The 95,822-nt window shown below is 48.5% G+C and carries 75 protein-coding genes, 2 tRNA genes and 1 pseudogene (1 of these 78 only partly in view); 28 read left to right on the top strand and 50 right to left on the bottom strand.

Features of this window, described 5'->3' with window-relative positions; genetic code table 11:
- The 3 genes and pseudogenes from HUK38_RS15490 to glnE all read right to left on the bottom strand — a co-directional run.
- Positions 1 to 239, bottom strand: a pseudogene (locus tag HUK38_RS15490) (radical SAM protein); the annotation flags it as partial.
- A 273-nt stretch (positions 240 to 512) separates the two neighbouring features.
- On the bottom strand, positions 513 to 1,433 hold the full coding sequence (locus HUK38_RS02925; protein ID WP_182582331.1) for a branched-chain amino acid transaminase: 921 nt from the start codon (positions 1,431 to 1,433) through the stop codon (positions 513 to 515).
- A 180-nt stretch (positions 1,434 to 1,613) separates the two neighbouring features.
- The gene (glnE, locus tag HUK38_RS02920; protein WP_182582330.1) at positions 1,614 to 4,469 is read right to left on the bottom strand and encodes a bifunctional [glutamate--ammonia ligase]-adenylyl-L-tyrosine phosphorylase/[glutamate--ammonia-ligase] adenylyltransferase; all 2,856 of its coding nucleotides are present in this window, start codon (positions 4,467 to 4,469) and stop codon (positions 1,614 to 1,616) included.
- 264 nt (positions 4,470 to 4,733) lie between these two features.
- Between glnE and HUK38_RS02915 the strand changes: the two genes are divergently transcribed.
- The 4 genes from HUK38_RS02915 (at position 4,734) to HUK38_RS02900 (ending at position 14,425) form a co-directional block, all read left to right on the top strand.
- Complete coding sequence (locus HUK38_RS02915; RefSeq protein ID WP_238787402.1) at positions 4,734 to 6,689, top strand: PAS domain S-box protein; 1,956 nt, start codon at positions 4,734 to 4,736, stop codon at positions 6,687 to 6,689.
- A 96-nt stretch (positions 6,690 to 6,785) separates the two neighbouring features.
- On the top strand, positions 6,786 to 11,492 hold the full coding sequence (locus HUK38_RS02910) for an ABC transporter substrate-binding protein (protein ID WP_238787400.1): 4,707 nt from the start codon (positions 6,786 to 6,788) through the stop codon (positions 11,490 to 11,492).
- A gap of 212 nt (positions 11,493 to 11,704) precedes the next feature.
- Positions 11,705 to 13,000, top strand: coding sequence for a signal recognition particle-docking protein FtsY (gene ftsY, locus HUK38_RS02905; protein WP_182582326.1), 1,296 nt, complete (start codon positions 11,705 to 11,707; stop codon positions 12,998 to 13,000).
- A 135-nt stretch (positions 13,001 to 13,135) separates the two neighbouring features.
- Positions 13,136 to 14,425: a diguanylate cyclase gene (locus tag HUK38_RS02900; protein WP_182582325.1), complete on the top strand. Its 1,290-nt coding sequence runs from the start codon at positions 13,136 to 13,138 to the stop codon at positions 14,423 to 14,425.
- A gap of 152 nt (positions 14,426 to 14,577) precedes the next feature.
- Here HUK38_RS02900 and HUK38_RS02895 read toward each other — a convergent pair whose 3' ends face one another.
- Positions 14,578 to 17,085 carry a glycogen/starch/alpha-glucan phosphorylase gene (locus tag HUK38_RS02895; RefSeq protein ID WP_182582323.1) on the bottom strand — a complete coding sequence of 836 codons (2,508 nt, stop codon included), beginning with the start codon at positions 17,083 to 17,085 and terminating at the stop codon, positions 14,578 to 14,580.
- 186 nt (positions 17,086 to 17,271) lie between these two features.
- Here HUK38_RS02895 and HUK38_RS02890 point away from each other — a divergent pair, with 186 nt between their 5' ends.
- The gene (locus tag HUK38_RS02890; protein WP_338065346.1) at positions 17,272 to 17,928 is read left to right on the top strand and encodes an HAD-IA family hydrolase; all 657 of its coding nucleotides are present in this window, start codon (positions 17,272 to 17,274) and stop codon (positions 17,926 to 17,928) included.
- Positions 17,929 to 17,977: 49 nt separating this feature from the next.
- Positions 17,978 to 18,457 (top strand): hypothetical protein, encoded by a 480-nt coding sequence (locus HUK38_RS02885; RefSeq protein ID WP_238787398.1) that lies wholly within the window; start codon positions 17,978 to 17,980, stop codon positions 18,455 to 18,457.
- Between the two features lie 163 nt (positions 18,458 to 18,620).
- Here the strand turns inward: HUK38_RS02885 and HUK38_RS02880 are convergent.
- The 13 genes from HUK38_RS02880 to HUK38_RS02820 form a co-directional block, all read right to left on the bottom strand.
- Positions 18,621 to 18,710: transfer RNA gene (locus tag HUK38_RS02880), tRNA-Ser, on the bottom strand.
- 70 nt (positions 18,711 to 18,780) lie between these two features.
- Positions 18,781 to 18,856: transfer RNA gene (locus HUK38_RS02875), tRNA-Val, on the bottom strand.
- Between the two features lie 68 nt (positions 18,857 to 18,924).
- Positions 18,925 to 19,200 (bottom strand): HU family DNA-binding protein, encoded by a 276-nt coding sequence (locus HUK38_RS02870; protein WP_182582318.1) that lies wholly within the window; start codon positions 19,198 to 19,200, stop codon positions 18,925 to 18,927.
- A gap of 111 nt (positions 19,201 to 19,311) precedes the next feature.
- Entirely contained in the window at positions 19,312 to 21,765 is a 2,454-nt protein-coding gene (lon, locus tag HUK38_RS02865) for an endopeptidase La (protein ID WP_182582317.1), read from the bottom strand.
- 312 nt (positions 21,766 to 22,077) lie between these two features.
- Positions 22,078 to 23,358 carry an ATP-dependent Clp protease ATP-binding subunit ClpX gene (gene clpX / locus HUK38_RS02860; RefSeq protein WP_182582315.1) on the bottom strand — a complete coding sequence of 427 codons (1,281 nt, stop codon included), beginning with the start codon at positions 23,356 to 23,358 and terminating at the stop codon, positions 22,078 to 22,080.
- Positions 23,359 to 23,606: 248 nt separating this feature from the next.
- On the bottom strand, positions 23,607 to 24,248 hold the full coding sequence (clpP, locus tag HUK38_RS02855) for an ATP-dependent Clp endopeptidase proteolytic subunit ClpP (protein ID WP_238787397.1): 642 nt from the start codon (positions 24,246 to 24,248) through the stop codon (positions 23,607 to 23,609).
- A gap of 99 nt (positions 24,249 to 24,347) precedes the next feature.
- Positions 24,348 to 25,682 (bottom strand): trigger factor, encoded by a 1,335-nt coding sequence (gene tig, locus HUK38_RS02850; protein ID WP_275284996.1) that lies wholly within the window; start codon positions 25,680 to 25,682, stop codon positions 24,348 to 24,350.
- Positions 25,683 to 25,816: 134 nt separating this feature from the next.
- Positions 25,817 to 27,238, bottom strand: a complete 1,422-nt coding sequence (gene hemN, locus HUK38_RS02845) for an oxygen-independent coproporphyrinogen III oxidase (RefSeq protein WP_182582312.1) — start codon at positions 27,236 to 27,238, stop codon at positions 25,817 to 25,819.
- Positions 27,231 to 27,548 (bottom strand): general secretion pathway protein GspF, encoded by a 318-nt coding sequence (locus HUK38_RS02840; protein WP_182582310.1) that lies wholly within the window; start codon positions 27,546 to 27,548, stop codon positions 27,231 to 27,233. Before HUK38_RS02840 ends, hemN begins: the two co-directional genes overlap by 8 nt.
- Positions 27,549 to 27,569: 21 nt before the next feature.
- On the bottom strand, positions 27,570 to 28,490 hold the full coding sequence (gene prmB, locus HUK38_RS02835; RefSeq protein ID WP_182582352.1) for a 50S ribosomal protein L3 N(5)-glutamine methyltransferase: 921 nt from the start codon (positions 28,488 to 28,490) through the stop codon (positions 27,570 to 27,572).
- A gap of 83 nt (positions 28,491 to 28,573) precedes the next feature.
- Positions 28,574 to 28,897 (bottom strand): (2Fe-2S) ferredoxin domain-containing protein, encoded by a 324-nt coding sequence (locus HUK38_RS02830; RefSeq protein ID WP_182582309.1) that lies wholly within the window; start codon positions 28,895 to 28,897, stop codon positions 28,574 to 28,576.
- A 180-nt stretch (positions 28,898 to 29,077) separates the two neighbouring features.
- On the bottom strand, positions 29,078 to 29,227 hold the full coding sequence (locus tag HUK38_RS02825; RefSeq protein ID WP_182582307.1) for a hypothetical protein: 150 nt from the start codon (positions 29,225 to 29,227) through the stop codon (positions 29,078 to 29,080).
- On the bottom strand, positions 29,220 to 32,276 hold the full coding sequence (locus HUK38_RS02820; RefSeq protein WP_182582305.1) for a BPTD_3080 family restriction endonuclease: 3,057 nt from the start codon (positions 32,274 to 32,276) through the stop codon (positions 29,220 to 29,222). Before HUK38_RS02820 ends, HUK38_RS02825 begins: the two co-directional genes overlap by 8 nt.
- A 220-nt stretch (positions 32,277 to 32,496) precedes the next feature.
- On the opposite strand from HUK38_RS02820, the gene HUK38_RS02815 reads away from it, so the two are divergent.
- The 4 genes from HUK38_RS02815 (at position 32,497) to HUK38_RS02795 (ending at position 38,962) form a co-directional block, all read left to right on the top strand.
- Positions 32,497 to 33,696 carry a protoporphyrinogen/coproporphyrinogen oxidase gene (locus HUK38_RS02815; RefSeq protein WP_182582303.1) on the top strand — a complete coding sequence of 400 codons (1,200 nt, stop codon included), beginning with the start codon at positions 32,497 to 32,499 and terminating at the stop codon, positions 33,694 to 33,696.
- 321 nt (positions 33,697 to 34,017) lie between these two features.
- Positions 34,018 to 35,109 (top strand): iron-sulfur cluster carrier protein ApbC, encoded by a 1,092-nt coding sequence (gene apbC, locus HUK38_RS02805; RefSeq protein WP_182582299.1) that lies wholly within the window; start codon positions 34,018 to 34,020, stop codon positions 35,107 to 35,109.
- A gap of 162 nt (positions 35,110 to 35,271) precedes the next feature.
- Positions 35,272 to 38,055 (top strand): pyruvate, phosphate dikinase, encoded by a 2,784-nt coding sequence (gene ppdK / locus HUK38_RS02800; protein WP_182582297.1) that lies wholly within the window; start codon positions 35,272 to 35,274, stop codon positions 38,053 to 38,055.
- Positions 38,056 to 38,206: 151 nt separating this feature from the next.
- Entirely contained in the window at positions 38,207 to 38,962 is a 756-nt protein-coding gene (locus HUK38_RS02795; protein ID WP_238787395.1) for an ATP synthase subunit B family protein, read from the top strand.
- Between the two features lie 134 nt (positions 38,963 to 39,096).
- Here HUK38_RS02795 and HUK38_RS02790 read toward each other — a convergent pair whose 3' ends face one another.
- The 10 genes from HUK38_RS02790 to HUK38_RS02745 form a co-directional block, all read right to left on the bottom strand.
- On the bottom strand, positions 39,097 to 40,926 hold the full coding sequence (locus HUK38_RS02790; RefSeq protein WP_182582294.1) for an RNB domain-containing ribonuclease: 1,830 nt from the start codon (positions 40,924 to 40,926) through the stop codon (positions 39,097 to 39,099).
- 241 nt (positions 40,927 to 41,167) lie between these two features.
- Positions 41,168 to 42,598, bottom strand: a complete 1,431-nt coding sequence (locus HUK38_RS02785) for a B12-binding domain-containing radical SAM protein (RefSeq protein ID WP_182582292.1) — start codon at positions 42,596 to 42,598, stop codon at positions 41,168 to 41,170.
- Positions 42,579 to 43,592: a chorismate transformation FkbO/Hyg5 family protein gene (locus HUK38_RS02780; protein ID WP_182582290.1), complete on the bottom strand. Its 1,014-nt coding sequence runs from the start codon at positions 43,590 to 43,592 to the stop codon at positions 42,579 to 42,581. The genes HUK38_RS02785 and HUK38_RS02780 overlap by 20 nt, the downstream gene beginning before the upstream one ends.
- Positions 43,593 to 43,624: 32 nt before the next feature.
- Positions 43,625 to 44,470, bottom strand: a complete 846-nt coding sequence (locus HUK38_RS02775) for a MipA/OmpV family protein (protein ID WP_182582288.1) — start codon at positions 44,468 to 44,470, stop codon at positions 43,625 to 43,627.
- A gap of 45 nt (positions 44,471 to 44,515) precedes the next feature.
- Positions 44,516 to 46,072, bottom strand: a complete 1,557-nt coding sequence (gene murJ, locus HUK38_RS02770; protein WP_182582286.1) for a murein biosynthesis integral membrane protein MurJ — start codon at positions 46,070 to 46,072, stop codon at positions 44,516 to 44,518.
- Positions 46,073 to 46,189: 117 nt separating this feature from the next.
- The gene (mobB, locus tag HUK38_RS02765; RefSeq protein WP_338065345.1) at positions 46,190 to 46,801 is read right to left on the bottom strand and encodes a molybdopterin-guanine dinucleotide biosynthesis protein B; all 612 of its coding nucleotides are present in this window, start codon (positions 46,799 to 46,801) and stop codon (positions 46,190 to 46,192) included.
- Positions 46,755 to 47,813 (bottom strand): nicotinate-nucleotide--dimethylbenzimidazole phosphoribosyltransferase, encoded by a 1,059-nt coding sequence (cobT, locus tag HUK38_RS02760; RefSeq protein ID WP_182582282.1) that lies wholly within the window; start codon positions 47,811 to 47,813, stop codon positions 46,755 to 46,757. The genes mobB and cobT overlap by 47 nt, the downstream gene beginning before the upstream one ends.
- Positions 47,813 to 48,343, bottom strand: coding sequence for a bifunctional adenosylcobinamide kinase/adenosylcobinamide-phosphate guanylyltransferase (gene cobU / locus HUK38_RS02755; protein ID WP_182582281.1), 531 nt, complete (start codon positions 48,341 to 48,343; stop codon positions 47,813 to 47,815). Before cobU ends, cobT begins: the two co-directional genes overlap by 1 nt.
- A 13-nt stretch (positions 48,344 to 48,356) precedes the next feature.
- A complete protein-coding gene (gene cobO / locus HUK38_RS02750; RefSeq protein WP_182582280.1) occupies positions 48,357 to 48,998 on the bottom strand; it encodes a cob(I)yrinic acid a,c-diamide adenosyltransferase in 642 nt (213 codons plus the stop codon).
- 4 nt (positions 48,999 to 49,002) lie between these two features.
- Positions 49,003 to 49,605: a D-sedoheptulose-7-phosphate isomerase gene (locus tag HUK38_RS02745; protein WP_182582278.1), complete on the bottom strand. Its 603-nt coding sequence runs from the start codon at positions 49,603 to 49,605 to the stop codon at positions 49,003 to 49,005.
- 240 nt (positions 49,606 to 49,845) lie between these two features.
- On the opposite strand from HUK38_RS02745, the gene HUK38_RS02740 reads away from it, so the two are divergent.
- Complete coding sequence (locus HUK38_RS02740; protein WP_182582276.1) at positions 49,846 to 50,022, top strand: hypothetical protein; 177 nt, start codon at positions 49,846 to 49,848, stop codon at positions 50,020 to 50,022.
- A 193-nt stretch (positions 50,023 to 50,215) separates the two neighbouring features.
- Here the strand turns inward: HUK38_RS02740 and HUK38_RS02735 are convergent, their stop codons facing one another.
- From HUK38_RS02735 to HUK38_RS15325, 3 genes are all read right to left on the bottom strand, one after another.
- Positions 50,216 to 50,467 (bottom strand): hypothetical protein, encoded by a 252-nt coding sequence (locus HUK38_RS02735; RefSeq protein ID WP_182582275.1) that lies wholly within the window; start codon positions 50,465 to 50,467, stop codon positions 50,216 to 50,218.
- A gap of 57 nt (positions 50,468 to 50,524) precedes the next feature.
- Positions 50,525 to 52,270, bottom strand: a complete 1,746-nt coding sequence (locus tag HUK38_RS02730) for a hypothetical protein (RefSeq protein WP_182582273.1) — start codon at positions 52,268 to 52,270, stop codon at positions 50,525 to 50,527.
- A gap of 210 nt (positions 52,271 to 52,480) precedes the next feature.
- Positions 52,481 to 52,606 (bottom strand): hypothetical protein, encoded by a 126-nt coding sequence (locus tag HUK38_RS15325; protein ID WP_275284995.1) that lies wholly within the window; start codon positions 52,604 to 52,606, stop codon positions 52,481 to 52,483.
- Positions 52,607 to 52,621: 15 nt separating this feature from the next.
- Between HUK38_RS15325 and aspS the strand changes: the two genes are divergently transcribed.
- From aspS to HUK38_RS02695, 7 genes are all read left to right on the top strand, one after another.
- Positions 52,622 to 54,400, top strand: coding sequence for an aspartate--tRNA ligase (gene aspS / locus HUK38_RS02725; protein ID WP_182582272.1), 1,779 nt, complete (start codon positions 52,622 to 52,624; stop codon positions 54,398 to 54,400).
- Positions 54,401 to 54,402: 2 nt separating this feature from the next.
- Entirely contained in the window at positions 54,403 to 54,930 is a 528-nt protein-coding gene (gene nudB, locus HUK38_RS02720; protein WP_238787393.1) for a dihydroneopterin triphosphate diphosphatase, read from the top strand.
- Positions 54,931 to 54,991: 61 nt separating this feature from the next.
- The gene (locus HUK38_RS02715) at positions 54,992 to 55,567 is read left to right on the top strand and encodes an SPOR domain-containing protein (protein ID WP_182582270.1); all 576 of its coding nucleotides are present in this window, start codon (positions 54,992 to 54,994) and stop codon (positions 55,565 to 55,567) included.
- Between the two features lie 17 nt (positions 55,568 to 55,584).
- Positions 55,585 to 56,115, top strand: coding sequence for a CvpA family protein (locus HUK38_RS02710; protein ID WP_238787392.1), 531 nt, complete (start codon positions 55,585 to 55,587; stop codon positions 56,113 to 56,115).
- 40 nt (positions 56,116 to 56,155) lie between these two features.
- Positions 56,156 to 57,688 carry an amidophosphoribosyltransferase gene (purF, locus tag HUK38_RS02705; RefSeq protein ID WP_182582269.1) on the top strand — a complete coding sequence of 511 codons (1,533 nt, stop codon included), beginning with the start codon at positions 56,156 to 56,158 and terminating at the stop codon, positions 57,686 to 57,688.
- 207 nt (positions 57,689 to 57,895) lie between these two features.
- The gene (locus HUK38_RS02700) at positions 57,896 to 58,198 is read left to right on the top strand and encodes a HigA family addiction module antitoxin (protein WP_182582267.1); all 303 of its coding nucleotides are present in this window, start codon (positions 57,896 to 57,898) and stop codon (positions 58,196 to 58,198) included.
- Between the two features lie 64 nt (positions 58,199 to 58,262).
- A complete protein-coding gene (locus tag HUK38_RS02695) occupies positions 58,263 to 59,447 on the top strand; it encodes an O-succinylhomoserine sulfhydrylase (protein WP_182582266.1) in 1,185 nt (394 codons plus the stop codon).
- A 7-nt stretch (positions 59,448 to 59,454) separates the two neighbouring features.
- Here HUK38_RS02695 and HUK38_RS02690 read toward each other — a convergent pair whose 3' ends face one another.
- From HUK38_RS02690 to parE, 4 genes are all read right to left on the bottom strand, one after another.
- Positions 59,455 to 63,027 (bottom strand): type I restriction enzyme HsdR N-terminal domain-containing protein, encoded by a 3,573-nt coding sequence (locus tag HUK38_RS02690; RefSeq protein ID WP_182582265.1) that lies wholly within the window; start codon positions 63,025 to 63,027, stop codon positions 59,455 to 59,457.
- 130 nt (positions 63,028 to 63,157) lie between these two features.
- On the bottom strand, positions 63,158 to 64,417 hold the full coding sequence (locus HUK38_RS02685) for an SUMF1/EgtB/PvdO family nonheme iron enzyme (RefSeq protein ID WP_182582264.1): 1,260 nt from the start codon (positions 64,415 to 64,417) through the stop codon (positions 63,158 to 63,160).
- The gene (locus HUK38_RS02680; protein WP_202985505.1) at positions 64,392 to 64,628 is read right to left on the bottom strand and encodes a DUF2442 domain-containing protein; all 237 of its coding nucleotides are present in this window, start codon (positions 64,626 to 64,628) and stop codon (positions 64,392 to 64,394) included. The genes HUK38_RS02685 and HUK38_RS02680 overlap by 26 nt, the downstream gene beginning before the upstream one ends.
- A 1-nt stretch (position 64,629) precedes the next feature.
- Positions 64,630 to 66,534 carry a DNA topoisomerase IV subunit B gene (gene parE, locus HUK38_RS02675; protein WP_182582262.1) on the bottom strand — a complete coding sequence of 635 codons (1,905 nt, stop codon included), beginning with the start codon at positions 66,532 to 66,534 and terminating at the stop codon, positions 64,630 to 64,632.
- Between parE and HUK38_RS02670 the strand changes: the two genes are divergently transcribed.
- Positions 66,533 to 66,724, top strand: a complete 192-nt coding sequence (locus HUK38_RS02670; RefSeq protein ID WP_182582261.1) for a hypothetical protein — start codon at positions 66,533 to 66,535, stop codon at positions 66,722 to 66,724. The two genes, parE and HUK38_RS02670, sit on opposite strands and share 2 nt — an antisense overlap.
- Before the next feature lie 83 nt (positions 66,725 to 66,807).
- Entirely contained in the window at positions 66,808 to 67,587 is a 780-nt protein-coding gene (fnr, locus tag HUK38_RS02665) for a fumarate/nitrate reduction transcriptional regulator Fnr (RefSeq protein WP_338065350.1), read from the top strand.
- A gap of 75 nt (positions 67,588 to 67,662) precedes the next feature.
- On the opposite strand, the gene mepA is transcribed toward fnr, so the two are convergent.
- Positions 67,663 to 68,484, bottom strand: a complete 822-nt coding sequence (gene mepA, locus HUK38_RS02660; protein ID WP_182582260.1) for a penicillin-insensitive murein endopeptidase — start codon at positions 68,482 to 68,484, stop codon at positions 67,663 to 67,665.
- Positions 68,485 to 68,589: 105 nt separating this feature from the next.
- Positions 68,590 to 69,495, bottom strand: a complete 906-nt coding sequence (locus tag HUK38_RS02655) for a sulfite exporter TauE/SafE family protein (RefSeq protein WP_182582259.1) — start codon at positions 69,493 to 69,495, stop codon at positions 68,590 to 68,592.
- Between the two features lie 185 nt (positions 69,496 to 69,680).
- On the opposite strand from HUK38_RS02655, the gene HUK38_RS02650 reads away from it, so the two are divergent.
- Positions 69,681 to 70,004, top strand: coding sequence for a cupin domain-containing protein (locus HUK38_RS02650; RefSeq protein WP_182582258.1), 324 nt, complete (start codon positions 69,681 to 69,683; stop codon positions 70,002 to 70,004).
- Positions 70,005 to 70,091: 87 nt separating this feature from the next.
- Here the strand turns inward: HUK38_RS02650 and HUK38_RS02645 are convergent, their stop codons facing one another.
- From HUK38_RS02645 to hyfB, 10 genes are all read right to left on the bottom strand, one after another.
- Positions 70,092 to 72,029 (bottom strand): methyl-accepting chemotaxis protein, encoded by a 1,938-nt coding sequence (locus tag HUK38_RS02645; protein WP_238787391.1) that lies wholly within the window; start codon positions 72,027 to 72,029, stop codon positions 70,092 to 70,094.
- Positions 72,030 to 72,158: 129 nt separating this feature from the next.
- Positions 72,159 to 73,070, bottom strand: coding sequence for a DNA adenine methylase (locus HUK38_RS02640; protein WP_182582256.1), 912 nt, complete (start codon positions 73,068 to 73,070; stop codon positions 72,159 to 72,161).
- Positions 73,071 to 73,072: 2 nt separating this feature from the next.
- A complete protein-coding gene (locus tag HUK38_RS02635) occupies positions 73,073 to 73,903 on the bottom strand; it encodes a type II restriction endonuclease (protein ID WP_182582253.1) in 831 nt (276 codons plus the stop codon).
- A gap of 175 nt (positions 73,904 to 74,078) precedes the next feature.
- Entirely contained in the window at positions 74,079 to 75,374 is a 1,296-nt protein-coding gene (hemL, locus tag HUK38_RS02630; RefSeq protein ID WP_182582251.1) for a glutamate-1-semialdehyde 2,1-aminomutase, read from the bottom strand.
- A gap of 86 nt (positions 75,375 to 75,460) precedes the next feature.
- Positions 75,461 to 75,940, bottom strand: coding sequence for a low molecular weight protein-tyrosine-phosphatase (locus tag HUK38_RS02625; RefSeq protein WP_182582249.1), 480 nt, complete (start codon positions 75,938 to 75,940; stop codon positions 75,461 to 75,463).
- A 62-nt stretch (positions 75,941 to 76,002) separates the two neighbouring features.
- Positions 76,003 to 77,481 carry a hydrogenase 4 subunit F gene (locus tag HUK38_RS02620; protein WP_182582247.1) on the bottom strand — a complete coding sequence of 493 codons (1,479 nt, stop codon included), beginning with the start codon at positions 77,479 to 77,481 and terminating at the stop codon, positions 76,003 to 76,005.
- Positions 77,478 to 78,185 carry a formate hydrogenlyase gene (locus tag HUK38_RS02615; RefSeq protein ID WP_182582246.1) on the bottom strand — a complete coding sequence of 236 codons (708 nt, stop codon included), beginning with the start codon at positions 78,183 to 78,185 and terminating at the stop codon, positions 77,478 to 77,480. The genes HUK38_RS02620 and HUK38_RS02615 overlap by 4 nt, the downstream gene beginning before the upstream one ends.
- The gene (locus HUK38_RS02610) at positions 78,182 to 79,138 is read right to left on the bottom strand and encodes a respiratory chain complex I subunit 1 family protein (RefSeq protein ID WP_182582244.1); all 957 of its coding nucleotides are present in this window, start codon (positions 79,136 to 79,138) and stop codon (positions 78,182 to 78,184) included. Before HUK38_RS02610 ends, HUK38_RS02615 begins: the two co-directional genes overlap by 4 nt.
- A 39-nt stretch (positions 79,139 to 79,177) precedes the next feature.
- On the bottom strand, positions 79,178 to 79,717 hold the full coding sequence (locus HUK38_RS02605; RefSeq protein WP_182582242.1) for a carbonic anhydrase: 540 nt from the start codon (positions 79,715 to 79,717) through the stop codon (positions 79,178 to 79,180).
- Positions 79,718 to 79,792: 75 nt separating this feature from the next.
- Positions 79,793 to 81,817 (bottom strand): hydrogenase 4 subunit B, encoded by a 2,025-nt coding sequence (gene hyfB / locus HUK38_RS02600; RefSeq protein WP_338065344.1) that lies wholly within the window; start codon positions 81,815 to 81,817, stop codon positions 79,793 to 79,795.
- 249 nt (positions 81,818 to 82,066) lie between these two features.
- On the opposite strand from hyfB, the gene HUK38_RS02595 reads away from it, so the two are divergent.
- From HUK38_RS02595 to HUK38_RS02585, 3 genes are all read left to right on the top strand, one after another.
- Positions 82,067 to 82,981 carry a DUF6279 family lipoprotein gene (locus tag HUK38_RS02595; protein ID WP_182582240.1) on the top strand — a complete coding sequence of 305 codons (915 nt, stop codon included), beginning with the start codon at positions 82,067 to 82,069 and terminating at the stop codon, positions 82,979 to 82,981.
- A 113-nt stretch (positions 82,982 to 83,094) separates the two neighbouring features.
- Positions 83,095 to 84,312 carry a YcjF family protein gene (locus HUK38_RS02590; RefSeq protein WP_182582238.1) on the top strand — a complete coding sequence of 406 codons (1,218 nt, stop codon included), beginning with the start codon at positions 83,095 to 83,097 and terminating at the stop codon, positions 84,310 to 84,312.
- The gene (locus HUK38_RS02585; protein ID WP_182582236.1) at positions 84,309 to 85,847 is read left to right on the top strand and encodes a GTPase family protein; all 1,539 of its coding nucleotides are present in this window, start codon (positions 84,309 to 84,311) and stop codon (positions 85,845 to 85,847) included. The genes HUK38_RS02590 and HUK38_RS02585 overlap by 4 nt, the downstream gene beginning before the upstream one ends.
- A 7-nt stretch (positions 85,848 to 85,854) precedes the next feature.
- Here HUK38_RS02585 and nadA read toward each other — a convergent pair whose 3' ends face one another.
- The gene (nadA, locus tag HUK38_RS02580; protein WP_182582234.1) at positions 85,855 to 86,913 is read right to left on the bottom strand and encodes a quinolinate synthase NadA; all 1,059 of its coding nucleotides are present in this window, start codon (positions 86,911 to 86,913) and stop codon (positions 85,855 to 85,857) included.
- Positions 86,914 to 87,170: 257 nt separating this feature from the next.
- On the opposite strand from nadA, the gene HUK38_RS02575 reads away from it, so the two are divergent.
- Positions 87,171 to 90,077, top strand: a complete 2,907-nt coding sequence (locus tag HUK38_RS02575) for a DNA methyltransferase family protein (RefSeq protein ID WP_182582232.1) — start codon at positions 87,171 to 87,173, stop codon at positions 90,075 to 90,077.
- Positions 90,078 to 90,120: 43 nt separating this feature from the next.
- Here HUK38_RS02575 and HUK38_RS02570 read toward each other — a convergent pair whose 3' ends face one another.
- Positions 90,121 to 90,318 (bottom strand): type II toxin-antitoxin system HicB family antitoxin, encoded by a 198-nt coding sequence (locus HUK38_RS02570; protein WP_182582230.1) that lies wholly within the window; start codon positions 90,316 to 90,318, stop codon positions 90,121 to 90,123.
- A gap of 14 nt (positions 90,319 to 90,332) precedes the next feature.
- Between HUK38_RS02570 and HUK38_RS02565 the strand changes: the two genes are divergently transcribed.
- From HUK38_RS02565 to HUK38_RS02555, 3 genes are all read left to right on the top strand, one after another.
- The gene (locus HUK38_RS02565) at positions 90,333 to 90,491 is read left to right on the top strand and encodes a hypothetical protein (RefSeq protein ID WP_238787390.1); all 159 of its coding nucleotides are present in this window, start codon (positions 90,333 to 90,335) and stop codon (positions 90,489 to 90,491) included.
- Positions 90,492 to 90,631: 140 nt separating this feature from the next.
- Complete coding sequence (locus tag HUK38_RS02560) at positions 90,632 to 92,377, top strand: methyl-accepting chemotaxis protein (RefSeq protein WP_182582227.1); 1,746 nt, start codon at positions 90,632 to 90,634, stop codon at positions 92,375 to 92,377.
- Positions 92,378 to 92,712: 335 nt separating this feature from the next.
- Entirely contained in the window at positions 92,713 to 94,710 is a 1,998-nt protein-coding gene (locus HUK38_RS02555; protein WP_182582225.1) for a DUF262 domain-containing protein, read from the top strand.
- Positions 94,711 to 94,914: 204 nt separating this feature from the next.
- Here HUK38_RS02555 and HUK38_RS02550 read toward each other — a convergent pair whose 3' ends face one another.
- Both HUK38_RS02550 and HUK38_RS02545 read right to left on the bottom strand, forming a co-directional pair.
- Positions 94,915 to 95,274, bottom strand: coding sequence for a barstar family protein (locus HUK38_RS02550; protein ID WP_182582223.1), 360 nt, complete (start codon positions 95,272 to 95,274; stop codon positions 94,915 to 94,917).
- Positions 95,271 to 95,822, bottom strand: the 3' portion of a protein-coding gene (locus tag HUK38_RS02545; RefSeq protein WP_182582221.1) for a guanyl-specific ribonuclease. Its footprint extends 96 nt past the window's final position; only the last 552 of its 648 coding nucleotides appear in the window; its start codon lies beyond the right edge, outside the window — the gene reads right to left on this strand; its stop codon occupies positions 95,271 to 95,273. Before HUK38_RS02545 ends, HUK38_RS02550 begins: the two co-directional genes overlap by 4 nt.

Below are 95,822 nucleotides of genomic sequence, written 5' to 3'. Positions count from 1 at the left end.
ATATCTTGTCTTAATAACGGCTCGCCACCCGTAAAAGTCCAATCACACACGCCCGCCGCTTTTAATTGTACCAATAATTCACGCAATGGTTGCGCCGCCGCTGGCAGCCGCGCTGTCGCCATTGCCAATCCTTCTTCATGGCAAAAAAAGCATTGGTAATTGCATTTCTCCGTGACTGAAAAGCGCACCGCGTGTTGTTTAAATGCCGGCGGACTGTATGATAACTCTGCATCAGACACCAATTTCATCCCCCAGTGTTGATATTTTAATTACCGTGACCTGTTGTATTAAATATGATTCCAGAGAAAATCAATAAGACAGGCTGTCTTTAGCTTGGACGATGCGACTAACTCTAATTAGCTAACTAGACACATCTTCATTAGCTAACATGTCATTTCGACGGCGCGTTGTATTACAAATATCCCTCACCAATTAGGCAAGCAAAATCGCTTCACACCGCTCGAAATGACAATAAGATCATAACCGCCATACGTTTTCTTAACGCAAGCAATTTATACAATCGTCAACCATTCAAAATGATTATTAGAACGACCATGCACCTGATCAAAAAAGTGCTGTTGCAACCGTTCGGTAATCGGGCCGCGACTGCCCATTCCAATTTGCCGTCCATCAATTTCACGAATTGGCGTCACCTCCGCCGCAGTACCAGTAAAAAACGCCTCATCCGCAATGTACACTTCATCGCGTGTAATCCGCTTTTCAATCACCGTTAAATCCAATTCCTGTGCCAATGTCATCACTGTTTTGCGCGTCACACCATCAAGTGCCGACGTTAAATCTGGCGTATACAGCACTCCATCACGAATAATAAAAATGTTTTCACCACTACCCTCCATCACATAGCCCTGTGCATCAAGTAACACCGCTTCGTCATAACCATCACGCAATGCTTCCTGTAATGCCAACATCGAGTTCATATAATTACCATTCGCTTTTGCGCGGCACATAGTGACATTGACATGATGGCGCGTGAATGATGACACCCGCACCCGAATGCCGCGCTTCATATTATCTTCACCTAAATATGATCCCCACTGCCACGCGGCAATAATGCCATGAACTTGCAAATTATCCGCTCGCAAACCCATTCCTTCTGAGCCATAAAAGATCATTGGGCGAATATAGGCCGAAGTCAAATGATTTGCCCGCACGACCTGACAGTGCGCCGCATTTAAAGTGTCCTGATCCCAGGGAATCGGCAACCCTAAAATATGCGCTGAATTAAATAACCGACGTGTATGATCCTGCAAACGAAAAATCGCCGTACCATTAGCCGTTTCATACGCTCGTACCCCTTCAAAAACGCCCAAACCATAATGCAATGTGTGGGTTAAAACATGCGTTTGTGCCTCACGCCAGGGAACTAATTCGCCGTCATACCAAATAAAACCATCTCGATCTGCCATGCTCATTGCTTAAGTGACTCCAGAATTAAAAATTAAGTGTATTGGATTACCAATAACCCCTGTTAGGCAGATAATAGTAACCTAACATCCACCCAAAAATCACGATTAAATCTCGCCGAGTGATTAGATTGAATACCATTTAGACAGCAATTAAACTTTACAATCTGCTGTGCTGTGAATGATGAGTTAGTCCGTCGCATCATCCATTATATGCTGCCACCATGCAATGACGGTGGCCCGTACTGCGGTCAAGCAGTCATTTTTCACTACCCCCGGTGCATCTTGCAACGCTTGACTATGGTACGCCGTGCGCAATGTTTTATACGCTTCAGTTAATTCAGCCGCCGCTAGACTAGGTAATAACGCCAATTGCTCCAAGGTCGCTAACAATCGAATATTATCAGTCCATTCAGTCAATTCTGAATGCGTTGCCGCCCAGCGCAATACCGCGTATTGCACCATAAATTCAATATCAGCAATACCGCCTGCGCCCTGTTTTAAATCGAATTGTTCCGCTGTACTTCGATCTAAAGCCGAACGCATTTTCATTCGCATTGCCGCCACCTCAGTACGCAATTTATTCGCCGTTCTTGACTGTGTTAATACGGTATGACGAACTGCTTGGAAGCGAGTGATTAATTGCGCATCGCCCACCACCGCTCGCGCTCGCACGAGTGCTTGATGTTCCCATGTCCACGCTTCATGCAATTGATAATCAGCGAATGAATCCAGCGTTCGCGCAATTAATCCTTTATTGCCATCTGGACGCAAACGCGTATCCACTTCATATAAATAACCCGAATAGGTTGGCGTCGTCAAAATGTGAATAAAACGTTGACTTAAACGCAAATAAAACGCTGGCGGCGCATTGCAGCATGTTTCATCATACAAAAACACCAAATCAAGATCAGAATGATACCCTAACTCAATGCCACCAAATTTACCATAACCAATTATAATGAAGCCCGGCGTGAATTCACCATGATTTAATATGGGTAATTCATACCGGTCACATAACCCGTTCCACGCCAACCGCAATGCGTGTCTTACTGTCACCTGTGCAATATCGGTTAAATAATCACTCACCACCATTAATGGAATCACGCCAGTTACATCCGCCGCCGCCACGCGCAAGCATTGCCCATGCGCGAATTGACGCAAGCGCTCCATTTGCTGTTCTAAATCATCCACTGCTACGGTAGCAAGTAATGTAGTTAATTCACGTTCTAATTCTGCGCTTCGTAATGGTGCAAATAAGCGGCGCGGATCGAGCAGCTCGTCTAATAATAATGGTTGCCGCGCCGTGCGTTCACTAAACCAGGGACTCATGGCACATAAACGCACCAATTGTTTCAATGCTTCAGGGCGTTCAACTAATAACGCAAGATACGCCGTGCGGCCAGTAATTGCCTCTAATACCCGCAATAACCGTTCTAAAATCAATACTTGAGACACGCTATTTTTATTGTGCTGCATTAAATGATGCAACAGTTTTGGCATCAATCGTTCTAACCGTTCACGTCCCCGTTGACTTAATCCTTTGCGCGCCATCAACTGTTCAAATTGTAATAAACGTGTATGTATCAATAATGCCTCATCACTATTAAACCCCAATTGATGTAACACGACGACGGCGCGTTCTGGTGTGGAATCAATCGGCCATAATTCAGATGAATCAATAACGACACAATCTTGATCTGTCGTCAATTGTTCGGCAATGCTGGCATCAAATTGTGCTTGCACCAATTCACGATGGCATTGTAATTCATTATAACACGCATTCCAATTATCATAACCTAATGAATGTGCTAATCGTAAACGATCATTATCTGCTATTGGTAATGTATGAGTTTGGCGATCTTGCCATGCTTGCAATCGATTTTCTAATCGGCGCAAAAAGGTATATGCAGCAACGAGTCCATTCACCGCTGCCATTGGTAAAATTGCTTTTTCACCTAATAATCGCAGCACTGTTAAAATTGGGCGCACTTGTAACTCTGGTTCACGCCCACCACGAATTAACTGAAAGGCCTGTCCAATAAATTCAATTTCTCGAATTCCACCTGGCCCCAACTTAATATTGTCAGCTAACCCTTTGCGTTGCAATTCACGATCAATTAACTTTTTTAAGTGGCGTAGTGATGCAATAGCGGCAAAATCTAAATAGCGTCTATACACAAATGGGTTTAATATTGCCATCAATTCGTTGGTTGCGGCGGGTGTTCCGGCAATGACTCGTGCTTTAATCATGGCGTAACGTTCCCATTCCCGTGCTTGCGCTTGATAATAGGCTTCTAGTGCATCAAAACTCATTACCAATGGGCCTGAATCACCAAAAGGGCGTAACCGCGTATCAACGCGAAATACGAATCCATCGGCAGTTTGTGTATCTAAAACATGAATTAACCGCTGACTCAGGCGGATAAAAAACTGTTCACTACTGAGCGGGCGTGGACCGCTGCTGACCTCACCATGACTTGGAAAGGCAAAAATTAAATCAATATCCGATGATAAATTCAATTCACCCGCGCCAAGTTTACCCATTGCCAATACGACTAATGATTGCGGTTGACCATTTGTATCATTCGGTACGCCGTATTCGGCAATATGCCATGCATATAAACGTGCTAATGCGTGTTGTACACAAACGTCAGCTAAAGTTGTTAACCCAATAAAGGTGTCGGATAAACTTGCCCAATTAGCCAATTCACGCCAAATGATACGAATCATTTGAATACAACGGAATTGACGCAGGACGCTTGCTAATTGCGTTTCATCAGTGACATGATTAAGTAATGTATCAAGCTGTGCCGCGAAATTAAAATTGGCACTAGGGCGTAATAAATCACCACTGACAATGAGTTCGGCAAAGCGCGCCGGGTCACGGGCGACATTGACAGCGACAAATTCACTCGCCGTCCATACTAACGCCCGAGCAGTTAAAAATGCTGAATCTTCAGGTACTTGCATATCATGGGTTGCCGCCCAATTTAGCCAAGTTTGCCAGTGGTGTTCCATCGGTGTGAGATCAACGTTGGTCATATTTACTGCGCCATTAATAAAAATAAAGTGTTCACTCGTATAAAATAGTTGTGTACATTACTAAATAATTATTCAATAAAATCAGTTGGTTAAAAGTAAGTTTTTGAGTGCTGCTATTGTAATTCTATCAAATTGATACTATTCGTGATCTAAAATGCAGGGTACAGAGATTGTGAACAGTGATATGACAGCGACAAGTCGTTCAAATTTTGTTAAAATCCCCTGACATTTGACTGGTAAATTTAACTTTTTTATTCAATTAACATGATGCACCAAGCGAATACTGAAGCAATTTTAATTGTTGATGACCATGTTGATAATTTGAGAATTCTTTCCAATATTCTTAAACATGATTACCGCGTGAGAGCCGCAACCAGTGGAGAAGAAGCATTGCGGTTATTAGCAGTCGTTTCACCTGTTCCTGATTTAATTTTATTAGATATTATGATGCCTGGTATGGATGGGTACACTGTATGCAAAGAAATAAAAGCGGATTTGCGCACTCGTGAAATTCCAGTTGTTTTTTTGACTGCCCGTAATCAACCGGAAGATGAGTTTCAGGGGTTCGCTGTTGGGGCAGTTGATTATGTCACTAAACCGGTCAATCCACCATTATTATTAGCGCGTATTCAGGCGCAGTTGGCGCTTGCGGCACAATTAAAACAAGCGCGTAAAACATTAGAAGCGGGTAATCGGTTTGTTGCTAAAGTCATTCGGGAACGCGATGCTAGTGAAGCACATGTAGCGCGTTTGGAACATGAAATTGCCGAACGTGAGCGCGCTGAAGCGGCTTTGCGTGAAAGTCAGGCGCGGTTTATTCGCTTAACACGGGGCTTGAAAGATCACGTTTTATTTTTCACACATTCATTGCAAGGTGAGTTGTTATATGTGAGCGAAGGATTTGAATTTTTAAGTGTCACCTCGCATGAAGAAGCCATAGGGCAACTTTGGTCTGACGTTGTGGATTGGACGCCAGAATCATTAGATCATGGTTTGGAACAAAACCGCCTATTATTAGCAGGGGATATTACTATTGCAGAATTTGAAATGGCATATCAACATCCAACATTTGGCCTGCGTTATTTGACTCTCCATGAATACCTTATTCATGAACAAGGTCGTGTATTAATTGAAGGTGTCGCTATTGATGTGACACGACAAAAACTACAGGAAGCACAATTGCGCACATTAGTTCGTGCGGTAGAACAAGCGTCAGCATCTATTGTTGTTTCGGATCATGTTGGTAATATTATCTATATAAATCCATATTTTACTCAAATCACGGGTTACTATAAAGAAGAAATTATTGGCAAAAATCCGCGTATTCTTAAATCCGGCGAACATAATCAAGAATTTTATCAAACAATGTGGGCTACGCTCTCTAGTGGACAAACATGGCGCGGCGAAATTGTTAATCGTAAAAAAGATGGTAGTTTATTTTGGGAGTCGACCAGTATTTCACCTATCTTAGATACCAATGGGGCTGTGGTTAATTATGTTTCAGTCAAAGAAGATATTAGTGATCGCAAATCCTTAGACCGTCTAAAAGAAGACGTTGAACGCATCATGCGTCATGATTTAAAAACACCACTCAATGCTATTATTGGTTTTCCACAGGTCTTAGAATTTGATGATAATTTAACAGATGAGCAACGCGAAATTTTAGCGTTAATTAAAGAATCGGGGCAAAAAATGTTAGATATGATAGATGCATCATTGGATTTATTTAAAATGGAAACGGGGCGCTATATCTATATGCCACAATCCGTAGATATTATCGAGTTATTGTTGCAATTAGCAAAGATTACACAGCCGCGTTTAGAAGAAAAACAGCTACATATTGAATTAACACTCGGAGGATGCTGTGTACACGTTGAAAAACAACTATTAGTACGCGCTGATCGAAGATTGTTGTTTTCTATTTTATCTAATTTGTTGAGCAACGCAATTGAAGCTTCGCCCCCAGCTGAAATAATTACTATTGATCTAGAACAACAAGAGGCTGTTACTTTAGCCATGTGCAATATTGGCACTGTTGCCGAAGCTATTCGCAAACATTTTTTTGAAAAATACAAAACCTATGGCAAACAAGGCGGTACTGGGCTTGGCACTTATTCAGCCAAGCTAATGTCAGATGTCATGGGGTTTAAGATTTATATGGATACTTCTGACACCGAAAACCGCACCTGTATTTGGCTAACCATGCCATCATCTGTTTAATTTTTATCCTATAATAATTGCATTTTCATTATGCCATGCAACGTTTTAGTACCTATGTTTTTTATTCATTTTGATAAAAAAAATGATTTAAATTTAATGGCATGGCTAGTTGTGACTAGCATCTTCATATTAATTCCCTTGTCAACCCATGCTGCTGTTACTCACAAAAAACACTCTTTAACCCCAGTGACACTCCAGCTTACATGGAAACATCAATTTGAATTTGCTGGATTTTATGCTGCTATTGCAAAAGGTTTTTACCGTGATCGTGGTCTGGAAGTCACGTTGCGGGAATATCAATCAGATTTAGATGTCTGTGCAGAAGTATTATCTGGGCGAGTGACTTACGGTTTAACTAATAGCAGTGTAATTAGTTGGCGACTGACTGAAAAACCTGTCAAGTTATTAGCTAATTATTTTAAAAAACCGGCATTAGTACTACTCAGTCAGTCCGGACTGCGTACCTTAGATGATCTGCGTGGTAAACGTTTAATGATGACAGATCAAGAATTAAATACACCACTTATTCAGTCCGCTTTGCGTGAAGCTGGTTTAGTTCCCGGCAGCAATATCACCATTGTGCCACATACCTTCAGTACCACCGCTTTTATTCGTGGCGAAATAGAAGCTATGACCGCATTTCTGAGTAACGAGCCGTTTGAACTTGAACAAAAAGGGGTGGCATTTCAAATCATAGAACTTACGAGTTATTTGCCAGGGTTAGGTGATGATTATCTATTTACCACTAACGCCGAAGTTAATAACCATCCAGAACAAACCCGTGCTTTTATTGAAGCCAGCAATCAAGGTTGGCAATATGCTCTGGATCATCCTGATGAAATCATTGAGCTGATTTTAAATCGTTATACACAGCGTAAATCGCGTGAAGCATTGCAGTATGAAGCAAAAAAAATACGCCAATTAATGTTAACTAACATATCGCCTATTGGAACAATTTCAACGGAAAGAATCAGCTTGGCAGCCAACAGTTTATTAGAAGCTGGACAAGAAGGTGACCGTGCCAATCTCAATAATTTTTTATTTGATCAATGGCTAAATACCGACCAGATTATTTTATCGGATGCCGAACATGCATGGATTGCTAAACATCCCAAAGTAGTCTTTGGTACAGATGAACGTTGGTACCCTTTTGTACAGGTTAAAGAAGATGGTAGCATTATTGGGATTGAACCAGATTTATTAGCACGCATTCGCGCTTTGACCGGCTTGAATATTCGATTAAAACTAGGGCATTGGTCTGATATTGTTGAAGAAGCAGAACGTGGTGAATTAGATGGATTAGCAATTTCTGCCGCACTGCCAGAACGGGCTGATCGCTTTTTATTTACTGATAGCTATTATAGCGTATCACGGTTTATTTTTACTCGTGGCGGCATTACCTCGCCGTTACGCACTATGTCAGACTTGAATGGCAAGCGTGTCGGTTATTTGCGTGGGGTTGCAGCAGAAAGCAATTTATTAGCGAAGTGGCCAACAATTATTGCAGTTGAAGATGAATTCAACAATTTAATTACTCAACTGCTTTCTGGTCAAATTGATGCCATTGTTTCGTCACTCGCACTACTACCCATTTTACGCAAACAGTTAATTCCAGATATTGGCGTCGCTTTTCCCATACCTAGTAGTGAAACCAAGCTGTGTTATTCGGTACTTAAAAAGTATCCAGAGCTGCATAGCATCATAAATAAAGCCTTGGCAGTGATTGGACAAAAGACGATTGATAACATCCTCGCACAATGGGGTACAGTTATTCCTGAAACTGCAATACCGTTAATACTCACAGCGGAAGAACGTGACTGGTTGGTTGCGCACCCCAAAATTGTTTTAGGTATTTCAGATCAATTTCAACCTGATATTATAGTTAATCCTGACGGTGGTTACACAGGATTAGTGGCAGATTATATTGAACTAATCAACCGACAGTTAGGTGATCGTATTATTCTACATGTTGAAAGTGACTGGCAAACAGTTACTAATAAAGCAATAACACATACCATTGATGGTTTAGCATTATCATCACCCAATCCAACTTGGGATCAGCACTTTATTTACACTGATCCATTTTATCAAGGCTATCTTTACTATTATGCCTTATCAGAACATCCAATCATTCATCGGTTAGATGAACTTGGTGGTAAACGAGTGGGTTATCTATCTGGCATGAAAAAGATAGAGCATTTATTAGAAACCCAATCAAACATTATCGCTATTGGATTTAACAGTAATGAAATAATGGCGCAAGCGCTGTTGGAAAAGCGCGTAGATGTGGTAGTTGGATTAATTGATTTCGAGTGGTGGCGGCAGCACAACATTCAATTAGCCATGCGCATTGTCGGCGTTGTTGAAAATAGCCGTCATCCAGCGGTGATGTCTATTCGTAATGACTGGTCAATACTCGCACAAATTTTAAATAAGGTACTGCGCAATCTGTCACCTTCTGAACAAGAACGTATTCGGCAACGTTGGTTGACAAACACCAGTTCAATACTTGCGGCGACCACTGAATTATTATTATCATCCAGCGAATCTGCATGGTTAGCTAAACATCAAGTCATTCGCTATGGCATCTATTCTGATTGGGCGCCGATTGAATACCTAGATCAAAACCAACACGCCGCTGGCATTGTCCCCGAATATCTCAGCTATTTAGAACGCTTATTGAATATTCGTTTTGAGGCAATACCTGTTAAAAATTGGACAGTGGGACTGCAGTTACTGGAGCGTGGTCATATTGATATATTACCTGCACTTGCGCAAACGCCCGAGCGCCAACTAACCTTTCATTTCACACCGCCCTATCTCACGTTTCCAGTCGCTATTTTTGCACCAATTGATGCGCCATTTTATGGCAATTTAGATGCACTTGCGGGCAAGCGTGTTGGCGTAGTTGCTGATTACACCCTGTCTAATTGGTTATATCACGATCATCCTGAACTCACATTACAATCATTTCTGGATATTAATAGCGCATTACATGCAGTTGCAGCATATGAAGTGGATGCCGTAATTAGTGGTTTAGTCACCACAAGTCATGCAATTAGTCACACTGGTTTAATTCAAATTCGCATGGCTGGTACGACGCCGTATGAAATCGCATTAAGTATGGCAGTCCGAAAAGATTGGGCGATTTTAGCTGAATTATTAACCCGCGCACTCGCCGCTATTCCACAACATGAACGCGACAGTATTCAAAGTCGTTGGATACAAGTATCGCATCCAACAATTATTGATTACATGCTCGTTTGGCAAATTGTCGGCGTTGGTTTGTTGGTGTTAATGATCGTATTGCATTGGAATCGCAAATTGATGCGTGAAATTAAAAAACGCCGCCGCGCTGAATATGTGGTATCCCGTCACCGGGCAATTCTACGCGCCACATTGGATGCTACAGATGATGGTATTCTGGTGGTCAATGCCGACGGCATTGTTTTAATTATCAATGCGCGTTTTCAACAACTCTGGTATCTACCGGATGAATTGGTGTTATTAGGTCAAGAATCACGTTTATTAGTACACATGTTTGGTCAATTAGCGGATGTCGAAGATTTACCGCAGTTTAATACAGCTTCCGTTGATGCCAGCGAACGATCTGTCCGCGATCTATTGTATTTAAAAGATGGACGCATTTTTGAACGCTATACGCGATCATTAAAAATAGATCAACAACCGGCGCGATTGTGGTCATTTCGTGACATCACCGAACATCAAAAGCTACAAACAACCTTAAAAGAAACCAAAGAATTAGCTGAATTAGCTAATCGTGCTAAAAGTGACTTTTTAGCAAACATCAGCCATGAAATTCGCACCCCAATGAATGCTGTAATGGGCATGTTACATTTGTGTTTAGATACCGAACTCACAGCACAACAGCATAGTTATTTAGAAAAATCCTATAGCGCATCGCAAGCATTATTTAGTTTGTTAAATGACATTTTAGATTTTTCCCGTATTGAAGCTGGGCGTTTAACATTAGAAACAGTTGAATTTGAATTGGATATGGTACTGAATCATGTGGCGGCTGTTATTGGTTATGCCGCCGAAGAAAAGGGTTTAGCATTTCGGTTAGAACGCGCTACGGGTGTGTCCCGTGCTTTGCTGGGTGATCCGTTGCGATTAGAGCAAATTCTCACTAATTTAGGCGATAATGCCGTCAAATTTACCGAACAAGGAGAGGTGCGTATTCACACGCATTGGCACACGATTGAATCAAATCGCGCATTACTTGAAGTGCGCGTACAAGACACGGGTATTGGTATTCCCCCAGAAAAGATGAAATGTTTATTTGAACCCTTTAGTCAAGGCGACAATTCCAGTACTCGTCGTTATGGCGGTACTGGATTAGGATTAGCGATTAGCCAACATTTGGTAGATATGATGGGTGGCGTTATTAAAATAGATAGTCGCGTGGGTAATGGCAGCACGTTTCATTTCCAAGTGTGGTTTAGTTTAGCCTGCACTGCCGCATTACCCGCCCCGGCAATTGCGTATCCCGCAGATGTCATACCCATAACACCAGCGGCAGATTTTGAATCTGTTTTATTAGCGCTTGAAGCACCTCTGACACTCAGTGCTAATCTGTGTGCCGTATTAATTCAATTGCACAGTTTAGTCAGTGATCACGACCCAACTGCCGAAGATGTATTACGCGATGCTCAACCGTTATTAGCTGCCGCCTTACCACCTGTAGTTATCAAAATGCTCACTGATACCATTGAAGATTATCATTTTGAAACGGCGGCGGCGCATTTAGAACGTTTGCTTTCCACTCAATCAGTGGATTGAGTGAAGGTGAAATACCTAGCAAAGGCCAAACAATGAGTTGTTTTAACTTAATCCATATTAACCAACAGGACTACGCATCCCAATCAATCCCAATTGGCGGTGACAATCAATTGCCTTTATCAGTTCAAAACAGTGAGATTTTTAATTAACACCGCACCAGAAAATGACTTACCTAGTCATTTTTAATCACTACAACGAATAGAATTTACATCATGTTTGGATTTGGTAAAAAGAAACAGCCGCTTGCCGCATCATCTATCACCACCGCACCAATTGCACCGCCTGAGCCGCCCGCATCAATGCCTGTTGTTGAAAATACACACTTGGCGGCAAATGAGGTAAAATTGCCTAAAACAGGTTTGCTGACGCGCCTGCGTGAACGGTTGCGGCATGACACCACGCCCACTGCGCCTGCGCTTGAAGCGCCGTCACCCGTAGCAAAATTACAACCTGTTGTGGAATTGCAACCCAAGGTCATCATCAGCGTTACAGAACCCGTGCCGGCGCCTCCAATGGCGACCACTTCACCAGCCGCTTCACGCATTTTGGCTGCCGCGCAACAGGTGCGTGAAAATGCAACAGCTACAAGCGGTGGGGTGTTAAGCAATTTGCGCGAACGATTAGCGCGAACACGAGCGGTGCTGACAGCAGATGTTGGTGATTTGTTGCGTGGCCGCAAAGAAATTGATGCCGCATTGCTGGAAGAACTGGAGACGCTGTTGCTAACAGCCGACGTTGGTGTTCCCGCAACAACGCGCATCATTGCGGATTTGACGGCGCAGGTACAACGTCACGAATTGGCGCGGCCGGCGGCGCTAGTGGCGGCGTTGCGTGACGAATTGCGCGCCCTCGTGTTGAATAGTACCGCGCCAGTGCGCCAACCGCAGGCCGGTCATCCGCAGGTGATTTTGATGGTTGGCGTCAACGGTGTTGGCAAAACAACCACAATTGGTAAATTGGCACGGCAACTACAGTTGGAGGGAAATCACGTCATGTTGGCGGCAGGCGACACTTTTCGGGCGGCGGCGGTGGAGCAATTGCAGGTGTGGGGTGAACGTAACCAAGTAACAGTTATTGCGCAGGCACCGGGCGCAGATCCGGCGGCGGTGATTTTTGATGCGTTGCAAGCCGCCACGGCGCGTGGAATGGATGTGTTAATTGCCGATACGGCGGGGCGATTGCACACGAAACTTAATTTAATGGAAGAATTAAAAAAAATCGTTCGGGTAATGAAAAAACTTGATCCAGATGCGCCGCATGAAGTGATGCTCGTCGTTGATGCCACGACGGGACAAAATGCGTTGCATCAGGCACAGGAGTTTAATCGTGCTGTGCCATTAACTGGTATTACTTTGACTAAATTAGATGGCACTGCAAAGGGTGGGGTGTTATTTGCATTAGTGGATGCGCTCAAGGTACCCATTCGTTTTATTGGCGTTGGTGAAGCAATTGAAGACTTGCGTTATTTTCAAGCAGAAGAATTCCTCGATGCGTTATTATCGCCGTAATCAAGTTTGATTAAACCCATGCAGGATTTCTATTAAAATTACAATGTTGTACTGACTGGTTCACCGCATTTAAATAGATGTTAGCAAAATTACCCTATTACCATTCTAACCCATCCAGCCTATTGGATAGCGATAATGATTCACAAAGATACCTCCAACATCAAAGTGAAAATAGGTCTGGTTTTTTTGTTATGGCTGCTATTGATTGGTGTGTCATTTGGGTGGAATTTACATCAAGCACGAATGGCCCGCAGTCAAATTGCGATTGAAACTGCCCGCGCTTTTTTTCAACAAATTTTATTAACCCGGCGTTGGAATGCCCGGCATGGTGGAATCTATGTGCCAATTACCGCGCAGACCCAACCTAATCCATATCTTAAAGTGGCAGATCGGGATCTGCGCATTTCTGACACATTAACATTGACTAAAGTTAATCCAGCATACATGACCCGTCAATTGGCTGAACTGGCTAAAGAAGAAAACAATATTCAATTCCATATTACCAGTCGTATGCCAGTTCGGCCCGAAAATTATGCGGATGATTGGGAAACGATTGCTTTATTAGCATTTGAAAATGGCATAAAAGATATTGGCGAGTTCATTGGCACGAGCGATATGCAACGCTATCGTTATATGGCAGTGTTAATGACTGAAAAACCGTGTTTGCAATGCCATGCAGAACAGGGTTATCAATTGGGTGACGTGCGGGGCGGGATTAGTATTACGTTGCCATATGTCATGCCATTACCCTGGCGTTCATTAACAATTACCCATGCTGGGTTGGCAATTGTTGGTGGCTTGTTAATTCTTATTATGGGCAATTTATTAAAGCGTTCTTATAATCAATTACGCCAGCAAGCCGCATTTGATGCGCTGACTTCAATTCCAAATCGGCGTTATTTTATTGAAAATCTCATTGAAGAATTTCGGCGCGGCCGGCGTGAAAGAACGCCATTATCACTCGTGATTTGTGACATTGACAACTTCAAAAGCTACAATGATAACTTTGGTCACCAAGCGGGTGATGGATGTTTGCGCACAGTGGCACAAACGCTGAGTGATAATTTACAACGCGGGGGCGATTTTTGCGCCCGTTATGGCGGTGAAGAATTTGTTGTTGTATTGCCCAATACGTCAATTAACAATGCGGTACAGGTTGCTGAAAAAATGCGTGAAGCCGTTGCTAATTTGAATATGTGCCACCCCGCTTCAACGTTTGGGATCGTGACTATTAGCATGGGAGTTGCAATGGATGATGTACGCAATCCTGACCATGAAACTTTAATTCGCCATGCTGACGGCGCGCTTTATCGTGCTAAAGAAACCGGGCGTAATCGCGTTGAAGCGCATTACCCAACGCTGACAACAGTTCAGCCGCATCAGCGGCCCAAATCACGGCATTCAAAACGCCATCATCATCATTAAATGCACTTTTTTTATTTACAAAATTTCGTTGCAAAATGGTCGTTTTTGTGTGTGATCTCAATTCAGCGCTATTCTCCATACATGAACAACAAGACGAAGAATAGCAAAGAACATGCAGATCAAAGTGAATTGCTAAAATTCCCGTGTGTTATCTAACTCGCCGTTGGTGCGATGGGTGTTAATCGCCAAATATCACGGTTATATTCGGCAATGGTGCGATCAGCTGAAAAATAACCACTAGACGCTGTATTGAGAATACTCATGCGTAACCAATGATCTCGATCTTGAAATGCACTAGCAGCGCGTTCTTGAGCGTGACAATAACTTTCAAAATCTGCCGCAGTGAGCCATGGGTCATGCGGATCACGAATACCGCGAATAATCGGATTAAAAATGCCCTGCTCAAACTGATTAAAATGTCCCGATTCAAGTAGGTGCAAAACATCGCGTAACGCGGGGGTATTCGCAATAATATGATTGGGATCATAATGATGCCGGGTGTGTTCGACTTGTTCTGCCGTCAGCCCAAATAAAAAGAAATTATCATCGCCAACATGTTGACGAATTTCAATATTTGCACCATCGAGCGTTCCAATAGTTACAGCACCATTCATCATAAATTTCATATTACCAGTGCCAGATGCTTCTTTACCGGCGGTAGAAATTTGTTCTGATAGATCAGTGCCAGGGGCTAATATTTCCATGACAGACACGCGATAATCTGGAATAAATGCGACACGCAGCCAGGGATTGACCACTGGGTCAGCATTGACAACAACTGCCACGTTGTTAATTAGTTTAATAATTAACTTGGCCATTTCATAGCCTGGAGCTGCTTTACCGCCAATTAAAACACAACGCGGAATATCTGTACCACGATGCCCCTGTTTTAAGCGGTTGTACAGATGAATAACGTGGAGAATGTTTAATAGTTGACGTTTGTATTCGTGAATACGTTTTACCTGTACATCAAACAATGCGTCGAGCGGGAATTCAACTTGACAAGTTGTTGCAACCATTGCAGCAACCCGTTCTTTATTAGCGCGTTTAATTACATCCCAGCGGTGGCGAAAGTGCGCATCTTCCGCATAGGGCGCTAATTGTGCTAACTGTGTTAAATCATTAACCCAATCTGTTCCAATCACTTCATTTAATAAATCACGCAAACCCGGGTTACACATGGCTAACCAGCGCCGCGGTGTGACGCCATTGGTTTTATTATTAAACTTCTCTGGCCACAGTTCATAAAAATCACGAAACAGCCCGCTTTTTAATAATTCAGAATGTAACGCGGCAACTCCATTAACAGAAAAGCTACCAACCAATGCTAAATAAGCCATGCGGACTTGTGGATCATCACCTTCTTCAATTAATGACATGCGCCGTTGCCGATCCATGTCACCTGGCCAGTGTGCCGCCACTTGGGATAGAAACCGGGCATTGATTTCATAAATGATTTCTAATAAGCGCGGTAATAATTGACGAAAGATGCGCACTGGCCAGCGTTCTAATGCTTCGGGTAATAACGTGTGATTTGTATATGCCATTGTTTGGCTGGTAATCTTCCACGCTTCATCCCATTCTAAATAATGATCATCTAAAAGCTGACGCATCAATTCTGGAACTGAAATAGCTGGATGGGTGTCATTTAATTGAAAACAATTCTTTTCTGCGAATTGACTAAAATCACGGCCATGCACTCGAATCCATTCCCGCATAACATCTTTAATACTGGCACTGGCAAGAAAATACTGTTGGCGCAAGCGCAATTCTTTACCACATTCATTGGCGTCATTTGGATATAACACCATTGTAATATGTTCGGCATCATTTTTTGCCGCAACCGATTCGGGATAGCTGCCAGCATTGAATTCACCTAGATTAAATTCATCCGTTGCTTCGGCTGACCAAAGGCGTAGGGTATTAATGGTATCATTACGATACCCCGGCACTGGAATATCATAAGGCACAGCAAGTACATCATGGGTTTCTACCCAACGGCGATGAATACGACCGTGTTGATCTTGATAATTTTCAGTTCGGCCACCAAAGCGAATACGCTGGGTATATTCGGGGCGTTCTAATTCCCAGGGATTGCCATCACGCAACCAGTGATCGGGTTCTTCAATTTGATAACCATCATCTAATAATTGACGAAACATGCCGTATTCATAACGCAATCCATAGCCTTTGACGGGCAATTGTAAAGTGGCGCAACTATCAAGAAAGCAGGCGGCTAATCGCCCTAATCCACCATTGCCAAGGCCGGCATCCATTTCGGCGGTTTCGATTTCTTCTAATACCAATCCCATGTCATATAAACTTCGGCGGACGACGTCGGTAATGCCTAAATTGAGTAATCCATTACTCAGGGCGCGTCCCATTAAAAATTCGAGTGATAAGTAATAGGTTTGGCGGCAACCACTGCGGTCACAGGCAAGATGGGTGCGTTTCCAGCGTTCCATTAAACGATCACGCACAGCAATTGCTAATGCTTTATAAGGGTAATACGTTGAACGACACTCTGGATCACTGCCAAAAGTGTAGGCATAATAATGCTGAAATGCCTGCGCCAGTCCCTTTTCGTCCATTGGAAGTGGCGGCAAATTGAATAAAAAGTCATTAGGTGAACTAGCGGTTAAGTCTTTAAACGGCGACATAATTTAGAATCCATATAACAGCAAAAGAATCGAGTTGTTCGCGTGTCAGTCGCAGAAGCGGCTGGCCGGTTTGCCTATTGTAATGGCACCGGGGAGGATTCGGATACTGGCAATTGTCATTCGTGGCTTATTGCGGTAACGTCGTATCCATGTGAATACAGTCTAATTGATTATTTTTTAAGGAATATGATGAAACCTGAACTCATTATTTTTGATTGGGATGGTACGTTGATGGATTCGGCGGCACGGATTGTCGCGTGTATGACATTGGCTTTTCAAGATGTTGCGCAGCCGCCCCCCACGCCGGCGGCAATTCGTGACGTGATTGGTTTGGGACTGGAGGAGGCGATGTTGGTATTGTGGCCGACGGCTGATCCTGAATTGCGCACTCAGGTTGCAGAGCATTATCGTGCGCGTTTTTTAACACCTGATTCAATACCGACACCATTATTTCCTCATGTCGCTCGAGTGATTGAAGAATTATATGCCGGTGGTTGGCTATTAGCGGTGGCAACGGGTAAAAGTCGGCGCGGATTAAATAAGGTGTTAATAGAAAGTCAGCTTGGGCATTATTTTCACGCAACACGCTGTGCGGATGAAACGCGCTCCAAACCGCATCCGCAAATGCTATTCGAGTTATTAGATGAACTGGGGGCGACACCACAATCGGCGTTAATGATTGGTGATACGGTATTTGATTTAGAAATGGCGAATCAAGCAGGGGTGCGGGCATTGGCGGTGGATTATGGCGTGCATTCCCGCGAGCGATTGCTTACCCAATCACCTTGCGGCTGTTTAAGCAGTTTAGCTGAATTACCACAGTGGTTAGTTACATTAGGATAAACATTAATGTCAGACGCCGCCGCTAAATAATTAAATTAAGTGTATTGTGTTGAAAGTAAAAATTACAGAGGTGGGGAAGTGTTGTTTGATTAACAAATCAAAAAAATTGGATATGAATTTGACAAGATATTTGCAGTTAGCATTGACACAATTCATGTCAAATTCAATACGCGATGATGTATTGCAGGTAATCAAGAAGTTAGTGACACCAGCGGAGGTGATTGTGTTAATAACTCAGGTTGAGTCGCTTGATGATCCGGGCGCCTATTGCAGTAACATTTGTGACGATAATGTCACCGTAGCCGGCTTTTTTCTTTTCATAGATTTTGTTGCCGCTTTAATTATTAACTTAGGTGAACCTGCAATAAAAGACATGCAGAAATACTGCAATACCAAACATCCTTTTGTATTCTGGTTAATCCAATATACTAGCGATGACAGATTCCATGATGAGATCATGCTTAAGTTCAATCGAATATTCACCGATTGGCGACACAATTCAACCCTGCGCAACCTAAATGAATGTTGACATGTATTTAGGTTAATTGCATTAAACAATTTTGTAGTATTAGCTAATGACCAATCAACAACGGAAAACGTTGGTTAATTATTAATTGCAACTTTCTGAATTAAAGTGGATTGTGAAATGCTACTTACCATAAGCAGCGCAACGGGCGGGAAAAGCGTTGATTTGGCGGAGAGGGTGGGATTCGAACCCACGGAAGGCTTACGCCTTCACTTGATTTCGAGTCAAGCCCGTTCGGCCGCTCCGGCACCTCTCCAAATACTACAAATTTGCCCCGATTGCTGATGTCAGGCGAGATTGAGGCAGGCGTAACCTGTTGAAATCGTTGGTGGGTGTTGCAGGGATCGAACCTGCGACCCTCGCCTTGTAAGGGCGATGCTCTCCCAGCTGAGCTAAACACCCGCAAAAACAAGCAGCATCATACCAGTTTTTATCCCGGTTGTGATGCTGTGCGCCGCAATTGCGGCCACTTATGATGCTAAAGCATCCTTCAATCCCTTACCCGGCTTAAATGCGGGCGATTTTGATGCGCCAATTTCCAGCGGCTCACCCGTGCGCGGATTACGCCCGGTGCGGGCGGCACGTTCTTTGACCGAAAAAGTACCGAAACCAATGATAGAAACAGTGTCGCCCTGTTTAAGACTTTCGGTAATAGTATCAATCAACGCATCTAACGCACGAGTAGCGGCTGCTTTAGGAATATCTGCGGTTTCCGCCATTGCATCAATCAAATCTGATTTATTCATTATCATTCCTCAAATAACGATATGGGACTGCTTTTAGTTTAATCGACCTAGCACATTTAGCACTTTAATTTAAGAACGCGAAAAAACCGACAACCAATGATCCTACATTCTTTAATGGTGCATGTGCGTATCCGGCAATTGCCGTTTTGTTTCTGTATCTAGCGATGTTTCGGGAGTCGCCGCCGGTTCTGCCGCCGCAACAGGTGGAACTGCATGGGGTTGTTCTGTCAACGCATATCCTAAAACTTCATCAATCCAACGCACCGGACGAATATCCAAATGTTGTTTAATGTTTTTAGGAATTTCAGCAAGATCACGCTCATTTTCATGCGGAATCAATACTATTTCAATACCACCCCGATGTGCAGCTAATAACTTTTCTTTTAAGCCGCCAATCGGTAAAATCTCACCACGCAATGTGATTTCACCCGTCATAGCGACATTAGACCGAATAGGAATGCGCGTCAGTGCTGAAACCAATGCGGTACACATTGCTACCCCGGCACTCGGGCCATCTTTCGGTGTTGCCCCCTCTGGCACATGAATATGCAGATCATTTTTTTGATGAAAATCTGCATCAATCCCTAATGTTTCAGCACGGCTACGCACAACAGTTAATGCCGCCTGAATAGACTCCTGCATGACGTCCCCCAATTGACCGGTATAGGTAAAGTTACCCTTACCCGGCACTAAAGCTGATTCAATCCGCAATAATTCACCGCCTACTTCAGTCCATGCCAAACCGGTGACCTGTCCTACTTGATCGTATTCCTCAGCACGACCAAAACGGAAACGGCGCACCCCCAGATACTTTTCTAATGTTTTTGGCGTAATTACTAAAGCAGTATCACGTTTTTTCAATAAGATTTCTTTCACAACTTTACGGCAAATCTTTGAAATCTCACGTTCTAAATTACGCACTCCAGCTTCACGAGTATAATAACGAATGACATCCCGCAATACTGTTTCACGAATAACCAATTCATCGCGCTTGAGACCATTATTTTTCATTTGTTTTGGCGCAAGATAGCGTTCGGCAATACTGACCTTCTCATCTTCTGTATAGCCTGATAGCCGAATAACTTCCATACGATCTAACAGTGCTGGCGGAATATTCAACGTATTTGCAGTGGCAACAAACATCACTTCAGATAAATCAAAATCTACCTCTAAATAATGATCATTGAAGGTATGATTTTGTTCAGGGTCCAACACTTCCAATAATGCAGATGCCGGATCCCCACGAAAATCCATCGCCATTTTATCAATTTCATCTAGTAAAAAAAACGCATTGCGCGAATTCACTTTAGCAAGATTTTGAATGATTTTACCGGGCAAAGCGCCAATATAAGTGCGCCGATGACCGCGAATTTCGGCTTCATCACGCACTCCACCCAGTGACATGCGCACAAACTTGCGATTAGTTGCCCGTGCAATGGATTGCCCTAATGAAGTTTTACCAACCCCGGGCGGTCCAACCAAACATAAAATCGGCCCCTTTAATTTCCGCACCCGCTGTTGTACAGCTAAATATTCTAAAATGCGTTCTTTAACTTTTTCTAATCCAAAATGATCTGCATCTAATACCTTTTCTGCAACCGAGATGTTGTTGCGAATACGGGTACGCACTTTCCATGGTACTGATATTAACGTATCAATATAATTGCGTACTACCGCCGCTTCTGCGGACATCGGCGACATCAATTTTAATTTATTTAATTCAGCAAGTGCTTTTTCATGCACATCTTTCGGCATACCAACCGCATGAATGCGCCGACTCAGTTCTTCAAATTCATTTGGCGCGTCTTCCAGTTCACCCAATTCTTTTTGAATTGCCTTCATTTGCTCATTTAAATAATACTCGCGCTGATTTTTCTCCATTTGACGCTTGACACGTCCGCGAATACGCTTTTCCATTTGTAGCAGATCATTTTCAGCTTCCATTAACCCCATCAAATGTTCAATGCGTTCTGATATGTCAATCATTTCTAAAACGCGCTGTTTTTCCTCCAACTTCAATGCCATGTGTGCCGCCATTGTATCCGCAAGACGACTGGCATCATCAATACTCGCAAGCGAAGTTAATACCTCGGGCGGCACTTTTTTATTTAATTTAACGTATTGCTCAAACAACGTAACTGCCGAACGCATCAATACTTCTTGTTCACGCTCATCAATCGTCAAGGTTTCTTCTTGCGACGCAACAAACGCACTAAAATATCCATGTTTATCAGAAAATTTTGCGGCGGTAGCGCGATGATGTCCTTCCACCAACACCTTGACCGTACCATCTGGTAATTTCAATAATTGCAAGATGTTGGCAAGGGTACCAACAACATGCAAATCTTTAATATCAGGATCATCAACATCTGCACTTTTTTGTGCCACAAGAAATATTTTCTTATTATGATTCATTGCCGTTTCAAGGGCTTTAATAGACTTATCACGCCCAACAAATAACGGAATGACCATGTGTGGATAAACGACAACATCGCGCAGCGGTAAAACAGCAACTTCTTGCGCAGTTGAAGAGAAAAAATCTGACTCAGAAGGGCGTTCTACCATAAAACTAATTCTCGCTAAATAGATTAATAAAACACCTAGTCATGTTGACACAATGACCACAATGAAACCGAAAATATACTCAGTAAATGCCAACTTTCGGTTGTTTTAATAATGAATGTTCATCCTGAATCTATCGCAGGATGCAACGACATTGAAATTTTTCAGGACAATCAAGAGTTGGTACATGCGTTGTACTAAAACCGAAAAACTCGCTTAGAAAATCTATAACTGCATGTGGAACTAAACCATAATAACCACAATGTTCAACCTCCAGTCCGTCTATCAATACGATCTATTAGTCTGTTTGAATGATTAATCCGATGCGGCCAACAACTGATTCGATTCCACACCATCATAGATAATAAATGGTTTATTTTCGCCGTTAATAACAGATTTATCCACCACGACTTTAGAAACATTGTGCATTGACGGCAAATCATACATGATGTCGAGTAAAACCTGTTCCATAATAGTACGCAAGCCCCGCGCCCCTGTTTTACGCTCCATTGCTTTCACTGCAATCGTACGCAGCGCATCATCACGCAACTCAAGATCACAATTTTCCATTTCAAATAGCCGCCGATATTGTTTATAAAGTGCATGTTTTGGTTCTGTCAAAATACGCATCAATGCGGCTTCATCTAATTCCTCCAGTGTCGCCATGACGGGCAACCGTCCGACAAATTCGGGAATCAATCCATAACGAATCAAATCTTCTGGTTCAACAGCACTGAGCAATTTGGTCATTTGTTTATCATCATCTGGGCTATGCACTTCAGCGGAAAACCCAATACCACCCTTTTTAGACCGATTGCGAATAATCTTGTCTAATCCCGCAAATGCGCCGCCAACAATAAATAAAATATTGGAGGTATCCACCTGTAAAAATTCTTGCTGGGGATGCTTGCGTCCACCCTGTGGTGGGACTGAAGCAATAGTGCCTTCAATCAGTTTTAATAACGCCTGTTGCACACCTTCACCGGAAACATCCCGCGTAATAGATGGATTATCTGATTTGCGTGAAATCTTATCAATTTCATCAATATAAACAATGCCAGTTTGTGCCTTTTCGACATCATAATCACATTTTTGTAACAATTTTTGAATGATGTTTTCGACATCTTCACCAACATAGCCGGCTTCAGTGAGAGTTGTTGCATCTGCAATGGTAAACGGAACATCAAGCAATCTTGCTAATGTTTCAGCCAATAACGTTTTACCAGAACCTGTGGGCCCAATCAAAAGAATATTACTTTTAGCAATTTCAATGTCGTCTTTAGAATCCGCCACTTCTAAACGTTTATAATGATTATAAACGGCGACCGATAAAACCTTTTTAGCATACTCTTGACCAATGACATACTGATTTAAACTATCATTGATTTCATGAGGTTTTGGCAATTTGCTAGTTGCCTCACCCATATTTTCCTGCATCTCTTCTCGAATAATGTCATTGCACAACTCAACGCATTCGTCGCAGATAAATACTGAAGGGCCAGCAATTAACTTACGCACTTCATGCTGACTTTTGCCGCAAAATGAGCAATAGAGCAACTTACCTTCATCATGTTTTCCGTGACCATGTCCGCTCATAATGATCCATTTCTCCATAATTGCGTTCTGGAAGGTGTGATGAAAAGACTTATCAAGTTATCATCACCGCCACTCAGGCACAAACCCAAATCAAGACAACAGTCTTTTTAGATACTTGCTATCTTATTAGGATGAACTGACGCTAATCAAAGTGTAAATACTAGCGCAAAATCAGCTTGATTGTTCAATGGTACAGGTTGCTGTTTTTCAATTAAGTCTATATAAATAGTCACAATAGGTGTCTATTATCAAGACTTTTCAGGAACAGTGCGCTCGCTGAGTACCTTGTCAATTAAGCCGTAAGTAACTGCCTCTTCACCGCCGAGGAAACGATCCCGTTCAGTATCGTCAGCAATTTTTTCAATTGACTGCCCAGTATGAAAAGCCAGAATACGATTTAATTGATCGCGTAAATATAAAATTTCGCGGGCGTGAATATCAATATCCGTTGCTTGCCCTTGAAAACCACCTAATGGCTGGTGAATCATCATGCGTGAGTGCGGCAAACAAAACCGTTTACCAGCCGCGCCCCCAGTGAGTAATAATGCACCCATACTGGCTGCCTGACCGATACATAAAGTGCTGACATCCGGACGAATAAAGCGCATGGTGTCATAAATTGCCATACCAGCAGTGACTGAACCGCCCGGTGAATTGATATAGAAATGAATATCCTTGTCGGGATTTTCAGATTCGAGAAATAACAATTGCGCAACCACAAGGTTAGCTACATGGTCATCAACCGGTCCAACCAGGAATACAACACGTTCTTTTAGTAATCGTGAAAAAATATCATAAGAACGCTCACCTCGGGCAGTTTGTTCGACGACAATAGGCACAAGTCCGAGGTTTTGGGGAGTCCAAGTCTCCATCTCAATATTCACCGTCATGATACGTTAAACTCATTAATTCTTAATTAAAAACGGTTGCAAAACCGGCAAGCATTATCAAATGACCCGAAAATCAGTATGTAATGATTTCTATCATAATTACTCTACAATTGCTTGAGAGTCTTTTGCCTCCAACGCATCAATCCATTGTAAAAAGCGCGTGGGCTCTTCTTCAATCTCTGCATCCTGAAGTAGGCGTTGTATGACTAAGTCTTCTTTTACCACTGCTTTGATTTCGCCCAACTGCTCAACATTTTCATAACAATATTTGATAAAAACGTCTGGTTCTTCATAGGTCTCTGCCAATTCTTCTATTTTATTGCGTATGCTATCTTCGTCCGCTTGTGCATTAAAATCTTTCACCGCTTTTTGCAATAAAAAACCCAACCGTACCCGGTACTCAGCGGTTTGAATGAACAACGGTTGCAATGATTGTAACGCATTTTTAATTTTCCATTTGGATTGCCACTGTGCTGCAATTTGTTGCGTTTCTTCTTCGATTAAACTCTTTGGCACGATAATTGGGTTAGCTTGCATGAGTGCATCGAATACCTGCGATCTCAAGTGACTTCTAATACGTTTCTTTAATTCGCGCTGCATATTAGTATGCACTTCAGCACGGAATGTGCTTATTTCTCCATCGGTCACGCCCATATTATCAATTAGTTCTTCTAGTGATGGTAATGTTTTTTCACGAACAGACTCCACCTCAACTTTGAAATGTACATCCTTACCTGCCAGCGTTGAATCTTTATAATCATCGGGAAACCGTAGATCAAATTCGTGTTCTTGATCTGTGCTCAGATTAAATAAATGACTTTCAAATCCTGGGCAAGGAACATTAGGATTTTCTTTCTCATTGCCGAGGTTAATGAAAATAGGCACTGCTTTGTCATCTTGAAAAGGTTGGCCATCAACAGTGCCAATGTATTTTGCGGCAATCCAATCGCCATCTGCTGATGGACGGTCAACTGGCGAGAATTCTGCATCCCGTTGACGCAACCGTTCAATCATGTCATCTACGTCGTTTTCATTAATTTCTATCAAGGGACGCTTGATTTTATGCCCCTGAATTGATTGCAATTCAAATTCAGGCAATATTTCAAAAATTGCTTTATAAGCATAGCGATTTATTTCGAGATCAATATCCGGTTCAATAACGGGAGGAGCGGCCGGATGTAATTCGTGTTCTTTAATTGCACTGATAAAGGTTGAATCCACGAGGTCTTCAAATACTTCATGGCGGATTTGTTTGCCATAGTGTTTGCGCAATACCGATAACGGTACTTTGCCGGGGCGGAATCCTGCCACGCGCGCATTGCGCATGTATTCTTGAGTGCGTTTCTCAACGGCAGTGTCAAATTCTTCTGTTCCTAATTCTACAATCATTTCACGCACTAATCCTTCGCGTGCTTCCACAGACACCACTTGCATTGAGATCATCTCCATAAATGATTTGCGCCGAATCCGGCATGAGATACAGTTTTTAATACTGGTTGTTTAATTCTGAAACAGCACCAGTATGGCACATAATTTAACCGCGTTTAATATGTTTTAAACGCCCGCATTTAAATGACTTTTGAGAAGCCAATGGGGCCACGTTTAGCAATAAGATAGGCGTCAAATGCCATGCAAATATTGCGAATAAGCATCCGCCCCTTGGGTAAAACACGAATCCCGTGCGCTTCAATGATGAGTAAATCATCCGCTGCCATACCGGCCAATTTTTCTAAACTGGGGGCGAAATAATCCCGAAATACGATATTCCACGTTTGTTCAACGTCGGCAAAATCAAGCCGAAAATGACAAATTAAACGGGTGATGACATCGCGGCGAATTTCATCATCACGATTGAGTTCAATTCCGCGAAAGACCGCTAAATGTCCAGCATCAATGGCGGCATTGTAGGCCTCTAATTCACGTTGGTTTTGGCTATAAGTATTAGCGACCTTGCCAATTGAGGTAACGCCCAAACCTAATAAATCACAATCGGCGTGGGTGGAATAGCCTTGAAAATTACGATAGAGGGTGCCATTGCGTTGGGCGAGGGCTAATTCATCGTCTGGCCGTGCAAAATGATCCATGCCGATGTACAGCCAACCGCTATTGGTGAGGCGTTCGGTGGTCATTTGGAGAATGTCTAATTTGACCTGCGGCGGCGGTAAATCTTCATTACGAATACGCCGTTGTGGTGCGAAACGTTCTGGCAAATGCGCATAATTAAATACGGAAATGCGGTCGGGATTGACGGCAATGATTTTTTCTAATGTATTTGCAAAATTTTCAACCGTTTGGAAGGGTAAACCATAAATTAAATCAACACTGATGGAACGGAAGCCGGCCGTCCGTGCTGCATCTAATACGGTCATGGTTTCTGCTTCGGTTTGAATACGGTTAACCGCTTTTTGCACCTGCGCATCAAAGTCTTGCACGCCAAGACTCATGCGATTAAATCCTAATTCGCGCAGCAATTGAATGGTGTCACCCTGTGCTTCACGCGGATCAATTTCAATTGAAAATTCGCCAACATCATCACTCGCCAATTGAAAACATTCGCGGGTTTTATCCATTAAAAACCGCATTTGATCTTGACTAATGAACGTTGGAGTGCCGCCGCCCCAATGTAATTGGGTGACGATGCGGTCGTGATCGAATAATTCGGCTTGCATTTCCATTTCGCGCACCATTCGTTCAAGATAGGGCTGCGCAAGACTGCGATCACGAGTGGCGATTTTATTACAAGCGCAATAAAAACAGACGGTGTCACAAAAGGGAATGTGGAAATATAAAGATAGTGGGCGTTTGCTGGCGTTGCTGCGTTGACAAATTGTGCGATAAACGGCTTCGTCAAACTTGGGATCGAATTCAATCGCGGTGGGATAGGAGGTATAACGCGGGCCGCTTTGGTCATAGCGTTTAATTAAATCGCTATCAAAAATAGTCCGTTGATCGGCAGATTGCGAATGAGAAGTATGGGTGCGATCAAGCATCGGTAACCTCAAGCCCGTGACGGTGGGTTTCATTGATTTGTTTTAAGAGTAAATGGAATGGAATGCTGTCACCAAAGCGAGTGACTAATTCCATAAAGGGTAAATCTTCGCGGCCGAATGTGTAGCGTCCTGCGGCCATGGCGGAATAGAGTTCATCAATTGCACCTTGTAATGGCGCAATAAAAACGGGAAAGCCTTTGAGGTCTTCCAATTCGTATTCAAAACAATCGCGCAAGGCGGCCACTTCAAAACGTGCTTGCTGTACCCAATCAATGTATTCGTCGGCGGTGCGCGCCCGTTGAATTGCCATAGTGTGATACGCTATTGATTATTAAAAAAGGTGATGATAATCAACCAGTTGACTTTTGTAAAGCAAAAACACACCACTTCCGCCGCGTTGAAATTCTAACCAGGTGAATGGCACGTCGGGAAAACGCGCTTCTAACGCGGCGGCGCTATTGCCGACTTCGACTAATAAAATGCCATTGTCATTTAAATAATTTGGCGCCGTTTGCAAAAGCTGCTGGACGGTATCTAATCCATGTTCGCCGGCGGCAAATGCTAATTGCGGTTCATGTTGATATTCGGGCGGTAAACTGATTAAGTCGGCGGCGCTGACGTAAGGTGGATTGGAAATAATCATGTCATAGCGGCGGCCGTTAAGCTGGGTAAATAAATCCGATTGAATTAATGCTACCCGCTCGGCTAGGCCTTCGTGTTCATTGCTTAACCGCTGCACGTTAATTGCCGCTACTTGTAATGCTGCAGCCGATAAATCAACTAAATCAACTTCGGTGTGGGGTAAATGCACGGCAATTGCTAATCCAATACAGCCGCTGCCGGTGCAGACATCTAACACCCGTTCAATCTGTTCTGGATCACGCCAGGGCGCGAATTGATCTTCTATTAATTCTGCCAATGGTGAACGGGGAACCATAACGCGCTCATCAACGGCGAATTCTAATCCCGCAAACCACGCTTGCCCGGTTAAATACGCGGCCGGCCGCCGCTCGCTGATGCGCCGTTCTAACAGGTCTGCAATGCGCGCCCGTTCGCTGGTCGTGAGGTGACACGGATAAAACTGCGCGGGGAGCGGTGACGGTAACTGTAACGCATGTGCCACGAGCCACGCGGCCTCGTCGAGGGCGTTGTCGGTGCCGTGACCAAACCATAATCCAGCCGCGTTGAACCGAGTGGTGCCCCAGCGAATAAAGTCTTGAATGGTGGTCAGTTCGGCGATGTCGGTTGGCATGAGGGTGGGGCGGTTGGCCGGCACGAGTTGGCGATTGGTAAGCATAGCATTGTTAGCGCCGTGCGATAGCCCCGCCGCTCGCATTATTCGCCGTGATCGGGGAGGCGCAGGCGGGTGACGGGCTGACCACCCAGCAGATGGTGTTGCAAAATCTCTTCCAGATCGCTGTCGTCGCGGTAGCTGTACCAAATTGCCTCGGGGTACACGACTAAAACTGGCCCTTCGGCGCAGCGGTTGAGGCAGCCGGCGCTGTTGATGCGCATTCCACCCGCGCCGTCGAGTTTGAGTTCTTTGCTGCGGCGCTTGAGATAGGCATGGGCGGCGTGGGCGTTGCTTTGCGCACAGCATGAACGGCCGTCGGGGCGCTGGTTAATACAACAAAAAATGTGATGGCGGTAATAGGACATGACTGGTATTTGTTTGGTTGCAATTGTGAATTGATGGGCGGGTTATTATCGCTTGAAATGCGCGTTAAGCCAAGTGAATGCGGTGGTAGTGTTATCCTAATGTCTGAATAAATGTCAACACCGCATAAGCGGCCGCTTCTGGTAATCGACGGCGCTGTTCATAAATCGCGTCAGTAATAGTCATATTAGTTCAATCCGGCGGTGCAGCGTTGCATGGATAATGGCATAAGAGCGATCACGCAAACCAATGCGCAAACCTTCAATATAGACAATCATCCAGCAGATGCCACTGAACAATAAAAAGGTTTTGGTTAATAAATCATCATTCATATCGCAACTCCTCCCGCACTGTTTTCATTACATCATGCCGCTCATCTACTTCCACAAAAGCCCAGCGCCCAAACCGCTTGGCATTATTCACCGCCGGAATCCATAGCGTCTGCATTGTCGCGGTTTTAGCATCTTTATCATCGCGTTGATCCCCCGATACTTCTAACACGACATTGAGTAAATCGGCGTCACCATATCCGTCATCAATACGCACAATAAAATCTGGGAAATACTGCCGCGCCCGTCCGGCATAGGTGTAGGGAATAGAAAAATCTAATTGGTTAATCGCCTTCACATAGGCGTTCACTTCCGGCATTTGTTCTAAAGTTTTGGCAACAATGATTTCCCAATGACTATCACCAACCACATGCGATAGCGGACATTTTTCACTGGTCGAATAGGTGGTGCGCACGGTGAAGTAATTCACACCATTGGTATCACCAATTGCATTGTGCGGCTGGAAAATAGGCAATAAAATAGGTGCGTCATCCGCTTGTTGTTGGTTGCCATTTATAATTGCTTGATAAATACGCTCGGCGGCGGTATGGGCAAGATCAAGCAATAGCAATAATTGCGGACCGGTCTGGTCTTGATAGGTCACGCAGTGCTGTAACCACCGCCGTGTAATCGTCAGCAATTGCGGATATAACCAATGCTTGAATTCATTCGCTACTTTGCCACCAATAGCATACTCAGTCGGCGCTTGCGGAAAATACGTTTCCAATACCAATTTAGCCAATAAAAAAGCAACTTCATTCTCCCGCCGCATTTCCAAATCCCGCATGGTGTGAATATGAGACGCGCCAATCACCGGCGCCATTTCTACCTGCGTGGGAATGTGTTGAGTATTGAGAATCAATTGACTGCTGGCGGTGAACTGCGCCGTCACCCGCTCCGCCGGCAAATGATAGCGATAACCCGCTAATCGTGGAAAAATAATACCACAACTGGTTTGACGTTCATTCACACTGATAACATGCGTGGGGGCGTGTTTTACTAGCTCGCCATTGCCGCCCGCCATTGGAATGAATTGAAATGGCACCCCGTAGATTTCGGCGTATTCAGCGGGAAAGGCGTCAAACTCGGCAATTGAACCGTCCGCCAAAGTCATGCGGTAGGGAATCAAGTCATAACTCATGCGCCGCAATCCACGCCCAATCACCTGCTCACATAATAATTGGGTACTGAATGCGCGAATACCCATAATGTGCGTCACGGTATTAGTATCCCAGCCCTCGGTGAGCATTGACACTGACACCACGCATTTAATGTTTTCGCCCAATTTATTGCGCTTGCCAACGGTATTCATTACCTCGCGCAAGATGTCCTCGTCTGTCAATTGATCGGTAGTGCGTCCCGGGCGCTGCCGTAATTCCAATTTGAATTCGGCAATTTCATTCGCGGCCGCCTGACGAAATTCATCCGTCAATGCCTCGCCGGATTCTAAGCGCACACTGTCTATTAACAAACTATTGGGATGCGCCGCCCAGCCCACATCCTGACCATCTGCTTTTACATTACTAAAAATCGGCAAATGACCCGGCACCAATACCGTTTGACCAGCAACCGTTTTTTCATAGCCGGCAATCCAATCAAACACCAATTTGGAGACGGTAGTATTACTACACACCACAATAAATATCGGCGGCATCACTGAATGACCGGCCGCGAGGTGTTTTTGATAAGCGCAATACTCTCGTTCATAATCACCATACAGCAGACGCAACGCGCTATGTAATGTATCGGGCAATTGACCAGTGGTGTAATCTGATTTTTTACCGCTCGGTAATTGTTTGCCCACAACTTGCCATAAATTGCGGCAAAGTGGATTACCCAAATCATCTGTATTATCATCTACTGGAAAACGCGGCACCTTAACAATGCCCGATTCAATTGCATCAATTAACCCAAAATCCGACACTACCCATTGAAATAATTCACCTTCTTTATAGCCAGAACCCGCTAAAAAATAAGGCGTCGCTGATAAATCATATACCGCTTTAATACCGAGTTTATGCTGCACCGCCTTTAATCCATTCATCCACACCCGCGCTTCAGCGGCGCGTACTGCCGCCTCACGTTTTATTTCACCCGTTAATTTTTCATTCTCAGTATTTGGCTTACTTTGATAACAATGATGTGCTTCATCATTAATGACAATGATGTGCCGCTTATTACCAAATTCACTACACACCCGCTTGACCATTTGCCCCGGGGTTTCTTCAAATGCACTCTGCGGCCGTTTACCAGTTAATACCCGCTTGGTTAAGCCCGCCGCTTCATTGGATTCGCGCAACATAAAAGCGTGGTAATTGGTAATAACAATCTTGGCACTGCCGAGAATATCCAGATCGGCTAGGGAAATGAGATCAAGGTGGCGGTAATAATTCTCGGGATCACTTGGTAATAACACCCGCAACCGATCTCGAATAGTAATGCCCGGACAGACAATGAGAAACGCATCAGTAAACCGTTTATCCGTTCGCACCGCGTGTTTATTTAATGCCTGCCACGCAATTAACATCGCCATTACCACCGTTTTACCCGACCCCGTCGCCATTTTGCACGCCATTCGATTGAGTAGCGGCTGGTCATCTGGCGTGGCCGCGGCATTGCGTTCGCGTAATTGATGTAACCAATAACTGCCTTGATTGCCATCTTTATTCGGCGCGATCTCAGTCAAATAGATAATTGTTTCCACTGCTTCAAGCTGACAAAAGAAAAGGCGTTTATTGCGTCCGTCACGTTGCCAATCATTCAATAAGCGCCTCGTAGTCGCGGTGACAGATGGGTAGCCCAACTGCCGCCAAACACCCACCCGTTCGCGTAAACCATTAATCAGCGGGTTGTCATCACAGCGGTAGTCATTGGGCAGTTCTAATGCCAGCAATTTGTTTTTAACCTTTGGCGGCGGGATTGGGCTAATATAAACGCTCTGACGCCGCCCAGTGATGATTTGATCGGTGATTCCGGTGTGAATCAACGAAAAATGGCGTTGGGGAATTGAAAAGGGGGAATTGATAATCGGGTTTTTAATAATGACGGACATCACAATGACTTCGGTGTTTTACATAATCGTTATAATAATGGCGCGGTTGAGGCTGGCCAAATGGCTTGCTGCTTGGCGACTTAGCGCACGTCACCTGCTGGGCGGCCACGACAACCCAAACGCATCACCGCTTGCCAGTTGTGCCTGCCCCGCCTAATCTAATCGCCTTTCACCACCAGCACCCTGCTGCGCCGCAGCATTTATTCGGTACTTGTCGTAAATGAGCCACACATCCCACCCTCACATCGTCATAGGCGGCGGCATTAGCGGTTTAGGTGCTGCGTACTTGGCAGCGCGTGCTGGTACCCCAACGCTGGTGCTGGAACGCAGCGCCCGCATCGGTGGCTGCATTCACACGCATCGCTTTGATAACTTGCACAATTTTTGGATTGAAGCCGGCAGCCACAGTTGCTTTAACAGCTACGGTACGCTACTGGATATGTTAGAACAGCGCCATCACCTGTCGCGCATCGTGGCGAAAACCAAAGTCAGTTACCGGCTGTGGCGGCAGGGCAAGCGGCGGACGATTTTATCGGCATTGCACCCGGTGGAATTGCTGACCTCGTTGCCGACCTTGCAGCGGTTAAATAAAGCTGAATGCAGCGTCAAGGAGTACTACGGGCGCGGCTTGGGAATGCGCAACTACCGTGACCTGTTCGGTCCGGCGTTTCGCTCGGTGATTTGCCAACCGCCGGACGATTTCCCCGCCGCCGCGCTGTTCCGCAAAAAACCGCGCCGCAAACGCATTTTGCGCAGCTTCACCATGCCCGGCGGGTTGTCTGACATCGCGGCGCTGATCGCCGGCAGCGACGGACTCGAAGTGCGCACCGATCAAACGATCACCGCGTTGACTCGTGACGCGGGCGATTGGCAACTGACATTAGCTGACGGCAGCCAGTTGACCACGCCGCGTTTAACGCTCGCCGTGCCGCCGGATGTCACGGCGCAGTTGCTGACCACGAGTCACCCGCAAATTGCCGCGCTGGTTGGGCAGATCGGCATGGCAGAAATTGATACGCTGGTGCTGATATTCGCCAAAGCCACGCTCAAATTGCCCGAGTTGGCCGGTTTAATCAGCGTGGACGGGCAGTTTTTATCCGCCGTGTCACGCGATTTCCGCAGTGATCCGCGCTATCGGGGATTTTCGTTCCATTTTCCCGGCGGCGAGTACAGCGAAACTGACCAAGTGGCGGCGGCCTGCGCGGCACTTGGCACCCAGCCGCCGCAGGTGCTGGCGCAGATGCAGGTGCGCAATCGCCTCCCCGCGCTGCGACAGGGGCATCATCTGCTGGTGGCGGAACTTAACCAGTTGTTGGCCGGGCAACCGCTGGCCATCACCGGCAACTGGTTCGCGGGCGTGGCGATTGAAGATTGCCTGCTGCGTAGCGCCAGCGAAATGCAGCGGCTGTTGACCAGTTAAAGTGCATCTGCTCACGAGACCCGCCGCCGTCGGCAATTGCGGTGTTGTCACCCGCGTTGATCGTTTCCGCGCCGCCGTGTGGGGACGATCAAACAATGACTTACGCACCGATGGCGCCGCATCACCCGCTTTGACAATGGCAATTATCGTGGCAGTCCCCATTTAATCACCCGACACTGGTGTCGTTGACAACGCCAAGTGACCGCTCAACGTTCAACTGTCTCACCCAACGCGGTGAAACTAAATGATTTTTTCCCTGTTTAACTCACTTGTGGTGCGCGGCGCCGTTCACCACGATTTGCCGAAAGGATTGTGATTCACATGTCTGAATTAACCAAAGAAGCGATTGAAACTGCGATTAAATGCTATCAAGAACCGCATTTGGGGCGTGATTTGATTACCGCCCATGCGATTAAAGACATCACCATTCGTGGCGATCAGGTGAGCGTTGAAATCATGCTCGGCTTTCCCGCGGCGGGCATCCGAACCTCGTTGGCCGAGGCGGTGCGCAGACAGGTGCTGATGCTTGGCAATGTCAATGCTGTGCAGGTCGAGATCAATTGGGACATCAAGGCGCACTCGGTGCAGAAGTCGCTCAAACCCATTGACCAGGTTAAGAATATTATCGCCATCGCCTCGGGCAAGGGTGGCGTGGGTAAATCCACCACAGCGGTCAATTTGGCACTGGCGTTGTCAGCCGAAGGCGCGCAAGTCGGGCTGCTCGATGCCGATATTTACGGTCCCAGTCAGCCACGCATGTTGGGCATCAGCGGTAAGCCGGAATCAAAAGATGGTAATAGTTTGGAACCAATGCGCAGTTATGGCCTGCAAGCGATGTCCATTGGGTTTTTAATTGATGAAGAAACGCCGATGATTTGGCGCGGGCCAATGGTGACGCAGGCGTTGGAGCAATTATTAAATGACACCAATTGGTCGGCGCTGGATTATTTGGTGATTGACCTGCCGCCGGGTACTGGTGATACGCAATTGACGCTGGCGCAGAAGGTGCCGGTGTCGGGTGCGATCATCGTCACCACGCCGCAGGACATCGCGCTGCTGGATGCGCGCAAGGGCTTGAAAATGTTCCAAAAAGTTGAGGTGCCGGTGTTGGGCATCGTCGAAAATATGAGTACCCACATCTGCTCCAAGTGCGGGCATGAGGAACACATTTTTGGCGCTGGCGGCGGGGCGTTGATGGCGGCGCAGTACGGCGTACAGTTGCTCGGCTCGCTGCCGCTGGATATTCGCATCCGCGAGGAAACTGATAACGGCAAGCCGACGGTGGTTGCCGCACCCGACTCGCGTATCGCTATGATTTATCGAGACATTGCACGGCGGACGGCGGCTAAGTTGTCGTTGCAAGCCAAAGATTATGCGGCGAAATTCCCGCGCATTGTGATTCAAAATAACTAGCAGACGGGGTGGGCGACTGCGCCGCTGCTGCTGCCTGGAGGTGGTCTGAACCGGCCACTTCGCGGGCAAGTCACAGGATAGTTTGGGGATAAAAATTCTTGGAAATTATCCGTTAATCGGTTCAATATAAGATCGGACTTTAACAATTAACCAGAGGTCGTTATGACAGATAGTAAAAAGTGGGTTTTCGGGTTTGAAGAAGGCGACGGCAAGAACAAAAAATTGCTGGGTGGCAAGGGCGCTAACCTGTGCGAAATGACGCGCATTGGGCTGAATGTGCCGCCCGGGTTCGTGATTTCCACCGAAGCCTGCTTGGCTTACCTCGACGATCCGCAGCGCGCACTGCCGCCGGGCGTGTGGGAGCAGACGCAAGCGGCGATGGCGGCCGTTGAAAAGAAGAGCGGCAAGGGTTTTGGTAGCGCCAGCGAGCCGCTGCTGGTGTCCGTCCGCTCGGGTTCGGCAATGTCCATGCCGGGCATGATGGATACCATTCTTAATTTGGGTTTGAATAGCACGACATTGCAGGGCGTGATTAAAGCGACCGGTGATGATGCCCGTTTTGGCTATGACGCCTACCGCCGGTTTATTCAATTATTTGGCAAAGTGGCGCTCGGCGTACCCGATGAATTATTCGACCGTGAATTCGAGCAAGTCAAGCACGCCGCTCATGCTAAACAAGACGTGGATTTGACCGCGAAAGATTTGCAGGACATTAGTGAGCGCTTTTTGAAAGTGGTTGAAAAGCACACCGGCCGTCCATTCCCCGAAGACCCGTATCAACAATTAGAAATTGCGATTAAAGCGGTATTCAATTCGTGGGGCGGCAAGCGCGCTGTGGATTATCGCCGTCAATTCAATATCACGCCCGACATGGCTAATGGTACTGCGGTTAACGTGGTGGCGATGGTGTTTGGTAATCGCGGTGATGATTCGGGGACGGGCGTTGGTTTCACCCGCAATCCCGGCACCGGTGAGAATAAACTGTACGGCGAATATCTCACCAATGCGCAGGGTGAAGACGTGGTCGCCGGTATTCGTACACCCAAGGCGCTCGATCAAATGGACGCCGAAATGCCGCAAATGGCTAAAGAATTGGCCGAATTGCGCAGCAAATTAGAAACGCATTATTGCGAAGTGCAGGATTTTGAATTCACCATTGAGCGCGGGCAATTATTCTGCTTGCAAACGCGCAATGGCAAAATGAATGCGCAGGCAATGGTGCGCACGTCAGTTGAAATGGTGCAGGAAAAATTAATCACCAAAGAACAGGCGCTGCTGCGCATTGATCCAATTAGTTTGGAGCAAATGTTATTCCCGCGTCTGGATCCGAGCGTCAAAGTCAAACCAGTGGCGAAAGGGCTGCCGGCCTCACCCGGTGCCGCCGCCGGTATTGCCGTATTTGACGCGGATCGTGCCGAGCATTTAGGCCGCGATATGGGGCAAAAAGTGATTCTGGTGCGCGAGGAAACCAAGCCGGAAGATATTCACGGCTTTTTTGCGTCACAGGGCATTTTGACCTCACGCGGCGGCAAAACCTCCCACGCAGCCGTCGTGGCGCGTGGCATGGGCAAACCGTGCGTCGCCGGTGCCGAGGGGATTAGCGTGGATGTCAACCGTCGTGAAGCCATCGTCGGCGAAAATCGCTTCAAAGAAGGCGATATGATCACGATTGACGGCTCATCTGGCGCGGTGTATTTGGGCGAAATCCCGACCGTCGAACCCGATTTCACGCCTGAATTGTCCACGTTGCTGGGCTGGGCGGACGAGGTGGCGCGGCTGAAAGTGATGGCGAATGCGGACACGCCAGATGATGCGCGGCGGTCACTCAAGTACGGCGCAGTCGGGATCGGCTTGGCGCGTACCGAGCGCATGTTTAATGACACGGCGCGGTTGCCAATCGTGATCGAGATGATTTTGGCCGAAACGCCCGAAGCGCGGCAGGCGGCGTTGGATAAATTGTTACCGCTGCAACGCGCTGATTTCCGTCAATTATTCGAGGTGATGGCGCCGCATCCGGTGACGATTCGCCTGCTCGATCCACCGATTCACGAGTTCCTGCCCGACGCGCACCAGTTGGAAAAAGAATTGGGCGAGTTGCGGGTGCTGGCGCAGAGTGCGCACGGCATGACCGCGCTGGCGGGGACGTTGAATTTGCTCAACGTGGGTGAGCAGGCGCGGCGTGATTTTGACGTGGTGCGGCGAGCGATTGATCCGATGTTGGTTGAGGAGGCGATCACCAAAAAAGAGACGATGCTCAAGAAGGTGCGGGCGCTGTACGAAACCAATCCGATGTTGGGGCATCGCGGCGTGCGTTTGGGCATCACGTTCCCCGAAATCTACCAAATGCAGATTCGGGCGATTCTCGAAGCCGCGGCCGATTGCGCCAAAGCCGGCATCAAAATCAAGCCGCAAATCAAGGTGCCGCAGGTGTGTACCGCCGAGGAATTGCGCAAGGTCAAGGAGTTTGTGGACACGATTCACACGCAGGTCGCCGCGCAGTACGGGCAGCCGGTCAGCTTCAAGTTCGGCACCATGATCGAGGTGGTGCGGGCGTGTATGCGCGCCGAGTCGCTGGCGGAAGAGGCGGAATTTTTCTCCTTTGGTACCAACGACTTAACGCAGGCGACCTTCTCGTTCTCGCGTGAAGATGCCGAAAACAAGTTCCTGCCGCTGTACAACCAGTCGAACATTTTGCAGGACAATCCGTTCGAGGTGTTGGATGTCAAGGGCGTCGGCAAGTTGATGAAACTGGCGGTCGAGTGGGGGCGCAGCGTGAAACCCGATCTGCACGTCGGCATTTGCGGCGAGCATGGCGGACATCCGGCGTCCATCGCGTTCTGCGACGAGGCGGGGTTGGATTATGTCAGTTGCTCCGGCCCGCGTGTCCCAGTCGCTCGGTTGGCGGCGGCGCAGGCGGCGTTGAAACAACGCGGACGAAAAGAATAAAGCAATACGCCGCGTGAATAACGCGGTCATTGATTGCGAATGATGAACGGCACTGTTTGAGCAATTGAACAGTGCCGTTTTTATTTGCGCTGACAAATGGATTTTTGCAATAATCAACCGGGGTTATTGTTTAACGCAGCGGGGAGGTTTAATGATGTTTTGCAAGCAACGTGGTTTGATTTATTGCGCAATTGCTGCGCTGGGATTGGTGACGAATTCGGTCTTTGCGGAGACGGATGGATTTATACCGGAAACGCCGGCGATGATTAAAAAAATTAAGGCGTGGGAGGCGTGTGCAGAGCGGGTGACAGCGCGGGAAGTTAAGATTTGTCAAAAAGCTGGATATACAGTTTGCATTGGCAGTAGTGGAAGAATAGATGAGGTTTTCACGGAATGTGGATATAAACCCAGCTCACAATTAACAAAAAAGCAGATTGAAGAAATTGATAGCAACTGTCAATCGGCGTCTTCTATTTGCGAGTATAAGTGTTCTTTTTGGGATTATGGCGATGACAGCACTGTTTGGAAATTAGCAAGTAAACGCTGCGCTCGTGTGTATGCGGCGAATGCAGGGAAACGCGCACAGGAAGAAAAAGAGCGCCAAGAACGATTGAAAAAAGAAGAAGAACAAGCGCTGAAAAAAGCAGAAGCAGCGCGTCAAGCCAAAGCATTGGAACGCGCAAAACCTTTCAGCATTGAACGCAGTTATCAAATCACCGACAATTACGTTGGCGTCATCATTCGCACTGATCGCGCCCGTTTCATTAAATGTGCATTGGTCAATGCCGACGATGACTATTTGCGCGTTGATACCGAAATTGTGACACCGCCGGTTGATGAAATGACAATTCGCTCAGACGGCGTGAATTGGACAGCAGTTAAATGCTGGGCAACAGAATTAAAATAGCGTTAATAAGTCACGCACTAAACCCAATCATCATTCCGGGAATCTAGCAATACAGCGCGGCGTGATTCCCACTTTCGCGGGAATAGCGAAAACCAATTCAGCAATCATGTTGCCGCAAATGATATTTGCCATATTCAATCCCGCACTTGAAAACGGCACTCCAATTCCGGCAAATCCACATTCGCCACCGCCACCTGCACCACCTGATCGAGCGCCAACTCCCGCCGCGCCCGCAACCGCACCTCCAGCGCCAGCGCGGGAATCAACGCCACCGTCCGCCGCTCCTCCTGCTCAACCACCACCGCCTCACCGCGCCACGTCGGCGTATGTTCTTGTAAATAAACCAATTTCCAGTGCAAATTCGATTGCCGCTCGGCCCGCCGCGTCGCCGCCGCGACGGTATCCGCCTGCGCCATGCGCGCACTAATGTCCGCCGCCGTCAACGGCACCTCCCCCCGCGCTGCCGCCCGCAATTGTTGATGCACCAACAAATCACCGTAGCGCCGCAGCGGACTGGTGACGCGGGAATACAGCGGCAACCCCAGTCCGGCGTGCGCGCCTGGCTCGGTACTGGTGCGCGACGGCTTGAACTGCCGCCGGTACGCAAACATCGCCGCCAACGTAGTCGGCTGTTCCACCCGCTCCGGCGGCGGTTGCAACGCAAACGGGATCAGCAATTGCTGGGCGTGACAAAATTGCGCCGCGGCCGTTCCCGCCATCAACATCGCCTCCGCCACCAGCGCCCGCGACGCCAAGCGCGGCAGTGGGCGAATCTGCACCGCCCCGTCGCGCACCCGCACCGTCACCTCGGGAAACTCCAACGTCGTGGCATTCGCCGCCAGCCGCCGTGCGCGAAACCGCTGCGTGATCGCGGTCAGCTCGGCAAACGGCGGCTCGGTCAAGCGCAACTCGGCGGCGGCGTAACTCAAGCGCGTCACCCGCACCCAACTCGGTTGAATGATTAAATCGGTCAATTCCCCGTCCGCCGTGCAGTGCATTCCAAATGATAATGCCGGTGACGTGTCTAATAACCCCAACCCCAGGTGTTCGGTAATTGCGGCCGGCAACATGTTAATCACCCGCTCCGGCAAATATAAATTCGCCCCCCGCGCTCGCGCTTCTAATTCTAATTCACTGCTTGGTGTCACCAGCGCGGCCACATCGGCAACATGAACCCATAAACGCTCACCGTCCAAACTAATGGCATCATCGGGGTCTTGATTACCCTCATCATCAATGGCAAAGGCGGATAAATGGGTTAAATCTAACCGCGTTTCATTCGGCAACGGCGGGACAGTTAATTCGGGATTTTCTAATGCCACGCCGCACCGCAGTGGATACGGATTATGCTGCGTTGACCAGTGTTTCACTTGAATTAAAAAGCGATGCGCGCTGGCGGGTGATTCGGGCAATTCGAGCAATTGCAATAACCGCGAGGACGGCGCTTGTTGATACGCCAACCGCTCAACTTCCTGCAAACGCGGCGCATCCTCGGGCAATAATTCCGCCGATTTCAGCCGCGCTAAAAACGCCTGCCAATCCTGCTCCGCCCGCAGTTTTGCCGCCCGTTCCGCCTGCTCCCGCGCAATGATCTCGGCGGTACGCGGGCGGATGGCGGCGGGCGTCCCGTCAAAATACACGCCCGCCATCACCACCTGCCACGCCGCCCACGCGGTCGCCGGCGTGTCGCTGCCGTACAACAGGTCGGCCAACTCGCGCAACGTGGTCGCCTCGCCGTCGAGTAATTGCCACGCCTCCTCGATGTCACCGGTGCAGGGCGTCAGGTCGGTCAAACTGCGCAGCGGGCCGGGGTGTAATAGCATCACGTCTTTGAGACGCACCCGCTTGCGGTCGCCGTCGGGCAGCTCGATGTCAATTTTGTCGCTGACTGAGCTGACGCGAGCGGGGTGGTGTTTGTATAAAACGAGGCTGTCATTGGCGAGAATGGAGGGTGAATTAACCACGATGATCTTGCTAATTAGTCAGTGAATGAGAGGGGCGGGTGGAAGTGACTATAATACGGCGCCGGTGCGGCGGGAGTGAGATTTTTAACTGTGCGATTGGTGCGAGGTGAAAAATGCTGTGATTAAACGCGAGTAGAATAGTGATTGAAAAAACCAATTGATGGCGGCCCGCGACGCACGGGTGAATAGCGCTGGAATGACGCAATTACACTCCCGCTTGAGAACCCGCACAATCGCGTGATTAATTCCATAATTCACGCGGATAATCCTGATAAATACTGTTTAATCCACGATAATAGCGTTGTCCGGCCGTTGCAATACGCATCAATTGCAATGGCGACACCGGGTGACGTTGCACGCGCATTGGCACTTTCATTAACGCATCATGCGCTTGTGCTGCGAATAATTGCGTAAAGCGCCGCAATGGAATGGCCGTCGGAGTTAATGGGTGCATACAATCATGCAAATCATGTGGATTAGTCACCCAAATACGCGGCTCAATTGCTAAATAATCGGGCGTCCCCGGCGAAGGTGTGCAAACGGTAAAACTGCATTGCACGGGCGGTAATTGCTGCACATAATCCCGCAACCGCGCAAATTCTATTTCACCGTATTCGGGTTGCACCATAAACGCCGCATGAACTGCAATCCCGAATGATCGCAATGTTTCTAATGCACGTTCATTCGCCGCCACCGTTCCGCCTTTCGCAGCGCGTTTTAATTCGTCATCGGTTGGGAATTCAAAACCTAGAAAGGCCGCATCCAATCCAATTGCCCGCCAGCGGCGTAATAATTCAGGAGAACGATTCACAGTGGTAGCGCGAGTCCAGGCAAAATAGCGTTTTTTAATTCCGCGGGCGGCAATGGCTTCGGCCAATTCCCACGCAAAGTTTTCGCAAATAAAGTTTTCATCATCACTGAAATAAATGTATTTGGCAGTTAATCCTGCTAATTCATTTACAACGGATGCTACCGGGCGCGGTTGATGCAGTCCATTGCATAAATGCGGCACAATACAAAAACGGCAGTGCATTCGGCAACCCCACGAGGTGCGCACCATTGCCACTTGATGAAATAATGGCTGCCAACGCGGTAATGATTCACCCGTCCACACGCTATAATAATGATGCCCCTGCCATAAATCACGGCGCGGTAATGGCAAATTAGCCGGATCAGGAAATTGCGGCCAATGTTGTTCTTCATCATCGCACCAAGTTTCATTGGTTAATAATACTTGCGGAATGCCGTTTAATTCCCGCCCGGCGGCAATTGCATTCACAATTTGTTGAAATGGCGCGCACCCTTCACCACGCACAATTGCATCAATTGCTGGAATGCGATAATCACGCGGCGCAACGGTGGCATGATGTCCGCCAACGACAATGCAGGTGAATGGTAATGAACGGCGAATGAACGCGGCAATCTGTTTAACAATGGATGCCTCGTGACTATAGCCAGTAATGCCGACTAATTGCGGGCGGAATTGACGCACCGTGTGAAATAAAACTGCCTGCGGCCAAGCGGTTAAACGCAAATCTAAAATACGAATATCGTGCTGCGCACCAGCCGCGGATGCAAGATAGCCCAACTCTAATGGTTCGAGTAATTGAAAGGCTTGCAGACCGTGAATAGACCGCAGCCGTGCTTTGGGTTTAATCAATAGAATACGCATGAACGGTCGCCTCAATTTCAAGCATTAAATCGCGGCGGCAAATCGCGCCATTTAAATATAAGATGGGAATTGTTTCGCCAAGCCAAGCGCGTAAATACGAATTAACTGAGTTGACATCAGCAGGATGGCGCAAATAGACTTTGAGATGATTGATTAATAACGGTGCGGTGTTTTTTGGCAATAATTGCTGTTGTGCTTGATTAACAATCCGTTCTAAATTGCGGTGCGTTTCTTGTAATTGACGTTGCAAATGATCAGGGTGCATGGTGACATGGCCAACAATACTCGCGGTGCCAGAGATCATTAATGTGTGGTGCTGTTGCGCATCACAATATGATAAAGCCCGCGCAAATGCTGGCGAGCGCAATCCGTATTGTATTGGGTAATAATAGGCGCTAATTTGGCGGGGATTTTCTAATGTAATGCCGGCGTGGCGACTGGCCAGCAAGTGAATAGAAACCCCGCCGGTATCCGTCCCAATTGCCGTCGCAGCGGGTAATGAATGCGAATCAATACCGCATTGCGTATAAGCCAAAGCGCGCCCCGTACAGAATGCGTGATAGCGTTTAACCCCCATTACTTCATCATTAATACCCGCCAGATAATGCCAAATTCTTAATAAATTCGGGCAGGGCGTTTGTTGCACGAAGGTTAATAGTCGGCTGTATGCTTGATAAATATCCTGTGTGAATTGCGCGGGTGGTGGTTCGGGGATGAGCAAGTGCGCAAATAATAACTCGTCACTCAACACATAACCAATTTCATTATGCCAACCCGATTGAATCGCTGCCCCAGGCGGCAATTGCCAGCTTTCATAATTGGGTGACGGCATGAGTAAAGGGGTGCCAATGGTGATGTCACACGGGTTATTGATATGACGTTCGTGCTGCATTCCATAACGAATCACGGCGAATGGTGCAGGGGTTGAATGTGCGAATGGATCAAGTGCGGGTGGCGCCATGAGATAATTAAAAACAATCGCCGGATGTGACATAACAACTTGCACCGAAAGAATTGATTAATTGATTATTCCCATCGTTTTATTGCAACAGTCTCCTGCGACTGCCATAAAAACCACGTCATTATAAAACCAATGGTTAATCCAGTGTGTTGTTTGACTAATGGGCTGTCAGCAAATACCGCGTGGCTCACATCATCATAGACTGCGTAAAGACTGAATAATTGATTGCGCTGGCGATGATAAAGACTGGTGCGTAAGCGCGTCCCAGCAAATCCCGCAGTTGCAGTATAGACCGGCCGCCAGTCGGTGGCGTCTTCTGAATTAACTTGGTAATAATAACGGTGTAATGCAGCCGAACTCCAGAGTGCCTCGGCACTGATTGACCAACGCCAGGGTTGATTCAAAAAATTGAATTGATGACGATAAGAAATACGCGGCGCGGTTGTATAACCAACCTGGCGTATTTGCTCGCCAATGGCTAATGCAGTACGCACGGGGAAATCAACAATGATCGCCTGTTGTTGAGTCGGGGATTGCCACGTTTTATAGCGCAGCATTGCGCCAATTTCTAATAATGGATCCAAATCATCCATACCAGCGCGGGCGGCATTATCATTAGTCACGGGTACATTGCCATAGGCGCTCAGATTGAATTCTAATTTGGGCGTGAGCTTGACAATACCCTGAATGCCATCGGTATTACTGCGCAAATATTCACCGCGATAAATGGGTAATAATACGGGATACGGGTAAGTGTGCGTTTCATTAGAACCGCGATAATCCGGTAATTGAATCAAGCCACCACCAATGCCGAGTTCCCAACGCGGCAGCGATTCCGCATTCAAATTGCTGGTGTGGTTTATCAATCCCGACAATAATAACATCGGCAATACCCAGGGTCGTTTAGCCATCGTTCACCTAGTCAAATCTGCAATGAAGCACTGTTGAAAATGGGTTTATGTTGATTGCCGCTGCCACAAATGACGTGGGCGCACCCCAATTAAAAATAATGTCCCCAAGTAAATCAAGATAGCCATGATAATTAAACGTAATAATCGTAGGCTATCAGCCGCTTTACTCATTTGCAACCACTCTTGATAACTGCCCATCATTAACCACAACCAGATTATCATTATTAAGGTGGCAACAACAATGCGTTGAAAGAATTGCCACCATTCAACAGTCATAGACCAAGCGCCGCTTTGTAATACAGCGCGTAATAATAATACGGCATTAAATAGTGATGCGAGTGCGACAGATAAGGCGAGGCCAGCGTGACCCAGCGGCCAAATAAAAATGGCGCTCAAAACTAAATGACAACCGACCGTCAAAACGGCAATTCTAATTGGTGTTTGCGCATCCCCGCGGCTATAGCAGGCGGGCGCTAATACTTTAATGGCTAATAATGGAATCACGCCCAGCGCATACGCCATTAACGCATAGCCGGCCATTAACACGTCGTGGTCGTTGAAGTGTTCTGAATGAAACAACAAGGCAATGATCGGCACGGCTAATAAACATAACCCGGCGGTGGCGGGCATTCCTAAAAATAGAATCCAGCGCACGGCTTGATCGAGTGTGGAATGAAACTCGTGCGCGCTGCCTTTGATGTAGGCATGGGCTAATAATGGCACGATGGCGGTGCCTAATGCGCTGCCCAAAATACCGAGTGGAAATTCGAGCAAGCGTTCGGCGTAATAGAGCCATGAAATGCTGCCGCTGGCCAATAATGAAGCAAAAAAACTGGCTAATAATAAGTTGACTTGATGTGCCGCAACGCCGAATACGTTTGGCCCCATGCCAGTTAAAACGGTGCGCACGAGCGGGTCGCGTAAATGAAACCGCGGCCAACTGAGTAGGTTTAAGCGAATTAACGCGGGTAATTGAATTAGCACTTGCGCGATGCCGGCGATTAATACGCCCCAGGCGAGTGCAAAAATTGGTTGATCTAAATGCGGAGCAATTAAAAAAGCGCAACTGATGAGGCTGATATTTAATAATGCGGGCGCTAATGCTGGCACGACAAAGCGTTGATAAGTATTTAACACCGCGCCGAGCAATGCGGTTAAACCAATCAAAATTAAATACGGCAAAGTCAAATACAGCATGTCTATCGCTAAAGGGCCGCGTTGTGGATCGAGGGCGACGCCCGGTGCTAATAAAAAAATGACCAACGGGGCGGCGAGGCTGCCTAATACGGTAATGATAAATAAACTGACGGTGAGTGTGCCGCTTAAATTGGCTAATAAACTACGCACGCCAACATCGCCGTGTTGGGCATGTTTGGCAGTGAATAACGGAACTAATGTGACGGCAAAGGCGCCTTCGGCAAATAAACGGCGGGTTAAATTCGGTAATTTAAATGCAATAAAAAAGGCGTCAGTATTAGCATTGGCGCCAAAGAGTTGGGCAATGACCAAATCACGCAAAAATCCCAGGATACGCGAAAATAACGCATAACTGCCGATTTGCGTGAATGGTGTACTCAGGTGACTGAATTTAAATGGTGGCATTGTAAAAATGGCATCGTGTTGTTAAATGTCGCGGCGGAGTTTATCAGTTTTATACAATAAAAAACCCCAGTCTTCAATCAGACCAGGGTTTTAGGAATGCGGCGCAGTGAATGATAATCACACAGCAGTTGCGTGAATAACCAACCTTCCCGCTGTCCAGTGATTGAGAATGAACTCGGCTAATGCGGCGGGTTGATTCAGCGCCAGCAGCGGCAACGAATAGTCAGTAGTTGGCGCGTCGCTGACTAATGCAATTAAATCAGGATCGGTGTAATAGTGCGCGTGATCGGCGGCGATTGATTGACTATGCTGCGTTCGTTGCACGGCGATTTTGGGATAATGGGCGCGGTGAAATCCTTCAATTAACACCAAATCAAATTCGGTTGAATCAAACCGCGCCAGCAGCGGTAATAAATCCGCTTCGCCGCCCTCGTGTAATAATACCCAACGCTGTTCACTAGCAATAATCACTTGCGCGGCACCGGCGGCACGAATGACATAACTATCTTTACCAGGTTGGTCAATATCAAACACATGATGGGCGTGTTTAAGATAACCGATGCGCAGGCCGCGCTGATTTAACAGTGGAATTAACTGGCGTAATAAAGTGGTTTTACCCGTGCCGCTGGGTGCAATGAACCCAATGCACGGCGGGTAATAAACGGCGCTCTGAACGACCGCGTTATTGACCATCCGCGACCCCGGCTTCGGCAAAGGTGGCCATTTCACTTTGTAATAAACAGGCGTGGCGCAGAATAGGCACGGCTAATGCGGCGCCGCTGCCTTCGCCTAAACGCATTCCTAAATCTAATAATGGAGTTAAGCCTAATGCGTCGGTCATGGCGCGATGGCCGGGTTCGGCGGAACTGTGCGCGGCAAACATCCAGTGTTCAATTCCCGGGCAGAGGCGTTGCGCGGCTAAGGCGGCGGCGGTGCTAATAAAACCATCGACTAAAATGGCTAATCGGCTGTGCGCGCAGGCAATGTACGCACCGGTCATGGCGGCGATTTCAAAACCCCCTAAACACATTAAAGTGGCGAATGGGTCTTTGAATTGATGATGATGTAATTCTAATGCTTGGGCGACTAATTGCCGTTTATGTGCCAGGCGTTCAGAATCAATTCCAGTACCCGGCCCGACTAATTGCGCGGGATCGGCATTTAAATACGCGCAGGCTAATGCGGCGGCGGCGGTGGTATTGCCAATGCCCATTTCGCCGCCAATGAATAATTGCGTACCGCCGCCACGCGCACGGGCAACTGCGGCGCGGCCAACGGCTAATGCGGTGCGTAATTGCGCATCGGTCATTGCCGCTTTTTGAGTGAAATTAGCGGTTGATGGGGCAATGATTTCAGAGCGAATGCGCGGGTCGGATGCAATGGGTACGACGCTGCCCAAAACAATTAACTCAATTCCCGCACCTAATGCGCGGGCTAATACGCTAATTGCCGCCCCGCCACGCGCCATGTTGGCGACCATTTGCGCGGTCACTTCCTGCGGGAAAGCGGAGACATTGTCGGCAGCGATGCCGTGATCGGCCGCGAAAATCACAATCCGCACCCGTTTGACGCTGGGCGTGACTGTGCCTTGCAAACCAGCGAGTTGAATCGCCAAATCTTCCAACCGCCCCAGCGCGCCGTGAGGTTTGGTCAACTGTGCCTGACGCGCCAGCGCCGCCTGCTGTGCGTCTAAATTGACCTGCGCGGCAGGCGTGTAAAACCAATCATCCAACCTCTTCATTAACCACGGTTCCCTTTCAATATCACGGGTAATCCGGCAACACATAACCACACTTGCCCGCAGTGCGCGGCCAGTGCCTGATGCAATTCACCAGCAAGATCGCCGTAGCGCCGACTAAGCGCGTCAGCGGGAATAATGCCTAAATTTGTTTCATTGGTCACGAATATTACCTGACCTGGCAGGTGGGGGAGGCGGTCGTGCAGCGCGGTTAGTTCACGTTGCAATTGTGTTTCATCACCCGCGCAGAGCAGATTGGTCAACCACAGCGTCAGGCATTCCACCAACACGCAGTGCTGCGGACTGGTGGCGGCGGTCAGCGCGGCGGCTAAATGTATTGGTTCTTCAATCACTTGCCACGTTGCCGGGCGACGCGCTTGATGGGCGGCAATCCGCGCTGCCATCGCCGCGTCACCCGCCGTGGCCGTGGCCAAATACCGCACCGCCAAGCCCGACTCCAGCGCCCGCTGTTCGGCAAAACGGCTTTTGCCCGAGCGCACGCCGCCGAGGATGAGCGCGTGGTGATTGGTCACAATTTAATCCCGATCACAATTCAATCCCAATTTGCGCGGCGATGCCGGCGGCGTAGGCGTGTTTGACCGAGCGCATCTCGGTGACGGTGTCAGCGTAATCGAGTAACGCGGCGGGCGCGGCGCGGCCGGTGATGATGACATGTTGCGCGGGCGGACGGGCGGCTAAACTGGTCAACACGTCGTCGAGCGGTAATAACTGCAATTTTAACGCGATGTTCAATTCATCCAACACGACGAGCGCGTAGTCGGGATTGCGCAAATATTCAGCAGCAACTGACCAAGCGGCCGCGGCACTGGCACGATCCCGCGCCTGATCTTGCGTCTCCCAAGTGAAACCCGCGCCCATGACGTGATACGCCACCAACTCAGATTGGCGGAAAAATACTTCCTCGCCCGTTTCACCTCGCCCTTTGATGAACTGAATCACCGCCACGCGCAAGCCATGCCCCAGCGCCCGCGCCACCATGCCAAATGCCGACGAACTCTTGCCCTTGCCAGTGCCGGTCAGCACCAGCACCACGCCGCGAGTGATGGTCGCCTGCGCCAGGCGTTTGTCCACGACGGCTTTGTAACGCTGCATTCGCTGCTGGTGACGCGACGGGGGCGCATTGTCAGCGTCAACACTATCAACAGGATCGGACGGCGGTTTGGTCATGGCATCATCTGTCCAACTGGGGGAATTCTGAAGCGACCGTCACGGCGCGCTGTTCTAACAAATCGCACCACAGATGCCCAATGACGATGTGCGCTTCTTGAATGCGGGCGGTATTGGTCGCGGGAACGCAGAGGCAATGGTCACACAATTGACGCATTTGGCCGCCGTCGCCACCGCTTAATCCAATCCGCGTCACGCCCAACTGCGCCGCCGTCTCCAGCGCCCGCAGCACGTTCGGGCTGTTGCCGGAAGTGGATAGCGCCATCACCACATCACCGGCACGGCACAGCGCCGCCACTTGCCGCGCAAAAATCTGGTTAAACCCGTAATCATTCGCCACCGAGGTCAAAATCGAGGTGTCGGTGGTCAGCGCAATTGACGCCAACCCCGGGCGCTCGCGGGCAAAACGCCCGACTAATTCTGCCGCTAAATGTTGACAATCGGCCGCGCTGCCGCCGTTGCCCAGCCAAAAAATGCGCCCGCCGCTGGTTAATCCCGCCCACATTTGGTCGGCAATCTGCGCGATTTGCGGGGTCAAGGTCGCCAAATCGCGGATCACGGCAAGGTGCGCGGTCAAAGTGGCGTGAATGAAGTCTGAATCCGACATGCGGCTATCGTAACTGAGTACAGGCGGTGATTAAAAGTGGCGGCTACTGTTATACTTGCGACATGAGTGTATGCGAAAATAACTAAGTAACGAAACAGTGAAGTTGCGATCACGTCGCCGCCCGCTGTCTTCCAAACATCTGCACTGCTGGCGCGGTACTTGCCTTAACTTGACCAGGGTGTCGAGCAACCAAGCCCCAAAAGGTGCCGGGTTAAACTACGAGGATGAGGAGAAACACACATGAGTTTTGATGCGTTAACAATTGGCGGGTTGCTCTTTGCGGTCCTGTCGGGCGGGTTTTTAGTCGGCGTGGTCAGTCACAACCGCCCCGCCAGCGAGTTGCGTCACGTCCAACCCATTCACGTTCAACAGACTGACGCCGGCGAAGTCACCGCCAGCAATGCTAATGATTCCTAAATCACCGCTCACGCCGCGCCTGAGCGTGAAAATGGTTGATTTAATTGCAATAATTTAAACAAGTCATGCGCGGGCGCCCGCGTCGCCTTTGTACAACAATCCAATTCTGGGCAGCAAGCCACTTTGCCGCAGGTGTAGTTTTAAAGCTACCACTGCGGCTTTTTTTTCGAGTCGGCGGGTACGCCGTTACCAGTCACGATTGCAAAGTGCCAGAATGACCGCCGGCCAGTTCCTCGTCAAAAATCGCCAGCACTTCCTCCAAAGTGGACAGCACTTCACGGCGGATGGCGACAATGTCCGGATGGCGATTCACCGCCCGCTCGGTTTCCGTCCACGCCGGCGGCAGGGGTTTGGAAGGACAGGGCAGGCTCAGACCGTGACGCAGCGGCGCCGGATTGGTGGTGGTGAGGGTTTGGAAGGCGGTGAAGGGCGTGAAGTTTTGCATGGCGGTGTTACTCGATGATGTGGTGGAGTTGGTGACAAAATAGCGGTACGCAGATCGCTATTGCCGCGAGCCAAATGGCGTGGTGTTCCAGGTGAAGTTGTACTGGGAAGTGACAAAATTCTCGGGAATTTCAACAAAGCCCGCGTAGTTGGTGCAGCGACAACCGACGGTGCATTGCGGGCTGGCGCTGCCACCGCTACCGTCGGGGCAGAGTGGATAAACGGTTTGATCGGGAATGGCAATGACGGTTGGGGTGCCGGGATTTTGGATGCTGATGTCACAACTGGCCACGCCGGTTGGGTTGCAGCGGCACGGTGCGGCGCTAGGGCCGGGCAAACCGTCGCCGTCAATGTCAGTTTGGTACAGACTACAGCCGTCCGCTTCGTTGATGCACACGCACGCGCTCGGGCAGAACGAATCCTCGCCGCCACCCTCGCCGTTGGGACACACCGGCCAAATCATCTGCTGCACCGTGTCGGTATAGGACGCGCCGGGGTTGAGAACGTCCAGATCGCACGAGGTGCTGCCATCGGCGCAGGCGCAATTGTATTGGTTGCTTTCCGGCAATCCATTATTATCCTGGTCAATTGACCATTGCACACAAGCGGCGTCTAATTTGCGTTTATGACCAACGCGCATGTAATACGGGCCGGGCGCACCTAAACCAATTTGCCACACTTGCGGTGCGACAGTCGCAGTGGTATCAGTGGTGGTTGAGGTATTCGTATTAAATGCCATTAACGGCGTGACCAAATCAGGATCAATTCCCTGCCATTGAATCGCGTAAATGCCATTGACATCATAAATCTGCACGAACCAATCGCCCGCCGTGCAATTCGCCAGATCACAAAAGCCCAACTGCACAATTTCATTGCCCGGGCTATTATAAACAAACCAATCATCTTCGTTTTGCAAATATTGACAGCTTTCAGTTGTACACAGCGTCGCATCAAAGCGCAAGTTAATTAAACCAAACGCGGATATGCCGCGTGTAATAAAGGTCGCCTCGGCGGGTGAATTATTCGGCTCAATTTCGGCATTGTAAGTGCCGCCCGGAAAGTTCGGCGTATTATTCGGTGACGGCTCCAATTTAGCCGCTAACACATAGGGTTGGAAATTAAACTCGGACAAGACCGGCTTGACCACGATATAATACATGCCCGCCATGCCGAGTGTGGTGCGATAACTAATACCGCTGGTGGCGTGTTCAACTGAGGTGAAATTGGTATTAAACTCAGTCAAGGTCAACCCCGCCGCATTGCGAATAGACACCGTCCAACCGGCGAGACTACAACGGCTATAGTTGTATTCCGTCCCGCTCACTAAATTGGTGCGCGTTTCAATAATACAATTGCATTGCAGCGACAATTCACCTGAATCGGGATCAATGCGCGTCTGGCAATTATTACTATTCAAACTCGGCAGCGCGAAATTGAGCGTCAGATTATAATTCGGTTCATTGGTGACGACGTAATACCAATCCTGATCTGAGGTGCTATAACTCTGCCCCCACACATTGGTTTCTAATGCCATGACATCGGCACTAATCCCCGTGTCATTCGGCTCAGTTTCGCCGTATTCCGCCGGCGGCAATACATTAGTCAAGTTAATCGCACAACTGGCCGGATCAAAGCGGCAATCCGCGTGACCGGCGATCTTGCCGTCAGAAAACCCCGCCACATAGCCCGAGTCATACTCGGTCGTGACTGGCGTGGACGGCTCCGGCGCCACCAGTCCCGCGCTCACCCCCAGCGGTAGGGCGCAGCCGATCAGTAACAGCGAGTGAAGAATCCGACGTATCATCTTGTTTACCCCGCACTTTTGCGTGTGAATCAGCGGCAGCCGCGCTCCCGCTGGGCGCCAGTCTTTATGGCAGTATAGTCGAGTTTTATAAACCTACCGCGAAAATAAAACAAGTCAAAAGAGTGCAGTTTGACACATAAGCGATGTATTCTCACGCATATCGCGTCTAACCTGTTGAAAAATCAAGTAATACTGCGCTTTTTTCACAAGTCACTTCAACTGTCGCGTGTGACCAACATCGCCCGCCCGCCCGTCGTGATAAGACAGCGCGGGTTGTTTCGTGGTCAAATGCGCGTTATTTTTAGCGATAATTGCAACCTTTCCCCACCATTTCACCGAACGAGAATCCCCATGCGCAGCCACCTTTGCGGCCTGCTCGACAGCAGCCTGATTGACCACGAAACGACACTGTGCGGCTGGGTGCAGCGCCGCCGCGATCACGGTGGCGTCATCTTTATTGACCTGCGCGACCACAGCGGCGTGGTGCAAATCGTCTGCGATCCCGACCGCCCCGCCACCTTTGCGCAGGCCGAACAGGCGCGCAGCGAGTACGTTTTGCAAGTTCGGGGCCGGGTGCGCTACCGACCGTCCGGTACAGAAAATCGTGATTTATCAACGGGTTTGATCGAATTGTTAGCACTAGAGTTAACGATTCTCAACCCCGCCGAGCCGCCACCGTTCCAACTCGACGACTATCACGGCGACACGTCAGAGGAAGTGCGGCTGCGGTATCGTTATCTTGACCTGCGGCGGCCGGAGATGCAGACGCGGTTGCGCAAGCGGAGTTTGATTGTAAAAACCTTGCGTAACTATTTGGATCAACATGACTTTTTGGAAGTTGAGACGCCGATTCTCACCCGCTCCACCCCCGAAGGAGCGCGAGATTATCTCGTCCCCAGTCGCGTCCACCCGGGCGAGTTTTACGCCTTACCGCAATCACCGCAGTTATTTAAACAATTGTTAATGATGTCGGGCATGGATCGCTATTATCAAGTTGCCCGCTGTTTTCGAGATGAGGATTTACGCGCTGACCGCCAACCCGAATTCACGCAATTAGATATAGAAGTCTCATTCTTGAATGAAGACGCGCTGATGACGTTAATGGAAAACATGATTCGGCAGGTATTCGACACGGTATTAGAAGTGCGCTTGCCCGATCCATTCCCGCGTTTAACTTATAGCGAAGCCATGCGGCGTTTTGGCTCAGATCGCCCCGATTTGCGTATTCCACTTGAATTGATTGACGTGGCGGATTTAATGCAAACCGTTGAATTCCGCGTATTTGCCGAACCAGCCGCTAATCCCAATGGCCGCGTCGTTGCATTGCGTGTTCCTAAAGGCGGCGAATTATCGCGCAAAGCAATTGATGAATATACGCAATTCGTGTCAATTTACGGCGCCAAAGGTTTAGCCTATATTAAAGTCAATCAATGGGCAAATAACGGCCGCGACGGATTGCAATCACCAATCTTAAAACACCTGCCTGATGCCACTATTAACGGTATTATGGCGCGCACTGGTGCGACGGATGGCGATTTAATCTTTTTCGGCGCCGATAGCGCGTCAGTTGTGAATGAAGCAATGGGCGCATTGCGGGTAAAACTGGGGCGTGATTTAGCATTATTCACCGATGAATGGCAGCCGCTGTGGGTAATTGATTTCCCAATGTTTGAATACGATCAGGACGCCAAACGCTGGACGGCATTGCATCATCCATTCACCGCGCCCAAACTCGATCAATTAGACCGATTAGAAACTGACCCGGGCAGTTGTTTATCACGGGCGTATGACATGGTCTTAAATGGCAGCGAAATTGGCGGCGGCTCAATACGAATTCACCGCGCCGAGGTCCAGCGCCGCGTGTTTGAATTATTAAACATCAGCCCCGAAGATGCCGAAGACCGCTTTGGCTTTTTATTACGCGCTCTGCAATACGGCTGCCCCCCGCATGGCGGCATTGCATTCGGCATTGATCGGCTGGTGATGTTAATGACCGGCAGCCAGTCTATTCGGGAAGTCATGGCATTTCCGAAAACCCAAGCCGCGTCCTGTCCATTAACCGGCGCACCGTCCGAAGTGAATGAAACGCAATTGCGCGAATTAGCATTGCGGCTACGGACGCGGACGTGAGTATGCCTTTTTTAATCACCGATTCTATTTCACCGCCAATGAAAACTACCCCCGCCACTATTCGACCCGAATACAAGCGTCCGGCGTCCGTATTAGTGGTGGTATTCACGCGGGCGGGTGAGTGTTTACTCATGCGCCGTATTCAACCGCAACGGTTTTGGCAATCTGTCACCGGCAGTTTGCGCCCGGGTGAAAATCCGCGTCATGCCGCGCTGCGTGAATTGCGCGAGGAGACGGGATTACTTGGCGCCGCGCATTTAATTAACCTGCACCAATCGCGCTTATTTCCAATTATTCAAGCCTGGCGGCAACGCTATGCCAAGCATCATCATTTTAATCGGGAATATTGGTTCGGTGTCTGCTTACCAGAGCGGCGGTTTATTCGCTTAAATCAAGCCGAACATAGCGAATATCGTTGGTTACGCTTTGATCGTGCATTGGAATTAGCCAACTCTTGGACGAATCGCGCCGCGCTGCGTTTATTAGCACCGCTGGTCAACAGTTCATTGCCAATTGCCAGCGCTGTTTAATCCGCTGCATCCATCAATTGCATGAACAAGTTATTTCAATTGACTGGGAGATTCATTTGCCGTGAAACGTTTAGATGAACGTGCCAAACAACGCCTTGCCGGCGTGGCGGTAATCGTCATTTTAGTCGTAATTTTCGTGCCAATGTTAATTGAAAACCAGCCCGCTACTTCGGTGTCGGGATTCGGTTTACCGATTGAAATTCCCCCGCCGCCCGAGGAAGTTGAATTAGATTTAGCGACCTCGCCGTCCATTGCTGGCACGGGTGAAAGTTTATTGCCAGGGACTGTGTCCCGCTCGCCGCCACCCACGCAAGTCGCGCCACCGCTTGTCAATACCGCCAATTTGCCTCGCGGGCCGTTATCAACACCCGCAACCGGGCCAAATGCCGTGCCAAGTAATAGCGCGTCGTGGGTGGTGCAGGTAGCGAGTGTGATTTCTGCGCCCGCCGCCGAAAAACGACAAAATGAATTGCGGCAGCGCGGCTACCCAGCCTTTATTGAAATCGTGGATGTCAATGGCACTCGTTATTACCGGGTGCGGGTTGGGCCTGAAATAGATCGTCTTCGTGCCGATCAAATGGCGGCCGATTTACGCATTGGCAGTAATGACCAACCAATTGTGCAACGCTACCGCTAATATTGCGTTATTTTTAATTGCCACCCATTGCCATTCGGCAGGATTTATTAAACACCATGATTTGGGTTGATTATTTATTACTTGGCATCATCCTCTTGTCAGCCCTCATTGGATTGGGGCGCGGGTTCATTCGGGAAATCATTGCACTGGTCATTTGGGCAGTAGCGATTTTCATTGCGTGGCAATTCGCCCAACCCACCGCGGGTTTACTCACCAATTGGGTCAGCACCCCCTCATTGCGCGTTGGCATCGCCGCCCTGTTATTAGTGATAACTGTATTGTTAATTGGCGCCATCGTTGCGCATTTATTAACCATGCTGGTCGAACGCACTGGCTTAACTGGCACGGATCGTTTATTAGGGTTTGTATTTGGCGCGGCGCGAGGGGCGGTGGTGTGTGCATTATTAGTCTTCCTCGCATCTGTGACACCCTTAACTCAAGACCCCTGGTGGCAGCAATCGCAGTTAATTGGTCATTTCCAACACCTTGCCAGTCAATTACAGGCAATGATCCCGCCCGATTGGGCAACTCAATTAAAATCACTTTAATCACGCGCACCACGCGGCATTTCAATTGCGAGGTGAGGTTATGTGCGGCATCGTCGGTATTGTCGGCAAAAGTGCAGTCAATCAGGCGTTGTATGACGCGCTATTGATGCTTCAACATCGCGGTCAGGATGCCGCTGGTATTGTCACCTGTGAATATGAAAAATTGCACATGCGCAAAGATACTGGCTTGGTGCGTGATGTGTTTCGTACTCGGCACATGCTGCGATTGCGCGGTGAAATGGGCATTGGTCATGTGCGTTATCCCACTGCCGGTTTATCCAGTTCCGCCGAAGCGCAGCCGTTTTATGTTAATTCACCCTATGGCATTGTATTAGCGCACAATGGCAATTTAACCAATGCTGATGAATTAAAACATGATGTGTTTGCCGATGATTTGCGGCATATCAATACCCAATCTGATTCCGAAATTTTACTCAATGTCTTTGCGCACGAATTGCAGATTCAAAATAAACTGCGGATTGATGAGCAGGACATTTTTAATGCCATTGCGGGCGTGCATCGGCGCTGTCGCGGCGGCTATGCAGTGGTCGTTATGATTCCCGGCTTTGGGATTGTCGGTTTTCGTGATCCCAATGGTATTCGCCCAATTATTTATGGCCGCCGTGAAACGATCAATGGCACGGAATACATGATTGCCTCGGAGAGCGTAGCATTAGATACTGTCGGCTTTACGATTATTGCCGATATTGCACCCGGTGAAGCGGTGTTTATTCCCGTTAATACCGAGCAAATCTATCGCCGCCAATGCGCGGCGCAGCCGGTGTTATCACCCTGTTTATTTGAATTTGTTTATTTCGCCCGCCCTGATTCTATTATTGATAATATCTCGGTGCATAAAGCGCGGTCGCGCATGGGCAAAAAACTCGCGGCGAAAATTAAACGCACCTGGCCAAATCACGATATTCAAGTGGTTATTCCCATTCCTGATACCAGCCGCACCGCCGCATTGCAATTGGCTAATCAATTAAACGTCACCTATGCCGAAGGGTTTATTAAAAACCGCTACATTGGGCGCACTTTTATTATGCCCGGGCAGCAGGTGCGCAAGAAATCCGTGCGGCAAAAATTGAATGCGATTGATTTGGAATTCCGCAAAAAGAACGTGTTGCTGGTGGATGATTCGATTGTGCGCGGCACTACGTCACGGCAAATTATTCAAATGGCACGCGATGCCGGGGCGCGTAAAGTATATTTCGCGTCGGCTTCACCACCGGTGCGCTATCCGAATGTGTATGGAATTGATATGCCGGCTGCCAGTGAATTGATTGCGCATGGGCGGAGCGAATTAGAAATTGAACAAGCGCTAGGATGTGATCGGCTCATTTTTCAAGATTTACCCGATTTAATTCAAGCGGCGCAAAAGAAAACGAAAAGCGTGGTGGATCGGTTTGATACATCAGTGTTTGATGGTGTTTATATTACCGGTGATGTGACGGAAGCGTATTTGCAGCAATTAGAACAGGCGCGGAGTGATGCGGCGAAGGCGCAGGCGTTTGATTCAGATGATGCCCTGCTGGATGATAGTGGGATTGATTTGTATAATACTGTTTAATAGGGTGTGCCGCACACCTGACGATAGATTGACGAATGAAAACTAGGGAATCACTGCCATACAACCAAGCCAGTATGATGAAAACCTGATTACTGAAGATATTCGCCATTTGTCGCGCATTAATAATCAATATCGTATTTGTTTCAAATGGTCTACCGATGGCGCAAGCGATGTTGAAATCACTGATTACCATTAGAGAGTAATGCCGTGCGTATTCCGACCCATAGAGAACCTACCCATCCGGGAGACATGTTACTTGAAGAGTTTTTAATTCCAATGGGGCTAACACAAAAACAACTGTCAGACGCTATTCATGTTCCGTATTATAGAATCAATGAGATCATTAATAAAAAACGCGGTATTAATCCCGCCATTGCTCTAAGGCTATCTCGATTTTTCGGAGTTTCAGAAGATTTTTGGATGACTCTCCAAGTGCGATGGGATTTATACAAAGCGAGAAATATAGAAAAGCATGAAATAGACTCTATTAAACCTTTTGTTTTATATTAAACCTGTCGCCTAGAGTTATGCCATTCAATCATCCCTTTACTAATTATCATTTGGACTCATTTCAATGAATGATGACTACAGCAGTTTTGCCACCCAATCTATTCGCGTGAGTCGCCCGCGTACCTATGAAGGTGAGCATAATGAACCCATTTTTACCACCTCCAGTTTTGTATTCAAAAGTGCTGCCGATGCCGCCGCTCGTTTTGCAGGTGAACAGCCCGGCAACATTTATGCGCGCTTTACTAATCCCACCGTGCAAGCCTTTGAACAACGCCTCGCGGTATTAGAAGGCGGTGAAAGTTGTATTGCCACGGCCTCGGGCATGGCGGCGATTTTGGCAATGGGATTGGGGTTATTAAAAGCGGGTGATCGTATTTTGGCCTCGCGCAGTTTATTCGGTAGCACCACGTTGTTATTTGACAAATACTTTGCCAAATTCGGTGTGATGACTGATTATGTGCCATTAGCGGATTTAAACGCTTGGGCGGCGGCAATTCGCCCGGAAACGCGGTTGTTATTTATTGAAACGCCGTCGAATCCATTAACCGAAATGATGGCAATTGCGCCGCTGGCTGATTTGGCACATGCGCACGGCTGTTTATTAGCGGTGGATAATTGTTTTTGTACGCCGGCATTGCAAAAGCCATTAGCGCTGGGGGCGGATTTGGTGATTCATTCGGCGACCAAGTATTTAGATGGTCACGGGCGGTGTTTAGGTGGCGCGGTGGTGGGAAATAAAAAATATGTGGGTGAGGAATTGTATGGCGTGATTCGCACGGCCGGCCCGTCAATGAGTCCTTTTAATGCGTGGGTGTTTTTAAGTGGATTAGAAACATTGGAATTGCGCATGATGGCGCATTCGGCCGCGGCTTTGCAATTGGCGCAGTGGTTGGAACAGCAGCCGGCCGTATTAGCGGTTCATTACCCGGGGTTGCCGTCGCATCCGCAGCATCATTTAATTGGTGATAATCAACAACAGCGCACCGGTGGCGGGATTGTGACTTTTGAAGTGGCGGGTGGAAAGGATGCGGCGTGGCGGGTGATTGATGCGACGCACATGCTGTCTATTACCGCTAATTTGGGTGATACGAAAACGACTATTACGCATCCGGCTACCACGACGCATGGGCGATTAACACCGGAGGCGCGGGCGGCGGCGGGTATTAGTGATGGGTTAATTCGGGTTGCAGTGGGATTAGAAAACGTGGCGGATATTCAGGCTGATTTGGCGCGGGGGTTGGGTGTTTAATTGACTTTTAATTAAAGGGCGCAAGTGTTTGTTGTAAATATTCTAACGCGCTGTGTTCATCAGTTTCAATAGCGATTTCAACGGCGCGTTTGGCGGATTCTAATAATTGTTCACTTTGGGATTTCAAAGCAAAACTTTGTTTGATTAAATCGGCGATTTGGGTTTGAGAAGCTGCATCAATAAACGGAACATAAAAACTATCAATATCTTTGGGGTAGAGTTCCTGTTGTGCAGAACCGGCGCTCAATTGTTCAGTTTGCAAGCGTCCAATTTTTGAATTTAAAACAAAAGCGACATAAACAGGATTCTCATTCTCTATTCTCAAAATGTTAACGTGATTACTGGCTAATGCTCTTTCATCACTTAAATAAACTTGCGTTCTGCCAATATTCGCACCCGTTGTATAAATCAAAATATCGTGTTTTTGCACTCTGGCTTTAGCTTTTGAATCCCAATTATCACTGCTGGTTTTTTCAAAGTTTTTATAATCAAGCCCATGTTCTAAAATGTGTCCACTGTTGATTACGTTTAATTCGCCGTTCTCCACATATTCAGGCTGTAAACCTCTACTGTTGTGTAATTGAATTTCTTTGATCCGCTTTACATATTCGGCATTTTCAAAGCATCTGATTTTAATATCTTCGTATTTCGGTTGATAGCATTCCGCATCCCATCGCCCCGCTGCGAATACCTCCTGACTATTGCGTGTGTAGGTTAATGCGTCGGGTGGTTGCCAATGATTAAGACCGAGCGCGGCGAGTAGGGTTGATTCGGCTTGGGTGTTTTGTTTGAGAGCAGCATCGCGCAGTTGATTAGCATGTTTTACTTTTTCAACAATAAGCGCCTCAAATGTTTTTGAAAACTTGGGAATTGGCAAACGCAGCAGATCGGCTTCTGAAATAGCGGGATACATACTGGCAGTTGTATGCAAATCCATCAGTTTACAGATTTGCTCTGTTCGGAGATAAATAAATAGTAGTTCAGGTGCAATGGTTTTACTTTTCAATACTATAAAGCCAGAGGAACAAACAAAATGGTGTTGTTTTTCATCAATGAGTGCTGTAATACGTCGAATTGGTCGGACACTTGACGTAATGACATCATCTTGTTTGACCATTTGAGTGGCACGACTTGGCGCTTCGCATTGTAGTACGCATTCGCTAGTTATTGATCCGTCAGAACCTATTCCACCAATTTCTATGTAATGAAAATCTCCAAAACTCGCAGGCACAAATCGTCTGTGCATAGACGAAGCAACATCCGCCAATTGCAACCCGTCACGTCGAAGATGTTTAAGCATTCTTAAAACATGTTGAGAATACCGCTCCGCGTCAATACGAAGCATGTCGTTCTCGTTTAATAATTCTGATAACTTAATTTCGCTAATTTCCAGCCCTTCCAACAAAGCGTTATATTTCGCTTCATTGAAAGAGCCTAACTCAAAAAAACTCAAACCCTCCTTTTTCGCAAACTCAATAAACGCCTCGGCAATTCCATCTTCGGTCAAACCATCGTGATTAAACAAATCATGTTTCACAATTAAATGACCATGCTGATCTAATAACGGCTTCCCATCTGCCAATTGCCGATAAATCTTATCCCCCGAATTATCCTTACTCGGCTCGCGCATCGTGGCAAAAAAGATCGCGTAATCATCTTGACGCGGACACAACGCCCCCGCCGTCGGATCATCATTCCACTTTTGCACCAATAACACACTCGTTTTTGTTCCCGTGTGCGGCTTAAACACATTGCCATGCAACCCAATCACCGCCAAAAGACGACACTGCGCCGCAATGTATTCACGCACACTCTGATCTGACGCATTATTAAACCGCCCCTGCGGCAACACAATCGCCATCCGCCCGCCCGGCTTCAAACAATTCAAATTGCGTTCAATAAATAAAATATCCCGCCCCAGCGTATTCTGCGGCTTGATTTTCACTTTACGATAACTGCCATCCGCTAAATGATAAATCGCCGCCGGCGGGGCATGTAATGCTTCGGGAAAGGTCGGCGAGCGCCGCGTCGCATCAATGAGATTTGGATCATTCGGATTAACAGTGGCAATCTTGGTCAAGGTCACAGATCGCGCCAATTCATATTTCGCCAAAATGCGCGTTTCTTTAATATCACCCGCAAACGGTGGATTGGCCATTAATAGATCGAATTGAAAATCCCGATTATCATCATCCGTGACGCGCTGCTCCCGCAACCGTCTCCAGCCATCATTATAAATATCAATCCACGCCGGATCAGTGGTTTTTTCATTCCAGCGTTCATAATCCAATGTATTCAAATGCAACACATTGGTCTGCCCGTCACCGGCAATTAAGTTTAACGTCCGCCCGACCCGCACCGCCCGTTCATCAAAATCAATTGCAAACACTTTATCGCGGACATAATCATCACATCGCGCCGGCTTGCGTTCCGCCGTGAATAAATGACTTTTTTCTAATCCCATTGCCGCTAAAATCTGCTCCCACACATAAAAGGTCGCGTGCATGGGAAACCCACAACTGCCGGCGGCGGGATCAATTAACGTCTCATGCGCCTGTGGATTGAGCATTTTCACACACATATCAATGACATAGCGCGGTGTAAAATACTGCCCCTTTTCGCCTTTACTCGATTTGTTAATGAGATATTCAAACGCCTCATCAATCACTTCTAAATTAGAGTTAAATAACTTGACCTTTTCCAATGACGCCACGCACACTGCCAAATGACTCGGCGCTAAATCAATTTTGACATCCTTGCCAAACACCCCCGCCCATTTCTTTTTCGCCTTATCAAACAACGCCTGCATTTTCGCTTTTAATTCTGTTTCGGTATCACCATCATTTTTGAACACCAAATAGCGGCTCGGATCACGCCCGCCTTCCCATTCATCATAGAGTTTAGTAAATACCAGTTTGAATAACTCTTCAAACACATCCACGCCGGCATTGGCCAATACCTCATCTTCCATTTCCAGAATTAAATCTTTAAGTGATTTACGTTCATTAACCAGCTTATCTTCTTTAACCAGCCGCGCCAGCGTCCAGCGTTCTTGCAAAATATCGGATAATTTCTGCTGCGCCGTTGGAATGGCAGTAATATCTTCAAAATAATTCGGGTCTTTACGATGGTAATAAGAAATCTGCTCACCATTCGTCCACACCCCCATTGGCGCACCGGTGGCATTACAATAGCTTTTTAATTGCTCCTTGCCATCCTTCAATTTCGGTTTCTTGACTTCCACCAAAATATACGGCACCTCCGGTTTATCTTTATCAAAAATGCAAATATCGGCACGTTTCTTTTCCCGCCCAAAGGTCACTTCATATTCAACCGCCATGCGCATCGCGGGATAACCCAATTCATCCCGCAATATCAACAAATACAACTGGCGCACCACTTCTTCAGGCGTTAATTTAATGGGTTTATTGCGCACCACACAGGTCACATAAGCGATTGGCGCTTTACCGTCGCCGGTTTTAATGATTAAACTGCTTTCCAGCATCTCAATCTGCGCCGGCTTAAATTGTGTCAGTGTATAATCACTGCCTTTTAATAACTGTGTCAGCGTAATAGTCATAACAAATCATCTCACCATTTAATCGTCTATTAACATGCGGAAACAATCAAGTCACGCATCTTAATACAATAGATCGCATTCCCACACTGGCGCGTGGAAATGATCAAACGCCACTCACATAAACAGTCATTCATTCCGCCGGCAACACCAGTCGCAATCCAATCACCTGATCGCGGGTTGTTATTCCCACCCAATGCCGCAAACTCACGCGCCGCAAACAGGGTTGCGTATGCAAACCACCGCCGCGAATCACGCGCAATCCATTAGAAAATTGCGTCGCGGCAATTGGGTTATCAATCACCGGTTGATATTCAGGATACGGGTGCAATTCATTCGCGCAACAATCCCACACTTGCCCAAGTTGTTCTAATTTACCCAGCCGCGCTGCCACTTCCCATTGATATTCATGCGGTAACACGGCGCCCGCGTAATTGGCATACTCCCGCCCAATCCATTGCACGAACGCGCTGGCTTCGGCTGGACTAATTCCCTTTACTGGTGCGTCGGCAATTAAATCGGCCGCGCCATTTAATCCCACTCCATACCAATTACCCAATGAATCGCGCCGCCAATGCAAGGGCGCGTGCCAATTAGATGACGGCGGTGCTGACCAAAGCGTTTCATCTTGATACCCGCCCGCGTCAATAAAGGCTAAAAACTGGGCATTGGTCATTGGTGTTTGCGTGATGCGAAACCCGCTTAATTCCACCGCTTGCGGCGGCAATTCATTATCATAGGCGGCGGGTTCATAGCGAGAACCAATGCGATAATGCCCAGCTTGAATGGTGGCGGTGGGCATTTCATTTGGCACGGCGGCAATTAACGGCGTGGTGACTTGATAATTGGTTAATGCCCGCTGGCATTGCAGCGCGAATTGCACACCAATCATGCGTTCAAAGTCTTTCGCGTGTTCTTGTAATAACCACCAAATCAACCGGTCATCGGTTAATAATGGATGATCTGGTAACACGCCGGGCGTAGCTAATTGCTGCAAATGCGCATCTTGAATATCTTCTGCCCAATACACCAGATGCTGGGGCGGGGGTAATGCGGCTAATTGTTCATTCAACGGTTGCGCATCTTTAATAAATAAACTCCGCACTCGTGCGCTTAAATCATCATCGCCGGTGAGGTATTCACGCAGCCAATATAATTCACGATACACGCTGCGCCCTAAATACCAGGCGAGTGATGGTTGATTCGGTAATGGCGTGGCGGTGGCATCAGCGGGATTGGCGTTTTGCACCAAATCACGCATGAGGGTTTGTAAATGGGCGAATTGCGCTAATAAAGTTGGGGCGGTCATGGATAATAAATTGAATGAATAGGGGTTAAAGATGGTGAATGCGGGCGGTAAATACTTATTAGGCGGCGACACGGCTGAGTTCATACAAACGCGCCGCTGATAATTCCAAACCATTTGGCCATCCTAAAGCGCCCGCATCAATAAAAGCTCGCCGCACATACGCTTCTGACTGTAATGGTGTCAGCAATGAACCTGAGCGATGATTGCAGTATTCCCGTACGTCAAATTCACCGCGTTCACCATTGGAAAAGCATAATTTAAAGCAATAATTGCCAAGATAGTGATGTTTAAGCACTTTAATTACTGATGACACCATCCTGCCGCAATCCCGACAGCCACGCCCGCCGATCTGCGGCGCGTTTTTTGGCTAATAACATGTCCATGATTTCCAGACTATCAACCGCCGTTTCTGGCCAAGTGAGTTGAATTAAACGGCGGGTGTCGGGGTGAATAGTGGTCTCGCGCAATTGCTGCGGATTCATTTCACCCAAGCCTTTGAAACGTTGAATACTGACTTTGCCTTTTAATTTCTCTGCGGCAATGCGGTCTAAAATACCCTGCTTTTCGGAATCATCCAGCGCATAAAAGACTTGCTGCCCAACATCAATCCGATACAGCGGCGGCATGGCGACATATAAATGCCCGGCGGTGACTAATGCGGGGAAATGACGCAGGAATAAAGCGCATAATAACGTGGCAATGTGTGCGCCATCAGGATCGGCATCCGCGAGAATACAAATCTTGGCAAAGCGGCGTTGTGACAAATCATCATTGCCCGGATCAACGCCAATAGCAACGCTAATATCATGCACTTCTTGCGAATGAAGAATGGCGGTTGATTCCAAATCCCAAGTATTCAAAATCTTCCCGCGCAACGGCAAAATTGCTTGAAATGTCCGATCCCGCGCTTGTTTCGCCGAGCCGCCCGCCGAATCGCCCTCGACTAAAAACAACTCGCTGCGGCTGATGTCGCTGGTGGTGCAATCGGCTAATTTGCCCGGTAGCGCCGGCCCCTGCGTGATTTTTTTGCGCACCACTTGCCGGCCGGCACGTTCACGGCGCTGCGCGGCGGTGATGGCGAGCGCGGCGATCTGTTCACCGATGCTGACGTGTTGGTTGAGCCACAAACTGAACGCATCCTTGACCACGCCGGTCACGAACGCCGCGCACTCCCGCGACGACAGCCGCTCTTTGGTTTGACCGGAAAATTGCGGTTCGAGCAATTTGACCGATAAAACGTAGCTCACCCGCGCCCACACGTCCTCCGGCGTTAGGCGAATGCCACGCGGCAGCAAGTTGTGAAATTCACAAAAAGCGCGCAACGCTTCGGTTAAACCGGTGCGCAGCCCGTTGACGTGCGTCCCGCCGGCGACGGTCGGGATCAGGTTAACGTAACTTTCCGTGACCAGATCGCCCTCCTCCGGCAGCCACGCCAGCGCCCAATTCGCCGCGGCGGTTTCGGCAGCAAAATCACCGGTGAACGGCGACTCTGGCAACAGTGTTACGTCGGTTAAGGCGTGGGCGAGGTATTCGCGCAACCCGTCGCGGTAACACCACACCTCCTCCTCGCCGCTCGCCTCGTCGCTAAACCGTACCGTCAAGCCCGGGCAGAGGACAGCTTTGGCGCGGAGCAAATGTTTCAGCGGCCGCGGTGCAAAACGTGGGCTGTCAAAATAGCCGGGATTTGGCCAAAACCGCAGCCGCGTGCCGGTGACGGCGCGCTTGACGCTGCCAATCACCGTCAAACTGCTGGCGGGTTCACCGTCGGCAAAGGTTTGGTGATATTCCTGCCCGCCGCGCTTGACCCACACTTCCAGCCGCTGCGACAGCGCGTTGACCACCGACACGCCCACGCCGTGCAAACCGCCGGCAAAGCGGTAGTTGGCGGTGGAGAATTTCCCGCCCGCGTGGAGGCGGGTCAAGATCACTTCGACGCCGGATAAGCCGAGTTCCGGGTGGACATCTACCGGCATTCCGCGCCCATCGTCGTCAACTTGCAGCGATCCGTCGCTAAATAGCGTGACATTGAGTTCATGCGCAAACCCGGCAATCGCCTCATCAACGCTATTGTCTATCACCTCTTGCGCGAGGTGATTGGGGCGGGTGGTGTCGGTGTACATGCCGGGGCGTTTGCGCACCGGATCGAGGCCGGTTAAGACTTCGATAGCGGCGGCGGTATAACTGGACGGGTCTGGGGACATGGCGGGAAAACAGTCGAGGTGGTTACGGCAAATCAGGGATTATGATACCCGACTGCTACCATTCGGGCGGGGCGGCGTGGCGGGGGCGCGTGATGCGCTTGACCGATTGATCGTGGCTGACAGTTTGTTAAATCAAGCAGTTAGCCAAAAATCACCGTTGACCTCGCCAGTTGTTTCACCGCTCGTTTAGCAGTAGGATTTTGATTTAACCGGTGAGCGAGCGACCCAACTGTTGGATTATCACGACAGTTATGCGTCTCATATACCACAGGAATTGCCGCCATCACGCACCGCAAAGTTATTTTTTTTGAGAGCATCCGCATCGCCTGCAAAAACTGCTCGCTGGCCAGCGCATGTCTGCCCGGCGGATTAGCGCCGGAAGATGTCGAACAGTTGGAAGCACTTGTCGAACGCTCGCGCCCATTTCACCGCGGCGACGTGTTATTTCGTCACGGCGAGCCGCTCCGTGCGCTCTATGTGGTCAAAACCGGATCGGTGAAAACCTGCGCCCCGGGGATGAACGCTGAAGAGCAGGTGCTGGGGTTTTACCTGCCCGGTGAGCCGATTGGCTTGGGCGGTATCGCGCAACATTGTCACAGCCGCACGGCAAGAGTGCTGGAAACGTCGGCGATTTGCGAAATCCCCTACCTGCCATTGACGCAACTGGCTACCACGCTGCCGGCGTTACAGCGCCAGCTGTATCACCTGCTGAGTCGGGAACTGAACCAACAAAGTGAGATGTTGCTGTTACTCGGGCGGAAACATGCCGCCGAACGGCTGGCGACATTTTTAACCGATTTGTCGCAACGCTTCGGGCGGCGCGGGTTGTCAGCCACCGAGTTCACACTCAGCATGTCGCGCCACGATATTAGTAATTATTTGGGATTAGCGGTGGAAACGATTAGCCGCTTATTCAGCCGTTTTCAAGCCGACGGGCTATTACAGGTTGATCGCAAACAAATCAAGATATTAAATTCTGTGGCTTTAAAACGCCTCAGCGGCGCGCCCGTCACTCCGCCGCCGCGCCGGCATCGCTCTCATCAACAGTCATAAATCATCACAAGTCATCAATTATCATCATTCAGTGCACCGCTGAATTGCCGGCATTGAATAATGAATGACTACGCTTTAATCCAATCGCTGTTTGGCAAATAACGCCTGACATGCCGCCGGCGGGGGCGGTGGCGGTTTACTCACACCCAACCGCCGCCGCGGCGGATGCAGCGCCTCATCCGTGAACCACCACGCCAATTCCGTGCCACAGCCGTTACCCGCCGGCAGCGGGGCTTGCGCTTTGCATTGCGGATTGCCCGCCGGACAGCGCAGGCGGACGTGAAAATGCGCATCATGCCCGCGCCACGGACGGATTTTGCGCAACCACTTTGCCGATTTCACCTGTTGACACAACGCCAATTTAATCGCCGGGTTGACGAAAATCCGATCAACCGTCGCATCCAGCGCCGCCGTTTTCAGCAACAGCAGTTGCGCATCACTAAACCGCTCGTTGACGTGCAGCAGGTCAGCGTCCACCACCGTCGGCGGATCCTGACCATCCGGGATGTTTTGCCACGCCCAATCCGCCGACGGCGCGAGCGTCAACCACACGTCCACGTCTAGCCCGTTTTGATGACTGCGGTGCAGGCGCGAAATCTGCCCGCCCAGCGGCCGTGACAAGTCGCCAATCATCACCAATTGACCGGTGTTATTCGCCACGACCCGCCCGAGGCGTTGGACAAATGCCACAGTGGCCGGGTGGGAAAAATAATGCTGGCGCTCGCGGCGGATGCTGACAAAGCCGATGCCGCTGGCGGGGAGTGATTCAGCGCCCGCCACGCAGCCGTTGGTGGCACTGCCGATCACTTCGGCGGCGGGGGCGGAATTGGCGGTGGTTAAAACCAGCAGCGCAGTTGTGATTAACGCTGGCAATTGCAGTGGATGAATAAAACGCATGACATTCTCTGATAAGTCGTGTTAATAAACCGGGCGAGTCGTGTTAATCAATTGAACATGTCAGGACAATAAATCCATTTCATAACCCGCTGCTGGCGCGGTGAATTACGCAATTAACTTGAATAATAACACGCTGCCCAACAGCAACGTCAGAATCCCAACCGCTTGACGTAACACCGCTTCTGGTAATCGCCGCACGGTCGCCGTCGCCATTGGCACGGATAACAGCGCGCCGGCGACGAGCGGCAATACCAGTGACCAATTCAATTGCCCGTCTTTTAACCACAAATAGGCGCTGATGCCAACCAAACAAGTGAAGGCTTCGGCGAGTGACGTGATCGCCACCGCTGCTTTGGGTGCGACGCCGGACACCATTTGCCCCGACGTGACCAGTGGCCCGTAGCCGCCGCCGCTCAATCCTTTGTTAAACGCCGCGACCAAACCGATGCCCAACATGGCGGCGGGGCGGTAGCGGATGCGGCGCTTGGCGGTGGCGAGCGTCATCACGCCCATTGCCAATACGATGGTCACGATGGCGATGGCGAACCAGTCGGCGGATAATTTGACCGCCAGCGCGGCGGCGGCGAGTGCGCCAACCGTACTGAGTAGCGCCAACCACCCCAGCGTGTGCCGGGCGTTGCGGTCATGCCACAGGTCGAGATTGCCGTCGCGGTGATGCCACACGCCCGCCACCAGTCCGGTCAACAATTCCGAACACAGCACCGCCGGCACGATGTCGAGCGGGGCGAATTCTGCCAGCAGCAACAGCGGCGTCAAGATGGTGCCGTAGCCCATGCCGAGGCTGGAATCCAAATATTCGCACACCAGCGCGGCGGCAAAAATCGCCAGCACCGTTGCAGTCGCCAGCGGTGGTAAATGTGCTACACCGGGCAGCCAGTGGTTGACCAGTTGACCGTACAGCGCCAGTGCGGCGGTTGTTGCCAGTGTGAGTAATAACCACCAGCGCAGGCGGCGGGGGTGATCTTGATAAAATTTGGCGAGCGAGTTCATTATAAGCTGTTGTATTCGTATGGTTTTCAGTCGGTAGGGTGAGGCATGAACCGCATCAATTGCGGGTTTAAATCCCACGAGTGATGCAGTTTATCGGTTTACGGCACGGTAGAAAATAGAATCGGCGAGTTGGCAGTCAAGTCGCTCATTATTCAAATCCGCGTTTTTGCGCAGACAGGTGTGAAATGAAACTCGATAAAAATAATGTTTTTGCTAATCTGCCGAGTGTTTTACCTGATGAAATATTCCAAACACTTGTGCATACGCAACACGTCAAAATTGAACGAATTATGTCATATGGGCATGGGTCGGAAGCGGGCTTTTGGTACGATCAAGATCAAGCAGAATGGGTTTTAGTATTGCAAGGTCAAGCACAATTAGAGTTTGAAGATAAAGTAATCACATTGGCGGCGGGTGATTATCTCAACATTGCGGCACACATCAAACATCGCATTAAATGGACAACGCCCTCAGAACCAACACTTTGGTTGGCGATCTTTTATAGTTAAGCCAACATAAAATGATTATTGAATTGCACGCATTCTTCGTCATTCCCGCGAAAGTGAGAATGACGATCCACGCACCGCGTAATGACATCAATCAAAATGAAAATACGCCACGCGCTCGCGCAGGGTATCAGACAGCGTATTCAACTGCGCACTTTGCACCAAATTATCCGCCACCAGCGCCGCATTCTGCTTGGCTAATTGGTTAATCTGCTCCATCGCCCGCGCAATTTCCGCCGCCATTTGCTCTTCCTCATCCGTCGCCGCCGCGATCTGCTGAATTAAATCAGTCAATTGCACCACCGCGCCAGCAAACGCATCCAATTGTTCCACCGCTTGACTGTAATGGCTAACGCTCTGCTCGGCCCGCGCCCGATTAGCATGAATCACCGTCACCGCCGTATTAGAACTGGTATTAAGACTGGCAATCATCGTCTCGGTTTCTTGAATAGATTGATGCGTGCGAATCGCCAACTGCCGCACCTCATCAGCCACCACCGCAAAGCCGCGCCCGTATTCACCCGCCCGCGCCGCTTCAATAGACGCATTTAACGCCAGCAAATTGGTTTGCCCGGCGATGTGGCGAATCACCTCCAATACATTGCCGACCGCCTGACTGTGTTGGGCAAGGCCGGTAATCACGCCCTCAGCTTGGGCAATTTCATCCGCCAATTGCGCAATCAACGCCGTCGTTTCGGTCAAAATCGCCCGACTCTCGGCAATGCGCGTGCGCGCCTCGTCGGTCGCCACCACCGCCTGATTGGTGTGATTACTCACCTCCTGCGCTGACGTGACCAGTTGCCGCATCGCCGTTTCAACATGATTGGTCTGCATTTTTTGCTGGTCAAACTGACCGTTGCTGGTCTGCGCTCGCGTGGACAAATCACCCGCGGCCGTGTGCAATTCTCCGCTGGCGCGGTGCAGGTGACGAATGATGTCGCGCATTCGCTCGACCATTGACTGCAACGCCCGCATCAGACAGCCGACCTCGTCCTGATGCTCGGCGGCGGCAAATGACACGTTCAAATCACCCGCCGCCAGTGCCGCCACCGTTGCCACCGCCATATTCAACGGGCGCAGCGCGTGGCGCATCAACCAAAACAACCCGTAACTGGCGATCAACAGCAACAATCCCACGCCGCTGTAGGCGATCAATTCAAACCGCTGTTGTGCCGCCCACGCCGCGCTGTTGTCGGTCAAGGTCACCAGATGCGCGATGGGCTGCTGGTCAACGCCCGTCAACGGCAAGATCACGGTGGCGTAACTGGTCGTGTCGCTGGTGAGCGTGGTGTAAAGCGAACTGCCCAGCGGCGGTAGGTGCGGTTTGATGATGTTGAATAACGCCGGTTGCGTCGCGTCAAATAACTGCTCGCTCGCGCCGGTGAGCATGACTTCGGTGCTGGCAATCGCTTTGAACCGCGCCAGCGCCGAGGTGAGGGATTTTTGCAACACAACGCCGCCGATGTACTCGTGCCGCACGAACAGCGGGAATGCCAGTAACGCGACCGGTTCATCAACAGTCGAACGCCCGATATGCCGCGTGATCGTCGTTTCTGTCGCAGAATCAGGCAGTTGCGCGGCAACAGCGGCGATGTCCGGTGATGGCGTTGCTTGGTGATTGGTCAACAACTGCCCGCTGCGATCAAACAGGTAGAGCTGGTCAAAATAGCCTTGCTCGCCAATCAAGTTGGTCAGCGCGGTCAATTGCGCGGTCACGGCGGCGGCATCGCGGGTTTTGACCGCTTGGCGCAGCGCGAAATCGTCGGTGAAGGCCGCCACGCCGGCGGTCATGTGATCGAACAGCCGCTCCGTGACCTGTCGCCAAATCAGCGTGCTGGCGCTGATAACCGAGTGCGCCAGTTGGGCTTCGAGGCGGGCGTTGCCGGCGCGGGCGACTAAAATCACCGCCGCCGCGACTAGTAAGGTGACGAGGATGGCGGCGAGGGTGACGCTTTTGCGGATGGTCATAAATAAAATGTGCTTGAAAATCAATGCGTCAATGACACGGCGGGCGTGTTTCCATTGCATTGAAGTCAAGCATAGGTTGGTGACGAGTGAGTGACGGCGGGGGTGATCTGCCGTGCGGAAATCACATTTGCACGTTATTCGAAGCACAACATGGAGGTTACGGCGCAGCGTCCGACGAATGCTGCTATATCATGCCACGATATATGCCGCTGGAGATTCAAGCAAGATGTATTGGACTTGGTTTTCTTTTCTGTGTTGTATAGGAGTGTCCGTGAAGTTAGTTACTAGCGCCTCAACGACGGGGTTTCTATTTTCTTCTTTTCCGCCGACATGATAAAAATGCTCTCGTGTACAAACATGATGTTTTGACCATAAGCACTTTACATATTCATTTTCGCGGTAATCATTATGATGCCATGTCGATAAGATAAACTTTCCACTAAAGCCGGAGAGCCTATTAAAAAGCTCTCGTTCGTGAACATCATCCCACCCATTGTAGTAATCAACATGCCGATCAATGTATGGCGGATCGCAGTAAATTATGTCGTTTGGTGAAGCGTCTTGAATTGTCTTATTGAAATCTTGGCATTTAAAAGTGAATTCTTTTGCTTTAATGATCTTGCAGACCCACGCAACCTGATTGACAATTTTTGTCACATAAGCCTGCGCAAATCGTTGCGGTTTTCTACAAAACGGAATATTGAATCCACCTTTTCTATTGAAGCGGATCATCCCATTGAAACCAGCGCGATTAATGAACAAAAAGTCGAGCGGGGAATGTTCCGTGTTAAATCTGTTTCTGACGAGGTAATAGTGATCCTCGCCTTTTGACAAAAGCGCCTCCCCTTCGCAAGTAATAAATTCCTTGACTAATTCCGGTGTTATTTCGCCTGATTGTATGCTGGCGTAAAACCTAACAAGGTGGGGATTTGTATCACACAAGATAGCGCGTCGTGGTGCAACATTAAAAGCCACAACGCCAGTACCCATGAATGGTTCAATCCAAGCGCCATTAAAGTCGCTTGGAACCATGCTCCGTATCCAAGGAACGAGCTTTGTTTTTATACCTTGTGATTTAATCGGCGGCACACCAACTTTCATGGTTATTCTTCGCTGCTCCTTTTATCAACCACAAGAGAAACATCGCCGTTTTTGTATTCGACAAATTCTCGAAGCGTAGAAATTTTCTTCGTACCGCCTTTTCCGTCTTGGACAGTTATCTTTTTGTAATTCATCCAATATTCATCAAACCAATTCTCTCCGAGCTTCGAAAACATTCCTTTGCCGGCGATGATGTCAGCAATGTTATTTATGCTACCGATGTTGGCTGTATTACCACTGCCACCTTGATCGCTTGCAATTTTCCATTTCTCATTGACAAAGAAAACGAAGTTTTGTGCTACGGAAATAATTGAATGCAACTCATCAATTGCATGGGCTTTTGTTTCATTAACTGTCGCACTTTCCGCTCTGTCGTAAATAATGCCAAGACAGAAATGACCTGAGTAACTGCCGTAAGGAAACTGAATATTCTTGGTGCTGGTTCTATTCTCGAAATATGCGCCATGAGACCCAAGCGTAAAGCCATTACATAAATACGGTTTTTTGGGGTTTCTGTATGTGGTCTTGAAATCAACAGCAAACCTTACGGATTCATCGGTTGCTTTGATAAATGAAATGTCTGGATAATAGTTCTGATGGTCAGCGAGAACAATCTTGTATCTGTTGGCCTGCGCAAATGAGAGAATTTTTGGAAAGAGGTGTATCTCAAGAATCTTCGATACGATCTTTGTGTCTGACGAGATGGTGTAAATGTTCTTGAAGATGTCGATAAATCCTTTGACAGTCCATTGACCATCACCACTGCTAACGTGATCTCGCAGTTCGGTAACGAACTGTTCCAGTTTCTGTGCAAATTTTGCTTTTTCAGTCATCTGATTGCAGCCACAGTGATAGCCAAGCGATCATTTCACATGGGTATCTCCCCGTGTTTAATGATAAACTTCAGACATTCTTAATACGCAACCCAACCGCCGCGGCTATGAAATGATTTGATCGTTCCCGCGCTAAAACGCGGGAATGCTCAATAATTAACTACTCAGCTACTCATCAAACATGGGCTAATTGTTTGAATACATCTGCCGCTGCCGTGACTGTCGTATCAATATCAACGGCTGAATGCGCCGCTGACACAAATCCCGCTTCATACGCAGATGGCGCGAAATAAACCCCGTGCGCCAACATGGCATGGAAGAATGAATTAAACTGCGCTTGCTGACACGCCATGACCTGCGCATAATTGGTCACGGCACTGGCATTGGTGAAAAATAACCCAAACATCGCGCCGACTTGATTGGTTGTGAATGGAATACCCGCAGCGGCTGCCGCCTGCATTAAACCCTGCGTTAATTGCGTAGTCGTGGCAGTCAAATTGGAATAAAAATCTGGCGCTGAAATCAATTCCAATGTTTTTAATCCCGCCGCCATCGCAATTGGATTACCCGATAAAGTCCCGGCTTGATACACCGGCCCCAGCGGTGAGATTTTTTCCATTATTTCACGCCGCCCACCGAAAGCACCAACAGGCATTCCACCGCCAATCACTTTACCCAGCGCCGTTAAATCCGGTTTAATTCCGTATAACCCTTGCGCACCATTTAATCCAACGCGGAAGCCGGTCATCACTTCATCAAAAATCAATACACTGCCATAGCGATCGCAAATATCACGCAAGCCTTGTAAAAAGCCCGGCGCGGGTGGAATGCAATTCATATTACCCGCAACTGGTTCAACAATAATTGCCGCAATGCTATCGCCAAACTTAGCAAATGTATCGCGCACCTGGTCAAGATCATTATAGCGCAGCGTTAAAGTTAATTCGGCCAATGCCGCCGGCACACCGGGTGAACTTGGCTCACCTAATGTCAACATACCCGACCCGGCTTTCACTAATAGCGCGTCAACGTGACCATGATAACAGCCCTCAAACTTAATGATTTTATCGCGCCCGGTATAGCCGCGTGCTAATCGCAACGCACTCATGGTTGCTTCTGTTCCCGAACTAACCATGCGCACTAATTCAATACTGGGAATTAACGCGCACACCTTATCCGCCATTTGAACTTCTAATTCAGTTGGTGCGCCAAATGATAAACCATGCGCCGCTTGGTTAATGACAGCGGCAATAACATCGGGATGCGCATGACCTAAAATCATTGGTCCCCATGACCCGACATAATCAATATAACTATTCCCGTCCGCATCAATTAACTTTGAGCCAGCGGCGGATTGAAAAAAGAGCGGCGTACCACCCACACCACGAAAGGCACGGACGGGTGAATTAACACCGCCGGGAATATGTTGTTGGGCAGCGGTAAATAAATCTTGTGAGCGAGTTGTAACCATCGTGAATAAAAACCTCTTGTTTAAGGCAGTGTCAAATTATACGAAATGCGCGGGGTATGATCGTCAAAATAAATCAAGATAATGGATTAATCCAATTGGCGGCGCACCTCGGCTAATAATCCGCGGGCGGCGGCTTCAACCAAATCAAATACACGCTCAAATCCGCCCGGTCCACCATAATACGGATCTGGGACTTCGCGTGTCCCTAATTCTGGTGCAAAATCTAATAATAAATGCAAGCGTTGTTGATAACCATCGGGACAAATCGCTTGCAATTCTCGATAATTATCTTGATCCATTGCCACCACATAATCGAATTGTTTAATATCATCTGCGCGCACCCGTCGCGCCCGCAGGTTACTCAAATTAACCCCGCGCCGCTGGGCGACTTGTTGAGTACGCATATCTGGCGGATCACCAATATGATAGGCATGAGTCCCCGCCGAAGAAATCTCAATATGATCTGCCAATCCAGCCTCTGTGACTTGCTTTTGAAACACGCCTTGCGCGGTTGGTGAGCGACAAATGTTACCCATACAAACAAATAAAACTTTGATTTTTTTCATTACGCTAACCAAAATAATTTAATTAAGCTGTGACACATTTATAATGCGCCTAACCAATCCAACTATTGTACACCTGTGATTAATGCACTCACTTGCTGTAGCCATTCAGCTAAAAACGCAGGAATCATTAACCCCAGCCATAAAACTAATGCTAAATGCACGCCCACTGGAAATAAGTTTGCCGCTACTGGTTGTTGACCCTCGGGCGCATGACCATACACCATTGGATGTAAATGGCGAAATAACCCAGCACAGGCGATCACTAAACCGAGAATGAGCGGAATTGCCAACCAGGGATAGGTTTGCATGGTGGCGGTTAATAATAAAAACTCGCTCATAAAAATGCCGAAGGGCGGAAACCCGGCAATAGCCGCCACGCCAATTAATAATGACCAACCCACGCTGGGCTGTGTCCGAATTAACCCACGAATCCGATCAATACTTTGACTGCCCGCAATATGTGCTGCATGACCAACGGTGACAAAGATTGCCGATTTAGTCAGGGAATGAACCAGCATGTGTAATAACGCGCCAAAGGTGGCTAATGAGCCGCCCAAACCAAATGCAAATGTCATTAACCCCATGTGTTCAATCGAAGAATAACTGAACATGCGTTTAATATCGCGTTGGCGATGTAAAAATAATCCCGCGACGGTAAAAGACAATAGCCCAAAACCCATTAACAAATAACCGGCTAAATGGGGCGAGCTGGTATTTAACAACGCACCATCCACCAACATTTTTAATCGCACCACCGCATATAATGCCACGTTTAATAATAAACCTGACAAGACTGCTGACATGGGAGTCGGCCCTTCGGAATGCGCATCTGGCAACCATTGATGCAATGGCACTAATCCCACTTTTGTGCCATAACCAACTAATAAAAAAACAAATGCAATGCGCATGACCGTTGGATCTAATGCCGCTGCATTGGCATATAACACACTCCAGGTTAATCCGGCATTCGGGTCTGCAATTACCTGTTGCGCCGCGAAATAGGTTAACACCGTGCCGAATAAAGCTAATGCAATCCCAACGCCGCACAGAATGAAATATTTCCAGGCCGCTTCAACCGCTTCTGGAGTGCGATACAGTGAGACTAATAATACAGTAGCAAGCGTCGCGCCTTCCATTGCCACCCATAACACACCCAAATTATCAGTCGTTAATGCCAGCAACATACTAAAGATAAACGCTTGATACATGCTATGATAAATGCGCAATCCACGTCGATCTGTTCGGCCAGTTTGACGCACATAACGCATATAAGGACGTGAAAAAATTGCCGTCGTTAAACTCACCAACGCCGTTAATACCACCAAATAAACATTAAACGCATCTACCCGAAATGCAATGCCGAGTAATTGCGTTGACACAATCCCGTGATTCGCCACAGTCCACGCTAACCAAATGGCACTGCCTAATGTGACTGCGCAAAAAATTAAATTGAACCAACCCGCCCGACTTAATCCGCGCACTAATGCGAGGATTAATGCCCCGAGTAAAGGAGTGAGCAACGTGATTGATAATAGGCTCATCCCACTTCTCCCTCAGCACCATCAGACGCATCGGTCATTTCGGTTAACCGATTTAATTGGTCAACATCCAGCGAATCAATACTGGCGCGGATTTGAAAGAAAAACACGCCAAATAAAATCATTGCAACTAATACGTCGAATGCCACGCCTAATTCAACGACCAACGGCATTCCAGCGGTGGCCGATACTGCCGCGAGAAATAAACCGTTTTCCATTGACATAAACCCTAGCACTTGAGCGACTGCTTGATGACGCACCACCATCATTAATAATCCAATTAACACGACCGCTAAACTAATTGCCACGATGTTACGAGTGAAGTTTAATTCGGCTTGCACAATTGGTAATACCAACCAATAACTAAAAATAATTAACGCCACTGCGGCCATGCCAACTAGCGCAGGATAACGCAATGTTTCAGCTTGATTTTCTAATTCTAATCGCCGCGTCAAGCGGTGCAGCATCCAGGGAATTAACAATGCTTTTAATCCCAGTGTTAATACCGCAGAGAAATATAAATGCGGTGAATGCGCCGCGGCCGCCACGACTGCAGTCACTCCCGCAATCAATGCACCCTGCCAGGCAAACGCATGAATCGCTGAAATTAAACGGGTTTGCGCTAGAATAACAAAGGATAAAAATAATAATAATGCCGCCAGCACGACAACCCACTGTTGTAATAGCGGCAATGCAGTTGGACTCATACGCCGACCTCTAACATGACATGACTCAGCAACCCTAATAATGCCAATAATAATGCTAAATTAAGAAACCCCGGCACCCGAAATAACCGCATCTTTGCCAATACGGTTTCAGCAATGACCATAATGAGTGCTAACAGCATCAATTTTAAGACAACTGCCAAGATCGCAATTGGCAAGGTTGACCACTGTTCTAAGGTCGTCGTGATGCCCCAGGGAAAGAAGATATTTGCAATTAACACGCCATACAACATCAGTTTGATGTGCGCTGCCCATTCCATTAGTGCTAAATGCCGCCCAGAATATTCTAATAACATCGCCTCATGCACCATGGTTAATTCTAAATGGGTTGTCGGATTATCAACGGGAATGCGACCTGCTTCCGCCATTGCAACTAAACCCAGCGCACTTAATGCAAACAAATAAGACGGGCGTAATACAAATCCTGATCCTAATTGGTAATCAATGATCTGTGTCAGATTGGTACTGTGTGCAGACATCGCCAATGTGAATACGGCTATTAACATTGCAGGCTCGGCTAATGCGGCAATTAACATTTCCCGCGATGCGCCCATGCCGCCAAATGCCGTGCCTATATCCATGCCGGCGAGCGCAAGAAAGAATCGCCCTAATGCTAATAAACCGACTAAGACAATTAAATCGGCTAACGCGGTGGTGGGGGTGTTTAATGTTAATAATGGAATGGTTGAGGCGGCTAACCAGGTTGTCATAAAGACAATGACCGGTGCAATCGTGAAAATTGGCGATGCGGTATGAGCAACCCGGGTTTCTTTAATAAACCATTTACGCAAATCACGATAGGGTTGTAAGAGCGGTGCCCCGCGCCGATTTTGTAAATAAGCACGCAATTTGCGCACCCAACCGACCAGTAATGGCGCACAAACAATGTAGATCATTGCTTGAATAATCGCAAATGTCCAATTCAACGTGGTCATGTGTGTTAGTCGTTTAATATGATGACAGAATTAAACTCATTATTCTCGAATGAGATAGAGCAGATTATCTTCAATTCGGTACAACAATGGTGCGATCTGAATTTTCGGATAACGGGCGCGCAACCGATGCACTTCACTTAATACAAAATCAATTTCATTGCCGATTTCAAACATGGGCGCAAAGTGCATGAAATGTTGCTCGGCCCATTCCGGTTCCCAGCCGGCATTATCAATTAAACCCTGAATAAATACATCACGTCTGGCCATCAAATTAACCATACCGCAGTGATTATGTGCAATTAATGCAATAGACCGTACGCCGCCCACGGCAATGGCATAAGACACCTTGAATTCGCTATAACGCAAATTACCGCCGCCGGTGCGAATGATATAAGCAAAGTTGTCTGGAATACGCAAATATTTGCGATTATCCATACACATGCCAATTAAAATTTGTGCTTGTGAATAGCAATCGAATTCGCTGCCCAGATTGTGATATTCCAAAAGGGCACCAATAGGCGTGTTTTGATAGTCTGTGAGAATATCAGCGGATGAAGTGACCGGAATTAAACGTTGCATATTGCACCAATAAACTGGTTGTTTTTAAGCGTGACGTGGACGCAGGAGCATTTAATACAGCGGGCGTAATATCTATTATGAAACCAGCCACAGTAATAATAAAAGCGTCGCTAATGTCCAGCCAAGATAGACGCGCACATTGCCCGATTGCAACCGCACAACGCGGCGCGCTGCTGCTTCGACTGCATGAACTAATGGCAAATAAAACAATCCCCATGCCCGATCACCGACGCGCAATTGATAACGCCAACTGCCATCACTGCTGCGGGTATTTAATGATTCTTCAATCATAAATAACCCGCCAAAAACGCGGCGAATGGGTTGGGCAAAACCGGTAGCGCTGTATTGCATTTGGGCGTTTGGTGGAATAAATCCGCAATCCCACGCATCGCAGCGTCTTTGTCTCACTCGAATAAAGCGGCGCTGTAATAACCACAGCAATGCGGCAATGGTTAATGTGAGTGCGAAAACGAGTAAAGGGGCGCTGTAGCTGGCGGTGGTATTTGAGATTGGGATTAACCAGAGCCAATTGTTAATGCTGGTTGCGGGTAAGCCATGACCTAATAATTGTGCCGATATTTGATTGAGTAATGCTAATGTCGGGCCGGGTAATACGCCTAATACAATGCACAAAATCGCTAATAAACCCTGTGCTACGCGCATTCCTTTTGGTGCGGGACGGGCGCGTCGGACATGGCGTGAGCGGGCTTGACCTAAGAAGGCAACGGCATAGACTTTGACAAAACAGGCGGCTGCTAATGCACCGGTTAAAGCTAATACGGCGGCGGCAATGGGAATGACGCTGCGTAATACGCCACTTTCTAATTGCCATGCCGACAGTGCCGCTTGAAAAGTGAGCCATTCTGAAATAAATCCGTTGAATGGTGGCAATGCAGAAATGGAGAGACAGCCAATTAAAAACCAGAGTCCCGTCCAGGGCATTCGCCGTAATAAGCCGCCCATTTGTTCTAGATCGCGTTCGTGGGTGCTGTGCAAAATGGCGCCTGCGCCGAGGAAGAGTAAACCTTTAAATAAGGCGTGATTAATGCTGTGGTACAGTGCCGCTAATAAGGCGAGTGTGCCAAGTCCATAATGGCCGGTGGCAAGAAATAATAATGATAAACCCAAACCAATAAAAATGATGCCAAGGTTTTCAACCGAATGGTAGGCTAATAACCGCTTTAAGTCGTGCTGCATTAACGCATACAACACACCCATTAACGCGGAGATGCTGCCAATAAATAACACCACTACGCCCCATTGCCATTGCAATTCGCCGTTTAAATCAAATACGCTGCGCACGAAGCCATACACGGCGACCTTGAGCATGGCGCCGGACATTAACGCTGAAATATGTGACGGGGCGACGGGGTGCGCTTCAGGTAGCCAAGCGTGTAATGGCACTAATCCCGCTTTCATGCCAAAACCAATTAACGCGAGGGTGAATGCAATGCTCGCCCAAAGCGGTGATAATTCGGCGGTGCGCAGGGCGGTGAAGGTGAATTGACTGTCGGCAAAGGCGGCTAATACGCCAAAGCTAATTAGTATTAACAAGCCGCCGATGTGCGCCATTAACAAGTATAAAAAAGCGGCGCGGCGGTTGGCGGCGTATTCGTGTTGGAATGCGACTAGGAAATAAGACGCTAATGACATCAGCTCCCACGCAATCATAAATAACAGTGCGTCGTCGGCTAAGATGACTAATAACATGCCCATTAAAAAGAGGGCGGAAAATCCACCTAATGCAACCACACTTTCAGCACCGCGTTCTAAACTGTGGACATAGCTGCGGCCGTGAATACCGGCGGCAATGCTGAGAATGCCGACGATGATTAAAAATAATCCGGCCAGTGCGTCTAATCGAATGTGCCAGTTGTGCCAGGGTAAGCCAAATGGCAGAATGAGACTGAATGAATCCGGGTGAATTAACACCATGAATCCGCTGGTGACGGCCGCCACCCCAGCCAGTGTGAATAAGGGTAATGCGATGGTGCGAATGGTGCGGCGCCAGCGCATGGCAAGGAGTGATGAACAGGCGGAGAGTAATGCGAAACTGACGGCGAATAATGCGAATAAGAGTGGCAGCGGAAGGTGTCGCACTTGAGTTACCCAAACAGTGAAATCGAATTAAAAAACGGCGGCGGTGCGAATGAAGTGATGCGCTATGACTGGTTAGGGTGCGGTCATTTTCTGAATGACGCTTGAATAACCACCTGTTTAATCGTCCGCCAGTATTGATGATTATCAATACGCGACGGCATCTGATGTGACAGTTGACGATGTGCCGCTATATTACAAGACTTAGGCTGGGCATGTGATGCTGCTTTTGTCATAACCGGGGTGATGCTAATGCGCGACTGTATCCAATCTGCGACGTTATTTGACCGCCAGCGGGGTAGTCGCCCGTTGATCCGCTTAATGGCGGCGATCATTTTACCGCTTGTGGCGGGATGTTCACAGGTGCAATTTTTTTACAACACGGCCGATTTCACCATCGAGTTGTATGCCAGCCGATTTTTGACTCTGGATACAACGCAACTGGCGGCGTGGCGTCCGACCGTGACGGCGACGGTGGCGCGCCATCGCCGCGAGGAGTTGCCGCAATTGGCGGCGTTGTTCACTCGGCTGGCGGATGATGCGCGCAGTGGGTTCACGTCCGCCAATCTGGCCGCGGCGCTCGATGCGATTGAAACGCGCTATCGCCAACACGCGCTGCTGGCGGTGGACATCATGGCGCCGCTGTTGAGTCGGTTAAACCCTACTCAAATCAGTGAGTTGGAGGGGCAGTTTGTGCTGCAAAGCCGCGCTGATGCCACAGATAATGCGGCGCAGAGTGTTGCCAAGCGTCAGCGCAAGCGGGCGGAGCGGTATGAAACGCAAATTCGCTGGTTTGTCGGGGAGTTGGATGCGACGCAGCGTGATTTGATCCGCCGGTTGACCGCGTCGCTGCCGGATACCGCGACTGAGTGGTACGCCTTCCGCGATGCGAAACGGCGGGAGTTGGTGGCGTTGTTGCGATTGGCGGCGAACGAGGCACAGTTGCGCACGTTTTTGACCGAGTGGTTGGTGGAATTTCGCCAGTTGCCGCCGCCGTTGGTGCAAGCGCGTCCGCTGTTGCGGCAGGGGGTGATTGATCTGTTATTGGCGTTAGATCAAACGTTTACGCCAACGCAGCGCGGGCATTTGGTGGCACGGTTGACGTTGCTGCGGGATGATTTTACGGCGTTACAGGAACGGCCGGCGACGGCGATGGTGGGGATGTGACGCGGTTGGATTATAAGTTTTTGATCGTTCCTATGCGCCAGCGTGGGGACGCCCAACCTGTTGATTTTATTGGTTAAAACAACGCTCATCTAATCACCGTTGAGACAACGCCAATGCACTGGTCTGACCATTTCGACACGTTGCGGCGCATTTTGCTGCAACCGCAACTTGACACTGAACAACTGCAACACCTGCTGACCAGCGCCCGCCCCGCCGAAACGCTGCCGGTGATCTGGCTGCTGGGCAAAACGCAAGCCGGCAAAAGTTCCATCGTGCGGGCGCTGACCGCCAATCCCGACGTGTTGATTGGCAACGGTTTTCAGCCCTGCACCCGCACCCTCGCCTATTTTGATTATCCAGCCGCCGCGCCGGTGGTGCGGTTTCTCGACACACGCGGGTTGGGCGAGGTGGCTTACGATCCGAGTGAAGACCTGCGCTGGTGCGAATCACAGGCGCACCTGCTACTCGGCGTGATGCGGGCGGATGATCCCAATCCGCAACCGATCTTTACCGCATTGCGCGAGCTGCGCCAGCGTCATCCTGAGTGGCCGCTGGTGATCGCGCAAACCAGTCTGCACACGCTCTACCCCGCCGATCTTGACCATCCGCAACCCTATCCGTTTGCACAAGAGTCAGAGTCTTGGCCAACTGCCGTCCCGCCGGATTTGGTACGCGCACTGCGGCAACAACGCGCCAGCGCTGGCAAATTTGCCGGTGCCGCGCCGCACTGGGTGGCAGTAGATTTCACGATGCCGGAGGATGGTTATCCGCCGGCCGATTACGGTTTAACCGCACTGTGGCAAGTGATTGAAACGGTTTATCAACAACATCTGTGGGCGCAATTGCACGGCGGCGACGAGGTGCGCGATCTCTACGCCCGCACCAGTCACCCGCACATCGTCGGTTACGCACTGGCGGCGGGGGCGTTGGGCGCGCTGCCGATGGTTGATTTGGTAGCAGTGCCGACGCTGCAAGCCAAGTTATTGCACAGCGTGGCGGCGATTTATCGTCAAACGTGGGATGCGCGCACCACGAGCGAGTTTTTAGGATTACTGGGCGTCGGCATTGGGTTGGGTTACGTCGCACGACTGGCCGGTCGCCAATTGGTCAAGTTGGTGCCGGGCGTGGGGCAGACGGTCGGGGCGGTGTGGAGCGCCAGCAGCAGCGCGGCCGTGACCTACGCGCTGGGCAAAACGGCGGCGGTGTATTTTCAACAGCGCCTGGCGGGACAGGTGTGTGACGCGGCGACCTTGCGCAATGTGTTTAATACGCAATTGGTTCAGGGCGGCGCTCTGCTGGTCAATCAGGTGACATCGAGAAAATCAACATGAATATCAAACAGTTACACGCAAACGGTTGGTGGTTGATCGCGGCGTTATACGCGCTGCCATTTGGCGTGTTGATGGGCGCAGGCGGGCTGTGGCTGTTTCAGCAGCAGTGGTTGCTGTGGTGGAGTGCGCTGTTTGTCGTGAGTACGGGCGGCGCGTATGGCGTGGGATATTGGTTACAGCGCCGCGATCAGCGGTTGTTGCAGCAGACGCACACCCAACCCGATCCCGCCTGGACTAGTCACGAGGCGGCGGCTTGGGCGGAAGTTGAGGCATTTGCCGCGCAACTTGACCTGACCAAGTACCCGTTGGAAGCGCAGGACACGGTGCCGGCGCTGGCGCGTGAAACCTTGACGCGAGTGGCGCGGCACTTTCATCCCGACGTGACCGAGCCGCTGTTGGAACTGACCCTGCCGCATACGCTGTTGATTATCGAACAGGCGGCGCAGGAATTGCGTCTGTCGCTGGTCAACAATATTCCGTTCAGTCATCAACTCAAACTCGGCACATTGGTGCGCGCCTATCGCTGGAAAGCCTTTGCGGAAAAATTGTCGGGGCTGTATCAGGCTGGGCAGTTGGTGATTAACCCCTTGCAGGGGGTGATGATGCTGTTGCGCAGCGAGTTGCAAGCGCACGGCGTCAAGCAGGTGCAACAGGAATTCACCGGCTGGCTGCTGCGCGAACTGGTGCGGTTGGTGGGTAAACATGCGATTGCGTTATACGGCGGGCGGCCGCTGGCGCTGGATGTCAGCCCCGCCGCCGCGCCCGTCACGTCATTAACTGCGCCCTCGGCTGCCGCGTTGCAACAGGTGGAGACGGCGCAGTTGGCAGTGCGCGAGGAGCCGCTGCGCATTCTGGTACTCGGTCGCGCCAATGCCGGTAAATCCAGTTTAATCAATGCGTTATTTGGGCAATTGCAGGCGGCAACCGATTTGCTGCCCAACACGACGCGGGCGTTGACGCCGTATCGGTTGCAACGCGACGGGTTGGATGAGGCGTTGATTTTTGACAGCCCCGATGTGGAGCAATTGCCGCCCGACGGTGTGGGCGAGGCGGCGGCGCTGGCGGACATGATTTTGTGGGTGACGGCCGCGCATTGCCCAGATCGTCACACCGAGCGGCAGCGGTTGGATGCGCTGCGTCACGCGCAAACTCAGCAGTTGCACCGCCGCGCCCCGCCGCTCGTGGTGGTGGTCAGTCACATTGACCGCCTGCGCCCGCCCCGCGAGTGGCAACCGCCGTATGATTTGACGGCGGGGGCGGATAACGTCAAGGCGATGAACATTCAAGCGGCAATTAGCGTCGCGGCAATTGATTTAGACGTGCCAATTGCGGATGTCATTCCAGTTTGTTTGGCGGAGGGGCGCATTTATAATGTGGACGACACGCTGTGGGCGGCGCTATTAAATCATTTAGAACAGGCGCAGCGCTTGCGATTATTACGCTGTCACGCCGCCCGGCATTCCAGTGAACAGTGGGCGTTATTACGGCGGCAATTGATGAATGCCGGGCGGTTTTTATTAAAAATACCTAAATAACTCTCCATCACGCCCCACTCTGCGCCCGTGCAAATTCTAACATCCGTTGAATTGGCACAACGGCACGGCGGCGAATGGTTTCATCAATCAGAATTTCTTGATTACCATTTAATAAAACCCGCTCCAAATTCTGTAGTGCATTCATTGCCATCCAGGGACAATGCGCACAACTTTCACAGGTCGCACCTTCACCCGCCGTTGGTGCTGGCAATAGCGTTTTATTCGGCGCTAATTGCCGCATTTTCCAAAAAATCCCCGCATCAGTGGCAACAATAAACTCGCGCTGCGGCAATTCAACCACCGCTTTAATCAATTGCGTCGTTGACCCCACCACCGTCGCCTGCGCCACAATCTCCGCCGGCGATTCGGGATGCACCAACACCGCCGCGTCGGGATGCAGCCGCCGCAACCGCTCCAGCGCCACACTTTTGAACTCCTCATGCACCACGCAGGCACCGTTCCACAGTAACATATCAGCGCCCGTCACCTGCTGAATGTAGCGCCCGAGGTGGCGATCCGGCGCCCACAGTACCTTGTCACCTTTTGCCGCTAAGTGCTTGATTATCGGCAGGGCAATGCTGGACGTCACCACCCAATCCGCCCGCGCTTTGACCGCCGCGCTCGTGTTAGCATATACCACCACCTGCCGCTCGGGATGCTGGTCACAAAACGCGCTGAACTCCGCCGCCGGACAGCCCTCGTCCAGCGAGCAGGTCGCCGCCAAATCGGGCATCAACACGCGCTTTTCGGGGTTCAAAATCTTGGCCGTTTCGCCCATAAATCGCACCCCGCACACCACCAGCGTCGCCGCGTCAGTTTGAGTGCCAAAACGCGCCATCTCCAGCGAATCGGCCACGATCCCGCCGGTATTTTCGGCTAACTCCTGCAAATCGTCGTCGGTGTAATAATGCGCAACCAACACGGCGCGCTGTTCGGTCAACAGTGCAGTAATGCGTTGTTTTAACGCGGTTTTTTCATCAGTTGACAGCGCCGGCCACTGCGGATGCGGCGGCACGGTCACGAGGCGCGGGGCGGGCAAAATCGGAGTAATTGGCGTGGTGGTCATGGCACAGTCTCACTGGTTTATTGGCGATGTTGATAAAAGTGTGATATTACCCGAAGAATCACGCGCTGCGTAGTTGGCTATGATTTCATGCCGAGTTGTTATTTAAGCAGCGCGCCGGTGTTATTCGGATTTTCACCAATGTTCATTATCATTAAAGCAGATTGTCGTTGTCTTATCAATTCAATTTTTGGCGCGGCGTGAATCACACATGAAATCACTTTTTAAACAACTGATTGCCAATTAGGATTAAACATTTTATGACCACCCCGCACCGCCATCGTGAAGAAACCTTAAATACGCAATTGGCGTTGTTATTAACTGAACACGGGATTGATGCCGAGTCAGAAGTGATTTTGGCCAGCGGGCAACACCGCCCCGATGTGTTGTTTTTATTCGACGGTTTGCGCGTCATGTTGGAGGGAAAATTCGACGATGTGACCGATGCTGCCACAATCGTGTTGCGGGATGCGCAGCGGCGGATGGACAGCGGCATGTGTCACATCGCCATTGCGCTGGTGTATCCGCACGCGCTGCGCACGACGGCGACCGCGAAAATGGCGACAAAATTGGCGATTACGCCGCTATCTGCGCGGATTTTGTCAGAAGCGGGCGCGACTGACTGGGCAAGCGTGACGGTGACTGAGTTGCTGACTGCGCTGCGGCGAGTGCGCGAAACGTTGCTGCAAGACGACATTGTCGCGCAGGCGGCACAGCGGTTGTCGGAGCGGATTGAAACGATTGCGGCGCTGTGGGCGGGGCAGGCGGCGACGTGCGATAAGCTCTCGAATTTGCTAGGAATTCCGATCAATCCGCACGAGCCGGCGGAGGAATGCGCGGCGCGGCGGGCGACGGCGACCAAAGTGGCGGCGCTGGTGTTGGCTAATGCGTTGATTTTTCAGGAACAATTGGCGAGTTCACGCGGTGACGGGCGGTTTGATAGTTTGCGCGCTTACGATCAGGCGACGGATCCAATTGACGCGATTAAAACGAATTGGCATTGGATTTGGAATAACGTCAATTATGTGCCGATTTTTCAATTGGGCGAGACCATTTTAGCGGAATTGCCAATCAATTTACCCGCGATTAGTGCGGTGCGCTGGTTGATTAATGAAGCCAAGCAACTGTGCGCGAATCAAGCGGCGTTGCGGCATGATTTAATGGGGCGCATTTATCATTGGTTATTACATCATGCCAAGTATTTGGGGACGTATTACACGTCAACGGCCGCCGCGACCTTATTATTAAAACTGACGTTTATGCAGACGTGGCGTGAGTATGATAAATCCATTGCCGATCCGAATGACTGGCCGCTGATTGACTTTACGAATTTGCGCCGTTTAACCGAATTCAAAGTGGCGGATTTATCGTGCGGGACTGGCACGTTGTTAATGGCAGCGGGGCAGGCCATTGCCGACCGTTTTGTATTAGAGCGCGTCACGACGGGGCGGGGTTTGAATGAACGTGATTTGGATTTTCTATACGAAAGTGTAATGGAAAACGTATTGTATGGCTATGATGTGCTGCCGTCAGCAGTGCATTTAACTGCGACCACGTTGGGCATGTTGTCATTGCATGTCAGTTATCGGCGAATGAATTTGTTTATTCTGCCGATGGGGGTACAGGGTGATGATTTATGTCGGTTGGGCAGTTTGGATTTTATTGGTGCTGATCGAATACCAACACAATTAACTTTAGATACTACGCAGTTTGAACAATTAGATACGAAACAAACGGACGTGCGGGCCGAGCGTATTATGGAGGCGGTATTGCCGCCATTAGATTTGTGCGTGATGAACCCGCCGTTTGTGCGCTCAGTCGGTGGCAATTTATTATTCGGGAGTTTGCCCGATAAGGAGCGCGAGTTATTACAAAAGGAATTAAAACGGCAGGTTAAAAACTTGCCGGCGTCCATTACGGCGGGACTAGGCAGCGTGTTTTTAGCAATGGTGTCGCCGCGCATTCGTATTGGTGGACGCATGGCGTTAATTCTGCCCGTTGCATTAGCGACCGGTGAAGCGTGGGGCGCGAGTCGCGCATTATTAGCGCGGGAATACACGGTTGAAATAGTGGTGGTGAGCCATGATCCCGATCATGCCAATTTCTCTGAAAATACCGATTTATCGGAATTATTATTTATTGCGCGGAAGCGGGCGCCGCATGAGCCGGCGGGAATGACGTGTTATGTCAATTTATGGCATAACCCGCGCACGGTGTATGATGCGTTGGATTTGTTCGGGCGAATTGAACGCTGTCAACCGGCGGTATTAGACGGGCAATCAGTGACCAGTTTGCATACGTTAATGGGGCGGCCATTAGCGGAGGTGATGCAATTGCCGGCGAGTGAAAATGATGATCAATGGTTAGGCGTACAATTCGCGCAGGTGTGGACGTTGCGCACGGCGGCGCAATTGCAATTAGGGCAATTGGTGGTGCCGGGTCAACAGCCAATGAAACTGCCGTTGTGTGCATTAAAGACGTTGGGGGAATTGGGACCGGATCAGCGACGTATTCACGATGGATTTAAAATGTCTGAAACAGATTGGTCGCCGTATTCAGCATTTTGGAATCATAATGCCAAACAGGTTGTGACCATTGCGCAACAGCCGAATAGTCATTTATTGGTTTGGGAACAATCACCACGCGGCGCGGATTATGGCCCGCGTTTATTATGGCCGCGAGCAGGGCGCATTTTATTAGTTGAGCGTATTCGTGCTAATACTCAGCGTGTAATAGCAATTGGTTTTGATGAGCCAATGCTGGGCAACACTTGGTGGGCATTACAAACAAATTTAACCAATAAACAAGAGCGGGCGCTGTTAATATGGTTGAATAGTACACCAGCACTATTGTTATTATTATCAAGGCGTGTCACAACGCAAACCGCTTGGATGAAATTCAAACAACCCGCATGGGCGGCTATGCCAGTTCTCGATGTGCGCAATTTACCCGACACGACAATTGACGCATTAGCCGATGCCTATACTGTGCTGTGCCAACAACCATTATTAGCATTGGCAAAATTGAATGAAGACCCGACGCGAGCGGCAATTGATGCGGCATTAACCAGCGCATTAAACTTGCCCGATTTGCGGCCGCTGCGGCAATTATTAGCGCGGGAGCCGGGCTTGACGGGGGTGGGATTGTCGCCGAAGCCGGCGAAATAAATCTTGATGCCCGCTGCACAACATAATTATTAACACTGCACAATTAAACTACCAACACCGTGTCTCTTTCGGAGATTTCGATTTTTGCTAAATCAATTGATAAACAGGCCGCAACCGCTTCATTTAAATTAGATAGCAATTCTTCAAAGGTGTCGCCCTGAGTGGCGCAGCCTAGAATTGCTGGAACTTCAGCCCAATAGCCACCTTCTTCGGCCTCATGAATAATTACTTTGAGTTTCATAATTGCTTCTCCAATTGTCAGACACGATTGAATTGCTAAAAAGCATCAATCCAATTTACGCGGCTAATAACCACGCGCAACGGCGGCAATGGAACACCGCCGAATTGCTAGTCGCTGCGCGTAATTTAATTGTGCGCTTTGGTAAAAACACCAGTCTGCTGACGCGCTGTTGATGACGAATGCGCATTGCCCAGCCATGCTCAAGAAATAAAGTATCGCAGTTGCGTAGCCAAAAAGCTGCAACGCAACCCATGCTGCCGTTGCGCTATCATGTTCAATACAGTTTGATGTTTCACAACCAGGTTGTCTGTTAATGTCATTAAAACGCCTTTTTTTGCTGTTGGGGCTAACGATTACCGTACTGATGTCGCTTCTTGCACTGTCCACCGTCAGGCAATTGACAATAGATGAGCGCGTGACCGAAGCCAGCAACAATCGCTACCGTTCCTACCTGCTGGCTGATGAGCTGCGTCAAAGCTCCGACGATCTCACCCGTTTAGCACGCACTTATGTGGTCACTGGCGACGCAAAGTGGGAAAAACAGTATTTTGACGTGCTGGCCATCCGCAATGGCGAGGCGGCACATCCACAGGACTATCACCGAATCTACTGGGATTTTCTCGCCGCCGATCAGACCAGCCCACGTCCTGATGAAGAGCGCATCGCACTGCGCGATCTGATGAAACGTGCCGGCTTCACCAGCGCCGAATTCGCCAAACTCAAGGAAGCAGAGGACAACTCAAATGGTTTGGTGTACACCGAAACGGTCGCAATGAATGCCATCAAGGGACTGTATGAAGATGCTCAGGGACGCTTCACTGTTCGCGGGGAACCCGATCCCGTGCGAGCGCGAACGCTGATGCACAACCTCGATTACCACCTCGAAAAAGCTCGCATCATGGCCCCGGTTGACGAATTTTTCGTGTTGATTGATGAACGCACCCGACAAACGATGGCGGATGCGGAACTTGAGGCCCGGCAATGGCTGCAAGTACAGATCGCCTTAATTGGCGTCATCCTCACGCTCATGCTCAGTGGGTTGTGGCTGAGTTACCGCCAACTCAAAAACACCATCGGCGGTGAACCGCTCATGGTCGCGCACAGTTTGCAGTGCATCACGGATGGCAACATCAGCCAGCCGCTCACTGGCGCAGCGCCCGGCAGCGTGATGACCTGCGCGGAGTTGATGCGCCAAAGTCTTGTCAAAGCGATCGCCTCGGCCCGCGCTACGGCGGAAATCATCAGTGCCGCCGTCACCCAACTACACGCCAATAGTGATGAATCTACGCAACGCATTGTTCAACAACAGCGCGACTCGTCGCTGATTGCTCAGGCAATGTCTGGCATGATTAACACCTTGCGTCATGTTGTACAAACCGTCAACGAGGTCACTGAGTTGACCAAAGAGACCGACCGTCAAGCGCAAACGGGCGCTGAAACGATGGTTATGAATACGCAATCGATTGAACGCCTGTCTAATGAAATTGACCAGATCACCGACATGATGAAAACGCTTGAAACCGATAGCCAGGCTATTTATCAGGTTGTTGATGTGATTAATGCGATTGCCGAACAGACGAATCTGCTGGCGCTGAATGCGGCGATTGAAGCGGCGCGGGCGGGGGAACAGGGACGGGGGTTTGCCGTTGTGGCCGATGAGGTACGCACTCTCGCCAGTCGCACCCAGAGTTCGATCAGCGAAATTCATAACATGATCGACAGGTTACGCAACAGTGCGCGGCAGGCCAGTCAGGCGATGAATGATGGATTGCGTCAAGTGCGCGATTCGGCGGCGCAGGCCGATCATGCGCGTCAGGCGTTTAATGCCATTTCGGCGGCGATTGATACACTGAACCGCCAGATCAGCCAGATGTCTAGTGTTGCGGTGGAACAGGAGAGTGTCGCCGAACGGATCAATGATAATATTACAAATATCAATGGCTCGATCCAACATTCGGCCGCTGATACGCGCAAATTGACCGATGCGGCCGAATCTTTAGTAGATTCTGCCCGAAAAATGCTTGAGGACATGCGGCATTTTGAGCTGCCCGCCGCGTAGATTAGGCTTTGACAGCGCGTCCAAACCAAGTCTGATCAACTGCTTTTTTCCAGTTTCATACTGGCATTTCGCAAGCGATACAAACCCTTCGCAAATCAAATGTTTAACTGCTCACCGTCGCGCCGCCTCGAATAAAACATGCGGGGGGTGACGCAGTTAGGCGATGAGTTGTTTGATCGTTTCCACGCGAGCGGGTGGGAATCATCAATGATTGATTATTCACCTTAATATAACTTTGTTGTGTTGGGTTGCCAAAAGGTGGCAATTCAACCGGCGCGGCTTAATCACTTTTTTGCATGATGTCATTATCATGCCCACCGCAAGGATTATTCACGATGAAAGCAGAAGAAACTCGGCTACGCCCCCTGATTGAACCCACCAAGCAATTGATTATCCCATTATTCCAGAGATTCTACATTTGGGATAAAAAATACTGGGATATTTTGTGGAATGATTTAGGCGAATTAGCCTCAGATGAAGATCAACAACGCACTCATTTTCTCGGCTCTCTCGTATTCATCCCTGATGAAAACTCTTCACCAAGTTTATCAAGATTTGTCGTTATTGATGGTCAACAGCGCATTACAACTTTATTAGTTATATTAGCAGCTATTCGAGACTTGGCGCGGGCAGAAGAACAAATTAATCTTGCTGACGAAATCAATAACAAGATGTTGTCAAATCAGTACAAGCAAGAAGATGACTATTATAAACTTTTACTTTCGGATAACGATCATGATGCCTTCCAAAATATTCTCGATGAAAAGCAACATCAAGTTCATCGTTTGAGCGATTGCTATAGATATTTTCGTGAACAAATTAATAAACATGTTCAAGAATTCGGCAGTTCACAACTCCGAAGCATGTTTGAAATCATAGCGGATCGCTTCTCTTTAGTTACAATTACGTTAGCTACTAACGAAAATCCCTATCTCGTTTTTGAAAGTTTGAATTTCAAAGGCCATAAGTTGACCGAGGCAGACTTAATTCGCAATTATCTATTTATGCGAGTGCCATCGAAACAGCAAAAATCTGTTTATAAGGAATATTGGAAACCTATGGAAATCTCTTTAGGCGATAACTTAACGGAATTTGTTCGCCACTATCTCATCATGCGCACTGGCACGTTCGTTAAAAAGAATGAGGTTTATATCAAACTCAAAAATGATTTGAGTGCCACTGAAGTTCTGCCATCGATTAAGAAACTAGCTACTTTTGGTAGTTATTACAAAAAGTTGCTTGATCCTATCCAAGAACCTAATAAATCAATCAGTGATGCTTTAAAAAGGTTAAACCAGTTAGATACTACCACAATTTACCCATTTTTATTGAACTGCTATCAAGATTATGACCAAAAACATTTAACGGCAGAACAATTTTGTGATGTTGTTAAACAAATTGAAAACTATCTTGTAAGACACTTTGTTTGCGGCTCACCTTCCAATGAGCTTAATAAATTTTTTGCACCATTGTATAATCAGATCGCGAAACAGGTTTCTGATAATTTCGCCACCGCTTGCACAAATATTTTACAAAAAAGTAAAAAATATCCGAATGATGCACAATTCAAATCGAATTTAATGACCCGCAAACTTTACGCTGGCAGCAACAGTGAAAGAAAAACACGATTTATTTTAGAATCATTGGAACGTCATCATAAGCATAAAGAACCAGTCAGTTTTGCTTCACTAACAATCGAACATATCATGCCGCAAACCTTGACTGATTGGTGGAAAGAACATCTTGGAGACGCTTGGAGTGAAGTTCATGAAACTTATTTGCACACACTCGGGAATCTCACGTTGACAGGCTACAATAGCGAACTTTCCAATGCACCATTTCCAGATAAGCGTCAAGAATTTGTTACAAATAGCCATCTGGTTCTGAATAGCTATTTCAAGAAAGTGAATAGTTGGTGCGCAAAAGATATTCAAAATCGTGCGGAGCAGCTTGCCGAGCAGGCGCTCAACTGTTGGCCTTATTTGGGAGACGCGAATCAAGGTTCTCAAAAAATCGATGGTGTTATCGGCACCAAGCCAGTCATTTTAAAAGTATTAGATAAAACATTTCCTGTTAAAAGTTGGATTGAAGTTTTGCAACGCACATTACAGACTTTAGCCGAGCAAGCACCCAATCGTTTTGCGCAACTCACTGATCGTTACCCACATTATATTGCCAACAATCCACATGGACTTAAAAGACCAAAGCAGTTGATTGATAATTATTATATCGAAACCGGTTTCAAAGCAGAAAATATCGACCACTTTTGCCGTCGAGTGATAGATGACTTGGGTTACCCGCCGACAGTTTGGGTAGTAATTACCAAAGATTGATACAATTTTCAGTCCGGCACTGCAATTATCAGTAATTAAAACCCCGCGCTGAGTAATTCCCAAACGCGGGTTATTATTTATTAAATAACCGACCAGTTAAGTGCATCGCATTATTTATGCCGTCAGGCAGTCATTGAACTGCGCAATTCCTACAAGTATTACAACAATCACGCTTTTTTGTTAAAAGTTTTTATTATCAAAAATTTACAAATAAATGACTGTTGCTGATCTTCCTTGCGCCCTCCAATAATCAATCGTTTCTAACAAAATATCCTGAATAATACGCCATTCTTCGGGATTAGCTAATCTAAACTGTCGTGTGTTTTTGAACACAATAAATAGGCTGTTTTTATTTTCTAACCAAGACAAGTCAGTCATGCAATCAGAAAACGCATCCCAATTGAAACCGAAATAATCTGGAAAATTGAGTTTTTCGGCGAACTCTTCAAACAAAGCGTGTTTATTGGTAATTTTGCCACCATCAATCTCCACAAAATCAATCAGTGGAGTTGAAAAAATCTCTGGTAAATGGGTGCCAAGCTCGCTGATTGATAAAGAGTTCATTCGGTAACTGCCTTAAATGTTTGATAATGATCTTCCGTGTAGTATATTTCGCCATTTTTACCTATGACAATTCTACGCGCTCCCCGATCAAGCCTGCCAGGCGTTTTTACTGTGTATTCTTGATAATATATGGAATTTTCGCGTATCGGTAGTTTCTTTTCTCGATTATTAAAAGCTGTTCCATCTTTACCATAGGGAAATGGACCATTCTTTTTAATTAGATCGAGTGTTTTAACTCCTTCAGCGGGTAAACTATTTTTCGTTATTTTTTCAATTCTAAGAAGATTAATCAAATGCAATTCTTCAATTTTTCCCTTAAGCACTGCGCGATAAAGATACAGTTTTTCAGTTTTCTTAACTATGCCTTTTTGTTCCGCCACTGCAAGCAGGATTGCAAGCCTATCTTCTTGGTTATACCGACCAAGAAGAGAAAGATAATCATCAACATGTCTACCAATTTGTTGCAACAACAATTGTTGAGATTTATCAAGCAGTTCCAGATTCTTTGAGTACTTAATTTGTTTAGATAATGCTGCAACGGCTTTAAC

This window comes from Thiospirillum jenense, from assembly GCF_014145225.1.
Classification (GTDB): domain Bacteria; phylum Pseudomonadota; class Gammaproteobacteria; order Chromatiales; family Chromatiaceae; genus Thiospirillum; species Thiospirillum jenense.
This window is presented reverse-complemented; position numbering and strand designations above follow the sequence as displayed.

Excerpts from the sequence above, each read along its gene's own strand:
- HUK38_RS02925 (WP_182582331.1), bottom strand. The coding sequence starts at position 1,433 with ATGAGCATGGCAGATCGAGATGGTTTTATTTGGTATGACGGCGAATTA.
- glnE (WP_182582330.1), bottom strand. The coding sequence starts at position 4,469 with ATGACCAACGTTGATCTCACACCGATGGAACACCACTGGCAAACTTGG.
- HUK38_RS02915 (WP_238787402.1), top strand. The coding sequence starts at position 4,734 with ATGATGCACCAAGCGAATACTGAAGCAATTTTAATTGTTGATGACCAT.
- HUK38_RS02910 (WP_238787400.1), top strand. The coding sequence starts at position 6,786 with ATGGCATGGCTAGTTGTGACTAGCATCTTCATATTAATTCCCTTGTCA.
- ftsY (WP_182582326.1), top strand. The coding sequence starts at position 11,705 with ATGTTTGGATTTGGTAAAAAGAAACAGCCGCTTGCCGCATCATCTATC.
- HUK38_RS02900 (WP_182582325.1), top strand. The coding sequence starts at position 13,136 with ATGATTCACAAAGATACCTCCAACATCAAAGTGAAAATAGGTCTGGTT.
- HUK38_RS02895 (WP_182582323.1), bottom strand. The coding sequence starts at position 17,085 with ATGTCGCCGTTTAAAGACTTAACCGCTAGTTCACCTAATGACTTTTTA.
- HUK38_RS02890 (WP_338065346.1), top strand. The coding sequence starts at position 17,272 with ATGATGAAACCTGAACTCATTATTTTTGATTGGGATGGTACGTTGATG.
- HUK38_RS02870 (WP_182582318.1), bottom strand. The coding sequence starts at position 19,200 with ATGAATAAATCAGATTTGATTGATGCAATGGCGGAAACCGCAGATATT.
- lon (WP_182582317.1), bottom strand. The coding sequence starts at position 21,765 with ATGGTAGAACGCCCTTCTGAGTCAGATTTTTTCTCTTCAACTGCGCAA.
- clpX (WP_182582315.1), bottom strand. The coding sequence starts at position 23,358 with ATGAGCGGACATGGTCACGGAAAACATGATGAAGGTAAGTTGCTCTAT.
- clpP (WP_238787397.1), bottom strand. The coding sequence starts at position 24,248 with ATGACGGTGAATATTGAGATGGAGACTTGGACTCCCCAAAACCTCGGA.
- tig (WP_275284996.1), bottom strand. The coding sequence starts at position 25,682 with ATGCAAGTGGTGTCTGTGGAAGCACGCGAAGGATTAGTGCGTGAAATG.
- hemN (WP_182582312.1), bottom strand. The coding sequence starts at position 27,238 with ATGCTTGATCGCACCCATACTTCTCATTCGCAATCTGCCGATCAACGG.
- HUK38_RS02840 (WP_182582310.1), bottom strand. The coding sequence starts at position 27,548 with ATGGCAATTCAACGGGCGCGCACCGCCGACGAATACATTGATTGGGTA.
- prmB (WP_182582352.1), bottom strand. The coding sequence starts at position 28,490 with ATGCCAACCGACATCGCCGAACTGACCACCATTCAAGACTTTATTCGC.
- HUK38_RS02830 (WP_182582309.1), bottom strand. The coding sequence starts at position 28,897 with ATGTCCTATTACCGCCATCACATTTTTTGTTGTATTAACCAGCGCCCC.
- HUK38_RS02825 (WP_182582307.1), bottom strand. The coding sequence starts at position 29,227 with ATGAATGATGATTTATTAACCAAAACCTTTTTATTGTTCAGTGGCATC.
- HUK38_RS02820 (WP_182582305.1), bottom strand. The coding sequence starts at position 32,276 with ATGTCCGTCATTATTAAAAACCCGATTATCAATTCCCCCTTTTCAATT.
- HUK38_RS02815 (WP_182582303.1), top strand. The coding sequence starts at position 32,497 with ATGAGCCACACATCCCACCCTCACATCGTCATAGGCGGCGGCATTAGC.
- apbC (WP_182582299.1), top strand. The coding sequence starts at position 34,018 with ATGTCTGAATTAACCAAAGAAGCGATTGAAACTGCGATTAAATGCTAT.
- ppdK (WP_182582297.1), top strand. The coding sequence starts at position 35,272 with ATGACAGATAGTAAAAAGTGGGTTTTCGGGTTTGAAGAAGGCGACGGC.
- HUK38_RS02795 (WP_238787395.1), top strand. The coding sequence starts at position 38,207 with ATGATGTTTTGCAAGCAACGTGGTTTGATTTATTGCGCAATTGCTGCG.
- HUK38_RS02785 (WP_182582292.1), bottom strand. The coding sequence starts at position 42,598 with ATGCGTATTCTATTGATTAAACCCAAAGCACGGCTGCGGTCTATTCAC.
- HUK38_RS02780 (WP_182582290.1), bottom strand. The coding sequence starts at position 43,592 with ATGTCACATCCGGCGATTGTTTTTAATTATCTCATGGCGCCACCCGCA.
- HUK38_RS02775 (WP_182582288.1), bottom strand. The coding sequence starts at position 44,470 with ATGGCTAAACGACCCTGGGTATTGCCGATGTTATTATTGTCGGGATTG.
- murJ (WP_182582286.1), bottom strand. The coding sequence starts at position 46,072 with ATGCCACCATTTAAATTCAGTCACCTGAGTACACCATTCACGCAAATC.
- cobT (WP_182582282.1), bottom strand. The coding sequence starts at position 47,813 with ATGAAGAGGTTGGATGATTGGTTTTACACGCCTGCCGCGCAGGTCAAT.
- cobO (WP_182582280.1), bottom strand. The coding sequence starts at position 48,998 with ATGACCAAACCGCCGTCCGATCCTGTTGATAGTGTTGACGCTGACAAT.
- HUK38_RS02745 (WP_182582278.1), bottom strand. The coding sequence starts at position 49,605 with ATGTCGGATTCAGACTTCATTCACGCCACTTTGACCGCGCACCTTGCC.
- HUK38_RS02740 (WP_182582276.1), top strand. The coding sequence starts at position 49,846 with ATGAGTTTTGATGCGTTAACAATTGGCGGGTTGCTCTTTGCGGTCCTG.
- HUK38_RS02735 (WP_182582275.1), bottom strand. The coding sequence starts at position 50,467 with ATGCAAAACTTCACGCCCTTCACCGCCTTCCAAACCCTCACCACCACC.
- HUK38_RS02730 (WP_182582273.1), bottom strand. The coding sequence starts at position 52,270 with ATGATACGTCGGATTCTTCACTCGCTGTTACTGATCGGCTGCGCCCTA.
- aspS (WP_182582272.1), top strand. The coding sequence starts at position 52,622 with ATGCGCAGCCACCTTTGCGGCCTGCTCGACAGCAGCCTGATTGACCAC.
- nudB (WP_238787393.1), top strand. The coding sequence starts at position 54,403 with ATGCCTTTTTTAATCACCGATTCTATTTCACCGCCAATGAAAACTACC.
- purF (WP_182582269.1), top strand. The coding sequence starts at position 56,156 with ATGTGCGGCATCGTCGGTATTGTCGGCAAAAGTGCAGTCAATCAGGCG.
- HUK38_RS02695 (WP_182582266.1), top strand. The coding sequence starts at position 58,263 with ATGAATGATGACTACAGCAGTTTTGCCACCCAATCTATTCGCGTGAGT.
- HUK38_RS02690 (WP_182582265.1), bottom strand. The coding sequence starts at position 63,027 with ATGACTATTACGCTGACACAGTTATTAAAAGGCAGTGATTATACACTG.
- HUK38_RS02685 (WP_182582264.1), bottom strand. The coding sequence starts at position 64,417 with ATGAACTCAGCCGTGTCGCCGCCTAATAAGTATTTACCGCCCGCATTC.
- HUK38_RS02670 (WP_182582261.1), top strand. The coding sequence starts at position 66,533 with ATGGCGGGAAAACAGTCGAGGTGGTTACGGCAAATCAGGGATTATGAT.
- parE (WP_182582262.1), bottom strand. The coding sequence starts at position 66,534 with ATGTCCCCAGACCCGTCCAGTTATACCGCCGCCGCTATCGAAGTCTTA.
- mepA (WP_182582260.1), bottom strand. The coding sequence starts at position 68,484 with ATGCGTTTTATTCATCCACTGCAATTGCCAGCGTTAATCACAACTGCG.
- HUK38_RS02655 (WP_182582259.1), bottom strand. The coding sequence starts at position 69,495 with ATGAACTCGCTCGCCAAATTTTATCAAGATCACCCCCGCCGCCTGCGC.
- HUK38_RS02650 (WP_182582258.1), top strand. The coding sequence starts at position 69,681 with ATGAAACTCGATAAAAATAATGTTTTTGCTAATCTGCCGAGTGTTTTA.
- HUK38_RS02645 (WP_238787391.1), bottom strand. The coding sequence starts at position 72,029 with ATGCAATGGAAACACGCCCGCCGTGTCATTGACGCATTGATTTTCAAG.
- HUK38_RS02640 (WP_182582256.1), bottom strand. The coding sequence starts at position 73,070 with ATGAAAGTTGGTGTGCCGCCGATTAAATCACAAGGTATAAAAACAAAG.
- HUK38_RS02635 (WP_182582253.1), bottom strand. The coding sequence starts at position 73,903 with ATGACTGAAAAAGCAAAATTTGCACAGAAACTGGAACAGTTCGTTACC.
- hemL (WP_182582251.1), bottom strand. The coding sequence starts at position 75,374 with ATGGTTACAACTCGCTCACAAGATTTATTTACCGCTGCCCAACAACAT.
- HUK38_RS02625 (WP_182582249.1), bottom strand. The coding sequence starts at position 75,940 with ATGAAAAAAATCAAAGTTTTATTTGTTTGTATGGGTAACATTTGTCGC.
- HUK38_RS02620 (WP_182582247.1), bottom strand. The coding sequence starts at position 77,481 with ATGAGCCTATTATCAATCACGTTGCTCACTCCTTTACTCGGGGCATTA.
- HUK38_RS02615 (WP_182582246.1), bottom strand. The coding sequence starts at position 78,185 with ATGAGTCCAACTGCATTGCCGCTATTACAACAGTGGGTTGTCGTGCTG.
- HUK38_RS02610 (WP_182582244.1), bottom strand. The coding sequence starts at position 79,138 with ATGACCACGTTGAATTGGACATTTGCGATTATTCAAGCAATGATCTAC.
- HUK38_RS02605 (WP_182582242.1), bottom strand. The coding sequence starts at position 79,717 with ATGCAACGTTTAATTCCGGTCACTTCATCCGCTGATATTCTCACAGAC.
- HUK38_RS02595 (WP_182582240.1), top strand. The coding sequence starts at position 82,067 with ATGCGCGACTGTATCCAATCTGCGACGTTATTTGACCGCCAGCGGGGT.
- HUK38_RS02590 (WP_182582238.1), top strand. The coding sequence starts at position 83,095 with ATGCACTGGTCTGACCATTTCGACACGTTGCGGCGCATTTTGCTGCAA.
- HUK38_RS02585 (WP_182582236.1), top strand. The coding sequence starts at position 84,309 with ATGAATATCAAACAGTTACACGCAAACGGTTGGTGGTTGATCGCGGCG.
- nadA (WP_182582234.1), bottom strand. The coding sequence starts at position 86,913 with ATGACCACCACGCCAATTACTCCGATTTTGCCCGCCCCGCGCCTCGTG.
- HUK38_RS02575 (WP_182582232.1), top strand. The coding sequence starts at position 87,171 with ATGACCACCCCGCACCGCCATCGTGAAGAAACCTTAAATACGCAATTG.
- HUK38_RS02570 (WP_182582230.1), bottom strand. The coding sequence starts at position 90,318 with ATGAAACTCAAAGTAATTATTCATGAGGCCGAAGAAGGTGGCTATTGG.
- HUK38_RS02560 (WP_182582227.1), top strand. The coding sequence starts at position 90,632 with ATGTCATTAAAACGCCTTTTTTTGCTGTTGGGGCTAACGATTACCGTA.
- HUK38_RS02555 (WP_182582225.1), top strand. The coding sequence starts at position 92,713 with ATGAAAGCAGAAGAAACTCGGCTACGCCCCCTGATTGAACCCACCAAG.
- HUK38_RS02550 (WP_182582223.1), bottom strand. The coding sequence starts at position 95,274 with ATGAACTCTTTATCAATCAGCGAGCTTGGCACCCATTTACCAGAGATT.